This is a genomic window from Rubripirellula lacrimiformis, assembly GCF_007741535.1.
Taxonomy (GTDB): Bacteria; Planctomycetota; Planctomycetia; order Pirellulales; family Pirellulaceae; genus Rubripirellula; species Rubripirellula lacrimiformis.
Window position 1 is genome coordinate 4613712 of the sequence record NZ_CP036525.1, and the last position, 115343, is coordinate 4729054.

The 115343-nt window shown below is 55.9% G+C and carries 105 protein-coding genes, 1 tRNA gene and 4 pseudogenes (1 of these 110 only partly in view); 63 read left to right on the top strand and 47 right to left on the bottom strand.

Annotated features, from left to right (window positions below; all coding sequences use genetic code 11):
- The 10 genes and pseudogenes from K227x_RS16085 to K227x_RS16130 form a co-directional block, all read left to right on the top strand.
- Positions 1-56 carry the final stretch of a hypothetical protein gene (locus K227x_RS16085; protein WP_218933295.1) on the top strand. The gene continues 661 nt to the left of window position 1, outside the view, so 56 of the gene's 717 nt are visible here — the last part of the coding sequence; its start codon lies beyond the left edge, outside the window; the stop codon is at positions 54-56.
- Positions 57-71: 15 nt separating this feature from the next.
- Positions 72-1007 (top strand): nucleotidyltransferase domain-containing protein, encoded by a 936-nt coding sequence (locus tag K227x_RS16090; RefSeq protein ID WP_145171013.1) that lies wholly within the window; start codon positions 72-74, stop codon positions 1005-1007.
- A pseudogene (locus K227x_RS16095) lies at positions 1004-1528 on the top strand (nucleotidyltransferase domain-containing protein); the annotation flags it as partial. The gene K227x_RS16090 and the pseudogene K227x_RS16095, both read left to right, overlap by 4 nt.
- A 101-nt stretch (positions 1529-1629) precedes the next feature.
- Positions 1630-1890 (top strand): HTH domain-containing protein, encoded by a 261-nt coding sequence (locus K227x_RS30640; RefSeq protein ID WP_218933296.1) that lies wholly within the window; start codon positions 1630-1632, stop codon positions 1888-1890.
- Positions 1887-2885, top strand: a complete 999-nt coding sequence (locus K227x_RS16100) for an AAA family ATPase (protein WP_145171015.1) — start codon at positions 1887-1889, stop codon at positions 2883-2885. Before K227x_RS30640 ends, K227x_RS16100 begins: the two co-directional genes overlap by 4 nt.
- Before the next feature lie 47 nt (positions 2886-2932).
- Positions 2933-5509 (top strand): S8 family peptidase, encoded by a 2577-nt coding sequence (locus tag K227x_RS16105; protein WP_246145843.1) that lies wholly within the window; start codon positions 2933-2935, stop codon positions 5507-5509.
- A 39-nt stretch (positions 5510-5548) separates the two neighbouring features.
- Positions 5549-5875: a hypothetical protein gene (locus tag K227x_RS16110; RefSeq protein ID WP_145171019.1), complete on the top strand. Its 327-nt coding sequence runs from the start codon at positions 5549-5551 to the stop codon at positions 5873-5875.
- Between the two features lie 535 nt (positions 5876-6410).
- On the top strand, positions 6411-7148 hold the full coding sequence (locus tag K227x_RS16115; protein WP_145171021.1) for an RNA ligase family protein: 738 nt from the start codon (positions 6411-6413) through the stop codon (positions 7146-7148).
- Between the two features lie 130 nt (positions 7149-7278).
- Complete coding sequence (locus K227x_RS16120; RefSeq protein ID WP_218933297.1) at positions 7279-8799, top strand: AAA family ATPase; 1521 nt, start codon at positions 7279-7281, stop codon at positions 8797-8799.
- On the top strand, positions 8796-9134 hold the full coding sequence (locus K227x_RS16130; protein WP_145171025.1) for a hypothetical protein: 339 nt from the start codon (positions 8796-8798) through the stop codon (positions 9132-9134). The genes K227x_RS16120 and K227x_RS16130 overlap by 4 nt, the downstream gene beginning before the upstream one ends.
- Here K227x_RS16130 and K227x_RS16135 read toward each other — a convergent pair.
- Positions 9126-10586 carry a protein kinase domain-containing protein gene (locus K227x_RS16135; RefSeq protein ID WP_145171027.1) on the bottom strand — a complete coding sequence of 487 codons (1461 nt, stop codon included), beginning with the start codon at positions 10584-10586 and terminating at the stop codon, positions 9126-9128. The genes K227x_RS16130 and K227x_RS16135 overlap by 9 nt on opposite strands.
- A 100-nt stretch (positions 10587-10686) precedes the next feature.
- Between K227x_RS16135 and K227x_RS16140 the strand changes: the two genes are divergently transcribed.
- Entirely contained in the window at positions 10687-10941 is a 255-nt protein-coding gene (locus K227x_RS16140; RefSeq protein WP_391540454.1) for a 4Fe-4S dicluster domain-containing protein, read from the top strand.
- 1 nt (position 10942) lies between these two features.
- On the opposite strand, the gene K227x_RS16145 is transcribed toward K227x_RS16140, so the two are convergent.
- From K227x_RS16145 to K227x_RS16170, 7 genes and pseudogenes are all read right to left on the bottom strand, one after another.
- Positions 10943-11098, bottom strand: coding sequence for a hypothetical protein (locus tag K227x_RS16145; RefSeq protein WP_449314261.1), 156 nt, complete (start codon positions 11096-11098; stop codon positions 10943-10945).
- A 131-nt stretch (positions 11099-11229) separates the two neighbouring features.
- Positions 11230-11547, bottom strand: coding sequence for a four helix bundle protein (locus K227x_RS16150; protein WP_246145844.1), 318 nt, complete (start codon positions 11545-11547; stop codon positions 11230-11232).
- A 52-nt stretch (positions 11548-11599) separates the two neighbouring features.
- A pseudogene (locus tag K227x_RS16155) lies at positions 11600-11737 on the bottom strand (peptidase M28); the annotation flags it as partial.
- Positions 11738-11962: 225 nt separating this feature from the next.
- Positions 11963-12250 carry a YdeI/OmpD-associated family protein gene (locus K227x_RS31200; RefSeq protein ID WP_246145846.1) on the bottom strand — a complete coding sequence of 96 codons (288 nt, stop codon included), beginning with the start codon at positions 12248-12250 and terminating at the stop codon, positions 11963-11965.
- Entirely contained in the window at positions 12250-12450 is a 201-nt protein-coding gene (locus tag K227x_RS31205) for a hypothetical protein (protein ID WP_246145847.1), read from the bottom strand. Before K227x_RS31205 ends, K227x_RS31200 begins: the two co-directional genes overlap by 1 nt.
- A 194-nt stretch (positions 12451-12644) precedes the next feature.
- Positions 12645-13187 (bottom strand): hypothetical protein, encoded by a 543-nt coding sequence (locus K227x_RS16165; RefSeq protein ID WP_145171030.1) that lies wholly within the window; start codon positions 13185-13187, stop codon positions 12645-12647.
- A complete protein-coding gene (locus K227x_RS16170; protein ID WP_145171032.1) occupies positions 13184-14941 on the bottom strand; it encodes a hypothetical protein in 1758 nt (585 codons plus the stop codon). Before K227x_RS16170 ends, K227x_RS16165 begins: the two co-directional genes overlap by 4 nt.
- 302 nt (positions 14942-15243) lie before the next feature.
- Here K227x_RS16170 and K227x_RS16175 point away from each other — a divergent pair.
- The 5 genes and pseudogenes from K227x_RS16175 to K227x_RS16195 all read left to right on the top strand — a co-directional run.
- Positions 15244-15321, top strand: a tRNA-Cys gene (locus K227x_RS16175).
- A gap of 433 nt (positions 15322-15754) precedes the next feature.
- Complete coding sequence (locus K227x_RS16180) at positions 15755-16873, top strand: slipin family protein (protein ID WP_145171034.1); 1119 nt, start codon at positions 15755-15757, stop codon at positions 16871-16873.
- A gap of 135 nt (positions 16874-17008) precedes the next feature.
- Positions 17009-17533 carry a hypothetical protein gene (locus tag K227x_RS16185; RefSeq protein ID WP_145171036.1) on the top strand — a complete coding sequence of 175 codons (525 nt, stop codon included), beginning with the start codon at positions 17009-17011 and terminating at the stop codon, positions 17531-17533.
- The gene (locus K227x_RS16190) at positions 17530-18600 is read left to right on the top strand and encodes an ADP-ribosylglycohydrolase family protein (protein WP_145171038.1); all 1071 of its coding nucleotides are present in this window, start codon (positions 17530-17532) and stop codon (positions 18598-18600) included. The genes K227x_RS16185 and K227x_RS16190 overlap by 4 nt, the downstream gene beginning before the upstream one ends.
- 3 nt (positions 18601-18603) lie before the next feature.
- Positions 18604-19248, top strand: a pseudogene (locus K227x_RS16195) (M28 family peptidase); the annotation flags it as partial.
- A 238-nt stretch (positions 19249-19486) separates the two neighbouring features.
- On the opposite strand, the gene K227x_RS16200 reads toward K227x_RS16195, so the two are convergent.
- Positions 19487-20698, bottom strand: coding sequence for a transposase (locus K227x_RS16200; RefSeq protein ID WP_218933298.1), 1212 nt, complete (start codon positions 20696-20698; stop codon positions 19487-19489).
- 321 nt (positions 20699-21019) lie between these two features.
- Positions 21020-21490 carry a macro domain-containing protein gene (locus K227x_RS16205; protein WP_145171042.1) on the bottom strand — a complete coding sequence of 157 codons (471 nt, stop codon included), beginning with the start codon at positions 21488-21490 and terminating at the stop codon, positions 21020-21022.
- A gap of 937 nt (positions 21491-22427) precedes the next feature.
- Here K227x_RS16205 and K227x_RS16210 point away from each other — a divergent pair.
- Genes K227x_RS16210 through K227x_RS16225 form a run of 4 tightly spaced genes read left to right on the top strand, consistent with a single transcriptional unit; the run spans position 22428 to position 25112 of the window.
- A complete protein-coding gene (locus tag K227x_RS16210) occupies positions 22428-22640 on the top strand; it encodes a hypothetical protein (protein ID WP_145171044.1) in 213 nt (70 codons plus the stop codon).
- Positions 22637-23128, top strand: a complete 492-nt coding sequence (locus K227x_RS16215; RefSeq protein WP_145171046.1) for a DUF2924 domain-containing protein — start codon at positions 22637-22639, stop codon at positions 23126-23128. The genes K227x_RS16210 and K227x_RS16215 overlap by 4 nt, the downstream gene beginning before the upstream one ends.
- A complete protein-coding gene (locus K227x_RS16220) occupies positions 23125-24699 on the top strand; it encodes a recombinase family protein (RefSeq protein WP_145171048.1) in 1575 nt (524 codons plus the stop codon). Before K227x_RS16215 ends, K227x_RS16220 begins: the two co-directional genes overlap by 4 nt.
- Positions 24696-25112 (top strand): hypothetical protein, encoded by a 417-nt coding sequence (locus tag K227x_RS16225; protein WP_246145848.1) that lies wholly within the window; start codon positions 24696-24698, stop codon positions 25110-25112. The genes K227x_RS16220 and K227x_RS16225 overlap by 4 nt, the downstream gene beginning before the upstream one ends.
- Before the next feature lie 8 nt (positions 25113-25120).
- Here K227x_RS16225 and K227x_RS16230 read toward each other — a convergent pair whose 3' ends face one another.
- The 3 genes from K227x_RS16230 to K227x_RS16240 are packed head-to-tail and all read right to left on the bottom strand — an operon-like array spanning position 25121 to position 27187.
- Positions 25121-26014 carry a hypothetical protein gene (locus K227x_RS16230; RefSeq protein WP_145171050.1) on the bottom strand — a complete coding sequence of 298 codons (894 nt, stop codon included), beginning with the start codon at positions 26012-26014 and terminating at the stop codon, positions 25121-25123.
- A gap of 48 nt (positions 26015-26062) precedes the next feature.
- Positions 26063-26716: a class I SAM-dependent methyltransferase gene (locus tag K227x_RS16235; RefSeq protein WP_218933299.1), complete on the bottom strand. Its 654-nt coding sequence runs from the start codon at positions 26714-26716 to the stop codon at positions 26063-26065.
- A 51-nt stretch (positions 26717-26767) separates the two neighbouring features.
- Positions 26768-27187, bottom strand: a complete 420-nt coding sequence (locus K227x_RS16240; protein ID WP_145171054.1) for a hypothetical protein — start codon at positions 27185-27187, stop codon at positions 26768-26770.
- 186 nt (positions 27188-27373) lie between these two features.
- Between K227x_RS16240 and K227x_RS31210 the strand changes: the two are divergent.
- The 16 genes and pseudogenes from K227x_RS31210 to K227x_RS16315 form a co-directional block, all read left to right on the top strand.
- Positions 27374-27481, top strand: a pseudogene (locus K227x_RS31210) (anti-sigma factor family protein); the annotation flags it as partial.
- 129 nt (positions 27482-27610) lie between these two features.
- Positions 27611-28291 carry a hypothetical protein gene (locus tag K227x_RS16245; RefSeq protein WP_246146906.1) on the top strand — a complete coding sequence of 227 codons (681 nt, stop codon included), beginning with the start codon at positions 27611-27613 and terminating at the stop codon, positions 28289-28291.
- A gap of 195 nt (positions 28292-28486) precedes the next feature.
- Positions 28487-30628, top strand: a complete 2142-nt coding sequence (locus K227x_RS16250) for an efflux RND transporter periplasmic adaptor subunit (RefSeq protein WP_246145849.1) — start codon at positions 28487-28489, stop codon at positions 30626-30628.
- 15 nt (positions 30629-30643) lie between these two features.
- On the top strand, positions 30644-34621 hold the full coding sequence (locus tag K227x_RS16255) for an efflux RND transporter permease subunit (protein ID WP_145171060.1): 3978 nt from the start codon (positions 30644-30646) through the stop codon (positions 34619-34621).
- Positions 34622-34730: 109 nt separating this feature from the next.
- A complete protein-coding gene (locus K227x_RS31215; protein ID WP_246145850.1) occupies positions 34731-35147 on the top strand; it encodes a hypothetical protein in 417 nt (138 codons plus the stop codon).
- A gap of 180 nt (positions 35148-35327) precedes the next feature.
- Positions 35328-37007, top strand: a complete 1680-nt coding sequence (locus K227x_RS16265) for an efflux RND transporter periplasmic adaptor subunit (RefSeq protein ID WP_145171062.1) — start codon at positions 35328-35330, stop codon at positions 37005-37007.
- A gap of 12 nt (positions 37008-37019) precedes the next feature.
- The gene (locus K227x_RS16270) at positions 37020-40241 is read left to right on the top strand and encodes an efflux RND transporter permease subunit (protein ID WP_145171064.1); all 3222 of its coding nucleotides are present in this window, start codon (positions 37020-37022) and stop codon (positions 40239-40241) included.
- 43 nt (positions 40242-40284) lie between these two features.
- Positions 40285-40644 (top strand): RND transporter, encoded by a 360-nt coding sequence (locus tag K227x_RS16275; protein WP_145177979.1) that lies wholly within the window; start codon positions 40285-40287, stop codon positions 40642-40644.
- A gap of 102 nt (positions 40645-40746) precedes the next feature.
- Positions 40747-41232 (top strand): thioredoxin family protein, encoded by a 486-nt coding sequence (locus K227x_RS16280; protein WP_246145851.1) that lies wholly within the window; start codon positions 40747-40749, stop codon positions 41230-41232.
- Complete coding sequence (locus tag K227x_RS16285) at positions 41225-41827, top strand: cation diffusion facilitator family transporter (RefSeq protein ID WP_145171065.1); 603 nt, start codon at positions 41225-41227, stop codon at positions 41825-41827. The genes K227x_RS16280 and K227x_RS16285 overlap by 8 nt, the downstream gene beginning before the upstream one ends.
- Before the next feature lie 604 nt (positions 41828-42431).
- Positions 42432-42860 carry a hypothetical protein gene (locus K227x_RS16290; RefSeq protein WP_246145852.1) on the top strand — a complete coding sequence of 143 codons (429 nt, stop codon included), beginning with the start codon at positions 42432-42434 and terminating at the stop codon, positions 42858-42860.
- 165 nt (positions 42861-43025) lie between these two features.
- Positions 43026-44450 carry an efflux RND transporter periplasmic adaptor subunit gene (locus K227x_RS16295; protein WP_145171069.1) on the top strand — a complete coding sequence of 475 codons (1425 nt, stop codon included), beginning with the start codon at positions 43026-43028 and terminating at the stop codon, positions 44448-44450.
- 12 nt (positions 44451-44462) lie between these two features.
- On the top strand, positions 44463-47939 hold the full coding sequence (locus tag K227x_RS16300; protein ID WP_145171071.1) for an efflux RND transporter permease subunit: 3477 nt from the start codon (positions 44463-44465) through the stop codon (positions 47937-47939).
- 69 nt (positions 47940-48008) lie between these two features.
- Positions 48009-48911, top strand: a complete 903-nt coding sequence (locus K227x_RS30645) for a hypothetical protein (protein ID WP_218933300.1) — start codon at positions 48009-48011, stop codon at positions 48909-48911.
- Positions 48912-48995: 84 nt separating this feature from the next.
- Entirely contained in the window at positions 48996-49337 is a 342-nt protein-coding gene (locus K227x_RS16310) for a DUF3147 family protein (RefSeq protein ID WP_145171074.1), read from the top strand.
- 219 nt (positions 49338-49556) lie between these two features.
- Positions 49557-50222, top strand: a complete 666-nt coding sequence (locus K227x_RS16315; RefSeq protein ID WP_246145853.1) for a sterol desaturase family protein — start codon at positions 49557-49559, stop codon at positions 50220-50222.
- Positions 50223-50231: 9 nt separating this feature from the next.
- Here K227x_RS16315 and K227x_RS16320 read toward each other — a convergent pair whose 3' ends face one another.
- On the bottom strand, positions 50232-50897 hold the full coding sequence (locus tag K227x_RS16320; protein WP_218933301.1) for a hypothetical protein: 666 nt from the start codon (positions 50895-50897) through the stop codon (positions 50232-50234).
- Positions 50898-51067: 170 nt separating this feature from the next.
- Positions 51068-51433 carry a hypothetical protein gene (locus K227x_RS16325; RefSeq protein ID WP_009096979.1) on the bottom strand — a complete coding sequence of 122 codons (366 nt, stop codon included), beginning with the start codon at positions 51431-51433 and terminating at the stop codon, positions 51068-51070.
- 297 nt (positions 51434-51730) lie between these two features.
- Here K227x_RS16325 and K227x_RS16330 point away from each other — a divergent pair, with 297 nt between their 5' ends.
- Complete coding sequence (locus tag K227x_RS16330; RefSeq protein WP_145171080.1) at positions 51731-52363, top strand: hypothetical protein; 633 nt, start codon at positions 51731-51733, stop codon at positions 52361-52363.
- A gap of 247 nt (positions 52364-52610) precedes the next feature.
- Positions 52611-54242: a TolC family protein gene (locus tag K227x_RS16335; RefSeq protein ID WP_145171082.1), complete on the top strand. Its 1632-nt coding sequence runs from the start codon at positions 52611-52613 to the stop codon at positions 54240-54242.
- Positions 54243-54271: 29 nt separating this feature from the next.
- On the opposite strand, the gene K227x_RS16340 is transcribed toward K227x_RS16335, so the two are convergent.
- Positions 54272-54835, bottom strand: coding sequence for a hypothetical protein (locus K227x_RS16340; protein WP_145171084.1), 564 nt, complete (start codon positions 54833-54835; stop codon positions 54272-54274).
- A gap of 421 nt (positions 54836-55256) precedes the next feature.
- On the opposite strand from K227x_RS16340, the gene K227x_RS16345 reads away from it, so the two are divergent.
- The 11 genes from K227x_RS16345 (at position 55257) to K227x_RS16395 (ending at position 69379) form a co-directional block, all read left to right on the top strand.
- Complete coding sequence (locus tag K227x_RS16345) at positions 55257-56759, top strand: efflux RND transporter periplasmic adaptor subunit (protein ID WP_246145855.1); 1503 nt, start codon at positions 55257-55259, stop codon at positions 56757-56759.
- 11 nt (positions 56760-56770) lie between these two features.
- The gene (locus tag K227x_RS16350) at positions 56771-60022 is read left to right on the top strand and encodes an efflux RND transporter permease subunit (RefSeq protein WP_145171086.1); all 3252 of its coding nucleotides are present in this window, start codon (positions 56771-56773) and stop codon (positions 60020-60022) included.
- Positions 60023-60063: 41 nt separating this feature from the next.
- Positions 60064-60732 carry a hypothetical protein gene (locus K227x_RS16355; RefSeq protein ID WP_145171088.1) on the top strand — a complete coding sequence of 223 codons (669 nt, stop codon included), beginning with the start codon at positions 60064-60066 and terminating at the stop codon, positions 60730-60732.
- A 39-nt stretch (positions 60733-60771) separates the two neighbouring features.
- Positions 60772-61305 carry a hypothetical protein gene (locus K227x_RS16360; RefSeq protein WP_145171090.1) on the top strand — a complete coding sequence of 178 codons (534 nt, stop codon included), beginning with the start codon at positions 60772-60774 and terminating at the stop codon, positions 61303-61305.
- A gap of 108 nt (positions 61306-61413) precedes the next feature.
- Positions 61414-62196: a hypothetical protein gene (locus tag K227x_RS16365; RefSeq protein WP_145171092.1), complete on the top strand. Its 783-nt coding sequence runs from the start codon at positions 61414-61416 to the stop codon at positions 62194-62196.
- Positions 62197-62251: 55 nt separating this feature from the next.
- Positions 62252-63481, top strand: a complete 1230-nt coding sequence (locus K227x_RS16370; protein WP_145171094.1) for an ABC transporter permease — start codon at positions 62252-62254, stop codon at positions 63479-63481.
- 68 nt (positions 63482-63549) lie between these two features.
- Positions 63550-64233, top strand: a complete 684-nt coding sequence (locus K227x_RS16375) for an ABC transporter ATP-binding protein (RefSeq protein ID WP_145171096.1) — start codon at positions 63550-63552, stop codon at positions 64231-64233.
- Between the two features lie 156 nt (positions 64234-64389).
- Positions 64390-65151 carry a methyltransferase family protein gene (locus tag K227x_RS16380; protein WP_145171098.1) on the top strand — a complete coding sequence of 254 codons (762 nt, stop codon included), beginning with the start codon at positions 64390-64392 and terminating at the stop codon, positions 65149-65151.
- Positions 65148-65390: a BON domain-containing protein gene (locus K227x_RS16385; protein ID WP_218933302.1), complete on the top strand. Its 243-nt coding sequence runs from the start codon at positions 65148-65150 to the stop codon at positions 65388-65390. The genes K227x_RS16380 and K227x_RS16385 overlap by 4 nt, the downstream gene beginning before the upstream one ends.
- Positions 65391-65632: 242 nt before the next feature.
- A complete protein-coding gene (locus tag K227x_RS16390; RefSeq protein WP_246146854.1) occupies positions 65633-66898 on the top strand; it encodes a trypsin-like peptidase domain-containing protein in 1266 nt (421 codons plus the stop codon).
- Positions 66899-66919: 21 nt separating this feature from the next.
- On the top strand, positions 66920-69379 hold the full coding sequence (locus K227x_RS16395) for a heavy metal translocating P-type ATPase (RefSeq protein ID WP_145171102.1): 2460 nt from the start codon (positions 66920-66922) through the stop codon (positions 69377-69379).
- A gap of 14 nt (positions 69380-69393) precedes the next feature.
- On the opposite strand, the gene K227x_RS16400 is transcribed toward K227x_RS16395, so the two are convergent.
- Entirely contained in the window at positions 69394-69870 is a 477-nt protein-coding gene (locus K227x_RS16400) for a DUF305 domain-containing protein (RefSeq protein ID WP_145171104.1), read from the bottom strand.
- Positions 69871-70080: 210 nt separating this feature from the next.
- On the opposite strand from K227x_RS16400, the gene K227x_RS16405 reads away from it, so the two are divergent.
- Positions 70081-70635 (top strand): RNA polymerase sigma factor, encoded by a 555-nt coding sequence (locus K227x_RS16405; RefSeq protein WP_145171106.1) that lies wholly within the window; start codon positions 70081-70083, stop codon positions 70633-70635.
- A gap of 24 nt (positions 70636-70659) precedes the next feature.
- Here K227x_RS16405 and K227x_RS16410 read toward each other — a convergent pair whose 3' ends face one another.
- Positions 70660-72366 (bottom strand): TolC family protein, encoded by a 1707-nt coding sequence (locus K227x_RS16410; protein WP_145171108.1) that lies wholly within the window; start codon positions 72364-72366, stop codon positions 70660-70662.
- Between the two features lie 133 nt (positions 72367-72499).
- Between K227x_RS16410 and K227x_RS30650 the strand changes: the two genes are divergently transcribed.
- From K227x_RS30650 to K227x_RS16445, 6 genes are all read left to right on the top strand, one after another.
- On the top strand, positions 72500-73054 hold the full coding sequence (locus K227x_RS30650; protein WP_246145856.1) for a hypothetical protein: 555 nt from the start codon (positions 72500-72502) through the stop codon (positions 73052-73054).
- A gap of 278 nt (positions 73055-73332) precedes the next feature.
- On the top strand, positions 73333-75456 hold the full coding sequence (locus K227x_RS16425) for an efflux RND transporter periplasmic adaptor subunit (RefSeq protein ID WP_145171110.1): 2124 nt from the start codon (positions 73333-73335) through the stop codon (positions 75454-75456).
- Positions 75457-75467: 11 nt separating this feature from the next.
- Positions 75468-78983: an efflux RND transporter permease subunit gene (locus tag K227x_RS16430; protein ID WP_145171112.1), complete on the top strand. Its 3516-nt coding sequence runs from the start codon at positions 75468-75470 to the stop codon at positions 78981-78983.
- A 113-nt stretch (positions 78984-79096) separates the two neighbouring features.
- The gene (locus K227x_RS31220) at positions 79097-80485 is read left to right on the top strand and encodes a hypothetical protein (RefSeq protein ID WP_246145857.1); all 1389 of its coding nucleotides are present in this window, start codon (positions 79097-79099) and stop codon (positions 80483-80485) included.
- A 144-nt stretch (positions 80486-80629) separates the two neighbouring features.
- Positions 80630-80905, top strand: coding sequence for a hypothetical protein (locus tag K227x_RS16440; protein WP_145171114.1), 276 nt, complete (start codon positions 80630-80632; stop codon positions 80903-80905).
- An 18-nt stretch (positions 80906-80923) separates the two neighbouring features.
- Positions 80924-81595, top strand: coding sequence for a GNAT family N-acetyltransferase (locus K227x_RS16445; protein WP_145171116.1), 672 nt, complete (start codon positions 80924-80926; stop codon positions 81593-81595).
- Here K227x_RS16445 and K227x_RS16450 read toward each other — a convergent pair.
- Positions 81587-83038 carry a PP2C family protein-serine/threonine phosphatase gene (locus K227x_RS16450; RefSeq protein ID WP_246145858.1) on the bottom strand — a complete coding sequence of 484 codons (1452 nt, stop codon included), beginning with the start codon at positions 83036-83038 and terminating at the stop codon, positions 81587-81589. The two genes, K227x_RS16445 and K227x_RS16450, sit on opposite strands and share 9 nt — an antisense overlap.
- A 638-nt stretch (positions 83039-83676) precedes the next feature.
- Between K227x_RS16450 and K227x_RS30655 the strand changes: the two genes are divergently transcribed.
- Complete coding sequence (locus K227x_RS30655; RefSeq protein ID WP_218933304.1) at positions 83677-83901, top strand: hypothetical protein; 225 nt, start codon at positions 83677-83679, stop codon at positions 83899-83901.
- A gap of 226 nt (positions 83902-84127) precedes the next feature.
- Here K227x_RS30655 and K227x_RS16460 read toward each other — a convergent pair whose 3' ends face one another.
- The 3 genes from K227x_RS16460 to K227x_RS16470 form a co-directional block, all read right to left on the bottom strand.
- Positions 84128-85012 (bottom strand): potassium channel family protein, encoded by an 885-nt coding sequence (locus tag K227x_RS16460; protein ID WP_246145859.1) that lies wholly within the window; start codon positions 85010-85012, stop codon positions 84128-84130.
- A 159-nt stretch (positions 85013-85171) separates the two neighbouring features.
- Entirely contained in the window at positions 85172-85450 is a 279-nt protein-coding gene (locus K227x_RS16465; RefSeq protein ID WP_145171117.1) for a metal-sensitive transcriptional regulator, read from the bottom strand.
- Between the two features lie 119 nt (positions 85451-85569).
- A complete protein-coding gene (locus K227x_RS16470; protein ID WP_145171119.1) occupies positions 85570-88017 on the bottom strand; it encodes a heavy metal translocating P-type ATPase in 2448 nt (815 codons plus the stop codon).
- Between the two features lie 116 nt (positions 88018-88133).
- Here K227x_RS16470 and K227x_RS16475 point away from each other — a divergent pair, with 116 nt between their 5' ends.
- Positions 88134-88466, top strand: coding sequence for a four-helix bundle copper-binding protein (locus K227x_RS16475; RefSeq protein WP_145171121.1), 333 nt, complete (start codon positions 88134-88136; stop codon positions 88464-88466).
- Positions 88467-88551: 85 nt separating this feature from the next.
- On the opposite strand, the gene K227x_RS16480 is transcribed toward K227x_RS16475, so the two are convergent.
- Genes K227x_RS16480 through K227x_RS16515 form a run of 8 tightly spaced genes read right to left on the bottom strand, consistent with a single transcriptional unit; the run spans position 88552 to position 94766 of the window.
- The gene (locus tag K227x_RS16480; RefSeq protein ID WP_145171123.1) at positions 88552-89010 is read right to left on the bottom strand and encodes a hypothetical protein; all 459 of its coding nucleotides are present in this window, start codon (positions 89008-89010) and stop codon (positions 88552-88554) included.
- A complete protein-coding gene (locus K227x_RS16485) occupies positions 89007-89813 on the bottom strand; it encodes a radical SAM protein (RefSeq protein ID WP_246145860.1) in 807 nt (268 codons plus the stop codon). The genes K227x_RS16480 and K227x_RS16485 overlap by 4 nt, the downstream gene beginning before the upstream one ends.
- Positions 89810-90544, bottom strand: a complete 735-nt coding sequence (locus tag K227x_RS16490) for a glycosyltransferase (RefSeq protein ID WP_145171126.1) — start codon at positions 90542-90544, stop codon at positions 89810-89812. The genes K227x_RS16485 and K227x_RS16490 overlap by 4 nt, the downstream gene beginning before the upstream one ends.
- The gene (locus tag K227x_RS16495) at positions 90537-91445 is read right to left on the bottom strand and encodes an alpha-1,2-fucosyltransferase (RefSeq protein WP_145171128.1); all 909 of its coding nucleotides are present in this window, start codon (positions 91443-91445) and stop codon (positions 90537-90539) included. The genes K227x_RS16490 and K227x_RS16495 overlap by 8 nt, the downstream gene beginning before the upstream one ends.
- On the bottom strand, positions 91442-92095 hold the full coding sequence (locus tag K227x_RS16500) for a sulfotransferase domain-containing protein (RefSeq protein ID WP_145171129.1): 654 nt from the start codon (positions 92093-92095) through the stop codon (positions 91442-91444). The genes K227x_RS16495 and K227x_RS16500 overlap by 4 nt, the downstream gene beginning before the upstream one ends.
- Positions 92088-92840 carry a glycosyltransferase gene (locus K227x_RS16505; protein ID WP_246145861.1) on the bottom strand — a complete coding sequence of 251 codons (753 nt, stop codon included), beginning with the start codon at positions 92838-92840 and terminating at the stop codon, positions 92088-92090. Before K227x_RS16505 ends, K227x_RS16500 begins: the two co-directional genes overlap by 8 nt.
- 5 nt (positions 92841-92845) lie before the next feature.
- Complete coding sequence (locus tag K227x_RS16510; RefSeq protein WP_145171133.1) at positions 92846-94180, bottom strand: glycosyltransferase family 25 protein; 1335 nt, start codon at positions 94178-94180, stop codon at positions 92846-92848.
- A gap of 13 nt (positions 94181-94193) precedes the next feature.
- Positions 94194-94766: a hypothetical protein gene (locus K227x_RS16515; protein ID WP_145171135.1), complete on the bottom strand. Its 573-nt coding sequence runs from the start codon at positions 94764-94766 to the stop codon at positions 94194-94196.
- Here K227x_RS16515 and K227x_RS16520 point away from each other — a divergent pair.
- From K227x_RS16520 to K227x_RS16530, 3 genes are all read left to right on the top strand, one after another.
- Entirely contained in the window at positions 94758-95411 is a 654-nt protein-coding gene (locus K227x_RS16520; RefSeq protein ID WP_145171137.1) for a hypothetical protein, read from the top strand. The genes K227x_RS16515 and K227x_RS16520 overlap by 9 nt on opposite strands.
- A gap of 24 nt (positions 95412-95435) precedes the next feature.
- Positions 95436-96164, top strand: coding sequence for a hypothetical protein (locus tag K227x_RS16525; protein ID WP_145171139.1), 729 nt, complete (start codon positions 95436-95438; stop codon positions 96162-96164).
- 156 nt (positions 96165-96320) lie between these two features.
- The gene (locus tag K227x_RS16530; RefSeq protein ID WP_145171141.1) at positions 96321-96800 is read left to right on the top strand and encodes a hypothetical protein; all 480 of its coding nucleotides are present in this window, start codon (positions 96321-96323) and stop codon (positions 96798-96800) included.
- A 931-nt stretch (positions 96801-97731) separates the two neighbouring features.
- Here K227x_RS16530 and K227x_RS16535 read toward each other — a convergent pair.
- The 17 genes from K227x_RS16535 to K227x_RS16615 all read right to left on the bottom strand — a co-directional run bounded on the left by K227x_RS16535 (position 97732) and on the right by K227x_RS16615 (position 113542).
- Positions 97732-98523, bottom strand: coding sequence for a hypothetical protein (locus K227x_RS16535; protein WP_145171143.1), 792 nt, complete (start codon positions 98521-98523; stop codon positions 97732-97734).
- Positions 98523-102059 carry a phage tail tape measure protein gene (locus tag K227x_RS16540; protein ID WP_145171145.1) on the bottom strand — a complete coding sequence of 1179 codons (3537 nt, stop codon included), beginning with the start codon at positions 102057-102059 and terminating at the stop codon, positions 98523-98525. The genes K227x_RS16535 and K227x_RS16540 overlap by 1 nt, the downstream gene beginning before the upstream one ends.
- A gap of 238 nt (positions 102060-102297) precedes the next feature.
- Positions 102298-102798 carry a hypothetical protein gene (locus tag K227x_RS16545; RefSeq protein WP_145171147.1) on the bottom strand — a complete coding sequence of 167 codons (501 nt, stop codon included), beginning with the start codon at positions 102796-102798 and terminating at the stop codon, positions 102298-102300.
- A gap of 22 nt (positions 102799-102820) precedes the next feature.
- Complete coding sequence (locus K227x_RS16550) at positions 102821-103234, bottom strand: hypothetical protein (RefSeq protein ID WP_145171149.1); 414 nt, start codon at positions 103232-103234, stop codon at positions 102821-102823.
- 27 nt (positions 103235-103261) lie between these two features.
- Complete coding sequence (locus tag K227x_RS16555) at positions 103262-103819, bottom strand: hypothetical protein (RefSeq protein WP_145171151.1); 558 nt, start codon at positions 103817-103819, stop codon at positions 103262-103264.
- A complete protein-coding gene (locus tag K227x_RS16560; protein ID WP_145171153.1) occupies positions 103816-104259 on the bottom strand; it encodes a hypothetical protein in 444 nt (147 codons plus the stop codon). The genes K227x_RS16555 and K227x_RS16560 overlap by 4 nt, the downstream gene beginning before the upstream one ends.
- Positions 104256-104627, bottom strand: a complete 372-nt coding sequence (locus K227x_RS16565) for a hypothetical protein (protein ID WP_145171155.1) — start codon at positions 104625-104627, stop codon at positions 104256-104258. Before K227x_RS16565 ends, K227x_RS16560 begins: the two co-directional genes overlap by 4 nt.
- A gap of 5 nt (positions 104628-104632) precedes the next feature.
- Positions 104633-104923 (bottom strand): hypothetical protein, encoded by a 291-nt coding sequence (locus tag K227x_RS16570; protein WP_145171157.1) that lies wholly within the window; start codon positions 104921-104923, stop codon positions 104633-104635.
- A 4-nt stretch (positions 104924-104927) separates the two neighbouring features.
- On the bottom strand, positions 104928-105881 hold the full coding sequence (locus K227x_RS16575) for a hypothetical protein (RefSeq protein WP_145171159.1): 954 nt from the start codon (positions 105879-105881) through the stop codon (positions 104928-104930).
- Entirely contained in the window at positions 105878-106483 is a 606-nt protein-coding gene (locus tag K227x_RS16580; RefSeq protein WP_145171161.1) for a hypothetical protein, read from the bottom strand. Before K227x_RS16580 ends, K227x_RS16575 begins: the two co-directional genes overlap by 4 nt.
- 14 nt (positions 106484-106497) lie before the next feature.
- Positions 106498-106845 carry a hypothetical protein gene (locus K227x_RS16585; RefSeq protein ID WP_145171163.1) on the bottom strand — a complete coding sequence of 116 codons (348 nt, stop codon included), beginning with the start codon at positions 106843-106845 and terminating at the stop codon, positions 106498-106500.
- 8 nt (positions 106846-106853) lie between these two features.
- Entirely contained in the window at positions 106854-107183 is a 330-nt protein-coding gene (locus K227x_RS16590) for a DUF2190 family protein (RefSeq protein WP_145171165.1), read from the bottom strand.
- Between the two features lie 57 nt (positions 107184-107240).
- On the bottom strand, positions 107241-109268 hold the full coding sequence (locus K227x_RS16595) for a phage major capsid protein (RefSeq protein ID WP_145171167.1): 2028 nt from the start codon (positions 109266-109268) through the stop codon (positions 107241-107243).
- Positions 109225-110580, bottom strand: a complete 1356-nt coding sequence (locus tag K227x_RS16600; protein ID WP_218933306.1) for a phage portal protein — start codon at positions 110578-110580, stop codon at positions 109225-109227. Before K227x_RS16600 ends, K227x_RS16595 begins: the two co-directional genes overlap by 44 nt.
- 209 nt (positions 110581-110789) lie before the next feature.
- Positions 110790-110987, bottom strand: a complete 198-nt coding sequence (locus tag K227x_RS16605) for a hypothetical protein (protein ID WP_145171171.1) — start codon at positions 110985-110987, stop codon at positions 110790-110792.
- Between the two features lie 91 nt (positions 110988-111078).
- Positions 111079-113346, bottom strand: a complete 2268-nt coding sequence (locus K227x_RS16610) for a terminase gpA endonuclease subunit (protein ID WP_145171173.1) — start codon at positions 113344-113346, stop codon at positions 111079-111081.
- Positions 113336-113542: a hypothetical protein gene (locus K227x_RS16615; protein ID WP_145171175.1), complete on the bottom strand. Its 207-nt coding sequence runs from the start codon at positions 113540-113542 to the stop codon at positions 113336-113338. The genes K227x_RS16610 and K227x_RS16615 overlap by 11 nt, the downstream gene beginning before the upstream one ends.
- A gap of 247 nt (positions 113543-113789) precedes the next feature.
- Between K227x_RS16615 and K227x_RS16620 the strand changes: the two genes are divergently transcribed.
- Positions 113790-114647, top strand: a complete 858-nt coding sequence (locus K227x_RS16620; RefSeq protein WP_145171177.1) for an amidoligase family protein — start codon at positions 113790-113792, stop codon at positions 114645-114647.
- A gap of 288 nt (positions 114648-114935) precedes the next feature.
- Positions 114936-115211: a hypothetical protein gene (locus K227x_RS16625; RefSeq protein ID WP_145171179.1), complete on the top strand. Its 276-nt coding sequence runs from the start codon at positions 114936-114938 to the stop codon at positions 115209-115211.
- Positions 115212-115343: the final 132 nt, after the last annotated feature.

The window sequence follows — 115343 nt, forward strand, 5'->3', positions numbered from 1 at the left end:
CTCCCGAGGTCAAGCGATTTGGCGAAAACCTCGCGAATGCAATTTTGGCGAATTAGACATTTGATTTTGCAATGAAAAACACACCCCTGATCTATTCCCCCGGCACGCAAGTCGTCGCTCAGAAGGACGTCATGGCTGCGAATGACCGGATTGCTCATCCGGCCGGTGCGGTTGGCGTCATCGTTCGCTCGCCCGTGGATCGCACTCATGCCTATCGCGTTAAGTTCAGTGACGGCGTGGAAGCTCCGATCCATCATGACCAGCTCGTTCGGCTTGCTGACTTCAAAAGCCAGACGATCCGCGACGCCGATGCATCGCTGGCCAGTTCCGGTTTGTACGAGCGGGTGATCTTTCGTTGTGTGATCGGTTCGCGGGCGTACGGACTCGAAGACGAAGCATCCGACACGGACCGTCGCGGTGTCTATCTTCCACCCGCGGATCTGCAGTGGTCGCTTTACGGAGTGCCCGAGCAACTCGAGAACGATGAAACGCAGGAGGTTTTTTGGGAACTGCAGAAATTCATCGTGCTGGCGCTCAAGGCGAACCCGAACGTGCTCGAATGCCTCTATTCTCCCATTGTCGAAACGACCACGCCGCTCGGTGACGAATTGCTCGCGATCCGCGAAGCGTTCTTGTCCAAGCTCGTCTTTCAAACCTATTCGGGTTACGTCGCATCGCAGTTCAAAAAGATGCAAACCGACATTCGCAACCAAGGACGCGTGAAATGGAAGCACGTCATGCACCTGATTCGATTGTTGCTATCCGGGACGCACGTGTTGCAACATGGCTGCGTGTCGGTTGACGTCGGCGATCATCGCGATCGGCTGCTGACGATCAAACGCGGCGAAATGCCGTTCGACAAAGCCGATCGCTGGCGGAAAGACCTGCAAATCGAATTTGAATCCGCCTTCAAGCAAACCAGACTCCCCGACCGCCCCAGCTACGACCGCGCCATCGCATTTCTAATTGACGCTCGACGCCGAGCGATGGAAACCGACCTGCCATGAACGACGCCAGAATCATCGACAACGACAAGCTGATCGCCCACGTTCGATCGCACCCTTATCCGCTGCTGTTTGCGACGATCAGTGGTGCGCACCTGTACGGATTTCCGTCGGCCGATTCGGACTTCGATCTGCGCGGCGTTCACTTGCTGCCACTCGAAACCGTTGTTGGCCTGGACAGTTTTTCTTGGGGAGGGGGCGATCAAACGGTCGAAAAGGAGGGGATCTACGACGGGCTCGAAATCGACCTGGTTACGCACGACGCTGAAAAATTCTTCACGTTGATGCTGAAGCGGAACGGCTACGTGCTCGAACAGATCTTCTCGCCGCTGGTCGTCTTCGCGGGCGCGGAGCACGAGGAACTCAAGTCGATCGCAGCGGGCTGCATCACCAAGCATCACGCTCATCACTACCTCGGTTTCGCGGCGACCCAGTGGAAGCTGTTCGGCAAGGAGTCGCCGCCGCGAGTCAAGCCGCTTCTGTACGTTTTCCGCGTCCTGCCAACCGGTATCCACCTGATGCGTATCCTTCGCCTCTGTTTTGCGGGCGAAAACCGATGGATAGCCGTCTGCTAGGCTTCAGTCTATCATTTAGTGATAGACTTCCCGTAACTTGGCAGAGCACGATGACTCATTACGAGCGAGCGATTGAGATTCAGCAACGGCTAGACGTTGTTTTGGGATTGGTCGCCGCTGGGCAACTTTCGACACCTCAAATTGCCGATGAACTAGGTGTATCGACTGCGACTGTTTCACGTTGCATCGAAGCTTTGCGAAAGCAGGGACACCACATCAAAGCAGAGAAGCTCGATGGTCAATGGTGCTACCGATTGCTTGAACGCATGACAAACCGATCGACCAAGCTGACAAAGGCAGGGAAGCCATGAACGCCGAACTATTGAAACGAATCATGCGGGCAATCGCCGATGGATCGCAAGACGATTTGGAGCAGCTCGCAGCAAAGGTGATCGACCGCGAACGAGAAAGCGGTCACAGTCGCTTGGCGAACCAGCTCGAGGGGATCATGAGTCGGCCTCGTCCGCAAACCGAACCAGCGAGCGGCGGTGGCGGCACGTCTCGAAAGCTGTCGCAGCTTCCGGTAAGCCGTCGTCATCAAGAGCTGTTGGCGACGCTTGTGCCTCGTGAAGAGTTGGAGCATCACATGGTGCTTCCGACGGAAATCGAGAACCGATTCGCAAGAATCGAACAGGAATACGCTGCTCGTGAACGACTAGGCGCTTATGGGCTCAAGAATCGTAAGACGATTCTCCTGTACGGTCCTCCGGGATGTGGGAAGTCTCTCGGTGCAAAGCGGCTTGCGTGGAACACAGGGCTTCCGTTGTTGAAGGTTCGCTTCGATGCATTGCTCTCCTCCTATTTCGGAGAATCGGCCAGCAACCTCCGTGCGGTGTTTGATTCGGCGAAGGAGCAGCCCTGTGTGTTGCTGCTAGATGAGTGCGACTTCATCGCGAAGTCTCGATCAAATTCGCGAGACATTGGCGAAGCATCTCGAATCGTTAATTCATTGCTGCAACTGATGGAGGAATACGATGCTCCGGGTTTGCTGGTCGCGACAACCAACCTAGAAAACTCGCTGGACGACGCATTGTTTCGTCGGTTCGATGATGTCTTTCAAATCCCGCTTCCAGGTCAGAGCGAAATTGATGCTTTGCTTCGCGCCACGCTTTCAGCGGTTCAATGCGATGCTAAACTGTCGTGGCAGAAAGCGGTCAAGAACCTCGATGGATCGTCCGCCGCGATGGCCGTCAAATCGGCCAGAGATGCAGCGAAGGCGGCGGTGTTGAGCGGCGTTAAGATTGTCGACACTCAGATTTTGCTGGCCGCAATTGACGAAAATAAACGAGCTGACCAACAGCGATAGCAGGTTCAGGGATGCCACCACCGGAAAGACCGTTCGACAATCTCCCGTTGGTTTTGACAGGTTCGGGGGATTCACGTCCTCGAGGGCAACGAGCCATCGAGCCTGATCCGGTTACCACCGCCAACCGAAAAGATCGCACCGGCCATGCCGGGAACCTTCGGTCTTCCACGCTCGCCGTTGCGGAGCGGTGGCAGGAAAGCCAGCAGGAGCGATCAGCACAGGGACTTTCAGAACCGGAAGAGGGCATTCCCCTGCTGCTTCGGATCGACAAGTTCTTCGATATCGATACGCTGCGCCGCCAATTCAGCTTCGAGATCATTTCGGAGCACGATGATGGCTTTGTGATCGTCGTCTCGAAGGATATGAACCTTCGACTCATTCAAGACAAGCTTGATGAGTTCGAGCAAGTAACCGGCTCGACTTCCATCGCTCAGATCCATGAACTCGTCAACGACGAGAGTCAAGAAGAACGGCTGAAGCGAATTCTGACCGAGCAACTGTTCCGCGAATGGTCGACGATCTCAGACGATCAGGAGCTGATCGTTGACGTCAGTATCGCCTGCGTCGGCGACTGGCAAATACGCAAACGGCCGAAACGCAATCGGCATTGGAAACCCGAAACGTGGGCGAGAAAAGAGAACGAATGGACGAATGAGCGAATGGAGGCCTATGAAAGATGGGAAGCGCTCAAAGACTCTCGCTTGGACGACGTCGAGTCCATGCTTTCTCCGTACGATGTTGAGGTTTTGAGCAACTGGGATAACGCCGATGTCAAAGCCGTCGAGTTGCCCGACAGCTTTACGCTTCGGATTCGCATCAACGGAAAGGGGATTCGTGACTTTGTCCTCAACTATGCATGGGTGTGGGAAGTAACCGAGCCCGATGACATTGAAACACCGCAGCAAACGACCCGCGATTTAGAATCGCTAACGGCCGCTTTAACTGTTAATTCACCACCCGAAGATGCTCCCAACGTTTGCATCGTTGACAGCGGAATTCAGGAATCGCATCTGTATCTGGAGCCGGCGATTCGGAAGAGTGATTCCCGTTGCTTTTTAGACGGTGCCAGCCCGACGGACGTGGCCGACTACGTGAGCGCGAGCGGCCATGGAACACGCGTCACCGGTGCTGTGCTGTTTGGAGAAACCGTTCCGCGATCCGGCGTCATTGATCTTGCCTATTGGATTCAAAACGCTCGTGTGCTGAACAAGCATTGCAAAATGCCGGTCACCATGTTGCCGGCGGCTGTGATCCGTGACGTTGTGACGCACTTCAATCGCGGAAAGACACCGACGCGGATTTTCAATCATTCAATCAATTCCGTCCTGGCGTGCCGAACCCGACACATGTCCGCATGGGCGACGGAGATCGACCAGCTTTGCCATGACCGCGATATTCTCGTCTTGCAAAGCGTGGGGAACATACGCTGTTCCAATCCCAGTCCCAACATCGGCGTTGAAGAGCACATTGCCGCTGGGCGAACCTACCCCGACTACCTTTCCCAACCCGTTGCGAGAATTGCCAACCCCGCACAAAGTCTGCAAGCCTTATCCGTCGGCTCGGTGGCGTATGAGTCGGTCGCTGCTGGCGGATGGCAAAGCCTCGCGTCGCAGGACGGCGAGCCATCCGCGTTCAGCCGAAGCGGCCAAGGCATTTGGGGAACGATCAAACCTGAGGTCGTCGAATACGGTGGCGACTATCTCGCCGACGGCTCAACGCCATCACGGGTCGACTTCCCGACCGCGGGAGCGTCGGCCTATCCGATTCTTGTCAGTTCGACGATGCACGGGCAACCCGCAGTCGGTCAAGACGAAGTCGGAACATCTTTCGCTGCGCCAAAAGTGGCGAGGATTGCCGCCGAGTTAGCGAGTGTGATGCCCGATGGATCGTGTTTGCTGTATCGGGCATTGATCGTGCAATCGGCACGGTGGCCCGCCTGGGCTGACTTCCTCCCCAAGCTCGATCAAATCAAGGTCATCCGGCGTCTCGGTTATGGCATCCCAACCGTGTCGCGAGCAACGCAAAATTCACAGCACCGTGCGACTTTCACCACGTCGACGGACCAGGTTATCGGTGCCAAGCAGTGCCACGTCTTCCAGATTCCGATTCCGGCGGAACTACGGCGGCCCGGCACCGACTACGACATTCGTATCGATGTCACCCTCTCCTATTCAGCGACGCCGCGACGCACGCGACAGACTTCGCGTGGCTACCTTGGCGTTTGGATGGATTGGATTTCCAGCAAAACGGGGGAAGCGCCCGATGCGTTCCTGAACCGTGCGCTCGACACCGACGATGATTCGGACCGCGACAAGAGCCGTGAATTGCCCTGGGTCGTTCACCCGATGAAGCAGCATGGATTGTCCGGCGTGCAGCGTGATTCCGGCACCGTGCAAAAAGATTGGGCGACGGTCAAATCCAACGCCCTGCCAGAAAACCTGAGCATCGCCGTCCGCGGTCATCAGGGATGGAGTCGCGATCCAGACGAAACCGCGACCTACGCGATCGCGGTTACGTTCGAGATCGTTGGTCAAGAGATCGCCATCTACCAGCCGCTACGCACAGCAGTTCTCGATTTTCAATCAATCGTGGAGATCGAAGCAGAGGCGGAAGTTGAGGTTTAATTTCGTCTACCACCAAACGAATCACAACGAACAGCACCGATGGACTCATTCCTTAAAGACGTCATTGCCGGCGGATTCAGCACCGCCTTAACGAAGTCCACTCTGCACCGTCGCGATGGACAGGAGCATAGCGGCACCGGGCATTTTGCATGGAAGCCGGACGGATGCGAGATGAATGTAGTCACCAACGGTGGGGCCATTGTTCAACGAGAGTTCGGCACTTTTCCCGGCAAACCCGGCGAGATCATTCCAGATGAGCACTACCTTACCCTGACCGAAAATGCTGCGCGGGGGTCAGGCTGGGTTCTCGGTTTTCAAGGCTCGATTGCACTCAATCGCTTGGATGGCTTTGCGGTTGGACTTTGACTGCTTCTCTCGTGTTTTGGCCCAACGTGCAAGGTTCGATGCGCTGTCGGGATGAGACAGCCCGAATCGTTTCGATCTTTTGGAAAGTGGCTCGCCAGTCCAACGACGACATAGCAGTGCTGCGATCTCACGCCCCGCGGAAGCACTTCGAAAACCAATGGACCCTGCCTGGTCGACTTCATTGTAGGCAGCGGTTTCGGTGGTGATCTCTTGGCCGGTGACAGCCTTCAAACGGCGAGTCGTGCGTTGACGTTCCTGAGTATCGCTGGACTGAGCCATCGCGATGGATTTCTTGAGAAACGCTTCGCTACCAAGCAACCAGACGCTGGAGAAGAAAAGGTACGCGGACTCTTTTTTTCGGTTTTTAACGAGTTGTTTCAATGCTCCTGCGGCCGACACCGGTGCTAAAAGATTGACCCAGCTGTGTGGATTTTGAAGACTCGGTTGAGACTATACCCGCAGGGTACGTGAACCCGCACTGATCTTTGTGTGTCTGTGTTCAATCTCGCGTCGAATTTCTGGAAGGAGAGCAACTATGGGCGCTTCGCGGGGCGACTTTGTGAAATATCCGCGGACGCCGCATTTGTTTGGCTCTCGTGGGACGAGCGATGACAAACACCTGGGGGAACGAGAATCGGTCTCGTTCCTGGCAGATCAGTCGTTGATTGTCGAAGAGAAGATCGACGGGACGAACGTGGGGATCCACTTCGCCGGTGGCGAATTGATGCTGCAATGTCGCGGGCACCAGATCACCGAGGGGATGCACCCGCAGTACAACTTGTTCAAGCAGTGGACGATGGTGAAGCGTGGAACGCTGGAAGATATTCTGGGCGGCCGATTCATCATGTACGGCGAGTGGATGTATGCTCGACACTCGATTCACTACCGCGAGCTGCCTCACTACTTCTTTGAGTTTGACATCTACGATAAAGATTCACAGTCGTTTTTGACACTTGAGAAGCGAACCGAGATGCTGGATGGGTCGGGGATCGAGACGGTTCCGATTCTGCATCGTGGCACGCTGAAGAAGGGCGAACTGGAATCGTTGATCGGGGCGTCGGCTTTTGGAAGTGAGTTTGAGAATCCATTGACCGGGCAGACGGATGACCGAATGGAGGGTTTGTATTTCCGCACCGAGAACGAAACGGGCGTGACCGGGCGAGCGAAGTTCGTGCGGCCGGAGTTTGTCGAAAAGATCAAGCAAAGCACTCATTGGCAACAGCAAGAGATGACGCCGAATGAGCTGGCCGACGGTGCGGATATCTGGACGTGACCCTTGTCCCTAGGCTCCCGCCTGGGGACACAATGCACCGGAGGCTCCTGCCTCACGAAGATTCAAACCGGCAGGCGGGAGCCTGCAAAACAGGGCGTTCCCAGGCGGGAGCCAGGGAACGAGATTGAAAATGAACTGGCAACAACTCACACGATCGACGCACGACGAGATCTTGGCCTGGGCCGAGACGCAGGCCTGGGCGGTCGCGATGGCGAATTGCAATCAGGATGCGACGTGGCATGCCGAGGGCGACGTATGGACGCACACCAAGATGGTTTGCGATCAGTTGCCGCAATTGGATGAGTGGGACACGCTTGATTCCACGGACCAGCTTGTGCTGCTGCTGACGGCTTTGTTTCATGATGCGGCCAAGCCGTTGACGACGGTGCTCGATCCGGAGACCGGTCACGTGCGATCGCCGAACCACGCGGTCAAAGGCGAACATCTGGTGCGCGGCGTGTTGCGAGACATCGAGTGCCCGCTCGATGTGCGTGAGCGGGTTTGCGGACTGGTTCGCTATCACGGCCGGCCAGCGTTCCTGCTCGAGCGGACATCGCCGGAACGTGAAGTCATCAAAATGACATGGCTGACCGAAGATCGGTTCCTGTATCTGTTCGCCCTTGCCGAAACTCGAGGCCGGGATACCGAGTCGATGAGCCGTCCGCAGGAGAACCTGCACTGTTGGAAACTGGTGTCCGATGAGAACCAGTGTTTTGCATCGCGATATCCGTTTGCGACGGACCATGCTCGGATCACGTACTTTCGCCAAGACGAACCAAACCTGCACTACGTTCCCCATGAAGATTTCAAATGCACGGTGACGATGATGTGCGGGTTACCTGGCAGCGGGAAAGATACTTGGCTCGCTCAGCATCGCTGCTACCTGCCTGTGGTCTCGCTCGACGCCATGAGAAGTGAACTCAAGGTCGATCCTACCGACGATCAAGGACGAGTGATCCAGCTCGCTACCGAACGATGTCGCGAACACTTGAGAGCCGGACGATCGTTCGCGCTGAACGCCACGAACCTGATGCGGCAAGCCTCGATCACGCTGGACCGGATTGTTCGCCGACTACGACGCCGAGTTGGAACTGGTCTATGTGGAGCCACCGATACGAAAGATTCTGAAGCAGAACCGCGATCGGGAGGCCCTGGTTCCCGAGAGTGTGATTCGCAAACTCGCCGGCAAAGTCGAGCCACCGACGTGGTTGGAAGGACATCAGATAACGTTGGTCAGCGACAATGGTTAGACTGCTGTATCTGTGTTCTCCGAAATCACCTGCGAATTGCAATGCCTGAGATTTACACCGGTCCGATTGCTCTCGAAGCCCTTGTCAGCTTCGACACTCGGGCTGAGGACTCGGCTTGCCCATACACGTTTCTCGCATTCCCGATGCAGATTGTAGGCGAACACGGAGTTCCGACGGATCCAGATGCGGAATCGTACATCGCTGCGGTCCAAAGCGAAGGCGTCCCGGTTGGAATCTGGACGCGATCCCCAGTGGAAGGGACTGCCTATGCGGCCGTGGATCTGGAACAGATTTCAAGTCTGCATGAAGCGATCAAACGTCTGACTGAACGTGGCCAGTTCACTCGCGAATTTGCGGCAGAGTTGTGCGACCGCCTCCTTCAGAGCGAGCAAGCCGAGTGAATGTCACAGGATTGAACTGCGTCGAAGCGGCCATTGCTGAAGAAGGCTACTTGATGAAGTTGATCGCCAACGAAACGGCAGCCCACTTCTTTCCTTACACGACCGAACATCGGGACATCCGAATTCCAGGACTGAACTACGACGACGATTCGGCGGGGAACGCATTGGCGGCGATGGTCAAACCTGGCGTTATTGAATTCCGGCATCACCGAGCTTTTTCGGACCAGCGTGTGCGAGAGATCGCCACCCGTATTGTCGCTGATCCGGTTGGCGAGTTTGCCTCATGCTTTGCGATCCATTACCAAGGAAGGATCCTCATCCCGAGTTCATCTTGATCGGAGGGCTGAATCAAGCTTCGTCACGATGCCTGCGACCGTTATCGTTCGATCCGCGGGGGATTTACGGAGTGTGTCCGCCAGAATGCTGAGAAGTGCTTCGGGGACTGCTTCGTCTGGGGGCACTTCTGGATCGTGACCCGAAAGAGTCTCCACCAACGCTTCTTCACAACAGTGACCGGTGCTGGGTGGGGTTCGGAACAGCAGCCAGTGGATCAAACCGCCAATGGCGTAGATGTCTGTCTTCACACTGATGGAGCCGAAAGCTGGGGCGATCTGCTCCGGTGCGGCAAAGCCCAGGGTTCCGCCCATGACTTGTGACGATGAATCGGCTGATGCCTGTGAGAAACCAAAATCGGTGATCGTGATTCGGTCGTCCGCATCGACCAGAACGTTGCTTGGTGAGAGATCACCGTGGACCAGGCCGGCTTGATGGACGGCCCCGATGGCTTCGCAGATCTGCCGTAGCCAGACGATGATCTGCTTCGGTGCGACGCTGCTAACTTCTTGCAAAGAGCGTCCGTCAATCCACTCGCTGATGACATACGGGCCACCGTGCGGCGATTCGCCGAAACCAAGGTAACGGATCACACCAGGATGATTGATCTGTGACGCGATGTTGATCTCGCGTAGGAAAGACTCGCGAGCACCCTCGTTTTGCCAGAACGCCTTGCGGAGGAATTTGACAGCGACGACGGTGCGTCCGCCGGACTGCATGCTAGCCCGGTAGACCTTTCCAAAACCACCGCTGCCGATCAGTTTGCCGAGCACGAACTCGTTGTAGTTCACTCGCGGCAGCGCTTGCGCGCTGTCTGCCACGTGTGCGAATTTTTCGACTCTAGCGGGATTCGGGTCCAGTAACTGGCGAACGCGTGACAGCCGGCGACGAACAGTGCGTTCGTCGATCCCCAGCGACTCGGCTAGTTCCCGCTGCGCCTGTCCGGCCAGCAGGCCCTCAACGATCACGAACAGATCCTCCGGTAGTTCTGTCTTCAACGTGGTCAGAAAAGCGTCTGCCTCATCGTAAGCATTGGATTCGTCGTCGCTGGCAACCTGTCGTTCGACACTGTCGAGTGAGAGTCGGCTCTGACCGCCGCCACGCTTAGCCGCTGATTGACGCTCAATCGAACGAGCCATCTTTCGACGCGCAAATGTCGCTAGCAGCGGCCATAGCGAAACACTGCGACTGGCCTGGATGCGACTGTGCCTGGCCGCGTCGAAGAAACTGCCCATCGCCGACTGAACCACTTCGCTCGGATCAATCGAGGCCTGGTAGCGACGATTCAGACGGCTGGCGACCAAGGCCACCAAGCGGATGGCGTAGCGGTCAAACAGGACTTCGGCGGCTCGCTCGTCGCCTGATTTCCACGCGCGCAGCAACCATCGATCCGGACGATCCGTGATCGACTCGGAAAGTTTCGACTTTTCTTCGGGGCGGGTGTCCGGTTCCAAACTCGCTTTCTCACTTCCTTTGTGGCATAGGCATCCTGCCTGTGATGGAAAAACCGACAGGCTGGAAGCCTATCCCACTTTAGGAGACACGAGAATGGCAATGGTGGTGACTCAGCCCTGCATTGGGTGCAAAGAAAAATCCTGCTTACCGGTTTGCCCGGTCGAGTGTTTTCACACGAGCGAAAACGAACCCATGGTCTATATCGACCCCGACGAGTGTATCGACTGCGGAGCCTGCGTCGCTGAGTGCCCGGCCGAGGCGATCTTCTACGAAGACGACGTACTGGACCAATGGATCAGCTATATCGAACTGAACGCCACCAAGTCGGCGGAGTGTCCGACCGCACACGAGTGATCTACCCAAGCAACCGTCGCATCGCCGCAGCCACCCCCAGCGTGACTTCGGTCATGCGGGGGTAATCGAGTGTGTCGGGGGTATCGGTGGATTGGTGGTAGTTGGGATTGCGCAGGAAGCTGGTGTCGGTCGCGGGATTGCAAATTGAACAATGCAAATTGGCAATTGGACGGCGATCATTTTTGGGACGCTCTGCGAGTTCTCGCTTTGTCGCGTTCTTCGTTTCTGCGGACCGTTACCAGAGATTGGCCAAGGATTCGACACAGTTTATTGGTCTCATTAGCAAGCTTAGCCATTCTTGCTTTCTGGAAGCAAATCCGATCGCATGATGAGCTTGATCCAGCATCGCGTCTCGCGAAGCTCATTCAAAACAATGCGCACTTCGTGAATGAAGTCGCGACGGCTTTCCGCTGCGCACGCTTCTTCGATATTTGGTGCAGGCGACGTTGCGCTTCGCACAAGTTGTCCGGCAATGTGTTTCCCTAGCCGCGTATCCGGCAAAGCATCGACAACTTTCCCCATGCGAACAGCAAATTCCAGCAAGCGTTCCGATAGATCATTCGGCTTCATCGCAATCGCCAGACAATGCCCTTTCGTCCACGGCACGATCTTACCAATTTGAAATTTGCAATGTTCATCTTGCAATTTGCAATCGATCGGCCCATTGACCTTCGATGTAGCCGATCGTCGCTTGAATCGTTTTCGGCTTTTGCAACGTGCGCGGACCGATCAACCCGGCGAGTCGATCGACATGCAGACGGAGGTTGGCTTCGATTTGATCGCGGTCAACATTCATGTGTACATCAGGGCGGGCCGGCGAAAGTCGTGAAAGAAAACGATGAACCGAAACAGCACGTTGCGAAACAACACGGCGAATGGACTAACGGTAAATGGCTTGGCGGGACGATTCCGCTGTATGGCGTCCGCTTATGTTTCGCCCAGTGATCGCATCCCGGCGGATTCGCCGGATTCCTGACCACCAAATTTAAAAACGACCAGTGGCGCCCATAGGTCTTCCCTTTCAAGTGCGCCGTGACAACTTGGATTGCTCCATCAACGTGTCAATGACTTCTTCGACACGTCGCTCGCGAGTTTCGACCATTTTGGCCGAGTCGACTCGGTAACAGAAACCGCGACGCTTGCCCGCGGTCCAACTGTCCCACACTTCGCGAGCAGCATCGTTCGCTTCCAACGCGTACCGCAACTCCATCGGCACCGTGATCGCGTCTTGGACAGCGATGTCAAACGAAACCGACACCCGATCACCCATCGATACACCGCAAAGCTTCTGCAACTTCTTGGAAACCATCAGATACCATTTCCCCTTCTTGGCATCAAAGCCGCTTCGAAACGGACGCCTTCGATTTCGCCGTCAATTCGCAAACGCTTCGTCTTCGCAAAGTCGAACCGTGACAAGATCTCCTTGGGAACGTAAACGACTGAAAACAGCACCTTTCCAAAGCCATATTTCACGATCTCGGCGTCAAAGATGTAGGGATAGTCACTCATGTTGCTTCAAATCGTAGGATCACAAGTCGTTTAACATGATTCTAGCTGATCGAAGCAAGTTGCCCGAGGCCATCTTCGGTTGCTTCCTTGCATTCTGCGTAAGCAATGCACGGCATCGCATGGCCGGGTCGGCACTGGATGCCGGGAGACTGTCGCCGCTGGCATTGACCGAACGTCGCCGCGTCAACGACGATTCAGTTGCACACTGAAGTGTGAATGTTCAGCGGAGAAGTCGTCTGCAGAGCAACGGACGCTTTGTCGCTCCCTGGAATATTTGACGCTGCGATGGCTAGGCTGGCGGCTTGCGATTCGATCCAATCTTGCAAGTCTTCGTGGATGATCATCTTGACGTCACTGACGCCACGCAGCGTGTACTGCACTGTTTTCCCGATTAGGCACCAACGCCTTGGTTCGATGTGGCAGTCGCCGAAGGGGATCAGTAGCGGCGGGTGAAAGACCGAGAAGGGTTTCATCAGCTTTAGCAAGACACCTTGGCGTGTCACGCTGACGGTCGCGATTCCTTTGTACGAGTTCCACCCGATATCGCCGGCAATCAGAATCACCGTCTGCATTGTCCGCTTGGCAGCACCATCGGTGGCGTCGCCAACAACGGAATCGACTGCGCGATAAGCTCGGGCCAGACGGGTCCATCGCCGAGCATTGCACTTCCAGATCAAGGCGACGAATACGATTGGCACACTGTAGCTGAACAGTTGGAAGATCAAGTTTCCGATCATATCTCTTGCTCCGGTGTGGTTTCCTGTTCATACCGTCGCATCTTGTCGGATACCTGGCGAAGGTTCCGCTGGACAGACTTTGGTGATTGATTTGGGAAGACTGGCAAGTCCTCCAGCGCAACGCCCATTCTGGCCAATGCGAATCGCCACTGGTCGGCATCGCCAGCGTTGTTCATGATGGGCGATGGTCGACTTAGAAACAGTTCTCGTATCCGCGGTGCTGCGGCCGATGCCTGCGGCCCCAAGCGAATGAATGCTGCGCGTATGCCTTCGATCAATGCGCGTCGATCACGCCAATGCGGGATCCCCAACGCGGTATCGAGCATCGCATCGAGCTTTGGCATCGCTTGCTTCGGACCAAGGTCAGCCAAAGTCGCGATCAGAGGTGCCGCTTGTTGATAGATCTCAGGCGAGTCGAAGATTTCGAGATACTTCTCACTTGGATTGGCAAACGTGCCCTGCGGCAAACTCGCCAGTCGCTCGGCCAACCAATCACGCAGACTTGCCGAGGTGTGATCCATGGCAATTCGATCCACGTAGGAATCTCTCATCGCCACAGGCGTCTTGTCTTTGGAAAAGACGTTCTTAATGGGCGTCTCAATGTCTCGGACGCGATCATCGGCCACGATTCTCGTGATCACTGCATGATCCTGGGGCTTGGCGTCAAAGAAAAACAAGCCGAGGTAGCGACGTGCCAAGTCGAGTTTGGCGGTCGCTGCCATCGGGTCATCGAGTGCAAGCATGGTTTGGTCACGCAGCACGACCAACGCGCCAGCGTCACACGGCGGTACCGTGAAATTGATCGCTTGCAGTAGCTCGGATTCAGTCTCGAGCGACCGCTCGCCAGACTCCAAGATCCGGCGTCCAACGTGAAAGGACGCCGAGGCGGGACCACCGGACATGTTGGCTTGGAATCCGAAGTAGAACATGCGAGCGGGTACGGCCTGCTTTCGATAGCTCTTGCGAAACCGCACCTCGCCACTGGAGTCAAAGATCGTGATCCGGCGAAGGGTGCAAGTTCGTTGATTCGATGGGTTCTCAATCCGGACAATCCAATCGGCCTCTTCCGCATCGATCACTTTGACTTCCCGCAGTCGATCTTGTCCGGCCAATCGCTGCGCCCAATAAGCCTCCACCGCCTTGGATGCCGTGATCACCTTCATCCCACGATTCGCCTGAACCAAGGGCGAATATTCGCGGACGATACGGCCCGGCTGATGCGGAAAGATGCCAGCGGTGGGGTCTGCCTTCGCGGAGACCAAGGAGTAGGCGGCGGAGGGCTGAGCATCCGACCGCTTGTCCCGTCCAGCGTTCAATGCAGCGGTCACCGTGGTAACACTATTCACACCGGGCGAGTCGAGCACCGCGAGAGCCAAGTAGTCGCATTCAGGCTTGCGGCGTTGATCCGGCCTTTCGATACGCACATGCCCAGCCAGTTCGATGACCTGATTGGATAGCACGTCCGGCAACTCGTCCGCGCGGTACGAAGAAATCGCGGCCAAACGGAACGGCTGCATGACAGCCCAACCCAGCAGCAGCGTGACACCGAATGCCACCGCGGTTGCCGTCATGGGCGAAGAGATGGGTAGCAGTCGCCGGACAACGGCCGTCACGGCCAGGTAGATAAACACCGTAGGCGCGAATGTCAAAACCAACCCAGGCACGATCAATAGGAAATACCCTAACACCACCAACTGGGGTGCCGTGATCGCTAGCCCGGCGAGAACGCCGGTGATGACAAGTGCATACTTCATCCGCAAATTCGTTACAAAGGTAAGGTCTGCCGCAATTCAATCCGTCACGGGCAAACGATCGAATCGCGATCGTCGAGCGCTCCGAACCGTAACAAGCGCGTGCCGCTGAGAAATCTAGCTCGCCGTCAGCCGACGTGCCCGAATTTTCGACTTCTCGATTTGTCTGATGTCAGTCTGCGAACTCACCCGTTTGCAACGTGTCTCAACCATTGCGACTGGCCGATGTGAGTTCCGGCGGCGCGGTGTCCTCGCTCGTTTGCGATTGTTTCTCCGTGTGCCGTAGACGGTTTCTGCATGAGCATCGGTCGGAGTAGCTCAGTTGGATAGAGCATCAGGCTGCAACCCTGACGGTCACGGGTTCGACTCCCGTCACGCACCAACGTTGGCTGAAAACCAACGCCGCGAGCACGAAAGTGTTCACCATGAAGCTGGCGGGCATTCGGTTGCCTCGTCCAATCGGCTGGCAAACGTCGATCGGCCTCGGTCGTGACGCGTGCGTTCGGCAACACGATGGTTTCGCCCTGCAGGTTTGCAGACGAATCATTCGGCAGCATCGGACGAAACTGACAACGGTCTTTGATAGAACGATTGGTAACGCGAAGCCTCGGCAACGCTTTACCGGTCCAAACGCGAAGCCCCGATCCAGTGGACGCCGATCACGCGCGGGTGGCTCAGAGCAAACTTCCGCGAATGTTTCGTGTGATTCAGCGAACAATCGTCTGCCCAAAAGCCTCCTTCAATCAAACCAATCGAACACGAAGCCGCCGGCGAGTCGGCAATGAATCTCGCCATTAAGTTCAGGAGAACGATCCGATGTTGTTCAGGAAAATCCACATCCGCAGCTACGAAGTCGGACTGAAGTTCCGCGACGGCGAATTCGTTGGTTTGCTCAACGCTGGCAAACACTATGTGTTCACGCGATTCGGCAAGACCCAAGTCGAAGTCGTCAGCAAGCGAGATCCGTGGATCCAGCACGAACAACTCGACGTGATTGTGAAGTCCGGTGTGTTGGCTGATAAGGCGGAAGTCGTTGACCTGCGGGATCATGAGCGAGCCCTGGTGTGGATCGACGGACGGTTCAGTCGTGTGCTTGGCCCAGGTCTGTACGCCTACTGGATTAGCGTTCGCGATGTGCGCATTGAAACGGTCACGATCGAAAACGCACGGCTCGAGCACAAACAGCTCGCGTCGATCGTTCGCGGTGCCGATGCGATTCGCTTCCTTGACGAGTGCAAGGTTGACCGAGATCACGTTGGCGTGCTGTTCTTGGACGGCCGTTATGTCGATCAGCTTGGTCCTGGTTTGTACGCGTTCTGGAAAGATGCCGGTGATGCTCGCGTGGTGGAAATCGACATGCGAGAATCACAGGTCGACGTGTCGGGCCAAGAAATGTTGACCGCGGACAAGGTGTCGCTGCGAATCAACGCGATGGTGACGTACGTGGTGAAGGATGCTCGCCGAGCGGTGAGTGCGTCAGACGACGTGCGTCAGTCGATCTACCGCGAAACGCAACTCGCGCTGCGTGCGTCGGTGGGCGGTCGTGAACTCGACGTGTTTCTCAGCGGCAAGAATGGCGAGGGCAAAGACGATCTGATCGAAGAACTCGAACAGAACGTTCGCGACCGGGCCGGCGTGCTCGGTTTGGAAGTCGTCTCGGTGGGAATCCGCGACGTCATTTTGCCCGGCGACATGAAGGACTTGATGAACAAAGTGACCGAGGCCAAGAAAGCGGCCGAAGCCAACTTGATTGCCCGTCGTGAGGAAACGGCCGCGATGCGTAGTCAAGCCAACACGGCAAAACTACTGGCCGACAACCCAACGCTAATGCGATTGCGAGAACTGGAAGTCCTCGAAAAGGTCGCATCGGCCGGCAACATGAACATCGTGCTCGGCGAAAAGGGACTCGCAGATCGCGTTGTGAACCTGTTGTAGTCGCCGAAGAATGTTAGACTCTCGAAAGCTCGCAGCGGAGTTCTTCACTGCGGGCTTTTTTTTGGCCGTTCTGAAGAGTGGGGTCAATAAATTCTGTCTGACATTCCACTGAGCATCCCTAGCAAGCACACAGCGATGACAACTCCTGACTTGTCACAATTTAACTTCACTATTTCGATTGAGACTGTCGCGGACACGATCAAAATAGTTCAGAAACGCACGAATGAAGAACGCACACGGCGTTTTGACGACATCGCCGCGAAACAGGGCAATGTTATGGGGGCAGCAGTGCAACTTGGCGGTCTCGGGGTGTCTATGGATCTCGTTGAGCATGCGTTGTACGTGCTTTTGGTTCTTTTCGAGATCTTTGAGGCAGAGGCTCCCGGGCTTCCAACGGTGAGTCAAGAGACGGTCCAGGCGGAATTCGATCGGTATGCAGAATCAGTCAAGTTTTACGAGGACGAAACGCCAGCAAATGCGACGCATCTTCAAACAATCCAATGGGAGAATTTCAGCGAACATGCCGTCGTTGCGTTCGTGGTGTCCCACCTCACTGACCATGTCAAAGGATTCAACCGTGATACGGAATTCGTTCGGCAGTGCTGCATGGTGATGATGCAATCCTACGTTAGAACTTACCGGGACTGGCTTGGGGAATGAATCGAGTAACTCCTGTAACACACGACGCAATCATTGGATGCATCCTGGGAACCGCCGTCGGCGATGCTCTTGGGTTGCCGTACGAAGGTGTTTCGTCGGAGCGAGCGCCCCGATTGCTCGGCCCGCCGGATCGTTACCGGTTCTTTCTCCGGCGCGGCATGATTTCCGACGATACAGAACACACCTGCTTGGTGGCCGGGTCGTTGATCGAAGCGAACGGCGATGTCGATCTTTTCGCACGTCGTTTCGCCAGTCGGCTGCGATGGTGGATCCTGGCTTTGCCGGCGGGCGTCGGTAAAGCGACCGCTCGAGCGGGCATCAAACTCTGGTTAGGAGCCAAGCCCAACAGCGCCGGCGTCTTCTCCGCAGGCAACGGTCCGGCGATGCGAGCGGCGATCTTTGGCGCGGCGTTCGACGACCTTCCCAAGATGCTTCAGTTCGTGCGATCTTCATCGCGTTTGACGCACACCGATCCCAAAGCGGAATACGGCGCGATCGCGGTGGCACTCGCCGCTCGACATTCACGTGACCATGATTCGGTGGATGCGAACCTGTGGCTGTCCGATGTTGTCGATACCGTGGGCGATGACGGATCCGAACTGACTGAGTTGTTACGTCGATCCGTCGACAGCGTGGCGACCGGAGAGTCAACCAAGTCGTTTGCTGATTTGCTGGGGTTATCGCAAGGCGTCAGCGGCTACACCTACCACACCGTCCCCGTCGCCATTCACGCATGGTTGTCTCACCCAAGAGATTATCGGCAGGCGGTCACGGAGATCATTCAGTGCGGAGGCGACGCCGACACCACCGCGGCAATTGTGGGCGGAATTGTCGGTGCCGGAGTCGGTGAAGACGGAATCCCGCGGGCATGGATCGGCGGCATTTGGGAATACCCACGCAGCGTCGCCTGGATGCGATCACTTGGCAAAACACTGGCCGACACACTTCATGAGAAGCGTCCAGCCAAGCCACCCACCGTCAATCCACTCGCCGTCTTGATTCGCAACATGCTGTTTTTGTTCATCGTTCTCTTTCACGGCTTCCGCCGACTTGCACCGCCATACTGACTGTTGAATCCCGACCGCGAACAAATCGAAGCCAACCTTCGTCTGTATGTCGATCGACTTGCGGGGTTGATCGGTCCGCGCACGTTGCAAAAGCCGAAAACGATTCAAGCGACGATCGGTTACATCGAAGGTCAATGGTCCGAGATGGGTTACACGAATGATCGCGAGTGCTATGACGCTCTCGGCGATGAAGCCACGAACTTGATCGTCGAACAACCCGGATCAAAACGTGCCAGCGAGATTGTTGTGCTGGGCGCTCACTACGACACGGTCTTCTCGACGCCCGGTGCCGACGACAACGCATCCGCCGTGGCGGTGATGTTGGAAGTTAGCCGCTTGCTGCGCAAGCACACCGGCAAGCGGACCGCACGCTATGTCGCGTTCGCCTGCGAAGAGCCGCCGTACTTCAACGTCGATGCGATGGGCAGCCAGCACCATGCCCGCCAATCACGCAAACGTGGTGACGACATTGTCGGCATGCTGTGCCTGGAGATGGTCGGCTATTACAGCTTGCACAAAGGATCTCAAGAAATCCCACCAGCGATCCCAAAATTCCTCCACCGATTCTTTCCCAAGCGAGGCAACTTTCTCGCTGCCGTCGGCAACATGCCGTCCTGGAAGTTGAACTGGCAATTCCGCCAGCAGTTCCCGGTCGCCCCGTGCTACTGGGTGGTGAGCGTGGGGTGTAGGTGCATTTGAAGGTTGGTCGAGCTGCCGAGGCCTGCTGCGATAGGGATATCGTGCCTTCGGAACCGACGTCCACCGCTCATGTGTAGTCCCAAACGAAAAATCGGAGTGGGAGTGCTCGGCTGGGCGCGTGCGTCACCAGTGCTGAGGCCAAAGTCAACGTTCTAGACCGCTGGGGTTACGCTACTTCTGGTCGATCTTATCCACGAGGCGACGGAACACCCATCGCCGATCCACTGAGCATCGCTTGCCAAAGTTCGGCAAACGATTCAAACACGAAGTGACTCACATGGCTGCGAAGCTTTTCCCACAACGCTCGGCGACTCTTGAACTTCTCCTGCACCGAGGCAAACAGCGGACAGCATGCTTGCTGTACTTGGTCAACCATGAACGCTAAAAACATCAGCAGCATCAGTACCGTTGATAGGTTTTGCTTTCCATGGCCGTAGTTGTGTTCAAAGTGGTAGCCTTGATTCTTGAGCGTATTAAACGTCTCATTCTCAATCCGCCAGCGACTACGACCTCCCGCGGCGAATTTCGATAGCAGCGAACGATCTAACGTGACGTTCGTCACCCAACTGAATCGCTTGCTCACTTCGCCGCTATCGTTGTCGTATTCAAAGTGCTGCAGAAAATTCACTCGCAGAGATTGATTCGACGCATTGAGCGCCAGGTCACTGACGCACTGGGTCTCGCTTTGGATGACGCGGTTACCGATCGGGTCAACCCGTGTGAGTGTTTCGATTCGGTCTTCGTCGCCCGCAGCAATCACTTGATCGAACAAGTGAGCGTGGTCACCCGGTTTTGCACCGAGCAAGTAACTCATCTTCAGATCTTTCAGGTCGGCGATGTGCGGAGCGTTGCTGGCCAGTCCGTCTTCGACCACGATCAGCTTGATCTTCGGATAGAGCAAGCGAATTCGCTTCAATAGACGTCGTGTCGCATTACGTTCGCAATCGTTTTTGGTTTCTCCGTCTTGTTTGACGATGGGTTCGATTGCCAGTGGGATGACGACTTTCTGGTCGGGATGAACGAGCACCGCGGCAACCGCTTGATGCACATACTGAATCTTGCCACCACTGGTTTTACGTTCCAAGCACTCGGGGCAATGGATCTTTGAGGAACAGAAGTATCCAGTGCCATCGATCGCTAGCAGGTAATGATCATTGTGGAACGCGAACTCTCGGAGGACGTTCCTGCGTTGAAGTTCGTGGAAGATGTCGGCAAAGGCTTCGTTGAGATGACTTGTATCGATAACGTCAAGGATCTCTCGTATGGACGTATCGCTGGGAATAGCGTCGATCCCGAAGAGTCGTTTGATGGCAGGTTCGCCGGACCGTTCTTCAAAAGCTGACAGTGATGGGTCTTTGAGTGAGAACATCGCAAACGCAGCCAAGAGAGTATCCACCATTGGATAAACCGTCCCGGATTGTTCCCGCGCGTCGGGGACCGATTGAAATCTCCGGCGTAACGTATCGATGAGTGCATCAGCGCAAAGGAATCGCCGCAACTTGGGGAACTGGGGCGCCGGACGGGTCATGATCGATCGCGTTGGACGAGAGCGAAAGCCGTCCATTGGAGCGTCAACCCCCGCCTCCAATCAAGGCTTCATCCAATCGCGACACGCTAGCAAATCACCGCACCGTATTTTACGGGATTTAGCCAACCGCCGGGAACTGCTGGCACATCCCCGACTTGGATATTGATCTGCATTTGATCAGAACCTGTTTATTCAGTTTTTCTGAAATTGAACGATGACGACTCGCCCTCCGAAGCTAATGTTCGCAAGCTCATCCCTCATCATATCAAGAACCGCTTCAGGCGACCCGCCACCGGTACCCGCACCAATCAGTGGCAACGCGATCGAATTGAATTGCTTCTCCTCAGCCAATGCCAACGCGCTCTGACACGATTGGCGGATCGACCTTTCGCTTGATCGCCACCACATGCTTATGCCGGCCACATGGATAATTGCTTTGAATGGCAGATTGCCCGCACTGGTTAGCACCGCACCACCAAGCGGAATTGCCCCGTGCTTGGCAAGCTCACGAAACGGAGCGTATCCACCACGCCGTTTAATCGCTCCCGAGACGACCTGCGGAAGCAGTAGCCACCAAGGGATGATGTTTCGATTCCAGGCGTTGACGACTACATCGACGTCTTGGTCGAGAAGGTCGCCCGTCACGATTTGGATATTGCCCAAGAGTGAGTTACCTCGGAAAAGTGATGGCGTGGTTAACTTGCATATTGGATATCTCGAGAACGGGCGGAGGTTTGGGAAATCCAGGAAAATGGTTCTGTATCAGGCGTCTCCCGCTAGGTCGGTTCTAGAAACGTTGACCAAATTCTTCGGATAGCACTCCGGGACTTCATAACCTGGAGGTCTGCATCGTACAGAGACACGAGAGACCTTTGCCCGAGATCGCCCCAGAGACCGCCATCGCCGGAGGCCGGATAGTACTTTCCCAGAGACACGCCGAAAGAAGTTTTGCTGGCCAGCGATGACGCAAGTCCTTGCCAGATAAGAGATAAAGCACGAAAAAAGCCGGCGTCAGTCATGAAGACCAACGTCGGCTGATTCGATAACCCGGCGGTCGGATTAAACCGACATGCCAGATTGAAGTTGTGGGCGACCGGCGGTTTTCAAACTCTTGCGGGATTCTAGCCGTTGGTCAGAAGGCTTGCCAGATTAAGCGGTGATTTTCTTGTAGGTATTGCTCGGTTTCAGGAATCGGATTGTACGTTGCCGTTCCTTGGTGGGGTGAATTGTTTTTGATTGGCTTGATTTTTACTTTGGCGCGCATGCGGACGTAATGACGGCATAGGTAACCGGGGAGGGAGCGTTTGGTTGCTCCCGGTTCCTTGTTGTTCTTATAAAGGGTTGCGTATGGGTAAGCCGGATTTGGATGTGGGTGAGTTGTCGCCGGATGAGCGACGACGGGCTGTGGCTGAATTGCTTGGTCGCGGCGTGGGGCGGTGGAAACGGTTTTGCCTGGAAACTGTTTCGGGAACTCTTGAAGACTCTTTGGGAAAGCCGCTTGAGGCGGGTCGGTTTCCAGGGCTCTCTGTGACGGACGCGGTTTCTGAGCGGCAGATGACCGCGGCCGAATCCATTCCTTCTTTCACAGAGGTACCCTTTCATGAGTGATGCAAGACGCAGCAATATCGCTGCCATTCTTTCGCGTGCATTGACTCGCTGCCGAACCAAGGCAGAACAATCTGCGACGCAATGTGCGATCTACACTCGTCAGTCGAATCAAGTCGACGTCGAACAAGATTCCGAATCGCTCGAGATCAACGAATTGTCGATCGTCTCCGAAACGGAGCAAGCTAACACGGAGGTGAGCCGATGACGGATGAAACTCGATTGGCGGTTGCTGCGCTTGATGACAAAACAGTCAATGAATTGCGAACGCTCTATGAAGAAGTGTTCGATGAAGTCTGTCGCAGCCGGCACAAAAAGTATTTGGTTCGACGCATCGCTTGGCGATTGCAAGCGTTAGACGAAGGCGGTCTGAGCAACGAAGCGAAACAGAAGGCTCGCGAGTTGGCGGCGACTTCGGATCTTCGCATGACGGCTCCTCGCGAAGAGGTTATGGACAACGTTCGCCGGGTCACACCTGAAGAGGACGGGTATGTCGACTGGGATCCTCGATTGCCGCCGCCGGGCAGCTTTCTGGAACGGCGATACAAGGGCCAGATGGTTCGCGTGCTCGTATTGACGGACGGATTTGAATACGAGGGCAAGCGGTTTCGTTCGCTGTCGAAAGTTGCGGGCGAGATCACCGGTGTCAGCTACAACGGATTCCTCTTCTTTCGGCTCGGAAGGAGAAAGAAATGAAAAAGCAAACGGAATCTGAACGGCGGATCATTCGGTGCGCGATCTACACTCGCAAGTCGACTGAGGAAGGTCTTGATCAAGAGTTCAATTCGTTGGACGCCCAGCGTGAGGCCGGCGAGAACTTCATCGCCAGTCAATCGCAAGAGGGTTGGAAGGTTGTTCCGACACACTACGACGATGGTGGCTATTCGGGCGGCAACGTTGACCGGCCGGCGATGAAGCGATTGTTGGAGGATATCACGGCGGGCAAGATTGATTGCGTGGTCGTCTACAAGGTCGACCGACTGAGTCGCAGTTTGCTGGACTTCTCGAAGATCATGGAAACGTTCGACAACCATGGCGTGTCGTTCGTGTCGGTGACGCAACAGTTCAATACGACGCACTCGATGGGTCGGTTGACGTTGAACATCTTGCTTTCGTTCGCCCAGTTTGAACGAGAGATCATTGGCGAGCGGATTCGCGACAAGATTGCGGCTCAGCGACGGCGCGGGAAATGGGCGGGCGGTATCCCGGTGCTGGGCTACGACGTTGACCGGTCCGGGCCAAGCCCGAAGTTGGTGGTCAACGCTGACGAGGCGGCGAAGGTGCGGCGTATCTTTGGGTTGTATCTCGAAATGGAGTCGATGACGCCGGTGGTCGAAGAACTTGACCGTCGTGGCTGGTGCTTGAAGTCTTGGAAGACGAAATCGGGAAAGACGAGAGGCGGTAAACCATTTGATAAGTCGTCGCTGCATACGATGCTGACCAACCAAACCTACATTGGCCGGATCAAGCATAAGACGCAGACGTTCAAGGGTGAGCACACGCCGATTATTGACCAGAAGCTATTTGATGATGTCGCGGCGATCATGCGTAGTCACGCTCGCGGCGGCGGCAATCACCTGGTCAACAAGTATCAAGCGTTATTAAAGGGTTTGATCTATTGCCCGGCATGCAACTACTCGATGGTTCACAACGTAGCTCGCCGCCGGTCGAAAGTGTACCGCTACTACACGTGTGTGACGGCGATCAAACGCGGGCGGAAGTACTGTCCGTCGCCATCGCTTCCAGCTGCAGATATCGAGGCGGCCGTGGTCGACCAGATTCGCTGTATCGCCGACGATCCAGGCTTACGCCGCGATGTGTTGGAGCAGTCGAGTAAACGTTGCGAAGCGGAGTTGGCGGAGTTGAATACCCAACGAACGCAGCTCACCCAACGGTTGAATCACCAGCACGAGCAGATGAAACACATAAGCAGCTCGACTGACGTCGGGTCTGGCGATTCAGAACGATTGGCCGCGTTACACCAAGAAGTTGCGGGCATTATCGAGTCGCTTGAAATCGTTGACGGCGAGATCAAACGCTTGACAGCCGAACAGATCGACGAGCGTGATGTGAACGCGGCCTTCTCGGATTTTGGCAACGTTTGGAATGAGCTGAACATACGCGAGAAGTCGGCGGTGCTGACGTTGCTGATTAGTCGAATCGAATTCGACGCTGACGAAAGCTCACTTTCGATTTCGATGCACCCGGCGGGCATCAAAACCTTTTCCGCCGAAGCGACCGAACAACAGCAGGAGACGAATTCATGATTACGGTCAAATGTAAGATCAACGTGAACCTGAAGAAACCCGCCAAGAAGAAGCCGGAGTCGGTCGACGAACCACCGGTGAAACGGCGCGGAAAGGTACCAAGGATTTCACGCTTGATGGCACTCGCGATTCGGATGGACGAGATGCTGCGGCGTGGCGAAGCACAGGACACGATCGAACTTGCCGAGTTGGGCAAAGTCTCGCAGCCTCGCCTCACTCAAATCCTGAGCCTATCGCTGCTCGCCCCCGAGATCCAAGAAGCGTTGCTGTACCTGCCCCGCGAAATGACGGGGCGTTCCAAAATTCACGAAAGGAACTTGCGTCCGATCACGAAGCAACTGTGTTGGGTCAAGCAACGTAGAATGTGGAGCGAGCTGATTCGCTCAGTCAATCCGACGGCGAACGATATTTGACGCCGTATTTAGAACGCTGGTGGAGTGATTCCCTTGGCTTTGAGGGCCGCGAGGTATTTGTCGGGTTCGGCGACTAGCTTTTTGGCGCAGCCGGGGCAGCAGATGTAGACGGCTTTTCCGTTCACATTCACTTTGCCTGGAACGCCCATGCCGCCGAGTGGTTCGTCCATCACGGGACATGTTTTCTGTGCGGCGATCGCAGCAGCATCGGCAAGCGTTGATTTAAAAACGCCTTCGCGGACTTGTTCGCCCTTGGCGGTGTAGTACTTGGTGAGGTACTGGTCGGGTGAGGCTTCGACTTTCTTGGTACAGCCAGCACAGCAGACGAAGAGCGACTTATCACCAATCGTGATCTTGGGTGGCTTGCCCATCGAGCCAAGAGGTTGGCCGCTTACGGGGCACGTGGCTTGAAGGCTAATGAGCAGTTCGTCTGAGAGCTTACCGCTGGCGAGTTTGCCCATCGCGTGGAAGACCAGAGGCTGGCTTCCGATATTGGTGATCTCGACATTCATGTGCAACGGTCGATCAACGACTTTGGAAAGGTCGACGCCGACTCCAATCGCGAGATTCTTGAGCGTTTTGAGTTGGTAGGTGTATTCCTTCTCGCTGTCACCGACTCGCAGTTTCAGTGTTCCGGTCGCGTCGGGCGGGGCGATCGGTTGGTCGTTCTTGCCAAGGATCATGAACATGATGCCTTTGTCGGCGATCACGGTTTCAACGCGACGGTCGCCGACGGTTTGCAGGGTGCCGCCGTGCGGGCCAGTTGCCTCGGTGGCGTGGCTGTGGCCAGCGTGGTCGTGTCCGGCGTGATTGTGCGGCGCGGCTGCTCCCTGGGCGAATACTGGTTGAGGTGTCACCAGCAAAGCTGCCGTACAAACGGTTGCAAAGATTCGTCGTTTCATGGGAAGTTCCATATCGGAAAAGGTCGGGGAAAGGCAATCAGTCTTGCGTTAGCTGACGTGGGAATACACATGGAATACGGCTGCCCCGTACTTGTAAGTTAGCGACTGCTCTAAGTAGTCATCGCCCGCCAGTAACTCGGGGAAGCGGAATTCGTCGATAATAAGACATAGGTCTCGCGGGTGATCCTTGAGAGACTGTCTTATCATCTCAAGAAATCGCTCTGTTACCGAACAGCCGAACGGTGAATACAGAAAGAAGACGGTTTCGCTTCCGTCCATCTGGTAGTCAAGGATGTTGGTGCAGACGACCTTAATCGAACCCGTCTTGGGCTTCGCTTCTTTGAAGTTCGCAACGTTTCGCTGTGCGATCTGACACAAATCAGGTGAGATTTCTAAACCGACGACTTGGTCAAATCCCTGCTCCGCAGCGAGCAAAAGGATTCGGCCCTTGCCACATCCAACATCGACGAACACTCCATCGCGAGGGAGATTGACCTCCTCCATGATCTTGCGAAAGTACCTCGCGCGAGTCGGTTTGTATTTGTCGGCGTGCTGCTTGTCTTCTTGACTGATGTCCAGGTCGTCGATGGCGACCTCGGATCGAGTGTCAAGTTGATAGCGTTTATCGAACACGTAGTCGTCGTAGACACTCAAAGCACTTTGAAGAGTGCTTGTCGGTCGCGTTGAGAGAACTCGTTTCATAAAATCAGTCGTGGGCATAGGTGCTTTCGTTGTCGAATTTATGGGTGCTCGTTACTTCACCTTCGCCAGGTACTTCTCGGGGTCGGCGAGCAGTTTGTCTTTGCAGCCGTCGCAGCAAATCCACACCGACTTGCCGTTCACGTCGACTTTTTCGGGTGCTCCCATCGTTCCCAGCATCTCGCCGCTGACGGGGCACATGTGTTGGGCCATGGCGGACTTGTGATCTTCCGGAGAGAGCTCTTTCAGGCCCGCCATCATCTTGGTCATCGGCGAATCGGAATCGGCGCTGGCGTGGTCGCCGTGATCGTGATCGGCGTGGTCGCCATGGTCATGGTCGACGTGGACCTCGGCCGTGTCGCTGGCGGGAGTCGCGGGTGGCGTCACAGGATCGGATTCCGGCGAGTTGCAGCCGTAGATGCCGAGAATGAGCAGCCCGCCGAGTAGAAACGGGATGAATTTCGTGAGTCGCATGGGGTTTTCCCTTCGCGGATGAGGAGGGCGATTTCTTCGGTTGACGTGCATTTGGATACATGGGCGGTCGCTTTCTTCACGCGGCGCGACAAGAATTCTTCTAATTGGCCTAAATGCGTGAAGAAACGCCGACTTCGGGCATCAAAAACACATCAGCAGAAGCGTCTCACAGAGAATGAGTGGGTTATGTCAACCAACGATTGCAAAACGGTGCAGCCATATCTGTCGGCTTATCACGACGGCGAGCTTGCGGCTGGACAATCGGCAAAGGTGGCGAAACACGTTGAGTCATGCGAATCGTGTGCGGCAGAGCTGAGTTCGTTCAGGTCACTCGGGTCGGATTTCGCTCAAACGCCCATCCCAGCAAAGCCGTCTGATTTGTGGCAGCGGATTGAGTGTGAACTTCCGACGGCCGCTGAGCCGGTGACACTGTCGCGACGGTTTAGCGTTTGGGTTCGCGAGTCGCCGTATGGTGCAGGGCTGGTGTCGATGGCGGCGTCCGTTTTGGTTCTGTTGGGTGCAGGGCTGTGGTACGGCGGCGGCAACAATCACAACATGGCCGGCGGTGGTGCGATGGCGATGCACGGCAGCGACGGGCATTCGCACGATGGCGAAGAAGCGATGTCGGCCGAACACATGGCCGAGTTCGCTGGCGTGATGGACGACTATTTGCAGAAATTGCCCAGCGATCCAGACGGAGCGGAACAGATGCTGCTTACCAAGTACGACGGTGAAAAAGTCGACGCGGACGGAGCCGTAAAGCTGGTCGGCTATCGCCCGATCGTCTCGAATGGATTGCCCGAGGGCTATTCGTTGGCGTCGACCAGCGTGTTGAAGATGCCTTGCTGCACTTGTGTGAAGGCAGTTTGCAAACGAAGCGACGGGTCGACGCTGGTTCTGTTTGAACACGACGACGAAGAGACGGCTTGGTTTGGCGATCGCCGCCAGAGCATGGCAACGTGTGGCGACAAAGATTGCTGCCTCGTCGATCTCGATTCCAGCATCGCGGCAACTTGGAAGCAAGGCACTCGAAGCGTCACAGCCGTTGGCGTTCGCGACCAAGAGGAAGTGGCGAAGCTGGTGACCTGGTTGGACAAATCCTAAAGCGAACTCATGAACGAATTCTTCAAACAACACCGCGGGAAACTCTGGATTGCACAAGCGGCGGCGTTTGTGCTGCTTGGTGTCTTCGTCGCTTCTTGGTTTGGCGGCGGCTCGGATGAGCCGAAAGTGTCCGCGAGTTCCGCTACGTCGAATTCGGAGGCAATGCAAAGTAAGCCGTCGATTTGGACTTGCTCGATGCACCCTCAAATACGTCGCGACGGTCCAGGCAGTTGCCCGATCTGCGGGATGGACTTGGTTCCGGTCAGAGAATCGGCCGACGGTGTTCGTACTGTTTCGATCAGCTCCGAGATCAAGAGCTTGATGAATGTGCAAGTCAGTCCCGTGCGTCGGCAATACGTTACGGCCGAAGTTCGCATGGTGGGCAAGATCGAGTATGACGAAACGCGACTCGCTCATATCACCGCTTGGGTGCCTGGACGACTGGAACGCATGTTCGTTGACTTTACGGGCGTCGAAGTCAATAAGGGCGATCACATGGTGCAAATCTACAGCGAGTCACTCTACACCGCACAAGAAGAACTGCTTGCGGTGACCAAGCGTGATCGGCCGCCGAGTTCCTCACGCTTCATCGAACCGCTCGATCTTGCCGAGTCTGCTCGTGAGAAACTTCGATTGCTTGGTTTGACGACGGAGCAGATTCAAACGATCGAACAACGCGGCAAGTCCTCCGAAACGGTCACGATCTACTCGCCCGCTGGCGGCGTGGTGGTTGCGAAGAACAAGCAAGAAGGCGACCGCGTTCAAACAGGCGACCGCATCTACACTGTTGCCGACTTGAATCACTTGTGGGTTCAAATGGATGCTTACGAATCGGACCTTGCTTGGTTGCGATACGGGCAAGACGTCGAGTTCACGACGGAAGCGTATCCAGGCGAAGTGTTCCGCGGCCGAATCGCGTTCATTGACCCGGTGCTGAACGAAGACACTCGAACAGTGAAAGTGCGAGTCAACGTGCCGAACGAGGATCGTCGCTTGAAACCGGAAATGTTCGTGCGAGCGATCGTGCAGAGCGACATCGCGGCAGGTGGCCGAGTGCTGAATGCTTCGCTGGCGGGAAAGTGGATCAGCCCGATGCACCCGGAAATCATAAAAGACCAACCGGGCGATTGTGACATTTGCGGCATGCCGTTGGTGCGAGCGGAATCGCTTGGCTATGTCACAGCGGAGCCAACGAGTGCCGCAAAACCCTTGATCGTGCCGGTGAAGGCTGTGTTGCTGACGGGAACGCGAGCGATTGTGTACGTCCAGATTCCCGACGCTGACAAGCCGACTTATGAAGGTCGCGAGATTGTGATCGGTCCGCGAGCAGGTGATTTCTATCTGGTGAAGGCTGGTCTCAATGAAGGCGACCTCGTTGTGACCAACGGAAACTTCAAGCTCGACAGTGCACTGCAGATTTCCGCGAAGCCTTCGATGATGACACCTCAAGGTGGTGGCGGCGGTGGGCACAACCACGGCGGCATGGAAATGCCAAAGGCGGACGAAGGTGTCACGATGAACGCGAGTCCGATGAAGTTGCTGCCAGCGGTGCGTGATTCGATGCAGGGCATTGTTGAGCAATACAAAACGATTCAGGAAAAGGTCGAAGCAGCAAATCTCGCAGAGATTCGCGCCGGCTACGACCGACTGGGGAAAGCCGTCGAGGCGGTGCCGGCGGACTTGATCGGTCCTCCGATGCGACCGCAGTGGTTCGAGGTCGCGATGTTATTGCGGAACGATGTCACCGAAGGCCGTGAGATAAATTCCATGCGTGAAGCCGATCGGGTGTTCACGTTGACTCGCCAGCACGTCGATCAAATGAAGGCTCAGTTCCCGTTGCCGATGTCTCACGACGAAATGCAGATGCCAGCGATGGCGAACATGGATGCTCCGCCTGAAGTCGTTGAGCAACTCAGTGGCTTTGTCACTCCCTACTTGCAACTTAGTCAAGCACTCGCGACAGACGATCTGGAAGCCGCGAAACGAGCGGTCGAGCCGTTGCATCAGCGATTGGCGGGCTTGCTGCCGATCGTCTCCGAAGCCAAAGCGGTCGAAGTGTGGAGCAAAGAGAAACGCGACTTGTCCGAGATCGTTGCAAGATTGCAGGAGGCGAACAATCTCGCCGCTTTGCGTAGCGGGTTCGCTTTACTGTCCGAGCAGATGTTGAGTCTCGAGCGAATGTTCGGACTGCCGACCGACCAATCACTTTACGAGCTTCATTGTCCGATGGCCTTCGAGGGTCGCGGTGCGTCGTGGCTTCAATCCGACGACGCGGTTCGCAATCCGTACTACGGCGGGTCGATGCTGAAGTGTGCCGACAAAGTCGAAAAGCTGTAGGCCAAACAACGCAACATGACTAACAACGATGATTCAATTGAAACTGCTAAACGCTCCATCCTTGGTCGGCTGATTTGGTTCTGCCTAACCAACAAGCTGGTTGTGTTGCTGTTGGTCCTCGCGACGCTCACTTGGGGCGTCATGGTCGCTCCGTTCGATTGGAGCGTTGGCGATCTTCCCCGCGATCCGGTTCCCGTCGATGCGATTCCAGACATCGGCGAAAACCAGCAAATTGTGTTCACGCAATGGATGGGCCGCAGCCCGCAAGACGTCGAGGACCAGATCGGTTATCCGTTGACGGTCGCGTTGCTGGGCATCCCCGAGGTCAAGACGATCCGCAGCTACTCGATGTTCGGCTTTTCGTCGATCTACATCATCTTCGGCGAAGACGCTGACTTTTATTGGTCGCGAACTCGTGTGCTGGAAAAGCTGAACAGTCTTCCAGCCGGCACGTTGCCCGATAGTGTGCAACCGACGCTCGGACCGGACGCCACGGCACTTGGGCAGATCTTTCTCTACACGCTCGAAGGCCGCGATCCCGATGGCAATCCGACCGGCGGTTGGGATTTGCGTGAGTTGCGAACGATCCAGGATTACTACGTTCGCTATTCGTTGACGTCGGCTGAAGGCATCAGCGAAGTGGCGTCGATTGGCGGCTTCGTTCAGGAGTACCAAATTGACGTCGATCCCGATGCGATGCGGGCCGCCGGCGTTACGTTGGCAGGCGTGTTCGAGTCGATTCGCATGACGAATGTGGACGTGGGTGCTCGAACGATCGAGCTAAACAAAGCTGAATACGTGATCCGCGGTCTTGGCTTCATCGAGAATATAGAAGACATCGAAAAGACGGTCGTGAAGGTAACGGACAATGTTCCGATCACAGTCGCCGACGTGGCGAACGTGTCGCTCGGGCCGGCACTTCGGCGTGGTGCGTTGGACAAGGCCGGCGCGGAAGCCGTCGGCGGTGTCGCAGTGGTGCGTTACGGGTACAACCCGCTGGCGGCAATTAAGAACATCAAACAACGAATCCAAGAGGTATCGCCCGGCCTGCCGACGAAGGTGTTGGTCGACTACCAGAAAACGACCGCCGACGAAGTTGACCTGTACGCGGAACGCAACGGTCTTGAATCCATCACCGGAGCAACGACCAGCAGCGACGCTTGGGTGAAGCATCTTCGCGGCATGTCGCAGGACAAATGGCCCGCGTGGATCACAACCAGCCAAGTTGCTGTCGTGCCGTTCTACGATCGCACCGGATTGATCTACGAAACGCTTGGAACGCTGAACACGGCGCTCGTCGAAGAAATCTTGGTCACCATCATCGTGATCTTGGTGATGGTTGTTCACTTGCGTAGTTCGTTTCTGATCAGTGCGCTGCTGCCGCTCGCCGTGCTGATGTGCTTCATCGCGATGAAAACATTCGGGGTCGATGCCAACATCGTTGCACTGTCGGGCATCGCGATCGCGATCGGCACGATGGTCGACATGGGGATCATCCTCACAGAGAACATTCTCAAATACTTGGATGAGGCTGCGCCAGAAGATGACAAGCTGACGGTGATTTTCAAAGCGGCTCACGAAGTCGCCGGTGCGGTACTGACAGCCGTGACGACGACCGTTGTCAGCTTCTTGCCCGTTTTCACGATGATTGGTGCGGAAGGGAAACTGTTTCGTCCGTTGGCGTTCACCAAGACGTTTGCATTAGCCGCGTCAGTGATTGTCGCGTTGACCATCATTCCGCCGGCGGCTCATATCTTGATGGGCGGCCGAATCGAATCAAAGAGCCTGCGCAGGGGAGCTTGGTTTGCGCTGCTGATCCTCGGCATTGCTGCGTCGATGCTGTTGACTTGGTGGGTGGGAGCAATCTTGATCGGATTGTCCGCCTACAAGTTGTGGGAAGAACGCATCCCCGAACGGTTCCAGCGATATGGACCTTACGGGGCCAGTGCCGTTGCCGCGTTGGTCGTGGGTGTGCTGCTGACGCAGGAGTGGTTGCCACTTGGTCCGCAGAAAGGCTTGCTGCTGAACCTGCTTTTCGTGGGCGGCTTGATTGGCGGCATTCTCGGATTCTTCACGCTGTTCCAACGGTTTCTGTACGAACCGATCCTACGCTGGTGTTTGAATCACAAGCTCGCGTTCTTGACGCTGCCAACAGCGATCTTGCTTTTCGGTGGATCCGCGTGGCTCGGGTTCGACAAAGTGTTCGGCGTCGTACCCAAAACGCTATCGCTGATTGGCATTTCCGAAACATCCGTCAGAAATTCGCGACCATGGCGAGCGGCAACGAACGTCCTGCCGGGACTGGGCAAAGAGTTCATGCCGCCGCTCGATGAAGGCTCGTTCCTCTACATGCCAACAACGATGCCGCACGCTTCGATCGGCGAAGCGATGGATGTGTTGCAGTTGCAGAATCAATTGCTTGTTTCGATCCCCGAGGTCGAATCGGTGGTGGGCAAGATCGGCCGCGCCGACACACCACTCGATCCCGCTCCGGTGTCGATGATCGAGACCTACATCACCTACAAGTCCGAATACAAATCGGATGAAGACGGCCATCGGCTGAACTTCCGCTATGACGAGAAAGCCGGCGAGTTCGTCCGTGATGAATCGGGAATGCTGATTCCCGACTCCAATGGTCGTCCGTTCCGACAATGGCGTGACGAAATTCAATCGCCCGACGACATTTGGCAAGAAATCACGGCGGCGGCCGACATTCCCGGCACCACTTCCGCCCCGAAACTGCAACCGATCGCCGCTCGGATCGTGATGCTGCAAAGCGGTATGCGTGCTCCGATGGGAATGAAGGTCAAAGGCCCGGACCTGGAAACGATCGAGCGAGTTGCGTTGGAATTGGAATCGCTACTGAAACAAGTTCCGACTGTCCAAGCATCCGCCGTAATCGCCGATCGCATCGTTGGAAAGCCGTACTTAGAAATCGACATCGACCGTGATGCGATCAAACGATACGGGCTGCACATTCGCAGCGTTCAGGACGTGATCGAAGTCGCGATCGGAGGCCGACAGATCACGACGACCGTCGAAGGCCGCGAACGATTCCCCGTTCGAGTGCGATACGCTCGCGAGTTGCGAGACGACCTGGAATCGCTCGAACGAATCCTTGTCCCAACGCCTATGGGACCACAGATTCCGCTCGGGCAACTCGCCGACATCCGCTACACCCGCGGCCCACAGGTCATCAAGAGCGAGGACACGTTTTTGTTGGGTTACGTGTTGTTCGACAAGCTGCCCGGAGAGGCCGAAGTTGATGTCGTCGAAGACGCCCAAGCGTTCCTGCAATCCAAGATCGACTCGGGCGAGTTCACGCTCCCTGCCGGCGTGACCTACACGTTCGCGGGAAACTACGAAAACCAAATTCGATCCCAGAAGACACTGTCGATCGTGTTGCCGCTGGCTCTCGGGATCATTTTCTTGATCCTGTATCTGCAATTTAAATCGGCCATCACAACGTCGTTGGTCTTTAGCGGCATCCTGATCGCGTGGGCCGGTGGCTTCATCATGCTTTGGTTGTACGGCACCGACTGGTTCCTCGACTTCAGCCTGCTCGGCACCAACATGCGAGAACTGTTTCAGGTCAAGACAATCAACCTCAGCGTCGCGGTCTGGGTCGGGTTCCTTGCTCTGTTCGGCATCGCCAGCGACGACGGTGTGATGATCGCATCGTACTTGGACGAGAGTTTTCGCAAGGACCACATCGAGAACGCCCAGCACGCACGCGAAGCCACGATCACCGCCGGCATGAGACGCGTTCGTCCGTGCTTGATGACCACGGCAACCACGCTGCTCGCATTGATCCCGATCCTCACCTCCACCGGCCGAGGCAGCGACATCATGGTGCCAATGGCCATTCCCAGCTTCGGTGGCATGACCATCGAGATCATGACCATGCTGGTCGTGCCAGTGCTGTATTGCAGTGCGATGGAATGGAAGCTGCGACTCGGAATTAAAGACGAACGGTTCGTAAAGGACGCTTAGACACTTTTCATGCAAATTGTAGCCGTAGTCGAACTTACCTTGCCGCAAACGCTCTCCCAACCTATACTAATGCACTAGAGTTCTCTCAATCTACAGGTTGCCCATCCTTTTGATGTTTCGTCTTCTGTTCATCTCGTTCATCACACTGCGTGTGATTGCATGCCCCGTATTTTGTGCGGCGGGTGGGGATGTTGCGTCGGCAGCAGGAGTGGACCAAGTTGGTGGTTGTCACTGTGGACACGAACAATCGACTCCATGCGATGATAGTCAGTTGCCACCGGGAAATGCCCCGTGTGACAACCCTTGCCCCTGCGACACGGGCTGCGTTTGTCAGGTAACGCCGGAGTCGAATTCCCGCACTGCGTCGGCGGACTTCCTGCTGTTGTTAGATTGGACTCCGCTGTGTCTGGAAACGCTGGACCTGTCCAAACTGCTTGCCAAACGCTGCGAAGAACGACATCCGCAACGGTTTGATCTTCAAAGCGGGCGAGACGTGCGTCTCGTTTACGCCTCTCTATTGCTGTAGGCCACTGCTGGCCCACGTTGGTTGACCCTCGAAATCGGTTTGTGATCGCGATTGCGCTCGACGCATGTTGCGACACCGCGTTCGAGTTCATTTCTGGTCGGCCTTTGCCCGTTGGTTGAGTGCTCGAATTGCATCTTTGCGGTTCGCGCTTGTCCCGTCCATCCCAGCAGGAGTTCTGCAATGAGTCAGTCAGTCGTCAATGCGCCGGAGAAAAATCCGCGTCCCGCCTCCGCCGAAACTTCGGCCAACGGACGGGCCGTGCGTACTCCCGAGATCGAAACGCAAACCAAAAAGGGTGGCCCGATCCGGCGATTTGTCTCGCTTGCCCTTGGTAGCATCGGGCCGACGTTGGTTCTGATCGGCTTTGCCGCCGTCTTCTACTACGGGCACCACAACGATTGGCGAATTCCTAAGTTCGCCGCTTTGACTGGGAGTGTTGAGACGGTCGCCGACGATTGGTGTGAAGAACACGCCGTGCCGGAGTCGAACTGCGTCGAGTGTGATCCCACCCTGATGCCCAAAGGCCCCGACTACGGTTGGTGCGAGGTACATGGCGTTCACAACTGCGTGCTTGATCATCCCGATGTAGCACAGATAAAGGAGACGCCGTCGATATTGCCAAGCGATCTTGAGCGAGCCGCTCGCGCTTTGGCCGTGGCTCCGCGAAAAGAGAACAACAGTGCCTGTAAGATTTACCAGACCCGGATTCAGTTCGCTTCTATTGAGTCAGTGAAGCAGGCTGGCGTTGATGTGGAATTGATTGAACGTGCTCCGATTGTCGAAGCGATCACCGGCAGCGGGGAGATTGTTTACGACCCCACGAAGCAAGCGAGCTTGGCATCGCGAGTTCCCGGAAGCGTTTGGTTGGTAACCAAGGGCGTTGGCGATTTGGTCACCAAAGGAGAAGTTCTCGCCGTCGTGGATGCGGCACAAGTCGGTGATCTAAAAACGAATCTACTGCGGGCGTTGGCCGAAGAAAACCTGCAACGACAAAACGTCTCGCGGCTTAATCAAGCTCGAAGTGCAATTGCGGGGTCGCGGATTCTCGATGCTGAAGCTGCCCTGTCCAAAGCTCAAGCGGATGTGTTGTCCGCTGAACAGTCGTTGCGAAATCTTGGATTGCCGATTGAAACCGAATCGCTGCGAGGCTTGTCTGAGCGGCAAGTCCTCGACAATCTGCGTTTGCTGGGAATTCCCGATGAGATTCTCGCCCAACTTAACAGTAAGACAATCACGTCGAACTTAATCCCGATCGTTTCGCCGATCGAAGGCTTCGTGACGCAACGGCATGTTGCTCCGGGTGAAGTCGTTGACCCGACTCGCATTCTGTTTGAAGTCGCGAACACCAGCCAGATGTGGCTCACACTCAATGTTCCACTAGAGAACATGGATCAGCTTGCTGTCGGGCAACCAATTCGCTTTCAAGCTGATGGCAGTCGCTATGAAGTGGAAGGCAAGTTGAACTGGATCAGCACGGCGGCGGACTCGCAAACGCGGATGGTGCAGGTGCGAGCAATGCTGCCGAACGTTGACGGCAAGTTACGAAGCGAAACGTTCGGTACGGGCCAAATCATATTGAGGGAAGAGTCAGACGCCATCGTGATTCCCAACGGATCGTCACACTGGGAGGGTTGCTGCCAAGTTGTTTTCGTGCGTGACAAACATTACTTCGACAGTCCCGACAGTTTCAAAGTCTTTCACGTCCGTTCGGTACGCTTGGGTGCAACGAACGGGGAATTCACGGAAGTCATTTCTGGTGTGCTTCCCGGTGAAGTGATCGCCGCAGCGGGCAGTGACGTGCTGCGAGCGCAGTTACTAAAAAACAATCTTGGTGCAGGCTGCGACTGCGTCGCAGAATAAAGGAGAGCACGGATGCTAAATTGGCTAATCGACGCATCACTGCGCCATCGCGCGCTCGTGATACTAACGGCGGCGTTGTTCGCGGTTGTAGGCGTGTTCTCACTCCAGCGGCTCGATATCGACGCATTCCCGGACACCACTCCGGTTCAAATTCAGATCAACACGGTCGCCCCGTCATTGGCGTCTGAGGAAATCGAACGGCAGATCACCTTTCCCGTCGAGCAGGCAATCAGCGGATTGCCGGGACTCCACGAACTACGTTCGATCTCCAAGTTCGGTCTGTCACAGGTCGTGGTCATTTTTGATGATGGCATCGACATCTATTTTGCTCGTCAGTTGATTAACGAACGGTTGTCCACCGTCGAGCTACCCGACGGTATCAGCCGACCGCAGATGGGTCCGGTCTCGACCGGTTTGGGCGAGGTTTTTCACTACGTTCTGGTTTACGACGGTGTTGACTTCTCGGAAGCCTCTCAGGCCGAGCGTGTCAAACGCATGACCGAGTTGAGAACAATTCATGACTGGGTGGTCAAGCCACAGTTGCGATCGGTTCGAGGTGTGGCCGAAGTGAACAGTTGGGGCGGGTACGAGAAGCAGTATCAGATTCGTCTCGATCCCGAAGGGCTGTTCAAGTACGGCCTGACCTTCGAGCAAGTATCTGATGCAATTGAAACGAACAACGAGAATGTCGGCGGCGGTACGGTCACTGACGGCAGCGAAATGCTGCTGGTGCATGGAATTGGCCGAACGGTCAATATCAAGGAAATCGAAGACATCGTCATCACTTCCAAGGATGGCGTGCCAGTTCGCATTCGCGACGTCGCCGATGTGATGATTGGGCATGAGATTCGGCGGGGCGCGGTCACGGCAAACGGTCGCGGTGAAGCGGTGTTGGGGTTGGGCTTCATGCTGATGGGCGAAAACAGCCACGACGTCACTTGGGCCATCAAAGAAAAGATCGAAGGTATTCAGGAATCGCTCCCTGCTGGCGTCAAGATTCAAACGGTCTATGACCGTACCGAGCTAATTGACCATGTCATTCACACGGTTCAGAAGAATCTGTTCGAGGGCGGTTTGCTGGTCGTTGCAGTGTTGTTCATTTTCCTGGGAAATCTGCGAGCCGGAATCATTGTGGCGCTCGCAATTCCGCTGTCGATGCTGTTCGCGTTCTCAGGAATGCTGAAGTTCGGCATTGCTGCCAGCTTGCTTAGCCTCGGTGCCATCGACTTCGGGTTGGTCGTCGATAGTTCAGTCGTGATGATCGAGAACTGCGTTCGTTGCTTGGCGCACAAGTCGGACGGTCGCAGTCGCTTGCAGATCATTCGCGATGCGGCGGTTGAGGTTCGCAAGCCGACCATGTTTGGCGAACTGATCATCATGATCGTCTACTTGCCGATCCTGACGCTTGAAGGAATCGAGGGCAAGCTGTTCCGACCGATGGCAATGACCGTGATTATGGCTCTTGCCGGGTCGATGGTTCTTTCACTGACACTGATGCCCGTGTTGGCGAGTCTGTTCCTTCCCAAGAACATCAAGGAAACCGAGCCGCTACTGATTCGCGTGTTAAAACGCCTCTACGCGCCGGTGTTGCGGTTCACGATGCACCACAAGACGTTCATTATCGGATCGGCCTTGTTGTTACTTGTAACCGTTTTTGGCCTCGTCGCTCCGAATCTCGGCAGCGAGTTCGTCCCACGACTTTCTGAAGGTGCTATCACAATCAACGTGGTGCGACTGGCGGGGACGACGCTGGAAGAATCCATGCGTTACAACACGAAAATGGAACAGGTCATTCTGGAAAAGTTTCCGGATGAAGTCGCACAGGTCTGGAGTCGCATCGGAATCGCGGAGGTGGCGACCGACCCAATGGGTACGGAGTTGACCGACTTGTTTCTGACGCTGCATCCACGTGAGAAATGGACGCGCGCCGAGACGCAGGATGAATTGGTGATCAAGGTGCAGGAAGAGCTGCGTGATCTACCCGGTCCGCGATTGGCGATGTCGCAGCCGATTGAAATGCGAATGAACGAAATGATCTCCGGTGTACGCTCGGATGTCGCCGCGATTCTTTACGGCGATGACTTGAACGTGATGGTGGAGAAAGCCGAAGAAATTGAGCGGGCACTCAACTCGATTCCCGGTTCGGAAGACGTGAAAGTCGAACAGGTTTCTGGCCAGCCGGTTCTGCAAATTCGCATCAACCAAGACCAGATCGCTCGCTACGGAGTCCCCGCCAGCACGGTCATGAATCTTGTCCGCTCTTTGGGCACGCATAACGTCGGCGAAGTCTACGAAGGCCAATTGCGGTTTCCACTGATCATCCGACTGCCCGAAGAAGCTCGCGCTAATCCGGAGGCCATCAAGCAAATCTTAGTTGCCACGCCATCTGGCGAACGTATCCCGCTTTCCCGACTGGCCACGATCGAAACCGTGGAAGGTTGGAACACGATCAAGCGAGACTGGTACCAACGTCGCATTACGATTGAATCGAATGTCCGTGGTCGCGACTTGGGCAGCTTTGTTGCCGAAGCTCAACGTGTGGTTGCTGAAAAGGTGCAATTGCCCGCCGGACGCTACCGCATCGAATGGGGTGGGCAATTCGAGAATCTACAACGGGCTCAAACCCGCCTAATGATCGTGGTGCCAATTGCACTCCTGATGATTCTCTCGCTGCTTTACATGACGTATCGCAACTGGGTTGACTCGTTCCGAGTCTTTACAGGCGTTCCATTCGCGTGGATTGGCGGGATTCTGGCGTTGTGGATTCGCGACATGCCGTTTTCGATTTCGGCAGCGGTTGGATTCATCGCATTGTCCGGAGTCGCGGTGCTCGATGACATGCTTCTTGTATCAACGATTCGACAACTGCGGCGAAAAGGGCGATCACTTGACGAAGCGGTCGAAGAGGCCGCGATGACACGATTGCGTCCAATCTTGATGACGACGCTCGTGGCGAGTCTTGGATTCGTCCCGATGGCATTCAGCACCGGGATGGGCGCCGAAGTGCAACGACCACTGGCAACGGTGGTCATTGGCGGCGTGTGCAGCGCGATGGTGATGAGTTTGCTCGTGCTTCGAGTGCTCTACGTCGTGTTCAACACGCCGATGGAAAAACTGCGCAGTGATGCTGATGCAGGTGATGACGACGACGGAGACGATGACGGTCATCGTCTTGAACCCCATGAACCGATTGACCCGGATATCAGGCGCGCGTCTGAAACGGCATCGGTCTAACTTTAGTTCGGCCATGCCGAAGGAGAATTTTACGATGACGATGATGAATTGGATGACTAGCTTCAAAGGCATCTCGCTCGCAACCATCGCCGCCATGGCGATCGGATTGAGCGGATGCAATAAAGACCAAGTCACAGGCGACGGTGCAGCAGATCCCGTCGCGGCAACCAACGTCGATCACAGCCACGGTGGTTGGTGGTGCGTCGAACATGGTGTGCCTGAGGAAGAATGTGCGCTCTGCGACAAGTCGCTGGTGTCGAAGTTCAAGGAGGATGGAGATTGGTGCGACGAGCACGATCGACCAGAATCGCAGTGCTTCATTTGCAGTCCTGCACGATTCGACAAATTCGCAATGCGATACGAAGCCAAAACGGGTCAAAAGCCACCGCAACCGGAGGAGTAGAACTGCCCGGCGTAGTGGCTGAGGCGTCGTCCGTTTCTGACTAAGCGGTCAGATCGCGCCGCCTTAGCGTTACGCCAAACTATCAATTCGGGAACGACTTAAATGATCTGGTCTGCCAAGCTCTCAATAGCGCTGCTAACTGTGTTTGCGGTTCTCCAAATGGGATGCGGCTCTCGCGTTGCAGAAAATCCATTGGATGATGCACAAGCGGATGGCATCAAACCTGTCCAGTTGACCGATGCGAATTTCCAAACGGAGGTGATCGAGTCGGATCTTCCTGTATTGGTCGATATGTGGGCACCATGGTGCGGGCCGTGCATCGAAATGAAACCAACGTTGCGACTGGTCACTGAAGAACTGACTGGTCAAGCCAAGGTCGCGGAACTCAATATCGACGAAAACCCATTCATCAAAGAAAAGTATGGTATCGACCGCTATCCGACGCTGCTGATCTTTCGGAATGGCGAAGAAGTCGATCGTTTGAGTGGTGAAAAAACTGAAGGCGAGCTAATAGAAGCTCTTTCGCCGTTTCTCAGTTCGTCAATCGAAGCAGAAGACGACACGAGCCCCAGGGATAAGCATGACTGACTGCGGATGCGAATTGGAAGCAGAAGGCGACGCACAGCGAAGGACGCTGCGCGTGGTGCTGGCAATCAACGCTGCAATGTTTGTCGTCGAGATTATCGCTGGCGTGCTTGCCAGTTCGACGGGCCTGATCGCGGACTCACTCGACATGCTGGCCGACGCCAGTGTCTACGCAATCAGTCTGTACGCCGTCGGTCGTGCCGCCAACATCCGTCGCAATGCCGCGACTGCCAGTGGCGTATTGCAACTGGCTCTCGGCTTCGGTGTATTGATCGAAGCGGTTCGCCGCTTCATCGGTGGCGGGGAACCGATCGGCGTTGCGATGATGGCGATGGGCTTCATTGCTTTGATCGCCAATTCTTTTTGCCTGTGGCTGATCGCCAAACACAAAGGCGGTGATGTCAACTTCCGAGCATCCTATATCTTCTCGGCGAACGACGTGATCGCCAACATTGGCGTCATCGTCTCGGGCCTGATCGTCAAACTCACTGGCTCGCAAATTCCCGATCTCGTCATCGGAATCCTGATCGCTGGCGTCGTTATCCGGGGTGGCATCAAGATTCTCAGGATGGCCGGTTCCGGCACAGAAACGAGTTAGGCGTTCACGGAAGGCTAGTTCACTGCATCAACTGACGGTCTGAGTTAGCCTTTTCAAAGCCGTTAGGCTCGGTGGTGGCCCTCCGAACGATCCACCCGAGGGATCAAGCACTGATGACAACGGTTCCGACGAAGAGCCTCGCCCGCCGTGGTGGCCCGAGGATTGGGACTGGCCGCCCGAACCCGAAGGCTCAACCGAAGTACTCGTGCCGCCACCGCGCCACGTTTGGCCGCGACTACCGCCCGACCACCCATACTATCTGCCGCCCGGATTCTCTTGGCCCGAAAACATGCCGCCCGGACATCCCGGCACGCCCGAGCCCGGAGACGAACCAGGCGGCAGCGAAACTTCTTCGAGCGGAGAATGGGTGTGAGCCAATATATGTGTCAGCGCGACAGAGGCATCAACGCGGCGCCGTAGTAGGCCGTATGGAGCGGAGCAATCTGCGCCGAAATCAGGAGTCCAGGAATTGACTTGCGTTTGCCTGTTGTGACCTGGTGCAAATGAACTGATCTATCCACTCAACCGTCTTATGAGTAGAGTTAGCGGAAATCCCTCTCCAAGAGAATCTATGAAGCGTTTGGTCTCACTACTGCTAATTCCCATGTTCATTCTGGGGCAACCTTTGCCTCATTCGCATGCAGGGGCTGGCGTAGACAAACCGGACGACCATGCCGCTCGTCCCCATGTTCATCTTGCACAGCATGACCATCACCATGGTCATTCGCACGCGGAACCTGAGATGGAGGCAGATGACCATCGCGATGATTCAGGCGTGTCGGATGCGGATGAGGGTATCGCCGCGATCTTCGGTCTGAATGGTCATGATGACAATGCTTTCTATCTAGCTAACTTAACGCTATCGCATCATCGACTGAGCTTTGGCGGAGAGCAGAACCATTTCGCAGTTGTTCAGTACAACGTACCGGAACATTTCGGTTGTAGGCCCATGTCTGGCCCGCAATTCTTGGTTCCGTCGCAGCGGTATTCGTCGCTACCGATCTATCTTCTGACAGCCTCTCTACGGCTGTAGCGGACACGCGTCACCGATTCTCGGCGTTCTAGACGCTGTGTTTCTGCATCGGTGATCTTCTCAATGTGAATTTCAATTTGAGGCTCCTCCATTGCTTGCGCCTGCGCGCTTGTTTCGGTGCTGCGCCCAGGTCGTTGCGTGGTTTTCTCTATAGGGAATGTTTAGATGAATCGTTTGGTTTCGATTGCCAAATCGCTGGTGGGTCCAGCGATTGTGGTCGCCGTATTATTTGCGGGGTGGACGTTCCGCAAGCAGTTGTTTCCGCAGCAGGAAACAACTGCCGCGTCGGAGGACGATGCGTCGGGAGAGTCTGCCGAAAAGCAGACCATCCTCGAAATCAGCGAACAGGCTCGAAAGAATCTTTCGCTGGTAGCCAAGGCCGCGCGGCCTCAATCGTACTGGCGGACCGTTGTGATTCCTGGAGAAGTCGACGACCGACCGGGCCTATCCGATCGTGGCGTCACGTCGCCCGCTGTGGGCGTGGTGACTGCGATCCATGCGTTCCCTGGCGACACGATGCGACCAGGCGAGCCTCTGTTCTCGCTGCGTCTATTCAGCGAGTACTTGCAAGCCACACAGACTCAGTTGTTTAAGGCTCGGCAGGAAACCGCAATCGTTCAAGCCGAGATCGACCGGTTGTCTGGAGCGGTCAACACAGGTGCGGTTTCGCGTTCCAAGATGATCGAGTTGCAGAGCGAAATTAGTCGCCAAAACACGTTGATCCAAGCCTCTCGCCAGGAGTTGTTGACACGAGGTTTGACGCCTGGGCAAGTGCAACAGATTGAATCCGGGACGTTCGTTTCAACCGTCGAGGTCGTCGCTCCGCCCGTGCGAGATTTCGACGCGTTCGCAAATCGTCCGGCACCTCAGGAAATTCAGCAGGTCAATTTTGTCAACGAATTGGCACAGGACCAACCGATCGCGTACGAGGTTCAAGAGTTGGCTGTTGAACTTGGGCAACAGGTTCAAGCGGGCCAGTTGCTCGCCAACTTATCGAACCACCAGATGCTGTACGTCGTCGGTCACGCCTTCAAGCGAGAGGCGACGTTCTTGGAACAAGCCGCCCAAGAAAAACGTCCCATCGAAATTGAATTTGCCGAGGATGCAACAGGCAGTTGGCCTGAACTAAAGCAGACGTTTAACGTTCGTCATCTATCGAACTCCATCGACACCAACAGCCGGACGTTTGACTTCTTTGTCCCACTAACAAACCAATCGCGATCCTATGGCGACAAAGGTCGGGTATTTCTCGTTTGGCGTTTTCGGCCTGGTCAACGCGCTCGCATCCATGTCCCGGTGGAAAAGTTCGATGACGTGTTCGTGTTGCCCGCCGAGGCGGTCGTGCGAGAGGGGCCTGAGGCATACGTGTTCCGGCAAAACGGCGATTTGTTCAAGCAGATTCCCGTTCATGTTGTGCACGAGGATCGACGCTCGGTTGTGATCGCCAACGATGGCAACATCACAGCCGGAGCCTACCTAGCGCAAAACTCAGCCGCCTCGCTCAATCGAGTACTGAAGTCACAGTCGGCCAGCGGAAAAGAACCCGGTGTGCATGTTCACGCCGACGGCACCACTCACGCGGCACACTAAGGAAATACGTCCATGCTCGATGCAATCATCAAGTTTTCGCTCCGTTACCGCATGCTGGTCGTCGTTGTCAGCCTATTTCTGCTGGTCTACGGATCGTTCCTGGCTACTCAGATGTCGATCGACGTCTTTCCCGACCTCGACCGCCCTCGTGTTGTCATCATTACCGAAGCTCCCGGACTCGCGACCGAAGAGGTCGAGACGCTGGTGACGCAGCCGATCGAGATTGCGCTGATGGGTGCTAATGGCGTCCAGGCGGTTCGCAGTCAATCGACGGCGGGCTTGAACGTAATCTACATCGAGTTCGATTGGTCGACGGAAATTCGCGCTGCTCGTCAAACTGTCCAAGAAAGACTGTCCACGTTGGAGGGTGTCTTGCCGGATGGAATTCGTCCGCAGATGACGCCACCGTCTTCGATCATGGGGCAGATCATTGTCGCGGGAATTTACCGGCAAAACGGTCCCAGCGGCGGACGGCTCGCACAGCTCGGCAACACCGACATGATGGCCGAAATGGTCATTGGCGAAAACGAAAAGTTTCAGATCATTGTTTGGACGCCAGGCGATCGGCATGACTTTTCGACTTGGAAGAAAGTTCAGCCACAGGAAATTCAGTGGGATGATGATCCCAATGCGGATCCGCAGACTTCCCAAGTCCCCGTCGGAACTGCCGAGATCAAAATCAACGGCAAGTCACACGACGGATATTTCTTTAGCGAAGCCAAACAACAACTTGAACTGCGGACTGTCGCGGACTGGATCATTCGACCACGACTGTTGAAAGTCACCGGTGTCGCGGAAGTGTTCATGCTCGGCGGAGATCGCAAGCAGTACCAAATCCTGATTGATCCGACCGCGTTACTCGAATACGACGTCACGGTTCAAGAGGTTGAACAGGCGCTTCGAGCCAGCAACATCAACACGAGCGGCGGCTTTGCGGTCACCGGTGAGACCGAGCGACCAATTCGTATTCTTGGTCGCTTGGGACCGGAATCACGGGTCGTAATCGAAGACTTGAAGAAAGTCCCCGTCGGAAACCATCCCAAACGAGCTGTCTTATTGGGGCAAGTCGCTCGCGTCACCGAAGGGCCGCAATTCAAGCGTGGTGATGGAAGCGTCGACGGTCGGCCAGGAATCGTGTTCACGACGGTCAAGCAACCTCACGTTGATACACGCGATCTGAGTGATGCGGTCGCAGAGGCATTTGTCGAGGTCGAGGCATCATTACCCGCGGACATCATCGTCAACTCAGAACTGTTTCAGCTAAGAAACTTTATCGACCGAGGCATCTTCAATGTTGCTGAGGCACTCGTCATCGGTGCGGTGCTCGTCATCATCGTGCTGTTTCTGTTCCTGCTGAACTTTCGCACGACGTTCATTACGCTCACCGCGATCCCGCTTTCGCTCGTTCTGACAGCGCTTACATTCCGCTTGATGGGTTGGATCAGTGGTACAGAGCTGACCATCAACGTCATGACGCTAGGTGGAATCGCCGTTGCAATGGGCGAACTCGTCGACGACGCGATCGTTGATGTCGAAAACATCTTTCGTCGACTCAAGCTGAACAACCTGTTACCGGCCGACGAACAGAAGTCGTCAATCGTTGTTACTTTCGAGGCGAGTAAAGAGATTCGTAGCTCGATCGTGTTTGGAACCGCGGTCGTGATCCTTTCCTTCATGCCGCTGTTCGCACTGTCGGGTGTCGAAGGTCGGTTGTTCACGCCGCTGGGCTTCGCCTACATCGTGTCAATCTTGTCGTCCTTCGTCGTGTCGATGACCGTCACACCGGTACTTTCCTACTATCTTCTGCCAAATTCGCGTGCAACCCAACACGAGGGCGACGGGTTCTTATTGCATGGACTGAAAGCGATGATGACCCATCTGATCCGTCTCAGCATGGCGTTGCCGCGAACGCTGCTTATCTTGACCTGGCTCGCCGTTGCCTTGGCCGCATGGCAAATGTCGATGCTGGGTCGAAACTTTTTGCCGCCTTTCGATGAAGGCAGCATTCAAGTGAACGTGACCTTGCCTCCTGGATCGTCGTTGGATGCTTCTAACAAAGTTTCAGGGGCGATTGATTCCGTCTTTCAGTCGATGCAAAAGACAGAGGAAAATCCGGATGGCGAGATTTTGCACTTCGTTCGTCGAACCGGTCGAGCAGAAATGGACGAGCATGCGTCGCCGGTTAACTTCGGCGAATACATCCTCAGCATGAATCCCGAATCACCGACCGAGCGAGAAGAAATCCTCGCGAGACTCCGGGAGAAAATCAGCGACGAAGCACCCGGAGTAGACATTGAGGTCGAACAGCCTCTGGCGCACTTGATTAGTCATATGATCTCGGGCGTCTACGCTCAGATCGCGATCAAGATTCACGGCGACGACTTGGATGTTCTGCAGCGAGTTGCCGAACAGGTCAAAGGAACGATCCAGGACGTACCAGGAATCACGCCGCCGGTAGTTGAGCCGATTCAAGAGACAGCCGAATTGCACATTTCTCTTCGCGCTGACGACTTGGCGTTGCATGGACTGACTCGCGAATACGTCGCGGACGTTTTGCAAACAGCGTTGCAGGGTGAAGTCGTCTCGCAAGTCCTCGAAGGCCAACGTCGATTCGATTTGCTAGTGCGGCTGGAGGAGGAGTATCGCACCGATTACGCGAATCTGGATCGGCTACGCATCGACCTGCCTGACCGTGAGGGGCAACCCGATCGGGGACAGATCGAACTGCGCGAGGTCGCGGATGTGGGCGTCGGCACCGGTCCAAACTCCATCAATCGCGAGAACGCACGACGCCGGATTGTCATTCGCTGCAATACCGAAGGCCGCGACTTGGCTGGTGCCGTGAACGACATTAAGAGTCGTATTGGCAAGCAAGTCAAAATGCCGGCAGGCTACTTTATTGAATATGGAGGACAGTTCGAGAGCCAACAGCGTGCGACGCAACTGATCATCGTGCTCGCCGGTGTTTCGGTAATCGGAATGTTCATCGTGCTCTTGGTTTTGTTTCCGTCGATTCGGATCGTGCTGCAAATCCTGAATGCGCTCCCAACCGCGTTCATCGGTGGCGTAATGGCACTTGTCATCACGCAGCAAAGCCTCACCGTTGCAAGCCTTGTCGGTTTCATCTCCCTCGGCGGCATCGCGGTTCGCAACGGCATTCTGTTGGTCACTCACTACTTCCACCTGATGAAGGAGGAAGGCGAGGAATTTACGCAGGAGATGGTGATGCGAGGCAGTCTTGAGCGACTGGCACCGGTTTTGATGACGGCGTTAACCGCAGGCATCGGACTGATACCGCTTGTGCTGGGTGGTCAAGAACCGGGCCGTGAAATTCTGTATCCAGTTGCCACTGTCATCCTCGGCGGACTGACGACATCGACCTTCTGTGAATTCCTCATTCACCCTGGGCTCTTCTGGACGTTTTCTGGCAAGGACGCCGCTCGACTTGCAAAGCTTGAAACAGAGGAGGACGAGTTTGGAATGAATTAGTCAACACGATCGCATCCGCGACCACGTCAGCGTTAGAAACCGTTTATGAAAATTACATGGAAACTTACTATGAAAACCTCGATCACAACTTGTTCACTCGTGTTTTGTGGACTCCTCGGATTCACTGGGTGCAAACAGAAAACTAATACCACTCCCGCAGCCACCTCGCCCGCCGCTGCGACGAGTGACGATGGCGGACACGTCCACGACGATGGTACTGTACACGCCGCGCACGGTGGTCACGCTGCTGGTCCGCACGACGGCACCGTCGTCGACTGGGGTGGTGGCAAGTTCCACGTCGAATTCACCGTCAATCATGACAAGCAAGAGGGCACGATCTATATCCTCGGTTCAGACGAGAAGTCGCCGGTTCCGATCGACGCCGAGTCCATCGACTTGAGCATCAGTGATCCCATGATGCAGGTGTCGCTCACCGCGGCACCTCTGGACAGCGATCCAGCAGGAAAAGCATCACGTTTTGTCGGCACCCACGAGAAGTTGGCCGTCGTTCAGGAATACGCGGGAACGATTGCCGGAGTCATCGACGGCACGCCGTATTCCGGTGACTTTACCGAAGAAGCACATGACCACGGACATTCGCACGGAGCCGATGATGCATTGGTTTGGGAAGGCGAGCCACGCGAACATGCAGGGTTGACGATTCAGCTTGGACACCACGGAAAGCATCTGCACGCTGGTGAAGAAGTCGAACCGGCTGTCTCCATCGTCCGCAACGGAAAGCCTGTCGACGATGCAAAAGTCTTCAACGCGTTGGTCAGCGCCGATGGTCAATCGGTTCTGGCGAAGGAAGTCGCGACTGTCTATGAGCCAACCACGGACGAGGAACCGGCCCACTACGCACAAGGTGGCCTTGCGATTCCCAGCGGCGTCAGCAAAGTCATCCTTCGCTTCCGTATTGTCCCAGCTGGTGCTGATCCAGCGACGTTCGACGTTCCTGTGACCGTTGAATAATCGCAACGGAGCGAACCCACAAGGGAGACCTTTGCCTCGAGGTAACAGGGTCAACGGTACTGTTAAAGATTTGAAACGAAAAGTGTGAACGACATGGTTTGGATGATAGTCAAAGCGTTGATCTCGGCAGCCGTTATCGTGGCGGTTGCCGAGATCGCTGGACGGATGCCGAGACTTGGCGCGTTGTTGTTGACACTGCCGATCATCAGTATCCTGGCGTTCATTATGACGTGGAACAAGGAACACGACATGAACTCGATAGCGGCTCTGGCTCGCTCGACGCTCGTGCTTGTTCCACTCGGTCTACCGTTCTTCGCTCCGTTTGCCTTGTCAGCAAAAACAGGACTTTCGTTTTGGCCCAGCTTTGCAATCGGCGTCCTACTGGCGTCGGTAACCATAGGGGCCTGGTTCCGATTCGGTCCATAATCAGTGGCATTGGGATTCGCATATGACGCGGACCAGTGCCAAGAATCCGAGATATTTTAGGGAGTCTCAAGTCTGAAAGGTCAATCCGAAATTTTCGTTCGCCTAACCTGCTTTTTCCTTGTGCTGATTACGATGGCGGCTTGGGAGTGGCTTGCGCCGCGTCGCAAACTGTCACTAAAACGACCTTGGCGGTGGAGTAGCAACATCGGCCTGGTCGTCTTGAATGGACTTCTGGTTCGGCTCTTGGTGCCGATGACGGCCGTGGGTGCTGCAGTTTATGCACAGACACAGGGCTGGGGATTGTTGAACATCGTGGATTGGCCAATGTGGCTTGAGGTTGCGATTGGTATTCTTGTCTTGGACCTCGCGATTTATGGTCAACATGTGTTGTTCCATGCGGTCCCTTGGCTTTGGCGATTGCACATGGTCCACCATGCCGACATGGATTTTGACGTGACGACGGGACTGCGGTTTCACACCTTTGAAATTCTTTTTTCTGCCTTGATCAAGTTGGGCGTCGTCATTGTGCTGGGACCAGCGGCTGTCGTGGTCGTTGCCTTTGAAGTGATGCTCAATGCGACGTCGATGTTCAATCACAGCAATGTCTCGATTCCGCTGTGGCTCGATCGTGTTTTGCGTTTTTTGGTTGTCACACCGGACATGCACCGTGTGCATCATTCGATCATCCGACGCGAAACGAACAGCAACTTCGGTTTTAATCTTCCCTGGTGGGACTATCTATTTCGGACCTATGTGGCGCAGCCAAAAGATGGCCACGAACACATGTTGATTGGAGTCAAGGAACTTCGCGACGAACACCAAACCGAACGCCTACCAGGAATGTTGCAATTGCCGTTTCGGTCAAACAGCAAACAGAAACAGTAGTCCACATTTTCAGCCAACTTTAACGGATGAACTAACGAGAGTTGTTAGGCTCGGTGGTGGTCCGTCCATTCTGATTGGACCGTTGTTCGTGGGTGGACTGCTTGGCTGTGCTGGACGGTCGCGAGGAGCTTCGTAGCGTGGAAGCTCGGGAACTGCATTGCGGTTGGGAAGCGTTGGTGCAGTCATCGGCTGACGATCGGGCGTGCCGAAAGTGACGGCGGGGTTTTGGAGACTCGGATTCACTGGGCCGTGTGAGTGCCCATCGTGTGAATGGTCGCCATGATCATGGCCATCGTTGGCATGGTGGCCGTGGTCATTATAGGAACCCGCCGCGCCGTTTGGGATTTCATACTGACGAGGTGCGCCGAGGTAGGGTGCATCCTGATAGGGTGGATTCTGTTGGGACAATCCACCTTGTGCGGGCTGGATGTACTGCAACGGGCAACCGACATCGTCGGGGCAGTACACGCTGTTGTTGCTGTGATATTGGTTCAGCGGCATGTCGACGTATCCGAGAGCGATCGGGGCGTGACCGTGATGGCTGTCTTGGTAGTGGTACGAGTCGTGCGCATAGTGATGACCGCCCTGGTAGTGCCCGTAAAAATGTCCGTGGTCGGTATGGTGATGAGCTCCATGACCATATCCATGCCAGTGCTGAGCAGTTGCTGGTTGCATTTGCGAAAAGGAAGCGAAAGCGAATGCGGCGAGCGCAACGACGGCGTGTTTCGGCATGTTTTTCATTTCGTTGTAAGTTTTGCACAGAGACAAGAAGGACGGACGAGACTTGCTCGCCCGTCCAGTCGATTCAGAACGGTCGGTAACATTCGCAAGCGAACAACGCTTGATTAGTGATGGCCGCCAGCACCTAGAACATGGAAGCGTCCGATATCAAGGTGCAATCCACCGCGTTGACGATAGGGTTGTGATCGGTAGGTAGGAGAGTACTGTTGCTGGTATTGTGGTTGATAGCTCGGTTGGTACGTTTGGCCGTATCCATAACCGCCGTAGTTCGATGAATAGCCGTAATTGCCATAGGTTTGAACGGGTGCTTGAGCGTAGCCGCCATGGTGACCGCCACCGTGATGGCCGCCGGAGTAGGCGTGGTGTCCGCCATGACCACCATGAAAGTAGTCGCTAGCGGTGGCACCGGTATTTCCGGCAAAGGCGAACAATCCTGCTGCGAGAGCGGCAATTGCGAAGGCACGATTCATAAGGTTCAGTCCTGACATTCGAGGGGAGGTTCACGGCAAGTGCCGCTGGCTAAGCTTCTAACGCATTGCGTGTGCCAAACCGAAAAACCATTGATTGACTCGGTTTTGCAGAACTCTGCGTTGTCACATTGATGACTTCGTGTCGCGAATGAGACGACAGACTGAGAATTGTTGGAAGATTGACTTTCTTTCCCTACCCCTCGTTTGGTCTGTTAGACTGACTCTTGGTGGGCAATGTGATTGGTCCGACGGATTGTGATTGTCCCACAGGAATCCCCCCCGTAAGGAGTTGATTTAATGAGACGTTTCTTCACCGTCGCCGTTGGCGTAGTTGCGTTAGCGACCACCGCTCAGGCCCAATGGGTCGTGCCGCACACGACCACACATCAACACAATGTGCCGCATACGACGACACACACCGACTATGTCCAGCATGGCAACCATGTCGATGCAGTGCCTCATACAACAACGCACATCGACAGAGTTCCTCACACCACCACGCATTTCGATCAAGTTACGCCTTACGGCAATCAACCGATCGTGAATCAGCAGTACCAACAGCAGTACCGCTCAGCTCGTCCGGTGATTCAGGGTACCGTGATTCAAGGTAGGGTGATTCAAGGGCAGTACCCACAGCAACAATACATTCAAGGTCAGGCGTACCCGCAACAGACCTATCAGCAACAAGGTCGAGTGATCTACCGAAACGGCGTTCGCCAGACTTACACCCAACCTTATCAGTCGTACCGTCCCAGCTACCAGTCCAACGGCCATCTGCATACGGAAACGCACACTGACTACGTTCCCCACACGCAAACTCACATCGACTACCAACGGCACGGCAATCACTTGCATGCCGTTCCTCACACCACGACGCACATTGACGCGGTTCCTCATACCACCACGAACGTTCATGGTGGGCACCACTGAACGAAGTGCCATTGAACAAAGTGCCTCGCTGAGGCATTGAATCGTTGAAATGAATCCTGCCGGAATGGAATCCGGCGTGATTTGGCTTCGTTTGCAGGCCCTTCTGCGGGTTTCTTCCGCACAACCGTCACCACCGCACTCAAATGAGTTGGGGAAGGTCCGACTACAGCGATTCGACGCAATATCTCGTTCATACTGAACCGATCGAAAACTCCGGCTGGTCTTATTTTTCACGGAGGAAAACGCGGTGATCACAACACAACCGACCAGCAATCGTACTCGTCAATCGCGGCGTCGGCGGTTGCGTGCGGCTTTGAGTATGACATTGACGCTGGGTTCAGCGATGAGTTTCACGGCGGGTTGCCAGAGTGTTGGCAATCACGTTGCGACATCAGCTCACAATCCCACAATGCTTCAATCGAGTGAAGCGAACGTCGCCTCGACACCGGCGACGGCCATCGTTGCGGCACCCGTGATCACGGTCGCGTACAACGACAAGTCGGATGACGACAAACCCGTTGCAACGGAAGAGGATGATTCCGATAAGGAGTCCGCCGGTTCCTTGCGAGACATCATGGCGCTGGATTCGCCCGAACAGTCGCTCAGCGAAGTCGCCGTTGTGCCATTTTCAACCGGCAATGAGTACTACCTCAGCGAACAGCCCGCCGGATTGACGCTCGAAGCGATCGAGTCGATGGCTTTGGCGAACAATCCGACCATCGCTGAATTGGTCGCGACAACGCAAAAAGCCGCGGGTTTCAAATGCCAAGTCGGGCTGCGTGCCAACCCTGTACTCGGCTACAGCGCTGTCCAACTCGCCGACCAAGGTACCGATCAGCACTCGGTGTTCATCTCACAAACAATCATTACCGGCGATAAATTGGCATTGAACCGCGCCGTGCTCAATGAAGCCTTGCGTGCTCAGCTCATGCAGCTCGAAGCCCAGAAGTATCGCATTGCGACTGACATTCGTATCACGTTCTACGATGCCTTGGCGGCACAGCAACGAGTGAATTTGATCCGCGATTTCCAATCGGTCGCTGACAAGGGAGTCGATATAGCCGAGCAACTCAAAGAGGCACAAGAAGGCTCGCAACTGGAAATCGTCCAAGCAAAGGTTCAAAAGAACGAGATTGACTTGGCCCTCCGGCAAGCCCAGATTCGTTTCGACGCCGCGTGGCGAGAGATGGCCGCCTTGGCTGGCAACCCTGACATGATGCCCGTGCCACTCCAAGGGACACTGCCTAACACGGAAACCACCTTGGACTGGTCGATCGTTGCGTCCACGATGATCGCATCCAGCCCCGAAGTACAGTCGGCGCAGGCACGAATCAATCAAGCCAGAGCCAATCTTTGCCGCCAACAGGCTCAGCCGATTCCGAACTTAGATTTGCAGCTCGCCTCGGGTTATGACAACGGAACGGACAACGGCATGATTAACTTTCAAGTCGGAGCACCGATCCCCGTCTTCAACAAAAACCAAGGCAACATCTCGGCCGCCCGCGCCGAGTACGTGCGTGCATCACGCGAACTCCAGCGGATCGAAAACTCGATCAAAGCACGCTTGGCCCAGGTTTCGCGAGACTACGATTCTTCATTAGTCGCCGTCGAGCAGTACGCCAACGACATCCTTCCCAACGCGGAAGACGGCTTAAAGCTCGCTGAGCTTGCCTACAAAGCCGGCGAAACGAGCTTCGTTCAAGTCCTGGTGTCCCGCCGAACCTACTTCGATACGAACCTGCAATACATCGTGTCGCAGCAGCAACTGGCTCAAGCCCGCGCACGAGTTGATGGCTTCGTCCTAACCGGTGCTTTGGATGCCGTGATCGACAACAGCGGCGACGATAGTTTGCGAGGATTGACGCTCAGCCAGCAATAGGTTGAATGCCGATTCCGCTGGAAACTGTCTCAGGATGGGACAGTGTCGAGGTCAGATTGACAACGTTTCAAGAATTTGCCAGACGTCGGTTTTGCGATATTTCCCAACGATTCGCAGTCATTTTTTGATTGGCACAACTCGTGCAATACCTGACCGCTGAAGAATTCGGTATAGCCCTCAATCGAGAAAGCCGATAGAACAACTGCGACGATTAGACGCAATACGCCGATCGTCCGCGTCCTAACAAAGCGAACATGTTTCACAAACTCCTCACCTATTCGACGATGACCGCCGTAGTGCTTCATGCACTGCTGGGTTGTTGCGTGCATCACGCTCACGCGGGTCACACGCACGGTCACGATGTTGAGCAGGTGATGGTGGACGTTCCGCACGTGGTTGGTCTCAATGACGCTGACCACGATCATGACGGACATACGCACGCAGGTCATAAAGATTCGTGCCAACATCAGCACAATGCAGATGGCTCGATTGCTTGCGAGTGCTTTGATGACGAATCCAGTCAGCCTTGTTCGGGTTCGCATGGACCACATGAATCCTGTGGCGAAGCTGACTGCAACATCGTTGCCGATCAACGAGACAACGACGTTTCGTTGATGTTGACCCTTGATTGGTCGCCCTTGCTGACGCACTGTTTGTCGTTGTCGTCGCAAGACCTACTCGCAATACGGACGGAGTACGGTTCGCCGCCCGATCCGCACTGCGTTGTGCCGCCCCTTCGCCTCCAGACTCAAGTCTGGCGTCTGTAAGGTCCGCTCTCGTCCGTGATTGGATGAGAGTGTTCGTGCCTCCATGCCGGTGCGGAAGTCGTCAAGACTTTCGATCCTCGTGCATCAGCTCCGACACTCTTGGCGAAATCCGCTAGCGCTAATCCATGCGTCTGGCATTCGCCGTTCATCTGCCACGGACGCTTCTTCGCGTTGACCTTCCTCTGATCCACACGCAACCGAATGGTGGATCGGTTTCTCCGGCAGTTGTTCCGTTGGTTTCGTTACCATGAAAATCCGTATGCCCAAAATCCCCATGAAGTGGGTTTGGTTAGTCGCCACGCTGATCGTTGTGATCGTCGGTGGTTTTACTTGGCAGCATTGGTTCCCGGCCACCAAGGCGTGGGTCGATCGAACCGCTGTTTCGTTCCGCAATGGCGGCGGCGAATCGCATGAAGGTGAAGCGACTGGTGAGGCTGATCCTCATGCCGGTCACGATCATGCAGCGCATGCTGGCCACGACGAGGCGACTTCGCTCGAATTGTCAAAGCAGGCGATCCGTAACATCGGCTTGTCCGACGAAACGATCCGCCCGATCAAGCTAGAAACCTTCCGCCGATCCATCACGGTGCCCGCCGTCGTCGTTGAACGCCCTGGTCGTTCGCGTGTCCAAGTTGCCACGCCGATGACCGGCGTCATCACGCATGTTCACGCGGTGCAAGGCGAAGCGGTCGAGCCGGGAAGCCTGTTGTTTCAGATTCGTTTGACGCACGAAGACCTCGTCAACGCACAAACCGACTTCGTCCGCACGCTCGGCGAACTGGATGTCGAGAATCGCGAGATCGCTCGTCTGGAGCAAGTCACCCGAAGTGGTGCGGTCGCGGGTAAGGTTCTGCTGGAGCGGCAATACTCGCGCGACAAGCTGAACGCGAATCTAGGTGCCCAGCGGGAAGCATTGCGTTTGCACGGACTGTCGGACGATCAAGTGAATCAAATCGAACGCGAGCGACGGCTGCTGCGTGAGTTGCAGGTTTTCACACCGAGCGTGGACAGTCACGGTGAAGCCGAGTTGCGATTGACCCAGCGATTCGTCCAGGCGAGTTTCGTTCTGGAAGACAAGCCCCAGCACACTGACTCTCAGCATACCGGCCCGTTGATCCTGCAAGACTTGTCCGTTCACAAGGGACAGTCCGTTAATGCGGGCGAAACGCTCTGCATCCTAACCGACTACGACGAGTTGTTCATCGAAGGTCTCGCGTTCGAGCAAGACATTCGACAGCTTCGAGGTGCCTCACAAAACGGTTGGAAGGTCGATGCGATCATCGAACAACCGGGTTCCGAATCCCGCGTGATCGAAGGCTTGGAAATCGCGTATCTGGCCAACCAAGTGGACGCCACGACGCGCACATTGAACTTCTACGTTCGGCTTCCAAACGAAGTTGCGAAGGATCGTCGTAACGACGGCAACCGCTACGTCGAATGGCGTTACGTCCCCGGTCAACGGATGCAGTTGCGAGTACCAGTCCAAGAAATGCCGGAACAAATCGTGGTGCCTGTCGAGGCAGTGGCGAGCGAAGGAGCGGAAACCTTCGTGTTCCAGCAGAACGGCAGTCACTTCGACCGCGTGCCGGTTCATGTGAAGTATCGCGATCAGTATTCCGCCGTGATCGACAACGACGGTTCGCTGTTCCCTGGTGACGTCATCGCCATGCGTGGCGCTCATCAAATGCAAATGGCTCTCAAAAACAAGTCTGGCGGTGGAGTTGATCCACACGCAGGCCACAACCACTAAGGAGCCACATCATGCTTAATTCAATCATTCGTTTTGCGTTGAAGCAACGCATGCTTGTCATCGCCGTTGCCCTGTTCCTGGTGGGATTCGGGACTTGGCAGGCGATGCAGGCTCCGATCGACGTCTTCCCCGACCTGAACCGGCCTCGCGTAGTCATCATGACCGAGGCACCGGGGTTGGCACCGGAGGAAGTCGAGACACTGATTACGTTTCCGATTGAAACGGCGGTCAATGGCGCGAATGGCGTTCAAGCCGTTCGCAGTTCGTCGGGCGTTGGTATCTCGGTCGTCTATGTCGAGTTCGATTGGAACACGGACATTTACAACGACCGTCAAATCGTTGCCGAGCGGTTGCAACTCGTTCAAGAACGGATGCCGAAAGGCGTAAAGCCAACGCTCGCACCGATCTCTTCGATCATGGGTCAAATCCTGATGTTGGGAATGTGGAGCGACGACGGTGCAACCGAACCCCTTGAACTGCGAACGCTCGGTGATTGGGTCGTGCGGCAGCGATTGCTGACCATCCCTGGCGTTTCGCAAGTCTTCACGATGGGCGGCGGACGCAAGCAGTTTCAAGTGTTGGTCGACCCCGATGCGATGTTGCGATTCGGAATTGCGTTACACGAGGTTAAGCAAGCCGTTCAGAACAGCAATGACAACGCCACGGGCGGCTACTTGGATGAACAAGGCCCGAACGAATTGCTAGTTCGCGGTCTGGGCCGTGTTCAGAGCATTGAAGACCTGCAAAAGGTCGTCGTCACGATGAAGGAAGGCCGCCCCATTTCGCTGGGCCAGATCGCTCGCGTCGTCGAAGGTGCGCAAGTCAAACGCGGCGACAGTTCAGCCTGGGTACGCGATGAGGACAGAAATTACAGCGGTGGCCCTGCGGTCATTCTTACGATCAACAAGCAACCGGGAGCCGACACGCGGCGAGTGACCGACGATGTGATGGCGGCAATTGATGAGTTGCGGCCTTCTTTGCCGGGTGACCTACGCATCGAACCGCTCTACACGCAAAAGTCATTCATCGACCGAGCGATCGAGAACGTTGCCGAGGCACTTCGTGACGGCGGCATCTTGGTCGTCATTATCTTGTTCCTGTTCCTGATGAACGTCCGCACGACATTCATCACGCTGACCGCGATTCCGTTGTCGCTGGTAATGACCGCGATCGTGTTTTCAATCTTCGATTTGTCGATCAACACGATGACGCTGGGTGGTTTGGCCGTTGCGATCGGTGAACTGGTCGACGACGCGATCGTCGATGTGGAAAACATCTATCGCCGATTGAAGGAAAATCGGGCCAGCGATAACCCCAAGCATCCCTTGCTGGTCGTATTCCGTGCCAGTATCGAGATTCGCAATTCAATCGTATTCGGCACGATGATCGTGATCCTCGTATTTCTACCGCTGTTCGCGCTCTCGGGCATGGAAGGACGTTTGTTTGCTCCGCTGGGTGTCGCCTACATCGTTTCGATACTTTCGTCGTTACTTGTGTCGCTGACCGTCACACCCGTGCTGTCCTATTGGTTGCTCGGTAGCCAAAAGCTTAAGGGGCACGAGAAAGACGGATTCGTCCTGCGAGGCATCAAATGGGTTGGCGACAAAGTCATCCGCTTCAGCCTGACGGTTCCGCGATTCAATCTAGCCGTCACAGCGGTACTAGTCGTTTTGTCCGGAATGTTCCTGATGAGTCTCGAACGCGACTTCCTGCCGCCATTTAATGAAGGTGCGGTTCAACTAAACGTCGTGTTGCCGCCGGGCACTTCACTGGCTACTTCCAACGACATTTCTAGCCGCGTCGAAACTCGATTGCGAGAGATTGAAGACATCGAAGGATTCATTCGACGTACCGGCCGCGCCGAGTTAGACGAACACGCCGAGGGCGTGAATATGAGCGAGTTCATCTTGGAACTCGATCCCGAATCGCCGCGATCCCGCGAAGAACAGCTCGAAGAAATTCGCGAGGCGATGGCCGACATTCCCGGCATCGTCACTGCGGTCGAGCAACCAATCGCTCACTTGATCTCGCACATGATCTCCGGTGTGAAGGCTCAAATTGGAATCAAAATCTATGGCGACGATCTCGATCTGTTGCGTCGCAAAGCGGGCGAGATGGAAGCGGTAATGAAGACGGTGTCCGGAACGAAGGATGTGCTGGTCGAACCCCAAGTCATCATTCCGCAATTACGGATCGAACTCGACCGCGACAAGCTATTGCTTTACGGACTCAGTGCCGTCGAAGTCAACGAGTTCATCCAAACGGCCCTCAACGGACAAGTCGTTTCCGAAATCTTGATCGGCCAACGCACGTTCGATTTGATGCTGCGTCTCGATGAAGATTACCGCGAGAACCTGCAAACTCTAAAGCGGCTGACGATTGACCTCGCCGACGGTGGGAAAGTGCCGTTGGAATCGGTCGCGAACATCTACCAATCAGGCGGCCCAAACACAATTAACCGCGAAGATGTTCGTCGCCGAATTGTGTTGCAGTGCAACGTCTCCGAGCGAGGCGTGGTTGACGTGGTGGAAGACATTCAAAAGAAATTCCAACCCATTGTCGAGTCGTTGCCGCCGGGATACTTCGTTCAGTACAGCGGACAATTTGAAAGCCAGCAATCGGCATCGCGAGTCATCGGCATCCTGTTCGCCGTCTCGCTAGTGGGCGTGTTCCTGGTTCTGTACACGATGTTCCGCAGCGTCAACCTCTCGCTGCAAGTGATGATGGCCCTGCCAATGGCGTTCATCGGTTCGGTGATCGCGTTGGTCGTCACTGGCCAAACGCTGACCGTTGCCGCAATGGTCGGCTTCATCTCGCTTGCCGGAATCGCATCGCGAAACGGAATCTTGCTGATCAACCACTATTTGCACTTGGTCCAGCACGAAGGCGAAGACTGGACAAAAGAAATGATCGTTCGGGCGGGTCTGGAACGACTCGCTCCCGTGCTGATGACGGCTCTGACCTCCGGCATCGGCTTGGTCCCATTGGTCATGGCGGCTGGCGAACCAGGTAAGGAAATCTTGTACCCGGTCGCGACCGTGATTCTCGGCGGACTGATGAGTTCGACTCTCCTCGACTTCTTCGTTCACCCGGCGTTGTTCTGGCTGATCGGACTGAAATCGGCTGAACGAGTTGTCAACGAATCGAAGACCGACATTCCTTTGTTTGAAGAGTCCGAAGACGAGGAATCTCACCTACCACTCAACCACTCTCGGTCAAGGACGACAGAGACTTCCCAACCCCTTTCCGAACCCGCAACCTAAGACAGGAAGCGAACGGATCATTTTCCAAAAAGGAAAGTTTTATGTTGAAAAGAATATCAAGACTGCTGTGCTTCGTCGCACTCGCATCGGTTGGCAGTATTGCCAGTGCCGAAGAGTCGATCGCATTCTGCTTGCCCGAGTGGAAAGAGATGCACTTCGACGATTCAGCCAAGGCGCAACAGCACCTTGCTGCCGTACAGAAACTGGGCTGTGAAGCCAAGATCGACAACCACGGTGGGCACACCGATGTCGTTTATCGTTCACCAAAATGGAAGAGCATGGAAGTCGCCGACGACAAACTGGCTCACCAATGGGAATCTTGGCTCAAGAAAGCGGGATTCGAGACCTTACACGGTCACGCGGCAGATCACGGCGGCGACGATCATGCTGGGCATGAAGGTCACGACCATGCGGCACACGATCACGATCACGCCGGACATAGTCACGCGGCAGGCCAAGTCGAAGAGGTCAACTACCGCATCACCGACTGGAAAACGATACACATTGAAAACCAAGAACAGCTCGCCGAACTTACCGCGATGTTGAAAGGACTCGGATGCGAGCTGAAAAGCTCACAGCATTCCGGCCACGCCGACTTGAGTTTCCGCTGTCCGCAATGGAAACACATCGAAGTCGGTTCGCACCAAGTTGCCACAACTTGGGAACAGTGGCTCACAAAAACGGGCTTCGAGGCGAAACACGTTCACTAGAAACTCTCAGATCAACCAACTCCCTTCAGGAAAAATCCAATGAAACGCTCAACAAAACTCTTCACGCTCGCACTCGCTTCCATGACCTTCGGTCTTGTTGGCTGCAAAGACGGGGGAACCAACACCGGAACGACCGTTGAAACATCGGCACCTCCGGCGACCGTTGACGATCACACAGAACACGCACACCCCAGCGAAGGACCGCATCATGGCGGATTGATCGAATTGGGCAACGAGGAATACCACGCCGAACTCGTTCACGACGAAGACACTGGCTCGGTAACAATCTATGTGCTCAACGCAGCCGCGACTGAGCAAATTCCGATCGAATCGACCGAGATTACGATCAATGTCAAACATGACGGCAAGCCGGAGCAGTTCAAGCTGGCCGCTTCGCCTGATGCAAATGACCCACAAGGCAAGTCGTCGCGTTTTGTTTCGACAGACGCGGAACTCGGCGAGCACCTAGATGAAGAAGGAGCCGACCCAAAACTCGTCCTAACGATCAACGGCAAATCGTTCCGAGGAACGATCGCACACGACCATGACCACGAAGGTCACGACCACGAGTGATTTTAAAATGATGATCGTAGATTGGAGATTGATATCCAACTCTCCAATCTGCTTTCGTCGATCTGCGACCCCAATTTTCGATCTCCAATTACCAAGGGAATGACGACGATGAAACGGATTTTCAATCAAACGACGATCGCAATGATGATGACACTGGTAACCGCTTGTGTCGCGATGGCCCAAACCGCTCACGCGGCAAGTCCTGCTCAGCAAGCGATTCAAGCGGCCGAAGCCAACAACCAGTTTGCCTTCGTGATGTTCTATCGCGGCAACGATGCGGCGACGAAAACAATGCACGGCACGCTGCAGTCAACACTGGCCAACCGGCAAGACGCCGTGCTCGTGCCTGTGCAAATTGGTAACGTTGCCGAGCAAGCCTTGGTCAAACAGTTCGACGCAACCCGAATGCCGATGCCAGCGGTTGCCACCCTCGCTCCCAACGGTGCGGTGTGCAGCGTTTTCCCGCGACGTGTGACGGAGCAGCAACTTGCCGCCGCGATCGTTTCGCCTGGACAGACGCAAATCCTAAAGGCGCTGCAAGATCGCAAGCTCGTGTTGCTGTGTGCTCAACCCACTGCCGGTGCCCCGGTTCCCGTTGGTGTTCAACAATTTCAAGCCGACGCACTGTACGCCTCTCGAACCGAAGTCGTCACCGTTTTGGCGAACGATCCTGCCGAGGGTGAGTTCTTGACCAAGATCGGAGTGAAACCAGGCCAACCGACACCAGTTGTTGCATTCATGGCACCTCCAGGCGTCATGGTTGGAACCTTCAATGCTAACGTCAGTTTCGATGTGTTGGCTGAGAAGTTAGCAGCCGCCGGCAAATGCTGCGACGACGAAAACTGCAAGCACCACAAATCGGCCCAGGCTTCGCAACCAGCACGACGCTAGTGCTCCTGGTCGGCAACCTTCATTCAACAACCTTCAATTCAGCGGAACGGACTCTATGAAACTTCGTCACTTAATATGGAAAGAACTCTGGCAACGGCCGACGCCGATGCTCACCAGTTTGCTGGCCGTCACGCTTGGCGTCACAGCGCTTGTTGCGATTCAGAACATCACCGTGTTTTCAGAACGCAAGATCGCCGGTGACATGGAGTCCCTCGGTGCGAATGTCTTGGTGTTGCCACCCAGCGTAACACTGCAGGACTATTATGGTGCCGACATGCACGGGCATACGATGCCCGAGGAATACGTCACGCGTCTCGCACTGGCTCGATTGCCGGGCGTTGAAAACCTTGCTCCCAAGTTGTGCGTCGAAGCGGAAGTGGACACGATTCCCGTCACACTGACCGGCATCCTGCCTAAGAGCGAGTTTCAAGCCAAAGCCTCTTGGCAGGGACTCGGTATGTTGGGCAATGCGGTCGGCAGTGATCGCGGTTGTTGTGCGACCGCCGCTGACACCGGCGAAGCCGACAACGATCCAAACTCGTTGGCGACGACACGCACCATCGCCGAACTGGGCGATCGCGATGTGATCCTCGGACGCGATCTCGCCAGCCAACTTGGTGCGAAAGCTGGTGATACGTTGCCGCTACTCGGTGAAGATTTCACTGTTCTCACCGTGTTGCCTTCGACCGGAACGATCGACGACGGACGCATGTTCGCTCACTTGCACAGCGTCCAAGACTTGTCGGGTGCAGGGCCGGTGGTAAACGTCATCGAAATCATGGCGTGCTGTGAAGATGCCGCTGGCGGTTTGATCACGAACCTTTCCGCTGAACTTCCCGAAACGCGAATCGTCACGATCGCACAAGTTGTTCAAACACAAATAGCCGTTAATGGATTGATGTCGCGTTTGTCATGGGTCTTTCTGTCGATCCTGCTGTTGGTCGGTGGAGCGAGCATCGCCAGTGTGATGTATGCCAACGTGACCGAGCGTCGCAAAGAAATCGGAACGCTGATGGCAATCGGAGCCAGTCGCAACTTTGTAACAAAGATGTTTCTTGGCAAAGCCGCAATCTTGGGACTCGCCGGTGGTGCAGCGGGTTTCATTGTCGGCACGATTGTCGCCGCAGTACTGGGGCCACAGTTGCTGGGTATTCATGTACGCCCGATGCCGATACTGCTGGGCGTGGGAATGGCCACAGCAACGATCGTCGCGGTCCTCGCCAGCCTTCTGCCCGCCCGCCGAGCCGCTGGTCTCGATCCGTGCCTTGTCTTCAACGACGCCTGATCGCTGCGTCGCGTGATCGAAAGGTCGTGCTCCATTATCAAAAACCACATTTCAAATCGAACCAAAACATGTATCAACTCAGTTCCGTTACCCAGACCTACGAACGTCGAGGCCAGATCGTTACGGCACTCGACAACGCCGACCTCACGATTCCCGACAACGACTTCATCGCAATCGTCGGCCCCAGCGGGAGTGGCAAGACCACGCTGCTGTCTGTCCTCGGTGGAATGCTTGCACCGTCAACCGGCGACGTGATGCTCGATGGCGAATCGTTGTATGACCTGTCGGTGGAAGAACGCACGGCGTTGCGAGGCCGAAAGATCGGATTCGTCTTTCAGTCGTTCAACTTGATCTCGTGGCTGACCGCTCGCGAAAACGTGCAAATCCCACTGATGTTGTCCGGCAAAACGGCCAAGCAACAAGAAGATCGTGCGATGGAGATGCTCGACCGCGTCGGCTTGTCCGATCGAACCGATCACCGTCCGTCGGAAATGAGCCAAGGACAGCAACAACGAGTCGCGTTGGCGAGGACGCTCGCCAACGATCCGCAAATCATCCTGGCCGATGAACCGACCGGAAACCTCGATTCAGAAACCCGCCAGCAGGTGATGAATTACCTGAATGAATTTCACCAAGACGGGCGAACGATCGTCATGGTCACCCACGACGCCGACACCGCCGCGTTTGCGCACCGCACCATTCGCTTAGTCGCCGGAGTCACAAACGAGGTCTCAATTGCGAAAGCTGCCTAACACAAAGATGGAGAGGTGGTTTCCCGGACTCCGCACTCCCAATATGAAAACTGACGGCTGCCATTCAGCCGTCGGCTAGGTTCCCGGACCGCGTCACTCACCAGCCGACGCGCCGGGAGCCGTTTTTCGCCTTCCAACCCCAAAATAGACTTTCCTATGGCACTCATTGAAGAATTTGAACGCACGGGATCGTGGCTGTTCCGCTGGCGCAGCTATTTACCCTTCGTGTTCTTACCGTTGATCGTGACCGCGGTGCTGCGATATCCCGTGATTGAATTGCATCCCAATTTGCATTTCGTCTGGAGCATCATCAGTCTCGGCGTTTCGCTAGTAGGATTAGCGGTTCGATGTCACGCGGTCGGACACGCCGCTGACGGAACATCGGGTCGCAACACGAAAACGCTAGTTGCCGAAACGCTCAGCACCTCCGGCTTCTACTCGGTCGTCCGGCATCCACTTTACCTCGGCAACTTCTTGATTGCCTTGGGCATCGTGTTGCACTCCGCTGCTCCCTGGTTGGTCGTGGTCTACCTGATGGCATTCACGTTGTATTACGAACGCATCATGTTCACCGAGGAAGCGTTCTTGCGAAAGAAGTTTGGCCGTGTGTTCACCGATTGGTCCAATCGCACGCCCGCGTTCGTACCAAAACTTCGGCAATGGAAGTCGGCCGAACTGCCGTTGGACATCCCCAAAGTCATTCGAGCCGAATCTGCTGCCGTCGCGGTCATCGCATTAACTTTCCCAGCATTGGAATTGGCGATGCACGAAGCTCAGCAAGGCAACGTCGCCATCGAGAAATCGTGGTACATCCTCCTCGGCAGCGGCATTCATCTCTACATCATCGCTCGGGTCATGAAACGGCAACTCCGACGATGGCTCAAGTACGAGCGAATCTTGTACGAGGCTGCAAAGTGAGTTCGCACAGCTCCAAGCACCCTCCTGCGAATCCTGAACCACTCTGCGCTAGAGTCGAACGCATCATCGGGCGATTCGGCTTTGAAGGAGTGCAAGTTTCCAGCGATCAGTCCTGGCACGTCACTCTCACCGGCACAGTCGATGAAGTCAACGACCGCGCGTTAGTCGTCGCGATCGCCCGAACCACACCGGGTGTCACTGTGGTCCGCAGTGAAATCACCTTAACCAAGCAGAACTAGACGGATTCACCTCTCGAACGGAAACATCTCCCATGAAGTTTGATTGCAGAGCCATTGTTTGCGGTTTGTTTGCGTCGATGATCGCGACGATCGCCATTTCGGCGGAACCAGTTTCAATCGAATCCCACGCGGACGTTGCATCGGCGAACGATCTGTCGAACCTTGTTCGCAAGGTTGCGGACCAAGTCTCACCCGGAATCGTCACTGTCTACGCTTTGCGTGGACCAAGGATGACACTTCCTATGCGGTTGCGTGAACAAGCGATTCACGGTCATCAATCTGCGCCATCCACATATCGGCCAACCACATCGTCGCCAATCGACTCTCCCGATGACCAGGGTTCGGGAGTCGTCATCGACCGTGACGGCTGGGTGCTCACTTGCAGCCACGTCGTTGAAAATGCCAGCGCGGTATTTGTGCGAACGGCGGACGGGCAAAAGTTCCATGCCAGCGAAGTCGTTTGCGATCCTGTCTCCGACTTGGCGATCATCAAACTCAAAGACGCTGCCGACCTGCAAGAAGTTAAATTGGCGGACTCCGACAGCCTGGGTGTTGGCGATTGGGTCATATCGCTTGCTTCTCCCTATGATCTTCAACGTTCTGTCAGTGCAGGGATCATCAGTTCGACGCAGCGATGGGTTCCGGCTTCACCCTATCCGTTGATTCAGAATGACGCCTGCACCAATCCCGGCAGTTCCGGCGGAGCGTTGCTGAACCTGCACGGCGAAGTCGTTGGAATCATCGAAGGAGCCGTCACGACGACTGGCGAGTTTCAAGGCATCGGATTAGCAACGCCCATCAATGTTGTTAAAGATGTCACTGAGCAACTTCGCATGAACGGCTACGTCGAGCGATGTCGTTTTGGTTTTGAAACCCAACCGCTGACTCCCGACATGGCCAAGCTGTTGGAGCCATCGCTTCCGGCTGGTCTGTATGTGAAGGCAGTCATGCCACGATCGCCAGCCAGCCTCGCGGGTTTGCTTGAGGGTGATGTGATTACCGAGTTTGACGGCAAAGTTGTAACGCAATCGTTTGACCCGGACTCAATCAACGCGAACGCGGCAACAGTCAAGTCACATGCGATGAAAGTGCTTCGCGACCACGAGGTCATTGATTTACAGATTTTGCTGAAGCACACATCGCACTCTAGCGCAACACCGACAATTCCCCAGACGCCACCAACGGATTCGTTCGAGCACTACGATTCGCTCAATGGCCTGGGACTTGCGACGTTAACTCCGTCGATGATTCGTGAGCTTGACCTTCCACCGGATGCACATGGCCCGTTGATTACGCATGTTTCTTACGATAGTGAAGCGTATCGCGAGGGCATAGCGGCTGGCATGGTAATTGCTCGCATCAACAATCAGCGAATTGTAAACATAGGCCAGTATGTGGAGATCATTAAAGAGCTGAAGCCTGGTAAGCCATTGCTCTTTCTGTTGCAGTCCGACCAAGGCTCGCATTTGGTGATGCTGGAAACGCATCGGCGAGAAGGCAATGACTAACCCAAGCGAGATCGACCTACTATGAGAAAAGAAAAGATTGAACTCAACCTGGTTCTTCCGACGGTCAAAGATGCGGACGATTCGTGCATCAGGCGGCTGGCGGAGTTGCTGCAAAGCAAAGTTGGAATCGACGCGGCACATTCAATCAAGCCGAGTGACGAAAGCCCAGGGCAAATCTGCGTTCACTACGACCCGAGCGTGGTCTCGACGGGCGAGGTTCGCGAATTGGTACGTCGAGCTGGGGCAGAGCTTGACCAACGCTACGGGCATTGGCATAAGCGAGTTGAGCCGATGCACGCAGGCCGAGCATCCGCGATTGAATCGCGTTTGGCTCGAATCGACGGTGTCATCGAATCAGTGGTCTCCCCGGACGGAGCCGTTCGAGTCGAATTCGATCGTCAATCAACCGACGCTTCGTCGATCGCAAGGGCACTGGATGATTGGTCATCGTCTGACCTGAAAGAAGACGACGAGCATGAAGGTCATCGGCACGACGACGAAGGTCACGAAGACGATCACGACCATGCCGGTCATGACCATGCACACGGCGGCATCTTCGGACCGAAGTCGGAGCTGATCTTTGCGGTCCTTTGCGGCGTTTTCCTGTTGGTCGGTTGGCTGATCGAAACCTTCGCGGAACTGAACGAGTGGATTCCGCTGGCGTGCTACATCGCCGCTTACCTGTTCGGTGGCTACTACACCGTCATCGAAGCGATCGAGAAAATCCGAGCGGGCAAGTTTGAGATCGACTTCTTGATGATCGTGGCTGCTGCCGGTGCCGCTTCGCTGGGAGCGTGGGCCGAAGGTGCGTTGCTGCTGTTCCTGTTCAGCATCGGCCACGCCTTGGAAGGCTACGCGATGGGGCGAGCCAAACGTGCCATCGAAGCACTGTCCGAACTGGCTCCGAAAACAGCACGAGTTCGACGCGATGGCAACGAATTAGAGATCCCCGTCGAAGAGCTGGTCGTTGGCGACATCGTCATCATCAAACCTGACGAGCGAGTCCCAGCAGACGGTTTCGTGACCGCCGGTGAGTCCAGCATCAACCAAGCCCCGATCACCGGCGAAAGCGTTCCTGTCGATAAACGCCCTGTCGCGGACGTTGCCGCTGCCGCATCCGATCCCGAGTCGCTTCCGCCAGAGCATCGTGCATTCGCCGGAACGATCAACCAATCGGGATCGCTTGAAATCCAAGTCACCAAGCTCGCATCCGAAAACACACTGGCCCGTGTCGTCACGATGGTCAGCGAAGCAGAAACGCGGGTGTCGCCAACGCAGAAGTTCACCAAGAAGTTCGAGCGATACTTTGTCCCGTCAGTCATTGCCGGTGTCGTACTGTTGATGTTCGCACCGCTCGTCATCGACGAAACCTTCAGCGAATCGTTCTACCGAGCGATGGCGGTTCTAGTCGCCGCCAGCCCATGTGCGTTGGCGATCGCAACGCCCAGTGCGGTGCTCAGCGGCGTCGCCCGAGCGGCACGCGGCGGTATCCTCGTCAAAGGTGGCGGACCACTAGAAAGCCTCGGCAGTCTCGACGCAATCGCGTTTGACAAAACCGGAACGCTCACCGAGGGCGAACCCAAAGTCACCGACGTTCGCACGGCTGACGGTGTCGATGAGACTGAACTGCTACGAACCGCGATCGCAGTAGAAGACCTCAGCAAACATCCGCTTGCCAAAGCCGTGGTCCGCGACGGATCAAAAAGACTGGATGACGGTCTTACGATTCCGGATGCTACTGATTTGCAGAGCATCACCGGGCGCGGCATTGAAGCGACGGTCGAAGGAGACATCGTCCATATTGGCAAAGACGACTTGTTCGTCGAAGTCGATGGACCACCGCTGCCAGATAGCGTTCGAGAGATTGTCGAATCGCTAGAAGAGAATGGACGCACAACGATGATCGTCCGGCGCGGCGATCGTTACCTCGGCGTCATCGGTTTGATGGACACACCGCGTGAGGCTGCCAAACGAACGATTTCGCGGCTTCGCGAACTCGGCATCGAACGAATGATTATGATTTCCGGCGACAATCAGAAGGTCGCTGATGCGGTCGCGAAAGAAGTCGGCCTCGATGAAGCCCGCGGCGACTTGATGCCTGACGACAAGGTCAACGAAATTAAGAAGCTGCAAAGCGAAGGCGGCGTCGCAATGGTTGGCGACGGAGTCAACGACGCACCCGCCATGGCATCCGCCTCCGTCGGCATCGCGATGGGAGCCGCCGGCAGCGATGTCGCCCTCGAAACCGCCGACGTCGCACTGATGGCCGACAACCTCGACCACTTGCCGCTGGCGATCGGACTCAGCCGCGCCACACGCCGCATCATTCGTCAAAACCTCTGGATGAGTCTCGGCATGGTCGCGTTCCTCGTCCCCGCCACGATCCTCGGTCTCAACATTGGCCCCGCAGTTGCATTGCACGAAGGCAGTACGCTCGTCGTCGTCTTCAACGCATTGCGACTATTGGCTTACAAACAATAGAGGTCATTCGCGAGTCAATGTTTCAATGCCAATGCATTCGTTTCTTCGTCTTCCAGGTCCGCAATCAGTCGTTTCATCTCCGCAATTTCCTTCTTTTGCGTTTCGATGATTTGGCCGGCCAGTTCACGCACTCGAGGGTCGGTGATCTCGGCTCGTTCACTGGTAAGGATCGCGATCGAGTGGTGTGGAATCATGGCTTTCATCCACGAGACATCTTCAACGGTCTCCTGGCTGCGTACGAGGTACAGCGACCCAGCAAAAACGGCGACACTGGTAGCGAAAATGGCCACGTTGGTCTTCGTATTCTTATACATGCCGAGCATGAACGACAACATAATCATCGCCATCGTCGCTCCCATGACGAGTGCCATGTAGAAGCGAGTCTCGCTCCAGTAGACGTGGTCGATCGCGTAGGTGTTCAGATACATCAACAACAGCATGACTGCGGTCGAAGTGGCGATCATCGCTCCAAAAAGTCGGTAGTTGGACATACTGTTTTCCTTGCGCTGTTTGTGATTCGAGTGCCCAAACGAATTTGCAAATACGGTGCCGAGGTATCCGAATGCCGGGAGAAATCGCAAATTCCAACGCGAAGTCGCGATGGCCTGTGTGATGCGCGACCGCATTGGTCGGTAATCGCCATGGCACGCCGAACGCAAAGGCCGCTAGTACCCCCCTTGGGTATCGGTACAATCTGACAAATGGAGCACCGCAGTGAGTGTAATGACAGAGAGCCAATCGACGACGCAACGGTCAAGGCCGGTGCCGGCGGCGATCGCGCTGCGCTCCGCCAGATTTACGAGGCCACTGCGGATCGTGTCTTTCGCTTAATGGTGCGGATGGTCGGTCAACAGGACGCCGACGACTTAACGCAGCAAACTTTCGTCCGAGCGTTCACGAAGCTCGATCAGTTCAGCGGCGAATCGAAGTTTGAAACGTGGTTGTATCGACTGGCCACCAACGAGGCATTGCAGCATCTGCGCCGCGAGAAACAACGGCGGACAAAAGAACTGGTGGTCGAGCCGACTGTTCGGCAAACTGACCACGTCGAGCAAGACGAACGAGCCGCGATGGTACGAACTGTCCTCGATCAACTCGATCCGGAATTGCGGGCAATCTTCACGCTCAAAGAAGAGAGCGGTCTATCATATCAAGAGATCGCCGCCACACTCGGCATCCCCGAAGGCACGGTCGGTTCGCGATTGAACCGGGCGCGGCGGGAATTGCGTAGGCTGATCGAAGAGAATGGAGAGTGACGTATGTATTGCCCCACGCCCAATTCAATTGGGGCAGCCGACCGTTCGATCCAATTGAGCGATCGTGCCGGCTAGCGTAGCGTCGATACGGGCGAGTTGGGTCTCGAACATCAACAGTTCGCGGTAGGTTTCGATCAGCGTGAAAAAGTCTGTGCGTTTGCCACGGTAGTCGGCGATCGAGAGTTTGAGCGTGTCTTCTGTTCGCGGAATGATCCGTTCTTCGTAGATGTTGCGTTGCTCGACCAGGGCGTCGGCTTGAACAATCAGGCGGCGAATCTTGCCGTATAGTTCGTCGCGTTCGGCTTCTAGGCGTCGAGTCGTGCTGCTGCGACGGTGAGCTGCTTCGCGGACTCCGGCGTTGATCTTCTCTCGCCAGATTGGCAATGTTGTGCCGAAACTGACACTGAGTTGATCGTTTCCGTTGGCCACTGGGCTAAGGACATCATGGTTGTCGCTGACCAATCCCCAATTCAATCCGACACTGAAGTCTGGGTACTGCTGCAAGCAGGCCAAGCGTTCCTTGTCGCGATCGCGTTGGATTTCCCATGCGAGGCCGCGTAGCTTCGGGTTGCACTGCTCGGCCAACGCGATCAATTCTTCGATTTGCTGTGGCGTGTCAGTGATACTCAGTTCATCCGTCGCTTCGGGAAGAATCCCGACGGGTTGCTGTAGCAAAGTAGCGAGGTCGGCTTGGGCAACCAGCTTTTGTCTTGCAAGCGTGATGAGTTGCTCATCGAGTCGATCGGTTTCGAGTTGTGCTCGCAGCACGTCTTGTTGAGAACCGCCGCTGCGGTAACGCGCCTCGGCAACATCCGTCAGGTCAGCGACGAGGCCTTTGGTTTCCTCGATGATGTCGATCGCTCGGGTCGCGAACCAGACTTCGTAGTAGGCGAGACGAACGGACTCGGTAATCTCGCGAGCAATCGCTTCGACTTCGGTTTGAGCGATTTGCACTTCACGGCTGGCGATCACCGCTTTGGTTTTCAGCTTGTCAGGAAACGGTACCATCTGGTTGACCGACATCTGATTGGCGACTCGGCCGGCCGCGGTTTGAATGGCGTTGTCGTGCAAAGGCCAGAAGGTGTTGTTGAATGTCGGGTCGGGCAAGGCGTTGGCTTGCGGGATGACGTTTGTTGCCGCAGCGACACGTTGCCTGGCGGCAAGGATTTTGGGGTGACGTGCGAGGGCAGTGCCTACGAAATACTCGACGGGCTGGCCGGAAGAAGATTGGGAGTCTGGGAGAAGGGGAGTCTGGGAGCTGTCGTCTTCCGATTCTTTCTTGTCAGTTTCCGATTTGTCGTTAACGGTCTTCTTGTCTTTCGTGTCGTCACGGTCATCTTTCAAGTCCGGTTCATCACCCTTCTCCCCACCTCCCTGACTCCCCTTCTCCCCATCTTCTTTCTTAGGCGGATCGAGTTGCAGAAAGTCTCCGAAGCTTCGTTTGCTGTCTTCCTGGGGTGGTTGAGCGAAGACGGCGGGCGATGCGATCACTACCCCGTCGTTGTAGACAACGGGCTGAACGACGGCTGTTTCCGGCTCGCTAAGGACTTGCTGCCAATCGAAGTCACTGGTCGCGACCGAAGACGAGGTGGAAGCGGCGACCGGAGCGGTGACTTTTGCTACCTGAACACCACGCTCGGAGGCACAACCGGACACCGACGCGGCAACCAATGCTGCTAGCAGCAGGCGCTTCGCTTGGGTTCTTCCGGGTCTCGAAGAATGCCGATCCATGGCGTTCAGGTCCTAATGAGCTATACTTGAGCTGTTAAAGTTTGCCTAACCGGCTAATTCCTATTGAACTCTTCGGCCAAATTTCCGATACAGTTCATATACCGTGTATGGGTATCCTTTTCGGAAGGTCACAGTGAGTAACTCCCCCCTAATTCGCACCGCCGTTAATCTTTGTCTGATCGCTGCAATAGTGATTCAGCCGATGACGCTGGTGGCTGCGCAGGGAACATGTGCTCAAGGTCAGTGCTGCGAGGCCAAAACGGTATGCCACGCTTGCAAATGCTGTGAAGTGAAAACGGACGGCGCTCTGTGCGGCTGCTGTAGCGGCAACGAAGAAGACGCCGGCAGTTGCTGCACGAACAAACGCGAGCAATCAAAGCATGACGACCTGTTCGGTGAAATCTCCGATGTCGTTCCTGAGCCACCGAAACCCGACGACGAGGACTTGGTTCAAGACCGGGTTGCATTGTCATCGTGTATGTGTGGAATTCGCTCGGAACCGATTGCACCAGCACCTCATCGCGTTCCTGTTCCGCAAGTTCGTGAATTAGTCGTGATCGCGTACTTGGATCACGTCGCCTCAGACGCTGGGCTTTCGATTCGTCCAGATCAACTGGTTTCACGATTGCCGCTTGGCGATCACTCACCGCATTTCTCTCAGCGGTTTCTTTGCATCTGGCGCATCTAGCGTCGTCTCGATAGGAGAGCTGCGCGCTCGTAGCTCTTCGGTTTCAAGTTGGCTTTCACGTGAATGGTGCTGCACGCTCATTCCCAGTGGAGTCTTTCCAGATGCAATCCCTACGCGATTTGATTCGCGTCACCCGAAACAATGAACCGGTCACAGCCTGGAGGCGATGACTGGTCGATGATGCGATCCCCCCGTCGCTTCATCGGCCAGTCAACTCTTGAGCTGACGTTCGTGGATGGATCCACAATCGCGTGCCGGAAAACGCTGTGAGAACTGTCATGAATCAGGACGAACCAATCAAGCCCGATGAAGCCGACGTTGACGACCAAGTCAGCAACGTGGATGCGGATGCGCCGACCGATAGCGAGCCAGTCGAGACTGCGACGGAAGCAACAATACCGCCAGTTGAAGCTCAACCGAGCGTTCCACAAAGTGGTGGCGGAATGAAGTGGCTCATGCGCACAGGCGTGCAAGCCGCAACTATCGTCACCGTCGCCGGCCTCGTGTTTTTCCTACTCGGTATCGCACAGCGAACGAAGTGGTTGACCGCTGACGGATTTTCGGGCAGCAAAGGCGAAGCCGTGGCGGAAGCTGGCGGTGGCGAAGACAAGCGATACATCTGTCCGATGATGTGTACGCCGCCATCAACGGAACCGGGTCGTTGCCCGGTTTGTGCGATGGAATTGGTCGAAGCGACCGGCGGCGGAGGCGGCGACGGCATCTCGGTCACGATTGAAGCCTCGGCCCGTCGACTCGTTGGCATTCAAACCGCCATGTCCACGATGGGTGAAGTCAATCGAACCATCCGCACCATCGGCTCGATCGACTTCGATGAAAGCCAACTGTCGACCATCAGTGCGTACATCGACGGCCGTTTGGAAAAGATGTACGCCAACTACGCCGGCGTGAAGGTTAACGAAGGCGACGATCTGGCGTTGATCTACAGCCCCCAGCTCTATACCGCCCAAACCGAGTTCATCATGAGCATGAACAGCGACGGCAAAATCGGACGCTTTCAAATCTCTGGCGGCGATCTGAACAAGATGGCACGCGAGAATTTGGCTGAGCTTGGCATGACGCAGGGTCAGATCGACCAGCTGGGGCAGTCCGGAAAACCAATGTCGCGAATCCGCATCAAGTCACCGCAGAGTGGAACGGTAATCGAGAAGTCGGCGGTCGAAGGCGACTATGTCAAAACAGGACACAAGCTCTATCGAGTCGCCGACCTGAGCAGTGTTTGGTTGATGCTTGACCTGTTTCCCGACGACGCATCGGCGGTTCGATTCGGCCAACAAGTTGAAGCGGAAATTCAGTCGATGCCGGGCGAAGTGTTTACCGGCCGCGTTGCGTTCATTGATCCTACGGTCAATGCAACGACTCGAACGGTTCGTGTACGTGTTGAGATCATGAATTTCGACGGCAAGCTGCGACCAGGCGACTACGCGACCGCTCGCGTCACCGTTCCCGCGATACCCATGGACCAAGTTTACGATCCGGCACTTGCGAACAAGTTCATCAGCCCGATGCACCCGCAAGTCATCCGCGACCAGCCGGGCAAGTGCCCGCTTTGCGATATGGATTTGGTGCCGACATCGCAGCTTGGATTCGCGGCGGAGCCGTTGCCGATGCAGCAGGTCGTCACCGTTCCTCGCGACGCCGTGCTGTTGGCCGGCGAAAACAGTGTGATCTATGTCGAAACTGAACCGGGACGTTTTGAGATTCGCCGAGTCACGGTTGGCCCGATGAATCGCAAAGAAGCCGTGATCGTCGAAGGGCTTTCGGCTGGCGAGACGGTTGCCACTGGAGGCAACTTCTTGATCGACTCACAAATGCAACTCGCCGGCAACCCATCGTTGATGGACCCGACGAAGGCACCGAGCTATTCACCGGGACCGCTTGAGCTTCCCAAAACGAACCCCGTTATGTTGGCGGCCGACGCTGGCAAAACGCTTGATCGCACCTACGACGCCTACTTCGAGATTCAATGTGCGATGGCGGCCGACCAAACGCCTCCGCCCGTCGCCTTGAACACTCTAATCGCAGGACTCCGCGAGCTGGAAATGTCGGCCGGCGTCCCCGACGATGCCCAACGTAAGTTCGCGATCGCTCGCCGCGCGGCGTCACGCATGGATGGTTCATTGGAAACGGCTCGCGAAGCCTATCGCGGCGTTAGCCATGCGATGTTGCGAGCGGCCACGGTGGCTCGCGGGCCGAAGACGGCTGTGAAGTTGACGCACTATTACTGCCCGATGGTTCCTGGCGGCGGTGGCGATTGGATGCAGCCCGGCGGCGATTTGCAGAACCCGTATTGGGGCAGCGAGATGCTGACGTGCGGAGAAGTCGTCCGTGACATGGCGATGCCGGTTGGCGAAGTTCCCTCGATCGCTCGCACCGTGCAGTAAGGAAACGAACCATGTTAAATCTAATCATTCGCTTTTGCGTCAAAGAACCTTGGCTGGTCGTACTGCTGACGATCGGCTTGAGCGTTGCCGGCTGGGTAAGTTTCAAGTCGATCCCAATCGACGCGATTCCCAACATTGGCGAGAACCAAGTCATCGTGCTGACGCCTTGGCCGGGTCGCTCGCCGAAGGACATCGAAGACCAAGTGACGTATCCGCTCAGCGTTTCGTTACTGGCTGTGCCGGGTGCCGAATCGGTGCGCGGCAAGAGCATGTTCGGTTACAGCTTTGTGCAGGTCACGTTCAAAGACGAGATCGACTTCTATTGGGCACGAAGCCGAGTTTCCGAGCAACTCGGCAGTGCGGCGTCTCAGTTGCCCGACGGCGTTGTGCCACAACTTGGGCCAGACGCGACGGGCCTAGGGCAGGTCTACTACTACACATTGCAGCCACCTAATGAAGGCATGGGTCTAGCGGAACTTCGCAGCATGCAAGACTTCGTCGTGAAGTATGAGTTGCAAGCCGTCGAGGGCGTTAGCGAGGTTGCTTCGATCGGCGGTTACGTTCGCCAGTATCAGATCGAAGTGGATCCCGACAAGCTGCGATTCCATAACGTGTCGCTGGACAAATTGGCGATGGCGATCAAAGGATCGAACGTTGACGTCGGAGCGAAAACCGTCGAAACGACTGGCATGGAGTTTATCGTCCGCAGTAAGGGCTTCCTCGGCTCGGGTGGTGACAAGGACAAGGCGGTCGAGGACATCGAGGACACCGTCATAATGCAGCGTGACGGCGTTCCCGTTCGCGTCCGTGACATTGCCGCTGTGCAGATTGGTCCTGACTTTCGCCGCGGTGCGTTGGATTACAACGGAGCCGAAGCCGTTGGCGGCGTAGTCGTAATGCGATACGGCGAGAACCCACGCGTCGTGATCGACCGAGTGAAAGAAAAGATCGCCGCGATTACGCCATCGCTGCAAGGCGTAACCATCCATGGCGTCTATGATCGCAGCGGACTGATTGACGAGACGATGGCGACGCTGACGCATGCGTTGCGTGATGAAATCATCATCACGGCGATCATCATCCTGTTGTTCTTACTGCACATTCGCAGCAGTTTTGTCGTCGCAATTTGTTTGCCTGCCGCCGTACTGATGTCGTTCATCGCGATGCGGGTAGTCGGCGTCGGTGCGAACATCATGTCGCTCGCCGGCATCGCGATCGCGATCGGCACGATGGTCGACATGGCAATCATCGTTTCGGAGAACATTTACCAACACCTTTCTGATTGGGAATCAGGAAGCGCAGAGGCGAGAATCAAGCAACCTCGTGCGGAAGTTGTCTACGAAGCAACGGTCGAAGTCGCACCAGCCGTCGTAACTGCCGTGGCGACAACCATCGTCAGCTTTCTGCCGGTCTTCTTTTTGACCGGTCGCGATTACAAGCTATTTTCGCCGCTGGCTTATACCAAGACATTTGCGATTGCTGCAGCAATGATCGCTGCCGTCACGATCGTGCCGGCTTTATGTCGATTGATGCTGCGAAGCAATGTACGTCGCAAATCAACCGCGTTGGTTTCTGCGTTGTCGCTCTCCGGATTGCTAGGTGCCGTATCACATTTCCTTTGGGGATCGCGACTGGCAGAACGCTTTGGCCTGGATACTTGGATTGTGACCGCAGTCGCAGCCATGATCGGCTTCATTGGCGGTTGGCAGTTGATGCGAGAACGAATTCGACCCATCGAAGAAATTCCGTCGAGCCGCTTCGTTCGCTGGATTTACGCGGCGCGACTGCGACATGCGCTCAATCACAAAGCATTCGCACTCTCGTTTCCGCTAGTGCTGCTGTTCATCGGTGTAGGAGCCTACATCGGAATGCCGACAGTGATGCGTCCGATCGAGAAGTTCGCGAACCTATTTGGTGCCGAGCTGAATGATTTCCCCGGCTACGTCGACGCCAAGCACGTCTTCACGGGTTTGCAAAGTGACGACTGGATCGCCTTGGACGAGGGAAGTTGGTTCTACATGCCGACGCTGTACCCGGCGGCGAGCTTCTCGCAAGCGATGCAGGTCTTACAAACCCAGGACGTGCTGATCGGCCAGATTCCCGAAGTCAAAGATGTGCTCGGCAAGATAGGCCGCGTGGAATCGGCGCTCGATCCCGCGCCCGCAGCGATGGTCGAAACGTATGTGATGCTGAAACCTGAAAGCCAGTGGCGAGAGGGCGTCACTGCACGCGATGTGTGGGATGAGATCAACCGCGTCGCGACGTTGCCGGGCGTCACGCCGGCCTCGGCGCTGCAGCCGATCGAAGGTCGTGTCGTGATGTTGCAGTCCGGTATCAAGGCACCGATGGCCATCCGTGTTTACGGCGACAAGCTGGACACGCTCGCCGACGCCGCAATGGACGTCGCCGCCGAGTTAAAGAAGTCACCACTGATCAATGCCGGCACGGTCAATCCCGACATTGTGCTCGGCAAGCCCTACGTCGAGTTCACTGTCGATCGTGAGGCAGCGTCACGCTACGGAATGAGTTCGTCGATGGTGAACCAGGTCATCGAGACGGCACTCGGCGGAATGAATCTGATCAAGACGGTCGAAGGCCGAGAGCGTTATCCCGTGCGGCTTCGATACAACCGTGACCTTCGCGAACAGATCGACGGGCTGAAACGTTTGCCAGTCGTCACGCACTCAGGTGCTGTTGTGCCGCTGCAAGAACTCGCAAAGCTGGAAACGACCTGGGGGCCAGGTGCGATTAACAGTGAAAACGGGCGACTGGTCGCTCACGTTTCTTTCATGGCCAATGGTAGCAAAGGCGACTTGGAATCGGTCGCTGCGATCGAAGAACAACTCCGCAAAGCGCAATCTCTTCCACCATCGGATCCCAATCGCCTGTCATTGCCAGCTGGCTACTCCCTTGAAGCCGTTGGAAGTTTCCGAAACCAGATCGAGGCAAACCGGCGATTAATGTGGATCATTCCGCTGGTCATCTGCATCAATCTGATGTTGCTCTACATGGAGTTCCGCAACTTCTCGATTTCGTTGGCCGTGTTCTCCGGTATCCCGGTCGCATTTGCCGGCGGCATGATCGCCGTCGCAACGATGGGCGTGGAACTCAACACGGCGGTGTGGGTTGGCTTCATCGCCCTGTTCGGTCTGGCGGTCGACGATGGCGTCGTGATGGCGACCTACATCCATCAACTTCTCAAGAAACGCAAAATCGAATCGGTCGAAGACATTCGCAATGTGGTTTACGAAGCCGGCCTGAAACGTATTCGACCTTGCATGATGACGACCGTGACGACGCTTGCCGCGTTAATTCCGGTGTTGATCGCGACGGGCCGTGGGGCTGACGTTGCCCGAGCGATGGCGATTCCAGTGTTCGGAGGAATGCTAGCCGAACCATTCACTTCATTCATCGTGCCGACGCTCTATTGCGGCTATCTGGAATTGAAAATGCGATTTGGATTTCAAGACGAGCTTTGGGAAGGAACCGAAGCGATGCCGGAGGAGGAACTCATGAAAGCGGCATAAATTTCTTCATTTGCCCGTGAAGGAATTCACGACTCGGGCATCCAATCAATCAACCTCACCAAGATCGACGGACCCAACGGATGGCGTCCTGACTTTCACAACGGAGTTCTCCCATGAAACGAACACTCATTGTCACTGCTTTCTCGCTCGCGATGTTCACATCGTCTGTGTTTGGGCAAACGATTCAATCGCAGCACGACCACGCTGGACACAACCACGCGATGCCCGGCATGACCCAGGCTCGAGAAGCAACTCAAGTGGGGCCGCATGGCGGCAGTCTGAAACAAACCGGCAACCTGCAAATCGAAACAATTGTTTCCCAAGGCGGGCTGCAAATGTTCGTCTACGATCGCACGGGCCAGCCAGTCTCGGTCGACCAGGGACGCGGTGCTGTCTCAGTGCGCGTTGAAGGCAACGCGAAACGCTATCGCTACGACTTGCTTCCCGACGGCAAAGGAGCGCTAACGGCTCCAGTGAATCTTTCGCAGCTTGCTGGTCGGCAAATCGACGTCGATATTCAGTTGGTCGGCATGAAGGCTTCGGGCGGAAATGTCGTCAGTTTCAACGAGGTCGCAACGGTTCCCGCCAGCGAGCAACAACTGGCCGCCGCCGCAATTGGCCGTCAAAAGATATGTCCCGTCAGCGGAAAGCCGCTCGGCAGTATGGGCGATCCCGTGGCAGTCGATGTGAACGGACAGAAACTCTATGTTTGTTGTGCCGGCTGTGTGAACGCGGTCAAGTCAGACCCGGCTAAATATGCTGCCGGTCGCCCGCAAATAACGGTCACCACAGCGACACAAGCCGACGCTGCTGCGATTGCCGCCCAAAAGGTCTGTCCCGTGATGGATGAGCCTCTCGGTGGCATGGGCACACCGATCAAGGTGATGGTTGGTGACAAGCCGATTTATCTGTGCTGCAAAGGTTGCATCAAAAAGATTCAAGCTGAACCAGCGAAGTACCTCGCCATGGTTTATGGCAACGGTCCGCAAAACAGTGGCCAGCCCGCTGTCACGACTACGGCAAAGATTACTGTCTCAACATCAACGCAAGCCGACGCAGCGGCCATTGCGGCTCAAAAGGTTTGCCCAGTGATGGATGAGCCTCTCGGTGGCATGGGCACACCGATCAAGGTGATGGTTGGCGACAAACCGATCTATCTTTGCTGCAAAGGCTGCATCAAAAAGATTCAAGCTGAACCAGCGAAGTACCTCGCCATGGTTTATGGGAACGGCGATCAAGCGTCCGTCCCCGCCGGAACCGAGCAAGTACGCGACGGCATTTTCAAAGTAGTTTCTGCCGATGTTCCATTTATCGCTGCCCAGAAGAAATGCCCCGTGATGGACGAACCGCTCGATGCGATGGGGGGACCGTACAAGGTCAACGCGGCCGGGAAAGCAATCTACATCTGTTGCCCTGGATGCGCGAAGAAGATCGCAGCCGAGCCGAACAAGTGGTTAGCTGTCCTGAAATCACAAGGAGTCGAAGCTCCAACAATTCGTTAATCAACTCGGGAGCGAGTTTGCAAATTGGCTCCTCGCTTCCCCTCTGACTCACGCGGGGGCGGTGTCGCGTCTGATTCACGCAAGTGATGACGTCACCACGCCGTCCCTGCCTTTTTTGTTTCAACTCACGACAAGGAAGTCGTCATGAAATCGCTATGGGAATCCTGCGCTACCGCTGCGTTCATCTGCACCCTCTCGCTGTCTGCCGGATGCCAATCGCTGCCCTGGGTTGGCAATCGAAAGGACGAACCGTCTATGACTGCTCAGCAATATGCCGAACAGGCCGCTGCCAACATTCAATACGACACGGCGGTCGACCTCGATACTGACTATCAACCGCCAGTAGCAACCTCGTTCTCCGCTGCTTCCACTTCAGCATCGCCCCGCCCTTCGTCGGGCGGCGGAAGCTGCTGCCACTAACGCTGGCGGATTCCCACTGTGAAAATTACATCTTCACGCTCGCTACGGTGGTTGCCGTACCGAGCGATGCGGCGAATAGCGATTGCGAATATCTGTCAATTTTATCAATCGCCCATTGACCAGATGCCGCGAACACCCATCCCCGATGGATACACGGTCGACTCGTGTTCCTCCGATCGCCTTCGCTCGCACGCGCACGAACTGGAATATCAAATCCCAGAACGTGACTTTGAGATGCTAGATGCTGGGCATGCCCGGTGCTTCACAGCGTTCCAAGCCAATTCGCTCGCCGGATTCGCTTGGGTCGCCTTCGGAGACATTCCCGGCCAGATGAACCACGACGGCAAGCCCGAAACTGGTCTGCCAATCCAGCTCTCCGACGATGCCGCGTTCGTATTCCAAGTGCTGGTCTTGCCCGCCTACCGAGGCCGTCGCCTTTACGCAGCAATCATGAGCCAAATGGCCGATCAGTTGCAAACCGATGGAATCCAAACGCTGGTGCTAACCACCGAAGGCTCCAACCAACGAGCATTGAAAGCAGTCGACCGCATGGGTTTCCAAAACGTCGCCCAAGCATCACTTTTTCGGCTTGGCCCACTATGCCGAGCAAAGTACCCGACATTGCCAAACGAAATTGGATTCACAATCGGACGGTATGTCGGCGACGATACTGCGGCCCAATCAAGTTAATTGTGCCACCAATAGCGTTGTGTCATCGAAAGCCTTTCGGCCCTTGCGAAACGCTTCGATGGATGACTCAAACGATTCAACAAGTTCACGAGCATTGCAGCTCTGGACGGAATGCAACAAATGTTCAATTCGTTCGGTGCCGTATTGCTCATCACTTGGATCAAACGCTTCAGTCACTCCGTCGCTAACGATGACTAAGCGAGCCGAATCGCCTAGTGGAATTGTTTCTTCGTCATAGTGCGTATCGTCCTCGACGCCCAAGATCAGATCGCCCACGTTCAATCGCACAGGCGTGTCGCGTCCTATCTGCAAGAACGGAAACTCGTGGCCAGCATTGGCGTAGGTTAGTTGCCTGTTTTTAGGGTCAACGACCAGTAACGCCATGGTCGCAAAATGTCCCATCATCACATACTCGCAGTAACGTTGATTGACATCTGTCAATATTTCAGCGGGGCTGGACGACTTCTTTGCTGCTTCCGACACGAACGCCTTCAACAACGTCGCCGCCATCGCGGCTGGAACGCCATGTCCCGAAACATCAGCGACGCAAAGTAGATAACGTCCATTGGACAATGGAATGACGTCGTAGTAGTCACCGCCAACATCGTCGGCCGGCTCAAACAACTCGGCGACGTCGATTCCAACCAGTCCATTCACTGTCGGGCGTAGGTTCTGTTGAATCTGGCGTGCCTTTTCCATGTGAACACGGTGGTCACGCTGAGCGTGATCCAACGCCTCAGTCATTGCATTGATCTGATCGGCAAGGTAACTCAGTTCTCGACAGCTTCGCGTGCGTGCTATCACGCTCAAGTCCCCAGACGCAACACTTTGTAACGCCGAAACGAAGCCTTGGATCGGTTTGGCAATCAATTGCCGCAGCACCGCGCTGACCACGAAGGCTGCAATCGCTCCCAGCAACAAGACGGCAAACATCTGGATCAGCAATGAGCGGCGTGTTGCGCCCACAACGGCTGAACGTTTCTCGGAAATGTAGACAGTACCCGCTGGTCCGGTGAAAGCGCCGACAACGTGCGCGCCGGAGGCTCTCGATTCGGTGCCTATTGAATCAGCTGCCGAACGCATGGCAGAGAGCATTTTGTCGGAAGCATGCCCATGCGAGATCGCTTGGTACGGAAGCCCTCGCCAATCCGCAGCAATATGGTGACCGGGCGAATCGTCGGTGTTCATGCGAGCACAAACGTTGTCAACCAAATTTTGAATCGCGACATCTCCGTGGGCTTCCGCGACCAACAGTGATTCGTACATCGTTTTTGCTTCTTCGGTCAGCGCGATCTGCTTCTCGTTCAAATGTCGATCCATCCGCAGGCGGTAGTCAACGACAAGAAACAAAACGACAAACCCAAAGAGAATCGCATTGACGAGGACAAGCAGTTGCCGGCTGATCGGCAACTGATGCCATCGGTGTTTGAATGTGTCCATCATAGCACCTTAAACAAAGAAGCCGGACGAGTTTTCAGGCTCGCCCGGCTGACAGGGATCGAACGGGATCAGAAGCGATTAGCTGAGTTCAGCAGATTCGACTTCCGTGGAACTTGACGATCCTTTGCCGCAGCAGGCAGCGCCAACGCTGCAACAGTGCGCTCGCTTTGCGCAACAGGTCGGTTGACCTGTGGTACTGACCACATCGCCGGTCGTGGCTTTCGTTTCAGCGTGCTTTCCGCAGCATTGTGCGTTCACCGAGCAGCAATAGGCACGCTTGGCACAGCACGTGGGTTGAGAAGTTGCACTCGACAATTCGACTGTGGTTGCTTTGACTTCAGCATGTTTGCCACAGCATGACGCGTGAACCGTGCAGCAGTACGCATGCTTGGCACAACACGTCGGCCCCGCCGAGGCGGCGGCATCAACATTGCCAGCGGGGACGAACGAAACGGCAAACAAAACAGCAGAAAATACAGTAGCTAACATTTTGGAATCTCCAGGATTGATGGCGCAGCCGACATCGACATGCACCGATTGGGAAACAAATACATCTTCATTCTTGGATTGGGGCTGGCTTCGCAAGTCGAAGCAGAGCCAACCGCTAAATCTGAAGACGAACGTGCCAATCAATCAGAGAGTTGGGACGGACAAAAGAATCCGGCCGACCAAAGGCGACCGATTCGGTCTTCCAACTGATCCGCAAGAAGTCGCTGCGTTCCAAGCCGCGAGGCGACGGATCGTCGCCAGAAGTTCGCGGCGGCAACCAGACTTTGGTCTCACACGAAGCCATCGCAGGGCATTCGTTCGACGTTTCGCCGTCACAGCAACTGTGCCCGACCGGCTGCGATTGGCAGCACGCATGAGGGCAAGGCTTCGCGTCGTGTGATCCTTCCCGAGCGGCCGGCGAGGACGCCAACAGCACCGCGATTACTGCAAAAGCAGCAAACAATCGAGCGGCAGGGTTGGTGTGACGACGGTTCATGGCGGACAGTTCCAAGAGCTTTCAAAGGACTCCCACTGAGGGAATCTCTTCTTTGATGCTCTTTGGATGCACGGCCCCGACGTTTCTTCACGACTTCGATAAAGATTTCAGGATTCTTTTCGGGGTTCGCTTCTGGTGCAAACAGCAAGCGCGTTCAGGTCGTGAAGCCACTCGGATTGCTGATCGACAAAGGCGGATTTTAGCTGGTCCGATAAGTCGTCAGAGTCGCCGATCGACCGCGAAATCTCGATCGCCAACCGTGGGTCGGGAACGTCATGCGTCGAGTGACAGATCACGAAATGCCGTTTGGTCTCCTCCAGCATCTGCATGCTAGCGTGCCAAAGCCGATCGACAGCCTCGGCACTGGCGGCGGGCCTGGCAGTATCGACCTGCCGCGCCGCTCGCATCATTGAAGAAACCTCCAAACAGAATCGCAGCATTCGGCTCATCGCATAACGCGGTTCGCTAAATCGAAAGTAATGCAGGACAGGATAGAAATGATGCGACTCCAACAAGTCCGCCATGTTCGACGACATCGTGTATAGGTCTTGGTTGACCAACGAAGGATCGCTCTCGGTCAGATACGCTCGCAAATAGCTAAGGCTGTCGCCCGTTCGTCCGGTGCGATACTCAATTTCGTTGGCAAACTGGTTGCGTCGGGCGAGTGTTGAATAGACCGAAATGACATAAGCCAACACGAGCGTAAAGAAGCTGAACCCCAAGCCGGCAGCGGTGATTGTCAAGAACTGCATCGCTGGCGTTCGCGGCACCAAGTCGCCCACACCCAATGTGGTGATCGTGAAGCCAGCGTAGTACACCGCGCTCGCAAAACCAGTATCCGTCGGTGTCGATCCGGTAGCCGTAATGCCCGTGCCGAGTTGAGGCCACACGACTAGGCTGATGCCAATCAACAGCAACGTCGCCCAACACAACACTTGCGTCACGATCAACGCCGGTCCGCAGTAAACCAAAACTCGCGGATGAGCGAACATTCGCGTTCGGACTAAAAAGTGAAAGCCACGATTGATACCATTTGTAATCGGACCTACGGTCGCTCGCGGATGCAGAACCGCCATGAAGGTTTCCCAGACTCCGAGGCAAGTCAATAGAAACCCGCCAGAAGTCAGAAACCAATTCATCACGTCAATATTTCACTCGCCGTACTTCCGAAAGACCGTCATTAGCTCTTCGATCTTCTCGTCACGTTCCTTGGCACTGCCACTCTTGATCGCTTCGCTCACACAAGTTTGGATGTGCTGTTCCAAGACAATCTGCCCGACTTTATTGAGCGCTCCCGTAGCAGCCGACAATTGCATCAAAATATCGACGCAGTATTCCTCATCCTCGATCATACGACCAACCGCTTCGACTTGTCCGATGACACGTCGAAGTCGGTTGTTGAGCTTCTTTTTCTCGTCGTCTGAGAGCATTCGTGAGAACTTTGGATAGGCTGGCTTTTCTAGAAGCCTGATTTTAGCGTGATAGGTCGATCGTGGTTAGATGGGTCTCGATTGGCTCCTCGACACGCGAAAGATCGCTTTGCCGCGGTCTAGGTGAGCTTGGCTGCACGAAGTCTTAACGCGTTTGCGATCACGGACACGCTGCTAAAACTCATTGCTGCCGCTGCAATCATCGGACTGAGCAATACGCCGAAGAACGGATAGAGTAACCCAGCCGCGACCGGGATTCCCAGTGCGTTGTAGATGAAAGCGAAGAACAAGTTCTGGCGAATGTTACTCATCGTTTTTCGGCTCAGATTGGCAGCCGCAGCAACGCCGCGGAGATCGCCTCCGACGAGCGTGACGCCCGCAGATTCAATTGCAACGCCTGTCCCCGTGCCCATGGCGATACCAACATTCGCTTCGGCAAGGGCAGGCGCGTCATTGATCCCATCCCCACACATTGCCACCGTCTTGCCGTCCTTCTTCAACTTGCGAACGAAATCATGCTTCTCCGCGGGCGAGACCCCAGCATGAAACTCGTCGATACCCAGCCTTGATGCGACTGCTTTCGCGGTCGGTTCAGCGTCGCCAGTTAGCATCACCACCTTCAATCCGAGTTCGTGCAACGTCTTCAAGGCTGCGGGCGTGCTTTGCTTGATCGGGTCAGTGATTGCGAGAATAGCCGCCAGCTTGTTGTCGATCGCCACGAACACAACCGTCGCCCCTTCGGACTGATGCAATCCCGCTTTTTCCCTTCCCGCATCGACTCCCTCGATGCCTTGTTCGTCCAACAAGTCAGCCTTGCCAATCAACACATCATGATCATCGACGCGAGCTCGAACTCCGCCACCGGTGATACTGTTGAATTCACTTGCCTCAACAACCTGCAACTCATCCGCCTTCGCTCGGCGAACGACCGCCTGAGCCAACGGATGTTCGCTCTGTGCTTCAACTGCGGCAGCCAACGTCAACACATCGTTTTCATTCCAATCACCAAACGTCTCGTCGCCCGTCACTTCCGGCCGTCCCTGCGTTAGTGTGCCGGTCTTGTCGACGACGATCGTGTCTACCTTCTCCATGACCTCAAGGACTTCTGCGTTCTTGATCAGCACGCCTTTCTTGGCACCGCGGCCAACGCCCACCATCACCGACATCGGCGTCGCCAGCCCCAACGCACACGGACAAGCAATGATCAACACTGCAACGGCTGCCACAAAGGCATGAGCTAGTTGCGGTTCCGGACCAAACACCGCCCAACCGATGAACGCGAGGATCGAACAAACGATCACCGCCGGCACAAAGTATCGAGCGACCACATCGACCAGTTTCTGAATTGGCGCACGACTTCGCTGTGCGTCCGCAACCATCTGCACGATGCGGTTGAGAACCGTGTCCCCACCGACGCCGACGGCTTCCATCACGAGCACACCGGTTTGGTTCAACGTTCCGCCGGTGATTTCGTCACCTTCCACCTTCTTCACGGGCATCGGCTCGCCCGTCAACATCGACTCATCGACGCTGCTCGACCCGCTAAGTACTTTCCCATCGACTGGAACCTTCTCACCCGGACGAACTCGCAGTCGATCGCCCTTGTGAACTGAATCGAGCGAGACGTCTTCCTCGCCATCGTCTGTGATTCGGTGGGCAGTATCAGGAGCAAGCTTCATGAGTTCGCGAATCGCTCCGCCAGTCTGCTGACGTGCTCGAAGTTCCAGCACTTGCCCGAGCAACACCAACGTGATGATCACCGCCGCCGCTTCAAAATACAGAGGCGGAACGCCATTCTCGAAAAAGGCTTCTGGGATCACACCCGGAAGCAGCACCACGACCAAACTGAATAAGTACGCGGCCAACGTTCCCACCGCGATCAGCGAAAACATGTTCAAGTTCATTGTGCGGAACGACTTGGCTCCGCGAACCAGCAAGGGCCACCCGCACCAGAACACCACCGGCGTCGCAAGAACCAATTGCAACCAACCAAACACCGCTTGGCTCATCCAATCGGCGACCCGCAAACCCACCATCGGCCCCATCGCAATCACGAGCAGTGGCACCGACAGCGCGACGCCAACCCAAAAGCGACGTTTCATGTCGGCGTACTGTTTGTCTTCTCCCTCGTCAGCGATTGAAACCACCTTCGGTTCCAAGTCCATCCCGCAGATTGGGCAATCGCCAGGGCCAACCTGCTCGATCTCCGGATGCATGGGACAGGTGTAAATTGCAGTCGGGTCTGCCGGAGAATCGCTCGCCTTGGTTGATGAGTGACCACCGCAGCACGACGAAGTCGTCGAGGGTTCTCCAATCTGAATCGCCGCTTCTCCACCGCAACAAGACGAACCGCTTGATGTCTCCTTTTGCGCTCGCTTTGCCAGCACACCAGCCGGATCATCTTGGAACGTTTTCAAGCATCCATCGCTACAAAAAGCATAGTGTTTGCCCTCGAAATCCGCCGAACGGGGACTGCCAGCAGGCACCTTCATGCCGCAAACCGGATCAATTTGCACAGACGGATCGGCGACCGGCAATGATGTTTCGTGTTTCTCGGCGTGGTCCATGATTTCTCCAAGCTGTCAAAAAGTCATTCTCCAATATACCCCATAGTGGTATGCAAGTTGCATACCGCTAAGGCAGCGGCAACGGGGCCGCACAACCATTTCTAAAGGAGAAACCAATGAGTACCGCAACCGCATCCATGAAAGAATGCCTTCAAAACTGCCAAGAATGCCAAACGACTTGTGCCGACATGCTGACCAGCCACTGCCTATCCGAAGGCGGCGACCACGTTGAGCAAACGCACGTCAAACTGATGCTCGATTGCATCGCCGCATGTGCAGCCTGCGTCGACTTCATGAGTCGAAACATCGATCACCACGCGTTGTATTGCCGAGCCTGCGCCGAGATCTGCAAAGCATGTGCAGACAGTTGCGACAAGGTCGGCAATATGGACAAGTGCGTCGAGTGCTGCCGCAAGTGCCACGAAAGCTGTTCGTCGATGGCCGCGTAGCACCAACCGAGATCCAAAAAACGAAAAAACGCCGACGCCCCAATTTAGGACGCCGGCGTTTTCAATTTACTGATCGTGTTAGTCGCTACTCTTCGTCGTCTTCGTACGTTGGTGGCCAATCGTCAAGGATGCCGGGATAGCTCGGCCAATCGTCGCCCCAGTCGCCGGGATGAACGACGGGATAGTCGGGCATACCCGGATAGGCTTCGCCGGGGTGACCCGGTGGAAGGTTGTCGGGCGCAGAGTAGCCGGGCGGAACGTGATAGGGATGGTCCGGCGGAAGTCGCGGCCAGACGTGAATCGGTGGCGGAGACTCGATCACGACCGGTTCTTCGGGCTGCGGTGGCCAAGGGAGGTCATCGGGCCACCAATCAGGACGCTCGTCAGCGGAGTTATCGTCATCGGTACTCGAACCCTCTGGCGGATCAATCGGGGTCGTAGGAGATGAACTGCCTGAAGTATCGGCTGGCGGATCGAATGGCGGAAAAAAGGGATACCATGGCGGCGGGATGTCGTCGCTGCTTGATCCGGGTAGGAAAGTCATTGTATCTCACTCCTTTGAGTCGGATCGGGATGAGTGAACGGAACACGCTTGCCTGGACAAAGTCCACATTGAGGAATGGCTTTGGTTTCAACGAACGAGCGCAGTTCATCGTCGCTGGCGGTCGGGGAGCAGGCCTTGTAGTCGCGAAACAATCGCCAAGCTGACAATTTTTCAAGATGCAGTCGCTGTTCCAACATCGCGTGATACGCCAATGCGGGGCACTTCCATAGACATTCGCGAAACAGTTGTGTGCATGTTTTCTGCATGCAGATTCGATACGCTGCAGCAGGTTTGGAATCGAATGGAATCGGCTTTCCATTTTCGACTCGGTATTGCCGCATCCAGCCGCGATGGGATTGTCGAATCTTGATCTGGATTCCTGGATAGTCGGAACGCCATTGCCACACCGTTTTCTTCGCTTCGTTGAATCGCGTCAGGTAGGGTTCGTGCGTTCCATGTTGGCTGACTTCGAGTCGGCAGTCGATTTCGACCAGCGTTGCCGGCAGATCGGGATGGCGATCGAAGAAGAATCCGTTGGTGACGAGCATCAAGTCGGAGTCGGGCCACGATTCGCGGGCCAAACGCATGTGCTCAATCAGGTGTGGGTTCAGCAGCGGCTCGCCACCAAGCAACGCGAATCGCTTCGGTCGGATTCGATTTGACCAGTGCGAGTACTCACTTCGCGCATCATCCGGCGTCGGCATTTGACCAGCCAGATGAAAGTTGCTGTAGTGGCTGCACTGTTGGCACGAAAGGTTGCACCCGTGAGCAAGGTGGAACTCAAGAGCTGGTATTTCAATCATCGCCACATCACCTTCCGCAGTCCGTGCTTCTTGAGACCAGCCTCGAGAAACTCAGGCCGACTGCGAACGTAGCCTGGCGGGTCGACGTGTTCGTGTTTGAACGAGTGATTTAGATCGACGGCGACGTTCATGCCGGCGAGTTTGCATCGCCAGAAAAAGTCCCAGTGCTCTTCGACCTTGAGTGATTCGTCCCAACGGATCGCTTGCAAGATGTCGCGATACGCAACAAAGCAGTTGCCGACGTAGTGGCACCAGCGGATGGAACCACGCTTTTTGTAGTACCCTCGAGGAATCCGCAGCGTCTTGTCGTCGACGCGAAGTAGCTTCGGTCGTTCTTGCTGGTTACTGAGCGCGGCCAATAGATCGAGATCATGATGCTGATTCAGTTTGCGAATCAACTCGGTAAGTCGAGTTTTGGCCGTGACAAGGTGGTCGTCGTCCGCAAAAACCACGACTGGGGTGTCGCCAGCGTCGAGTAACCGGTTCCGGCCGGCCGACAAGCCGATGTCGTATTCGGTCTCTATCAGCTGATCGACCATCGCCGCTTCGTCGGGACAAATTGCCGAGAAACGCAACTCCGGTTTCCCGTCGTCGAGCACATGAATCAGCGGACGGTCTTCGCCGTAGTACTGATGGATGCTGCGGACGAGCGCGGCACAGCACTGCGGGCGATGAATCGTCTTGATGCAGAAGGTGGCTTGCGATCTCGCGTTTGAAGAAATGTTAGTCATGGCAGGAGTTTTCTCCCAATTCGCAGAATCGAAAGCTGTCAGGTGGTGTCACATGGGCAAAATGCTTGATGTGCTCGCGTTGGAACACATGCACCTCGCCAGCAGAGAGGTAAGCCGCCCATGTCGAGAAACTCGAATTGGCGGGAACCAGAATGTCGGCGTTCACCAACGCTCGGAAATGGCGACGCACGTCTTTCCGGTGACCAAGATTTAGCTCGCACCTTTTGATCGTTCTCAAATCAGCAGCATTGATGCCTTCGCTATAAATGGTGATTTCAGATTCCGGATTGAGCCCTCGAAAGTGATCGACGCATCGCTGGTAAAACTCTGCGTTCCAAACCTTGCCCGGTCCCATCGACTTGAATAATCTGCTCTGGGGATTCGCGACATCGCCTCGTCTAGCATGAATGGCAATCCGGGTCGGGCTGCCCGCGTTTTGCACAGGCCGAGGACCACGCCATAGCATTTGACAAAGCTGATCGATCAGAGCTTGATAGGTGCCCGATGGAATGAGCCCTTCGTTTTCCCAGTTGTGGACCTGGAAGAGATGGATGCGACAAAGCCCGGTCAATTGAATGACTGTTGTCGCCGAAGGCACTCGTTTTGATTCGATCCAATCAAGCATCCGCGCGACGTCCTCGAATCGCATCCCACCCCAGCCACCCCGGTTTGTGCGATACTCGATAGGGGCGATTCCCAATGGCTCGCTCGCCAATTGCTCTCGAACCCCCACGACTGGAATGATTCTCTGGCGAGTCCAATCCTGATTGAAGGTCGCCTGCCCGCCGCTTAGTTGTGCAACGACGACCGCCGTAAAAAGGTCCTTCATGCAATGACCGGAACGGCCACCACTTGATTGTTGATAGCTGACAAGCAAGCGTTCGGTGTTGGAATGCGTCATGGGGTCGTCACCTGCGTGGCGGACACAGAAGGCTGCCTCAAGAAGCAGTCCGTTAATTGATCAAGCTCGGTCCGGAAGTCTCCGTACATCGCCAACAGTCCGTTGCGAACATCAATTGGCAAGTCGTTAAGACGGGACTGGCGTGGTTGGTTCGCTGGAAAGTCGTCGACGAACGATCTCGGCAAGCCCGCAAAGCTCGCGATTGCATCGACGTTGTCATGCATCGTTTCATAGCGAACGAACAGCGTCGGAACGGCAAGGTAAAACGAATGCCAATTTTGGAAATGAAGCTTGATCGGCAGTCGATCTACTCGGTGCCTTGCGTAGCTGTGCAGGGTTGTGCCTGATCCGAGAATGGATTTGCTGGCTTGGAAGCGCTGCAGCTTGCGAGATTGCTGTGATTGGTAGTTGCGTCGAAAGAGCGAGATCACTGAGTCGATTGGATCACCGAAGACGTAGACAAATTTCGACGTGCCACTAACAACTGTCGGCGGGATGGGGATGTGTTTCAAACCATCGTGATCGGATGGGTGATTCGTCTTTCGGAATTTACCAATGTGCCGGAGAAGCATCGTTGTGCCGACGCCTCCGGCTGAGGCGACCAGCACCTCAATACCCGATGGAAGCACACCGCTGGGTTGATTAGACATTCACGACACCTCCACCCGGCATCCGCATCGAATGAAAGCCGTGCTTACGAAGTCCAATCGCTCGGAACTTTGAACGATGTCGCAGCACGCGGTAATCTTTCGACTCGACGTGCTCGTGCCGAATGAAACAGTCACCAGCAACCGCGACGTTCAACTCGGCAAGTTTGGCACGGTAGAAGAACTCCCAGTGTTCCAGTGTTTTCAGTTCCCCTTCCCAACGAAGCTCGCGAATCGTTTCGGTTCGAGCGAGGAACGCATTGGACGACATGTCGCACCAGGCGACATAGCCGTTTCGCCGTGTCTCACCGCGATGGACCCAGATTCGTTTGCCGTTCATCAGCTTGGACAGCATCGTTGGTCTTCCGCCGCTACCTTGGCGAACGCCGAGAATGTCGATCGGGTTGGCGGCAAAGCGTTTGCAAACCCGATCAAGATTCAAGTTGGACGTGACGACGTGGTCGTCGTCGAGCATGAAGACGAAGGGGGTTTCCACAGCATCGACCGCGATATTTCGACCGATGCTGACGCCGACATCAAAATCCGCTGGATGAATGACCTGGCACGCCGCCGCAGACTCGGGATACTTCAGTGAAAACCGCAGTTCAGGCTTACCGTCGTCGACCACATTGATTTTGGGATCGCCAATGTGCTCGCGCAACGACTGGACCAGCCGATGGCAGGACCAAGGTCGGTGAATCGTCTTGATGCAGAACGTAATGTCTGATGTTGAAATACTATTCGCCATGATGCTCACCCAAACTTCCGGAGATCAGGATTGACGTGTTCGATCGCCGACTGGATTTCATCCGGAGTCGGCGTGATTCCAAGGAACTCGATCAGATTGCCGATTACTTCCTCGGGATACGTCACCAACTCTGCGAATTCGATCCGGAATACTGGCACGTCAGAATGCTCGGCGATGAAGTTGTCTCGGTGGTCGCGGAGACTGCGTTGCAAGACCTCGCAGTCCTCGTCGTTTGCCGCGAACCATTGGCCACGATGTTTCTCGCTACGATTCTGCAGCGAACGAATTGACGCTTCGATATCTCGTTCGACAGAGATGATTCGCAGTGAATCGCCCAGCCCCGCGTGAAGGTGATTTACGAATCGACACAAGTGCGGATACTTCGCTCCCGACACAGTCTTGTCGCGGTTGGCTTCTGATTTGCGACTGACGATCCACGACTTGAGCATTTGCGTCAGTTGAACATCGCTGACATTCGGGTCCGTTGTAGGGAACCGCATCACCTTTTCACAAAGCTGTGCCAGCCCGACTGCCTCGCCTCCTCCGGTCGCTTCGTAGCCACCAAGCTGGTTCCCCATGTGAACGCCAAGGTGATGCATGACCATCGCGACGCATGACGTGCCGGCGCGGTGCGGGCCAAGCACGGCAAAGAACGGTGCGTCGGAGTGATCCGCATTCTTAGCATCGTTGAAGAACCGTGTTTGACTCCACTTGCGACCGCAGATATTCGATTTGGTCGGCAGTTGTCCAACGAGCCAGCGATCGGGCGTGTAGACCGCGATGGATTCCTTCTGGACGTTATTGCCTTGAACGAGTGCCTGGTAGCGACGCTGGATCAGTCGACCAAGGTGATGGTCAATGTGATGTTTGGAATGCCAATCGTTCCAAGTCAAATGGCGATACAGCGTCTTCATTGCGTCACGCCCGCGCACCATAAACGCGTGCGTGCGATTGACGTTGTATGGACGATAAACGTGTTCGCTGACCTTGTGCGGCGGGTTCTTGCCGGCATAGAGGTGTTGGCCGCCGAGATACGCCATGCCCCAGTCGGCCGGCAACTCGGCGATGAATTGTTGCAACCGCTCGCAGAAGTCGTCGCCGAACCCGGCGTCGTCTTCAAACACGACATACGAGTCGATGTGTTCGAGTAGGCACTTTTCCAGAATCAGCAAGTGCGATCGGTAACATCCCCACGCTCCGTTGCCGGCACGCCACTGCGGAGGCGTTGCGACGCGGCGGCCGTCGATCGCGGCGAACCGTTCGGGTTCTGGGAACGGCCATGGATCAGGGAGTTGCCGCATCCACTCTCGCATTCGATCGTCGCGGCGATCGAGGTTCATTAGGAAACATCGTTCAACGATCGAATTCGTCCTCGGGATCGTCTTGGTCTGGTTCGGGTGCCCCTTCGGGGAACTTCCGCTCGTACTTGCGGATGGCAGTGCCCGCGAGACTTCGGGCGATTGTGGCGGTAAACCTTCCATGCGGGAGTCCTCTTGCTTGGGCTTCTTCGAGTAACCAATCGACGATCGTGTCAATGTTTTGGCGGCAACCGTCGGCACCCCAGTCGTTCATCGTGTCGACACGGGTTTCGCAGTTGCACGTTTCGCTCGGCTTTGCAAACCAAGCGATCATCTTTTTGAGTTCGTTGCCGGGGCCGGGCCGGTAGCTGCTGATCTTCAGCGTCGCCGGCATCGGGTCTTCGTCCGGCATGTAGTTGCGAAGCAGTGCTTCCAACTCGGTGATGTCTTGTTTGCGTCGCTTCTTGTTGACCAATGCCATGCCGATCGTGACGACGTTGATCGCGCACGGGTTGTCGTTGGTCTGGCACGCGTTACAGGCGGTCGGCGTGGTTTGCACGCGACACCCAGCGAGTTGGCATGCCACTTCGCATTGGTTGTCGGGCGTTAGGTGTGGGCAATGCATCATGCTGTCATCCCCGCTACTGCTCCATCGAATGAACCGGACGAACTAGGTGGATCGCCGGGGTCTTCACAATCACTGCTCACCAATTCCCAACCGCACGACCAAATCCAGGTGCTGTTGCAAGGTTCACTCGATCCGCTGCTGTCTTCGGAAGGTTCCTCGGTTGAATCGCTTTCGCTCGGCCGATCGGAGCCGTCGCTGCTATCGGATGCACTTTCGCTGGGTCGGTCGGAACCATCGCTGGGTGGATCGGAGTCGGATGTCGAATCGTTGCTTTCAGAAGGTTGGTTGCTGTCGCTTCCAGATGAATCACCGACGCTCGGATCGTCGCTTTCACTGGGCCGATCGCTGTCTGAGCCTTCCGATCCCGAGTCGCTCGTCGACCGCGATGCTGAATCGGAACCAGAGACACTTGATGACGTCGGAACACTGGTCGAGTCATCACTTCGTGAATCACTGCCTGAATCCGATGTGCTCGTTGATCGTGAATCGGATCCCGATCCGCTGCCGCTATCTGATTCGGATGCACTTACGCTGCCTGAGCCTGAATTACTGCCGGCATCCGATCCGCTGCCTGATGCAGAACCACTTTGGCTCCCACTGGCGGAGGCGCTGTCCGAGGTCGATGCCGAAGCACTCGCTGAGTAACTTTGTGAGTCCGAACTGCGGTCGATGCTGGATTCGCTTTGGGAATCGCTACCGGACTCGCTGGCTGATGGCGACGTCGAGTCGGATTGCGACTGGGATTCCGATGCTGACTCACTTGATACGGAATCGCTTTCGCTACTCGTTGACGAATTCCAACTAAACGAAGGCACGCTCTCCGAGCCTGACTCGCTTCGTGATTCACTTTCGGATGTGCTCGATTCGGACTGGCTCGATTCTGAAGTCGATGATTCGCTGGTCGATGACGCACTCTCGGATGTGGACGATTGCGAACTGCTAATGGATGGCGTGCTGGCTGATTCGCTTGATTGCGAGGTAGATGAATCGCTCGACGAACCGGAATCGCTTGATTGCGAGTTGCTCGTCGACGAATCACTCGCGGATGAACTGGACGCGGACACACTTGGCAGGCTGATCGACGTACTGGAATCACTTGATTCGCTTGTCGATGATTCGCTGGACTCGGAATCGGACGAACTATCTGACGAAGCACTCGATGCGGACGACGACCCATCGAAGCTGGATGAACCACTAATGCTGGGCAGACTGATCGAATCGCTAGAGTCACTAGACTCGCTGTTAGATGAATCACTCGATTGTGAGTTTGACGAGCTGTCCGAAGAATCACTCGATTCGGACGACGACCCTTCAGAGCTTGATGAACCACTGAGACTTGGCAGACTGGTCGAATCGCTTGAGTCACTCGACTCGCTGTTGGAGGAATCGCTTGATTGAGAATTCGACGAACTGTCTGACGAACCGCTCGATGCCGACGAGGAACCATCGGAACTAGATGAATTGCTTACGCTCGGCAGACTCGTCGATGCGCTCGAATCGCTGCTGTCCGACGAGTCGCTCGATTGACTACTGCTGTCGCTGCTCGATGAAGAATTGGAACTGCGGCTTGAATCGCTGCTGCTAGACGTGGATGAACTGAGGGAGGAATCGCTGCTGTCGGATGACGAGGAGTCTGAGGATGAATCGCTACTCGAAGACGACTTCGATGACGATGACGAACTGCCGGAACTGCTACTTGATGACGGGCTGCTCGATGACGATCCACTGCTTGATGAGGACGATGGGCTGCCGGATGACGATGAAGACGATCCGCTGCTTGACGAACTAGAACCAGATAAACTGCTGCTGGATGAGCTTCCCGATGACGAGGATGAAGATGATGACGAGGGAGACGACGAGGAACTGCTAGACGATGAATCGCTGCTAGAACTGCTGCTGGAACCTGAACTCGACGAACTGCTGGAGCTTGATGAACTGCTGCTGCCATCGCAGCAACGGCAACCGATCGTCAAGTGCGACGACGTGTCCTCATGGAAATGGCAGACGATCTGTTGGCTTGCCAGCAATGCGTAATCGCACACGTTGTAGACCGAGACGGCAGGGCCAATCGGTTTCCATCCACCATCAAAACGAAGTTCGCGAGCCGTTCCCCATGACTTTGCTTTGATACGTTTCGTCGGTTTGCACAGAAGCGTTTGTTTCGGCGGGTCGATCACCCAAGATCGCTGACCGTCGAACTGCACCTCCAAGTATTGTTTAGGTGAATCTGCGATCGGACCGCGAATACGCTGTGCCGAATGATTCCGAGCGGTAATTCGTACTGTGTCGCCAGCCGGATCCGTGACCGCTTCGATCTCGCCCAATTTGTCGAGTTGATAAAGGTCGCAGTCCGCGCTACCCGTCCGCATCCCTCGACGACCGGCGATACCACCGGTCGGAACCTCGAAAAGGTAAACCGGATCAGCAGGCCGACCGACCCGAACCACTGCCCATTGGTCACCGACTTGGTTAGGGTCTTGTCGCCACAGAATCTGTGCCGATCCATCCGGCTTTGATTGCAGCGTGTCACCGGCCGATTCGCCGACGTCCGCGAACTTATGCCAAGTCTTCACGACGTTAACTCTCGCGGCCACCACGCCATCGAACACCACGCGGCCGACCTTGTCTTCCGCGATCGGTTCGATGGCGACCCCAACGCGACCTGTGTGTTCGTCTTCAGTCGGGCGCACGCACTCAATCGTCGCATCGCGAACGAAGCGGGCCAGCTCCATCGGCCCGACGGTCGGATCGGTCAGCGGCGACTCAAAGCCCACGATTCCGCCGATCGGCACCGTGGTTGCCGATAGGTTGTGAACGCGAACGGTTGCGGCGTTCCGCAGATGAGTGCGAGGACCACCGCCACCCGGTAGTCGATTACGATGCGAGGCTTCGGCAGCAACAAGCAATCGGTTGTATTCAGCGGCCGTGATCGAAAACTGATCGCCTGGTTTCACGCGTCGGGTCATTAGCTGATCCCCAACACGTTGAAGTTTCCTCCGTGATAGACCTGTTCAACGTACGCTGCCTCAGGAACTTGCAGCACACGATCGCCAACCACTTTCTCGCCGTGTTTGACCCACAGGTAGTCCCATCCCTGCTTACTGATCCCGGTGATGTTTCCAACCGTCATCGAGAACTCGTTCGGTCGAGCTGCGAAGTGGTAGGTCACATCAACCCAGTTCTGCTCGTCCTCGCCCCCTTCGCCACCGAGAAACAACGCTTCACCGGGAGCGAAGATCGACCACGGTGACGAATTCACTCGGCCGGTCATCGAGACCATGGCAAGCAGATAAGCCGTCGAAACGAACTCAAATTTCTTGCGAACGGAGAATTCAAACGCAGGGACCGTGATGTCGACGCCGGAAACGCCAGAATCGCTGACGCCGATCGCTCCGTGATAAACCGGGGCTGCGATTCCCGGCGCGGAGTAGATGCCCCGAGTCTGCAGCGATTGATTCAAGTGTGTTGTGGCTCCGGTCGTACTGAACGACACGGGATCTAGCTTGGTCTTGTTGATCGAGACGCTAACCAAAGCGTGCTTCTGGTTGATGAACTCGGAGTCGATCTGCAGATACGGGATCAGTTCCTTGTGATTTGCCTTGTAGTATTGATACAGAGCACTCGAAGCAGCAGCCGGATTAACGGCCCCGCCATTCGTCGCGACGTAGGAAGTGAAATCGGAGTGCGATTTCCCTCGCGACGCCTTTTCAGAGAGTGCCGCGACCTCGAAGTCGTATCCACCGAAAGAGATTGACATCAGCTAAACACCAACCCTCCCGACTGCGAACGCTCAACAAGGCGTCGAGTGTTCTCAGCAGTCTGGATGATCGCGCGTTTCATGTCCTCGCTGAATTCCCCGCCGGACATCGCAGGCAGTTGCAATTGCGACGTACTGTTGGCGATCGCGGAATCAAACGCCGCGAGGGATCGACCAACGGAAGCAAACGCTTCGGTGATCGCGACAACGTCGAGTGTCGGCGAAATTTCGAGATCAGTCGGAGTGTCTAAATCCACAGGTTCGGGATGATCGCTAGCTTCTGGCAGGTCGACCGCCGCATCGCTTTCCTGAACGATTGGCGGCTCGAACGATTGCGAATCGCTTTGCACCGAGACATTCGGCAGAACTCGCGCCGGCGACTCGATGTTGATCGGTTGTTGGCGGATCGCGACCGAGGGCGAACTGACGTCTGGTACAGCGATCCGCGGCAAGGCGAAATCGGGCTTGTCCAACGTAGGAACGTTGACGTCGGGTGACTGCACATCAGGCGAAACGATCGTCGGATCGCTCGCAGCATTCACGACGACATCCGGTGCCGGAACGATCGGTGCGTCCTCCGCCACGACCTCGACGTTCGGAGCATTGACAACAATGTCGGCTACGTCGTTTCCTGGCTCGTCGAGCGGTTTTGGTTCGTCAGGTTGTTCGGGCTGCAGCCTTAACTGCGGTGCGACAATGATTTCGACTGGATCATTCTCTGCCGCGATTGGCTCGAGCTTCTTGAGTGGCTCGGGAGCCTGTTGCGGAATCGTCGACGCTCCACTGCCGAGCCCTAAGCCGCGCGCATCAAAGTTGCCGGCGACTTCGGTTCGATCAGTTTCGGGACCGTCAGCGAACTGATCCATCGCCGCCTGAGCGTTTGGGTCCAGGTCCAGACGCAGATCTTTCGCATTGGGCGGTTGCAATTCTGGATCGTCGATGCCGGGAAGATCGACCTTGGGGATATCGACTGCGCCGGGCTCAGGCATCTTGGGCGGAGCGACTGGTGGTTCCGGCGGAGCAGCGTCGTCTGGTTTCGGCTCAGCGTCCGAAGGGGCCGTCGCGTTGTTGGCTCGTTCCACCGCAGCATCGAACTCGGCCTGTGCAGTTGCGACTTGATCGTCACGTTTCTTCTCGCGATCTTCAGCGGTTGGCCGACCTGCTTCGCGTGCCGCTTTCGCTTCCGCCCTCATCTGATCGAGCGTGCGTTGCACTCCGACGGTCGTGTCGTCGATGATTTGTTGGCGATTGTTCTGCACCACATCATTTTCGCGGAACTGTTGTTCCTTGGATTGGTCGACAACCGCGTTCTTCGCATCGGTCTCATCGTCAATCGCTCGCATGTCAGCGTCGATATCCTGACCTTCACGAGCCTTGCGACGGGCTTCGAGTTGTGCGGCGATGCCTTTCTGCATCTCAACCCGGTTGGTCTCGATCTGCTCCTTTCGTTTCGATCGCCGGCGCTGACGCTCGATGATCGCTTGTTGACGTTGTTGCTCCTCGGCGGCATCGGCCGCTCGAGTGTCAGCGTCGATCTTCGCCATTTCGACATCGACATTGATGTCGTCGTCAAACAGACCTTTCAGTTTGATCCAGGCTTTCTTCAAGAACCCGACCGTCGAGTTCCACATCGACTTCACTTGACCAACGAACACAGTCCAGGTGTCGGCAAGGTAGTCGACCGTTTCGACCCAAGCGTTCTCGACGCCGGCCAATGCGTTGATGAGCACTCCGCCGACCTGCACCGACACGTCACCAGCGATATCGACGAGTTCGTGAAGCTTCAGGAATCCCTTCTTGAGGAACCCGATCGTATTGTTCCAGCCTTTTTGCACAGCCGAGGTGAGGATCGTCCAACCGTCTGCCATGAATCCGAGCGTGCTGTTCCAGACGCCGGCGAGCCCAGACAACGCACCAATGAGAACATCCCCGATCGCGTAGGCGGAGTCGGCCCACACGTCAGAGATATATTGAGTGAAGTCCGCCCAGACACCTTTGATGTAGGTCGTGCCTTTGACCCACTGGAGCTTTAAGTAGGTCCACAACACATCGGTCGCCGCAGTGATGTCACCAGCAGCCAGCGCGTTGGCAATCGCACCGAATGCGGCGAGGGTGTCGGCTTTGAGTGTTTCAAATAGACCTTTGAGATACTCGACCGCCTGGCCGGCGATACCAGTCGAATAGAGAAAGTAGCCACCGAGTGCTGCAACCGCTGCGACAACAAGGCCAAGCGGCGTGAACAACAATCCGACCGCTGAGACGATGACGCCGATTGCACCGCCGATGAATGAAAAGATGGTTGCGAGTCCACCAACCGCGAACGACGCAACGGCAGCGAACGAACCAAGAGCGAACAATGCCGCTCCGATCGTGAAGATCGCGATCGCACTCGCAGCGGCAATCTTGACGATCTTCTGATTCTTGTTGATCCACTCGATCACCCCTGACGCGGCGCGACTGAAGGCTTGCACCATCGTCGTGACGCTGCCCTCCAGCGATTCACCAATGGCGATCGCGACGCCTTCGATCGAAGATTTCAGGATTCGGAACGCTCCACCGAGTCCGCCTTCCATTTCCTCAGCAGTCTTGCCTGCGATTCCGCCAGCCTTTTGCAGTTCGGAATACAACTCGCGGGTATCGGCCACGCTCTTTCCAATCGAACTGGCAGCGGTGATGCCCAGCAGCCCGAACACCTCGTTCAATTTCTCAGCTTTTTCGGCCGTTCCCATCTTCTCGGTGGCAGCGGCGACTTCGCCGAGAATGTCGACAAGTGATCGGGCGTTGCCTTTCGCGTCCTTGGTCGTGACGCCGAAGGTGGATTTGAATTTCTCTGATTCGGCGGCACTGATCGTCAGCAAACGACGCATTGCATTGCCGGCTGATGATCCCTGGATGCCCATATTGCCGAGCGTGCCCAGGATCGCGAGCGTCTCTTCGAGGCTCATGTTGGCATCGGCGGCGACTGGGCCGGCGTAGGACAAGGCTTCGCCGAGAGACTCCACCGTGTTGAATGACTTGTTCGCCGCGGCGGTCAGTCCATCGGCAACCCGTGTGGCTTCGCCGGCTTCCATTCCGAACTGACGAATGGTTGCTGCCATGATGCCGGACGCTTGAGTCGCGTCAGTGCCAGTCGCGCGGGCCATGTTCATCACGGCAGCCGTCATCTTCTCGATCTGTTCCGGTTTGAAACCGGCACGCCCAAGCTCAGTCATCAGCGAGGCGACTTCACTGGCGGAGTAACTGGTGGTTGCTCCGAGTTTCTTGGCGGTATTGCGAAGCGATTCAAGCTGCGATCCGGTCGCTTGCGTGATCGCGGCGACGCCTCGCATGGCATCGTCGAAGTTGGAGAAGATCGCGACACTGCCTGCAAGTGGTGTTGCGGCGGCCGCGCCGAGTCCCATCAGTTTGGTGCCGAGCAATCGCGTCGACGCACCGAATGATTCCAACCGCTTCTGAGCCGACCGTAGACCTTTGACGAACGCTGAATCCTTGGTCAGCAACTCGACATAGGCGGATCCGGCTCGGACTTGGGACATGGAGACTCGTTCTCACGGGGTTGGAAGACTGCGCCGAGTAGATGGGCGACTTGTTCGACAGTGGCTTTCACTGGAACAGGGCGAGTGACCGTGTAGGGATTGAAGTCATCCGGCTTGAACGGTTTTCGTCGGCGTTTTCGGTCGCGATTGATCTCGGCCGTGAGTGCCATGACGCTCGACGCAATGTGCCAATCGTGCTGACGCCGAGCCTCGGCCATCTGCACGAGTTGCCGGAGCGTCAGTGGTCCGGGGTCGACTCCGATGATGCCGGCGAGTCGGATAATGAGTCGCTCGATGTCGGCACCGCGAGTTTGCGTTCCAGGTCCTCCACAATCCGGTCCACCAGATTCGGATCGTCCAGTCGTTTCTCGATCGCTTCCAATCCCCGCGTCTCGATCATCTTCTGCTTGTCGGCCGCCTTCCGCAGAAGACGGCGGCGGGACTCCGGGAAGTACGCGACCAACGCATCCACCAATGCTTTGCACGCCTCGTCGATCGAGTCGCCCGCCAGTCCCTCGGCGAACGCGTCGTCGTCGACGTCTTGTTGATCGGCTTGCGGTTTGCAGATCGCGAACAACACGTCACCAAGCAACAACGGGTCGCTGGATAAGCGAGTGACGAGGTCGCCGTCGATCGCGTCGAGCAATCGCACGTCGGTGAGTGCCTTCACGCGGCGAAGCGTGGTGTTGTCGATATCGACGATCCACACGCGACCGCGACGATCAATGAATTTCTGCATGGAGTTCCGTTCCGAGGATTACTTAGGGAGTTCCGCTACCAACGTTCATGCCGCTGCCGGACGATGATTGGGTTGGCTTCAAGGTGACGTCAGCCGACACGACTTCTTCGAGGTTTTGATTGACGTTGAAGTTCATGACCTCACACGTCAGCGTCAGCGAACCGCCAGCGTCGGAGATCCCGACATCGCATGGCGTTCCGCTGCTCCACAGTCCTTGAAGCATTCCGAACGAGGTGTCGGCGTTCTTGTTGAGGACAGTGAACTCGATCGACGCGTCCTTCAGCGTGCCGACTGTCGCTCGCCAGCCGTTATTCGCGCGAGTGCTTGCGTCCGCCTCGGCTTTCTCGAGATTGACTGTGAGATCTTTGACGTTCTTGATCTCGGCACCGTCGATCGTCAGGACGGCATCGAGACCGAGTTTTACTTCTGCTGACATGTTTCGATTTCATCCGTGGTGGAAAGACTAGTTAACCGAGTCACGCCAAAATTTCGGCAGGCGTGCTTGGTTGGCAACGAGGGCAGGTTTCATGAACGGGCGTGCGGGATAGCGGCGTGGTTTGCTGGCCCCGCGGCGTTCGTTTTCTTGTTCGATCAGTCGTGTGGCTCGGCTGGCTTGGGCGATCGTTAGCAGTTTGATGCGGGCAAATTTGCCGGGCTGTTTCGCCCGGATCGGCCCAAACTCGCCGACACGGAACCGATGCCGTTTTAGCTTGCGTCGTTTCGTGACAACGCCACCGAACTCATGCAGGTTCCACAGTCGGCCAGCGATCTCGTTGACCGGGCCGATGACTGCTTCGCCGCGATCGCGGTTGACTTCGTAGCGAAGCACGCGACGCAGCATTCCAGTCGGCGAACTAGGCGGTGATCCTGGGTTGGATGGTTTTTTGCGTTTGCGGATGGATCGTTTGGCGGTCATCCGGATGGTGCCGGCCGCATGATTCATGCTTTTGAAGGTCGCTTGGTTGACCTTCTTTTTCAGTTGGCCCGGTGTGAATCGCACGCGCGCCCTGATGTGCATCATTTCGCGAGCTCAAACGTCAACGTCAGCAGGCTCGTGAATTGATTGAACTGGGTCCAGTGCTCGGAGGAATACAGAACTGAGTTCTCGACCTTGACGCAGCGGGCTGCCACGAACGAATTGAGTCGTTTGAGCCTGAAGTAGTCGGCCAGTTCTTCGACGAAGAACACCAGCGGGTCAATTTCCTTGGCATCGCCCTTGCTGAACTTCTTTTGGACGGCGACGTCGATCGTTGCGTGGTACTTGTTTGATGCTCGATCGAGAGGCAGGTATTCAACTTCGCGAGGCACCACGGTGACTCGCAGTTCCTTCATGTCTTCGAGATCGAAGTTAGGAACGTAGAGTCGCTGCGCGGAGAGGTTCGTCTTGCTGAATTCGCCGGCGTTGATTTCCGCGACGACGCTTTCGGCAATCTGAATGACGGTTGCGGGCGTTGCTGTCATGTGATCTTGTCAACCAGTTTGGTGTGGATGCGGAGTTTGACGCGGAAGGGATCGCTGTATCGCCACGGCGGTTCGTTTCCGATCGACATCAATTCGTACACGAAGGTCGAGTCGCCGTCGGTTTCGAGGATGCGATCGCCGCGGCGAGGCCAGGTTCCGATGGCGGATTGCAACAAGTCTTTCGTGTTAATCAGAAAGTCGCGGACTTGGGCTCGGGTGATGACGCCGTCACCGTCGTCCTGCTCGTATTCGGACTTGCCAATCGTGGCGGACAGTTCGACGGAAACATCGTCACGCTGATACACCACGTCTCGCGAGGCATGCTTGGTCAGCTTCTCCGCTAACCAAGACTGCCCACGGTGCAACATGTCGGTCACGATTTGCGTGCCGCTGGTTTGGCTGGGGCTTTTAAGAGCGTCGATGCCTTGTCGCTCAACTCGTCCAGCCACGCTTCATTGGACCGCCGCTGATATTCGCTGGCGATCGCTTCCGATTCTTCCTGCAGTTGCTGCTCACGCAGATTGACTGGCTGCGCCGGCGAATGGAACGGATTGATAACGCTGGTTGACTGTGCGTTGTCCTTGTCGCGTTTCTTCGATGGCAACAAGGCGACGGCGATCAACAGCAACACGACCACGGTTGCGATTCCGGTTAGTAACGTCATTGGTTCACATGCCTCGCTTGATGAGAATGAATCCGAGTAGAAAGACGGCCAACACGATCATCGCGATCGTTGCCAGTTCGCCTGCCGATGCCCAAAGCAAGGCATTACGAGTTTCGTTTGCCCTGTCGAACAACAGATCGCGAGGACTGTCACGATCTCGGTCGCGATCGAACGGCCGCCAATTGTCGGATGGCTCAACGGGACAGTAACCGTCAGGACAATCCTCGGAGTTGAGTTGCAATTTTGGGGAGATCGCGTCGTCCCACGAATAGCCTCGCGTTTTCAGTGCGCCGGTTTTCTGGGCCTGCCGAGTCTGTTGATAGAGTTGGTATCCCTGGCGAAGATCGGCGTAGAGTTCGGCCGCAGTGGCGGGCAGCATGGCTCGGCCCGCGGCGTGAACGTGTCCGCCAGTGTTGTCTTGAAACAGCACGACGGGAAACTGTTCGACAGGGACGATGCTCGCGAACCTGGTTTGATAGAGTGCGTTGCCAGACGTGTAGACTTGGAAATCACAGTCGTTTCGCAGCTTGTATAACTTCGGGTCATGATTAAACCAGTCGAGTAGCTGCTTGCTCTTGGTATCACTGCCGATGAACAAAGCGATTTGATACTTCTTCGTCGTTGGCTGAGGCTGGGGTGCCGCGATCGGTAACGCGGGTTGAGGTGCGATTGCCGGCGAATAGATCGTCGTAGGTTCGCACGTTGGGCAAATCGACACCGACTGCTGTTTGATTTCGCCTTGGGCACTCAGGTTCACTGACTGCGGTTCGTCAAACTTCTCGATCCTGCCAACGCGTGGAGCGGGTGAAACGGCATTGGGGACGTTCCATGTGTCGTCTTCCGGTTGCGTGGTCGGACATGGTCGCAATGCCGTGAACACTCCACCAAGCAAAAGCGCGTGAATAATCGCCAGTGCGACCAGACCCACGCTCAATCGAATCCGAATTCCATCGTTCATTGAATCACCTCATAACTTCGATAGGGCAAGGAGCTGGCCGGGTCGTCGAGAACCGTGAGTGCGAATCCGCCATAGCCAGCCCATAGGCGAACGAATTGCTCGCGTGGTGTGAGTTCAAAACGGCCGGGATAGTTGTTGTCGAGAATCGCGGCGAATTGCCTACCGTCGCGATTGACCCAGCCGACGAAAGTGCAACAGTGGGCCGGCTTCCACCACAGAATCGCTCCGCGCCGAGTGGCCGTCGCCCAGTCGAGGAATCGCGGGTCAGCTTTGACGGTGTAGCTGTAGTCGATGTCGGCAGCATCGAGTCGGCTTCGCAATCGCGAGTCCCACTCGCCATCGCTATAGGTCGCTCGCCAACGTTCGCCGAGTTCGTACTCGTTGAGCCAACGCAAGTGATTGACCAGCGACGCGTGGACGCAGCTACCTTGGTTGAGCCTGCCAGTCCAATTGCGTTGATGCAATTTGTTCGGCAAGTTCGCAGCGGGTTGCTCCGGCGCGGGGGCCGGAAGCGGTCGCACCTGAACAGGTTGCTCGGGCAAACAACCGCTTGCCAGACACAGGACACACGCGGCGATGATGGCTCGCAATTTTGCGTTCATGCAGTGAGTGCTCCTTAACTTTTGAATATGATCCAAAGGATCGGGTTGATTTGTTCGACCGTCGAGACGAAGCGAATGGGCAATCCGCACATCACTTCCGGTTTCAGGTACAACGGCTTCGATGGATTGAATAGTTTGCTGCCCGTCTTCGACGAGCGAACGTAGTAACCGAGCTGGACGACTTCCTTGTCGGGAAGTAATGCTTGAACTCGCCACGTCGCTTCGGTTGAGGCGACGGCGATACAGAGGCAAGTTGCGAACGGGGATGCCCGAAGCCACTGGCTGGTCTTTCTGTCTTCGGCAAACACCAGACGTTCGATCGCCTTGGCTCGGTCGGCCGTTACCTGGCTGATCGACGCCATGACCATCCTTATTGACTAAGTCGAACACGAACGGTGGGTGTGTTGGTGCCGGCGGAAAGTACGGCTTTGCCGAGCAGCTTGTTGCCGGTCGCGGTTGTGACCGATTGGCCAGCGGTCGCGTCCCAGTAAACTTTGGCACCGGCCGACACCGAGATCGCGGGATCTTTCGCGACGTCAAAGACGCCCTCGACGCTGATCGCACCGAGTACGTTGGCTTTGATGTCGTGTTTGGTGATGCCGACCAGTTCGCCTTGCACGACGACACTACCGGCCGGGAGATCGGCGTCCGGCGTGTAGTCGACGGCCGCTCCCTCTTGAACAAATTCTGCTGCGGACATGGATGGTTAGACCTGAGGTTTGAGACGTGAGTTTTGAGTGAGAAAGTTAAGCTCGGATCACGCTTCGCCGGTGACCTTCACGGCGGCGCGTGGATCCTGGCTATTCACACCGAAGTCGATGTAACTTCGGAAACCCATCCCGAGCATGTTGGGTGGCATTTCGACGCGTTCGATCACCGGCGTGCGGCGGCCATTGAGGAATACAATCTCAAAGGCCGGCAAAACCTTGGGGTTGGCGAAGAGGTACCAAGCCTTGCCGCTCGCGCCTCCGTAGTAGGAGTCGGATAGATGCGGAGTCGAAACGACCCGATACTTATTGCGATGCGGATTGTCGACGGGAATCTTTGTGGGAGTCCCCGAGGCGTCGATCATCAACTGCGATGAGCCCATCAGCAGCTCGGCTTCAGTTTCAAGCTCGACCGGAACGACCAAGAATTCAGGACGAAGGTTGATAGGCTTCTGGTCTTTCGGCTTAGTGCCTGGACCCGCTTTCTGCTTGCGGAACGTCGTCTTAGCCGCAGTCAGGCTATCGGGGCCGAACTTGGTGTCGACGCCGGTGAGCAAGTTGGAGTTGCCAGCACTGAAGAATGCGGGAGAATTTCCGAGCAACAAAGTGAAAAACATTTCGTCGATCGACTCGGCCCCACTTCGCCCCATTTGACGTGGAATGTCCATGAAGGCCGAGAGGTCATCGTTGATGATGTCCTTTCGCGTCAGCGTGAGCAGCTGGCCATACGTATCCGCCTGATTGGTATACTTCTGCTCCGAAAGCTTGCCGTGCTTTAGTTCGCCATCGGGAGCGACAGGCTCGAAACCGCCCGTGCCCAGCAACCGGAACCGCGAGACTTCTTTGAAGTCGCTCACGCTGCCCACACTGCACAGATCGTATGCGGCGATCTGCGTGGTTTCATAAGCGGCCAGCAACGTTTTGTTCATCACATTCTCAAGGATTCCCGGTAGGCTCATTGTCGAGAAGCCAGCCTGAATCGTGACGCGGCCGTCGCCAAACACGCGTGGGACGTCATGTCCTTCGAGTCGTGCACATTCCGCAACCAATTCACGCAAACCAATCTGCCCCATCGGCTGCGCCAGGTCGAGCGTGCGTTCTCCGTAGCTGGCCAGCAGGGTTTTCTCCTCGATACCCACCGACATGCAGGCAGCTGCCTCGAGGACTTCGCGAGTGCAACTTGGGCGGACCGAAGATTGCTCTGGCGCGGAGGGGCGTTCATTGCGTAGCACAACAAGCTCCGTCTTAGTCACACTCCACCCCTGTTCGATCGCATCGGCTTCGATCTCCGTATGTTTGCCTTCGCATACTTTGCGAATGCCAGCGATGCGTCGCGACTCTGAAGCAGCTTCGGCACGCATGTCTTCTACAGGTGTGCGAGGCTGAGGGGATCGAGGTTTCGGATTGACATTCAAGCTTGCATTGACCGGTTCGAGTTCATCCGTGTCGTCCGTTGTGTCATCTGGCTCCTCGCTTTCTGCGGCTAGGCCGGCTGCGACTCGGGCCTCGGTATCATCGTCGGCGCCCAGGGCCACGAACGAGACTTCGCCAAGGGTGCTTTTGCGAGCGACATAGACGGGACCGGCAAACTCACGACCGTTCGCCTTGGTCGACTTTCCCTCGGGAATGAATACGACCTTGTCGGCACTTGCACCGAGCGATGCCTGCCACGGAAATCCGTTCTCGCTGGTTGCGATTACTTCCTGAGCCGTTGATCCAACGCCCGAGATCACGCCAGAGACTTCCAGCGTTGCTTCGCTAACACGGATGTCATCGGTGTGGCCGACAATGCTGCCGCGATCATGGTCTTTCAGAATTGGTCGACTCTTGCGAGCCACACGCATGCCGGTCAGATCAACAACGACTGGATGGGGCCAGCCGCCGAGTCGCATCGCGCCACCGGTGTAAGCGGTCATGGAGAACTTGCGAAGCGCAGGTTTTCCCTCGCTGGCCGACTCGGCTGCTTGCAGGGTAATCGTTGCGGCATCGTCACAAACAATACGGAGACTGCTAGGAGTCCCATCCTCGCTTGCTTCAAGTCGCTTGTTGGACGGTTTGTTCTTGGTCGTCGTGGTCATCCTTGTCCTCATGAACATCGGTGTCAACAGAATTTGAATCGAGCGAGAGTCCAAGCTGGTGCATCAGCTCCAGTTCCTTGGCACGTTGTTTAAGTTCCGTCTCCCAATCACGACCCTGCCGCGCAAATTCGATGGCCAGAGTAGTCGTATGATTCGAGAGACGGATCTTTTGGGCGTTGGCTTCCTTGGCAGGATCGACATGGTCGAATCCATCCCACATCCACGCTCTTTGGAACGTAGAATCGAGTGTGCGAAGCGAGTTCGGCAGATAGCCTTCGATGAGAATGGCTTCGCGAAGCCAAGCGTTCAGGATGCGATCTAACACAGTGCGAGCAAGCTGTGCCTGCTCAACGCGGATCGACTTAAAGTAAGTTTGGTGGTCGAGTCGCCCACTGGCGTAGTTGTAGCCCGACGAATTTCCGGCAGCGACGTTGAACGGCATATTCAGACAACGAGCGATCTCGTTGAGAATCTCTTTCTTGAACTCTGCATAAGTCGTACTCGGTTGCTCGCTTCTCATTTGAGCCATCTTCCAGCCACCAGGCATCGTGAGCAGCATTCGCTTCTCAAGTTCGATTGGCTCGAATGGTTCCGCAGCGTCGGCCTCACCATTGGCCGGCGCGTCGGTGTAGAGAATCCCAGCGAAGTCGGCGGCCGTTTCTGCAGCGGCGAGCACCGCGAGAGTGAACCGGCGAAGTTGTGCGAATAATGGAAGTGCCGGCGTGATATCGGGGATGCCGCGAATCTGTCCTGGTCGATCACAGCGGAAGTAGTGCAGCACAGCAGCGGCCGGCACCGTGTCAAACTGCTCGTCAATCGTGAACGTCACATCGCCAGGATGTTCGCGAAGCACGTCGTAGCTGAGCGGGTTTCCGTCGGCATCGAATTGGATTCCGTCGATATAGCGAGAGCGGTCTGCGACCAACGTCGGCGAGGCCACTTGGTCGGCTTCGATCAATCGCACGTCGAGCTTCACAGTCGAGTCAACTCGCTCGTTGCTGGTCAGCAAACCAAACGATTCGCCGTCCGAAACGCGGGCGAGCCGCATCGTCCGCAGCTTTTCCGCCAGACCCACTGCCTCGGCCCAAGCAAAGAACTCCGCTTCGACAAAACGATTCGCGGCATCATCCGGCGTCAGCATTTGCAAACGTGGCCCAGTGCCAACGACATCATTCGCCAGCGTCAACGTGATCCCGCGAGCGTAGCTGTTATTTGCGACCTCGTATCGTGACCGATTGCGAAGCGTTCGCCGAACATCAGGACTATTCGCGGCGGCGGACGACAGACCATCGGCTCGCGACCAATGTTTCATGTTGTCGAGCGTCGTATTCGCGGCGTCGTACTTCGCACGAAGCCGCGAAAAGAAGGGCTGCCGGAGTGAGCGTCCCGGCGCGGATGAAGAGCGGGAAGCTCCGCCGCGCCATGCTTGCTCGATAATCCCTGACAACATCTGCAACATCCGTGTTGGTTTCCTATTGCCGTCCCCGGCAGCCCTGTGCTCATCGCAAAACGAAAGAAAGATCAGCCAGCCGACGGCGGCACGATCTTGTTAAAACGCAATCCACGATTCGGCTTACGAACCGCGTCCTTGCCAGCGAGATGCTTGTCCGCAGCGATTTGCTCCGTCAGCTTATGCTGCTCAACGGAACCTGCATCACCGGACGCCTTTGCAGGTCCAACAGCGTTGTCACGGATCACATCTTTCAACTCTTCAGGCATGGTTCACGTTTGATTTGAAACATTGCTTCATCCCTGGTTACCTATGCCGTAGGAGGTGAGACTTGTACGCGAATATTCAGAAAGGCCCGATTTAGTTCCGTTTTCGCTTTTGCAGTTCCTTGAAACTGACTCGCTCGCGTCGGCGGGTTGGTTCCACATCTGTGCCAAAGAGCAACGCACCCTGCATGGATGCAGCGACGGCACAGCCGACGAGGCAGTCGAGCCAGTGGTTGTCGGGTTGTTCGGGGCGAGCTTTCCATTCGTCGACAGTCCGACCACGGCCTTCGGTTTTGATGAAGTACTCGGCGGTGATTTGTTCGGCGAACATGCGATGCGTCTCGGCTTGGTTGCCGTAAACGGACAGGCAACCACGATCGCCCATTGCGACCGCGAGCCTCGCGTGAGTGAACGACTTCCACCAATTCGTGTCGTAGATGATGTGGCGAATCGCACGTTTCCCGTGGACGCTGGGGATTCGCCAGTTCAAACCCACACGGTCGCCGGGGCGGCGTTTGTATTCGCTGAATGGATTCGAGGACGCACCGACGAAACGACCATGCGAAGGCAATAGGATCGAAGCGTGTGGGCTTTGCCGGCAGAATTGATAGACCACATTTGTCGAGTGACCCCAGTTCGCATCAATCAAGCACCGTCCGATCTTCATTGCCGCGCCATCGTCACGTTGCCATTCACGGCCAAGTAAATCTTCGGTGAGTGATTCGAGGCCGGCATAGATACTGCCCTCGAGTCCCGTGCCGTCCGCGGCGGTTGCCAGCGTGTGGCGTGCATCGCGAAGCGTGTAATACGCTCGGTTTTGATCGGGGTACGCTCCATAGTCGAGAACGTAGCCCGTGAAATCGTCTTCCCAGGCGGCAACGACATAGAACAAAAGCTTTTGCTGCACGTCAATGAACGCGGTGAGATGGTTAGCCGAAATCGGAACGCAGCGCCGTTCGAGTCCGTTGATTTTGCCAGCTACCTGCTCGGCCGTGAGTTGGTCGGCATCGACGCGTTCTTCGGGTAGCGGCTCGTTTTGGTATTCGGCGAAGAACGCGGCTTCGTCTTGAAGCTTCAGGTTCATCGCGTGCTGGATCGCGGACAGCTCGTCGTGATTGAAACGTTCTTTCCAGGCGACGTCGGCACCTTCGTCCATTGCATCGCGGTTTTGACGATAGAACTCGGTGCCGGCCGCGCCGCCGTCGCCGGCGCGCAGACCCTCGGCACGGATTTCTGCGTAGCGTTCCCATAGCGTTTCATTTGTTGGGAATGAGTTCACCATTCGCGTTCGCGCACCGTTCCATTCCGGATGTTTGTCGCGATCGAGAATGTTGTCGGCCATGTCGCCGGGCCGAATGATGGTGCATGGCATGATGCCAGAGATCTTTTTGCCGGGGCCAGCGAGTCCGAGGACCGCGCCGGCGAGGATCGCTTCGCGATTGGCGCATTGCGAAAGCGAACGAGCCGACTCGTCCGTTTGCGGGTCATCCAGCACGACTAGCGAAGGCCGAACCGTTCGGCCATCGGGCCGCTTGAACTTCATTCCGCGGATGCGTCCGGTCAAACCGGCAACCTTGATGATCGCACCGCTCGCTTTGCTGTCGGCAATTGTCGGCAAGACGACCTCTTTCGCCGTCCATCCGATCTGCGTGCGTTTGCCTTGGTATAGCTGTCCGTTGGCGCGGTTAGAGATACCGTCCAATGCCTGAATCGGAAAGCAGACTTCCGGATAGTCGGCCAACAGTAATTCGTTGGCATCGAGTTCCGTTTTGATCGAGTCGAGCATATCGCAGGCGTGGCCTTCGTCGCTGCCGATCAAGCAGACGAAGTCGCGATAGCCATTAAGCACCGCCCAAATACACGCAACCTCAGCCAGCGAACTCTTGCCGCTACCACGAGCCATCGCCAGTGAGAACAGACCTCCACGAACGACCGCTTCTTCGATTCGTTCCATCACCTTCAAGTGATCCGGCGACCATTGCAAATGAAACGTCAGCGAGAAATACGCTTCGCAGAAGTAACGAAAACTACCGGCGGCCTTTGCTTTGCGCTGCGGGTCTTCAATCACCGGCAGGTCACCGATGTCGCGACCGGCCAATGCGATCGCTGCATTGCGGGCACGGGCTTTATCTTTGACTTTGCCGTAAGGATCCTCGTCGGCCGGTAGCTTCGGACGGTGGCGTTCTTCGACTAGCCAAGCAGTGAACCGGAGAAGATCGACGTGCGTGCCGTCTCCGATGCGATTGCCGGCTCGCGTTCGATAGCGATAGAGCTGGCGTTCGTTAATCACCTCACCGAGCGGCGTGCTATTGAGCGTTCGGCAGCACTCGCTCGGTTTCATTCGTCGCGGGTCAGTCGCCACGGTGCATCTCCTGTAAGAGCCAAGCGGTGTAGACGACCAGGTTGATCGTGCCGTCAACGTTTGTCGGTGCACCGGCTTCTAGGTCGGCGGCGATTTGTTCGTCCGGAACGCGCTGTCGGTACGCATTGCTCAACAACTTTGAAAGTTGCTCGACCGAAAGTTTCGTGGGGTCAACATTCTCTCGTTTGCCTTCCATGACGGGATCCGTGGGTTGGTTCGCGACACGCCGCACACGTCGGCGACTGTCGCGTTTGTTTGCATGTTTGGCATCGTCGGCCGCATGTTTGGGCCGGCGACGTTGGGCCAAAAGTGGCGGCGTGTGCGGGTGAAAAGAAACCTGGGAATTACTGAAACATTACTTCCGAACTTCGCTTGAGGTGTCTCGAAACGCATGGCTCATCTGTGTCAACGAAACGAATTACACGCCTTTTGGAGACACACGAATGAACGCCAACGACATCGCCTTCGGTATCGAAATCGAAACTCACATGCCCGGCACCGACCGCACGCCGATCGGCGGATACCACAACGGGTTGCCGGTCGCCTGGTTGCCCGCGGGTTGGAAGGCGGAACGCGACGGCAGCATCCGCACGCCGGCCGGACGCAAGCCATGCGAGTTCGTATCGCCGGTCCTCCGCGGCTACGAAGGGCTCGCCAACGTAGAGACCGCGGTGGACGCGATCAAAGAACGCGGCGCGCGGGTCAACGAATCTTGCGGCCTGCACGTAACGGTTTCCTGGAACGGCGACGCCGCGGCCTTGGCCCGACTGATTTCGCTGATCGCGAACCACGAACGAGCCATCTACGCTTCGACCGGCACCAAACGCCGCGAACGAACCCACTGGGCGAAACAAATCAAAACGTACGGCAACAAAGACGCCGCGAAGACCCGCTGCGAACGAGACCGCTACCACCTTTTGAACCTGACGCACTTGGCCGCCGGCCGAAACCGAATCGAGATTCGGGCCTTCGCCGGAACGCTCAACAAAACCAAACTGATCGGATACATCCAGATGATTTTGGGCTTGGAAGAACTCGCCCTCAATACAAAACGCTGCAGCGGATGGGACTACGCCAAGAAGCCTGGCACCAAGAGTTGCTGGGACCGACCAGATGCCGGCCACGGCGAAACGGAACTCAACCGGCTCTTCTACCGCCTTGGTTGGACCAAGGGTTGGTACAAGGGCGAGCTTCGCAACAAACGCTTCGGCGAACTTTCGGTCGGCGAACAAACCTGCGACTGGAAACCGGTCAAAAAGAAGCTTCTTGAGTTGGCCCGCAAATACGACCAAGCGGTCTAACGGCTGACGACCTTCCGCCCCTCCAACGCCGCGACGTACCTCGCGGCGTTTCTTTGGTTTTGCGGGGGCACGTGTACATCGTGTCGCGTCAACGGCGTATGTGACTAATAGCGGGCCACTGTTTTGCATCGCGACACACGCCGCAGTTTCGGGCCACGTCGGCGAGATCGAGAAACATTCAAAAAGACTGCAAATTACTGGCTGGATTCGCTTGATGTGTTTTGAAACGCATGGCTCATGTGTGGTCATGCGAAACGGTTTTTCATTCACCCCAACGGAGACACAAACATGACCATCGACCAACTGATCGGATTGCTCGAAGAGTACCGCGAACAGCACGGGCCGGACGCCGAAGTGCGTTTGATGACGCAAGAGAACTGGCCCTTTGAAAACCGCATTGCCGGCATCACCAGCGGCGCGGAGATGAACGAAGCGAGCGAAGACGACCCCAGCGAGTACTTCGATGACCAAGACGTCGCCGAAGATGCGATCGTCTACATCGTCGAAGGAGGCCAGATCTGCTACGGCAGCAAGCGGGCCTGGGAAACGTGCCGCGATTGCTGAACGCGGCAGGCGAGAGCGAGTTCGGGAAACATTCAAAAACTTTCCCGAACTCCGCTTGCTGTGTCGGAAACCACATGGCTCATGTGTGTCAACGCAAACGCATTTCCCCTTTCCAACTACGGAGACCCAACC

Excerpts from the sequence above, each read along its gene's own strand:
- K227x_RS16090 (WP_145171013.1), top strand. The coding sequence starts at position 72 with ATGAAAAACACACCCCTGATCTATTCCCCCGGCACGCAAGTCGTCGCT.
- K227x_RS30640 (WP_218933296.1), top strand. The coding sequence starts at position 1,630 with ATGACTCATTACGAGCGAGCGATTGAGATTCAGCAACGGCTAGACGTT.
- K227x_RS16100 (WP_145171015.1), top strand. The coding sequence starts at position 1,887 with ATGAACGCCGAACTATTGAAACGAATCATGCGGGCAATCGCCGATGGA.
- K227x_RS16110 (WP_145171019.1), top strand. The coding sequence starts at position 5,549 with ATGGACTCATTCCTTAAAGACGTCATTGCCGGCGGATTCAGCACCGCC.
- K227x_RS16115 (WP_145171021.1), top strand. The coding sequence starts at position 6,411 with ATGGGCGCTTCGCGGGGCGACTTTGTGAAATATCCGCGGACGCCGCAT.
- K227x_RS16120 (WP_218933297.1), top strand. The coding sequence starts at position 7,279 with ATGAACTGGCAACAACTCACACGATCGACGCACGACGAGATCTTGGCC.
- K227x_RS16140 (WP_391540454.1), top strand. The coding sequence starts at position 10,687 with ATGGTGGTGACTCAGCCCTGCATTGGGTGCAAAGAAAAATCCTGCTTA.
- K227x_RS31200 (WP_246145846.1), bottom strand. The coding sequence starts at position 12,250 with ATGGTTTCCAAGAAGTTGCAGAAGCTTTGCGGTGTATCGATGGGTGAT.
- K227x_RS31205 (WP_246145847.1), bottom strand. The coding sequence starts at position 12,450 with ATGAGTGACTATCCCTACATCTTTGACGCCGAGATCGTGAAATATGGC.
- K227x_RS16165 (WP_145171030.1), bottom strand. The coding sequence starts at position 13,187 with ATGATCGGAAACTTGATCTTCCAACTGTTCAGCTACAGTGTGCCAATC.
- K227x_RS16170 (WP_145171032.1), bottom strand. The coding sequence starts at position 14,941 with ATGAAGTATGCACTTGTCATCACCGGCGTTCTCGCCGGGCTAGCGATC.
- K227x_RS16180 (WP_145171034.1), top strand. The coding sequence starts at position 15,755 with ATGTTGTTCAGGAAAATCCACATCCGCAGCTACGAAGTCGGACTGAAG.
- K227x_RS16185 (WP_145171036.1), top strand. The coding sequence starts at position 17,009 with ATGACAACTCCTGACTTGTCACAATTTAACTTCACTATTTCGATTGAG.
- K227x_RS16190 (WP_145171038.1), top strand. The coding sequence starts at position 17,530 with ATGAATCGAGTAACTCCTGTAACACACGACGCAATCATTGGATGCATC.
- K227x_RS16200 (WP_218933298.1), bottom strand. The coding sequence starts at position 20,698 with ATGGTGGATACTCTCTTGGCTGCGTTTGCGATGTTCTCACTCAAAGAC.
- K227x_RS16210 (WP_145171044.1), top strand. The coding sequence starts at position 22,428 with ATGAGTGATGCAAGACGCAGCAATATCGCTGCCATTCTTTCGCGTGCA.
- K227x_RS16215 (WP_145171046.1), top strand. The coding sequence starts at position 22,637 with ATGACGGATGAAACTCGATTGGCGGTTGCTGCGCTTGATGACAAAACA.
- K227x_RS16220 (WP_145171048.1), top strand. The coding sequence starts at position 23,125 with ATGAAAAAGCAAACGGAATCTGAACGGCGGATCATTCGGTGCGCGATC.
- K227x_RS16225 (WP_246145848.1), top strand. The coding sequence starts at position 24,696 with ATGATTACGGTCAAATGTAAGATCAACGTGAACCTGAAGAAACCCGCC.
- K227x_RS16230 (WP_145171050.1), bottom strand. The coding sequence starts at position 26,014 with ATGAAACGACGAATCTTTGCAACCGTTTGTACGGCAGCTTTGCTGGTG.
- K227x_RS16235 (WP_218933299.1), bottom strand. The coding sequence starts at position 26,716 with ATGAAACGAGTTCTCTCAACGCGACCGACAAGCACTCTTCAAAGTGCT.
- K227x_RS16240 (WP_145171054.1), bottom strand. The coding sequence starts at position 27,187 with ATGCGACTCACGAAATTCATCCCGTTTCTACTCGGCGGGCTGCTCATT.
- K227x_RS16250 (WP_246145849.1), top strand. The coding sequence starts at position 28,487 with ATGCACCCTCAAATACGTCGCGACGGTCCAGGCAGTTGCCCGATCTGC.
- K227x_RS16255 (WP_145171060.1), top strand. The coding sequence starts at position 30,644 with ATGACTAACAACGATGATTCAATTGAAACTGCTAAACGCTCCATCCTT.
- K227x_RS16265 (WP_145171062.1), top strand. The coding sequence starts at position 35,328 with ATGAGTCAGTCAGTCGTCAATGCGCCGGAGAAAAATCCGCGTCCCGCC.
- K227x_RS16270 (WP_145171064.1), top strand. The coding sequence starts at position 37,020 with ATGCTAAATTGGCTAATCGACGCATCACTGCGCCATCGCGCGCTCGTG.
- K227x_RS16275 (WP_145177979.1), top strand. The coding sequence starts at position 40,285 with ATGAATTGGATGACTAGCTTCAAAGGCATCTCGCTCGCAACCATCGCC.
- K227x_RS16280 (WP_246145851.1), top strand. The coding sequence starts at position 40,747 with ATGATCTGGTCTGCCAAGCTCTCAATAGCGCTGCTAACTGTGTTTGCG.
- K227x_RS16285 (WP_145171065.1), top strand. The coding sequence starts at position 41,225 with ATGACTGACTGCGGATGCGAATTGGAAGCAGAAGGCGACGCACAGCGA.
- K227x_RS16290 (WP_246145852.1), top strand. The coding sequence starts at position 42,432 with ATGTTCATTCTGGGGCAACCTTTGCCTCATTCGCATGCAGGGGCTGGC.
- K227x_RS16295 (WP_145171069.1), top strand. The coding sequence starts at position 43,026 with ATGAATCGTTTGGTTTCGATTGCCAAATCGCTGGTGGGTCCAGCGATT.
- K227x_RS16300 (WP_145171071.1), top strand. The coding sequence starts at position 44,463 with ATGCTCGATGCAATCATCAAGTTTTCGCTCCGTTACCGCATGCTGGTC.
- K227x_RS30645 (WP_218933300.1), top strand. The coding sequence starts at position 48,009 with ATGAAAACCTCGATCACAACTTGTTCACTCGTGTTTTGTGGACTCCTC.
- K227x_RS16320 (WP_218933301.1), bottom strand. The coding sequence starts at position 50,897 with ATGCAACCAGCAACTGCTCAGCACTGGCATGGATATGGTCATGGAGCT.
- K227x_RS16325 (WP_009096979.1), bottom strand. The coding sequence starts at position 51,433 with ATGAATCGTGCCTTCGCAATTGCCGCTCTCGCAGCAGGATTGTTCGCC.
- K227x_RS16330 (WP_145171080.1), top strand. The coding sequence starts at position 51,731 with ATGAGACGTTTCTTCACCGTCGCCGTTGGCGTAGTTGCGTTAGCGACC.
- K227x_RS16345 (WP_246145855.1), top strand. The coding sequence starts at position 55,257 with ATGAAAATCCGTATGCCCAAAATCCCCATGAAGTGGGTTTGGTTAGTC.
- K227x_RS16350 (WP_145171086.1), top strand. The coding sequence starts at position 56,771 with ATGCTTAATTCAATCATTCGTTTTGCGTTGAAGCAACGCATGCTTGTC.
- K227x_RS16355 (WP_145171088.1), top strand. The coding sequence starts at position 60,064 with ATGTTGAAAAGAATATCAAGACTGCTGTGCTTCGTCGCACTCGCATCG.
- K227x_RS16360 (WP_145171090.1), top strand. The coding sequence starts at position 60,772 with ATGAAACGCTCAACAAAACTCTTCACGCTCGCACTCGCTTCCATGACC.
- K227x_RS16365 (WP_145171092.1), top strand. The coding sequence starts at position 61,414 with ATGAAACGGATTTTCAATCAAACGACGATCGCAATGATGATGACACTG.
- K227x_RS16370 (WP_145171094.1), top strand. The coding sequence starts at position 62,252 with ATGAAACTTCGTCACTTAATATGGAAAGAACTCTGGCAACGGCCGACG.
- K227x_RS16375 (WP_145171096.1), top strand. The coding sequence starts at position 63,550 with ATGTATCAACTCAGTTCCGTTACCCAGACCTACGAACGTCGAGGCCAG.
- K227x_RS16380 (WP_145171098.1), top strand. The coding sequence starts at position 64,390 with ATGGCACTCATTGAAGAATTTGAACGCACGGGATCGTGGCTGTTCCGC.
- K227x_RS16390 (WP_246146854.1), top strand. The coding sequence starts at position 65,633 with ATGCGGTTGCGTGAACAAGCGATTCACGGTCATCAATCTGCGCCATCC.
- K227x_RS16395 (WP_145171102.1), top strand. The coding sequence starts at position 66,920 with ATGAGAAAAGAAAAGATTGAACTCAACCTGGTTCTTCCGACGGTCAAA.
- K227x_RS16400 (WP_145171104.1), bottom strand. The coding sequence starts at position 69,870 with ATGTCCAACTACCGACTTTTTGGAGCGATGATCGCCACTTCGACCGCA.
- K227x_RS16405 (WP_145171106.1), top strand. The coding sequence starts at position 70,081 with ATGGAGCACCGCAGTGAGTGTAATGACAGAGAGCCAATCGACGACGCA.
- K227x_RS16410 (WP_145171108.1), bottom strand. The coding sequence starts at position 72,366 with ATGGATCGGCATTCTTCGAGACCCGGAAGAACCCAAGCGAAGCGCCTG.
- K227x_RS16425 (WP_145171110.1), top strand. The coding sequence starts at position 73,333 with ATGAATCAGGACGAACCAATCAAGCCCGATGAAGCCGACGTTGACGAC.
- K227x_RS16430 (WP_145171112.1), top strand. The coding sequence starts at position 75,468 with ATGTTAAATCTAATCATTCGCTTTTGCGTCAAAGAACCTTGGCTGGTC.
- K227x_RS31220 (WP_246145857.1), top strand. The coding sequence starts at position 79,097 with ATGAAACGAACACTCATTGTCACTGCTTTCTCGCTCGCGATGTTCACA.
- K227x_RS16440 (WP_145171114.1), top strand. The coding sequence starts at position 80,630 with ATGAAATCGCTATGGGAATCCTGCGCTACCGCTGCGTTCATCTGCACC.
- K227x_RS16450 (WP_246145858.1), bottom strand. The coding sequence starts at position 83,038 with ATGATGGACACATTCAAACACCGATGGCATCAGTTGCCGATCAGCCGG.
- K227x_RS16460 (WP_246145859.1), bottom strand. The coding sequence starts at position 85,012 with ATGTTCGCTCATCCGCGAGTTTTGGTTTACTGCGGACCGGCGTTGATC.
- K227x_RS16465 (WP_145171117.1), bottom strand. The coding sequence starts at position 85,450 with ATGCTCTCAGACGACGAGAAAAAGAAGCTCAACAACCGACTTCGACGT.
- K227x_RS16470 (WP_145171119.1), bottom strand. The coding sequence starts at position 88,017 with ATGGACCACGCCGAGAAACACGAAACATCATTGCCGGTCGCCGATCCG.
- K227x_RS16475 (WP_145171121.1), top strand. The coding sequence starts at position 88,134 with ATGAGTACCGCAACCGCATCCATGAAAGAATGCCTTCAAAACTGCCAA.
- K227x_RS16480 (WP_145171123.1), bottom strand. The coding sequence starts at position 89,010 with ATGACTTTCCTACCCGGATCAAGCAGCGACGACATCCCGCCGCCATGG.
- K227x_RS16485 (WP_246145860.1), bottom strand. The coding sequence starts at position 89,813 with ATGATTGAAATACCAGCTCTTGAGTTCCACCTTGCTCACGGGTGCAAC.
- K227x_RS16490 (WP_145171126.1), bottom strand. The coding sequence starts at position 90,544 with ATGACTAACATTTCTTCAAACGCGAGATCGCAAGCCACCTTCTGCATC.
- K227x_RS16495 (WP_145171128.1), bottom strand. The coding sequence starts at position 91,445 with ATGACGCATTCCAACACCGAACGCTTGCTTGTCAGCTATCAACAATCA.
- K227x_RS16500 (WP_145171129.1), bottom strand. The coding sequence starts at position 92,095 with ATGTCTAATCAACCCAGCGGTGTGCTTCCATCGGGTATTGAGGTGCTG.
- K227x_RS16505 (WP_246145861.1), bottom strand. The coding sequence starts at position 92,840 with ATGGCGAATAGTATTTCAACATCAGACATTACGTTCTGCATCAAGACG.
- K227x_RS16510 (WP_145171133.1), bottom strand. The coding sequence starts at position 94,180 with ATGAACCTCGATCGCCGCGACGATCGAATGCGAGAGTGGATGCGGCAA.
- K227x_RS16520 (WP_145171137.1), top strand. The coding sequence starts at position 94,758 with ATGCATCATGCTGTCATCCCCGCTACTGCTCCATCGAATGAACCGGAC.
- K227x_RS16515 (WP_145171135.1), bottom strand. The coding sequence starts at position 94,766 with ATGATGCATTGCCCACACCTAACGCCCGACAACCAATGCGAAGTGGCA.
- K227x_RS16525 (WP_145171139.1), top strand. The coding sequence starts at position 95,436 with ATGCTGGATTCGCTTTGGGAATCGCTACCGGACTCGCTGGCTGATGGC.
- K227x_RS16535 (WP_145171143.1), bottom strand. The coding sequence starts at position 98,523 with ATGTCAATCTCTTTCGGTGGATACGACTTCGAGGTCGCGGCACTCTCT.
- K227x_RS16540 (WP_145171145.1), bottom strand. The coding sequence starts at position 102,059 with ATGTCCCAAGTCCGAGCCGGATCCGCCTATGTCGAGTTGCTGACCAAG.
- K227x_RS16545 (WP_145171147.1), bottom strand. The coding sequence starts at position 102,798 with ATGCAGAAATTCATTGATCGTCGCGGTCGCGTGTGGATCGTCGATATC.
- K227x_RS16550 (WP_145171149.1), bottom strand. The coding sequence starts at position 103,234 with ATGTCAGCAGAAGTAAAACTCGGTCTCGATGCCGTCCTGACGATCGAC.
- K227x_RS16555 (WP_145171151.1), bottom strand. The coding sequence starts at position 103,819 with ATGATGCACATCAGGGCGCGCGTGCGATTCACACCGGGCCAACTGAAA.
- K227x_RS16560 (WP_145171153.1), bottom strand. The coding sequence starts at position 104,259 with ATGACAGCAACGCCCGCAACCGTCATTCAGATTGCCGAAAGCGTCGTC.
- K227x_RS16565 (WP_145171155.1), bottom strand. The coding sequence starts at position 104,627 with ATGTTGCACCGTGGGCAGTCTTGGTTAGCGGAGAAGCTGACCAAGCAT.
- K227x_RS16570 (WP_145171157.1), bottom strand. The coding sequence starts at position 104,923 with ATGACGTTACTAACCGGAATCGCAACCGTGGTCGTGTTGCTGTTGATC.
- K227x_RS16575 (WP_145171159.1), bottom strand. The coding sequence starts at position 105,881 with ATGAACGATGGAATTCGGATTCGATTGAGCGTGGGTCTGGTCGCACTG.
- K227x_RS16580 (WP_145171161.1), bottom strand. The coding sequence starts at position 106,483 with ATGAACGCAAAATTGCGAGCCATCATCGCCGCGTGTGTCCTGTGTCTG.
- K227x_RS16585 (WP_145171163.1), bottom strand. The coding sequence starts at position 106,845 with ATGGCGTCGATCAGCCAGGTAACGGCCGACCGAGCCAAGGCGATCGAA.
- K227x_RS16590 (WP_145171165.1), bottom strand. The coding sequence starts at position 107,183 with ATGTCCGCAGCAGAATTTGTTCAAGAGGGAGCGGCCGTCGACTACACG.
- K227x_RS16595 (WP_145171167.1), bottom strand. The coding sequence starts at position 109,268 with ATGACCACGACGACCAAGAACAAACCGTCCAACAAGCGACTTGAAGCA.
- K227x_RS16600 (WP_218933306.1), bottom strand. The coding sequence starts at position 110,580 with ATGAAACATTGGTCGCGAGCCGATGGTCTGTCGTCCGCCGCCGCGAAT.
- K227x_RS16605 (WP_145171171.1), bottom strand. The coding sequence starts at position 110,987 with ATGCCTGAAGAGTTGAAAGATGTGATCCGTGACAACGCTGTTGGACCT.
- K227x_RS16615 (WP_145171175.1), bottom strand. The coding sequence starts at position 113,542 with ATGGAAGGCAAACGAGAGAATGTTGACCCCACGAAACTTTCGGTCGAG.
- K227x_RS16620 (WP_145171177.1), top strand. The coding sequence starts at position 113,790 with ATGAACGCCAACGACATCGCCTTCGGTATCGAAATCGAAACTCACATG.
- K227x_RS16625 (WP_145171179.1), top strand. The coding sequence starts at position 114,936 with ATGACCATCGACCAACTGATCGGATTGCTCGAAGAGTACCGCGAACAG.